The 114,251-nt window shown below is 61.5% G+C and carries 97 protein-coding genes and 11 pseudogenes (2 of these 108 cut by a window edge); 45 read left to right on the top strand and 63 right to left on the bottom strand.

What is annotated here, in order from left to right; all coding sequences use genetic code 11:
• Positions 1-419, bottom strand: a pseudogene (hda, locus tag AC0V2S_RS14330) (DnaA regulatory inactivator Hda); its annotated part reaches 274 nt to the left of the window's first position; the annotation flags it as partial.
• 452 nt (positions 420-871) lie between these two features.
• On the opposite strand from hda, the gene AC0V2S_RS14325 reads away from it, so the two are divergent.
• Entirely contained in the window at positions 872-1,168 is a 297-nt protein-coding gene (locus AC0V2S_RS14325; protein WP_475510326.1) for a hypothetical protein, read from the top strand.
• 2 nt (positions 1,169-1,170) lie between these two features.
• Positions 1,171-1,638 carry a PIN domain-containing protein gene (locus tag AC0V2S_RS14320; protein ID WP_475510325.1) on the top strand — a complete coding sequence of 156 codons (468 nt, stop codon included), beginning with the start codon at positions 1,171-1,173 and terminating at the stop codon, positions 1,636-1,638.
• 248 nt (positions 1,639-1,886) lie between these two features.
• On the opposite strand, the pseudogene AC0V2S_RS14315 reads toward AC0V2S_RS14320, so the two are convergent.
• Both AC0V2S_RS14315 and AC0V2S_RS14310 read right to left on the bottom strand, forming a co-directional pair.
• Positions 1,887-2,989, bottom strand: a pseudogene (locus AC0V2S_RS14315) (AI-2E family transporter).
• 26 nt (positions 2,990-3,015) lie between these two features.
• Complete coding sequence (locus AC0V2S_RS14310; protein ID WP_475510324.1) at positions 3,016-4,092, bottom strand: DUF2066 domain-containing protein; 1,077 nt, start codon at positions 4,090-4,092, stop codon at positions 3,016-3,018.
• A gap of 222 nt (positions 4,093-4,314) precedes the next feature.
• On the opposite strand from AC0V2S_RS14310, the gene AC0V2S_RS14305 reads away from it, so the two are divergent.
• The 8 genes from AC0V2S_RS14305 (at position 4,315) to AC0V2S_RS14270 (ending at position 13,219) form a co-directional block, all read left to right on the top strand.
• On the top strand, positions 4,315-5,121 hold the full coding sequence (locus AC0V2S_RS14305) for an MCP four helix bundle domain-containing protein (RefSeq protein ID WP_475510323.1): 807 nt from the start codon (positions 4,315-4,317) through the stop codon (positions 5,119-5,121).
• Positions 5,122-5,201: 80 nt separating this feature from the next.
• The gene (locus AC0V2S_RS14300; protein ID WP_475510363.1) at positions 5,202-5,927 is read left to right on the top strand and encodes a methyl-accepting chemotaxis protein; all 726 of its coding nucleotides are present in this window, start codon (positions 5,202-5,204) and stop codon (positions 5,925-5,927) included.
• Positions 5,928-6,233: 306 nt separating this feature from the next.
• Positions 6,234-7,292 (top strand): phosphoribosylformylglycinamidine cyclo-ligase, encoded by a 1,059-nt coding sequence (gene purM, locus AC0V2S_RS14295; protein ID WP_475510322.1) that lies wholly within the window; start codon positions 6,234-6,236, stop codon positions 7,290-7,292.
• Positions 7,292-7,948, top strand: a complete 657-nt coding sequence (gene purN / locus AC0V2S_RS14290; RefSeq protein ID WP_475510321.1) for a phosphoribosylglycinamide formyltransferase — start codon at positions 7,292-7,294, stop codon at positions 7,946-7,948. Before purM ends, purN begins: the two co-directional genes overlap by 1 nt.
• 8 nt (positions 7,949-7,956) lie before the next feature.
• Positions 7,957-8,667, top strand: coding sequence for a DUF3108 domain-containing protein (locus AC0V2S_RS14285; protein ID WP_475510320.1), 711 nt, complete (start codon positions 7,957-7,959; stop codon positions 8,665-8,667).
• Positions 8,668-8,972: 305 nt separating this feature from the next.
• Positions 8,973-9,191 carry a hypothetical protein gene (locus AC0V2S_RS14280; protein WP_475510319.1) on the top strand — a complete coding sequence of 73 codons (219 nt, stop codon included), beginning with the start codon at positions 8,973-8,975 and terminating at the stop codon, positions 9,189-9,191.
• Between the two features lie 96 nt (positions 9,192-9,287).
• Positions 9,288-10,928, top strand: coding sequence for a VRR-NUC domain-containing protein (locus tag AC0V2S_RS14275; protein ID WP_475510318.1), 1,641 nt, complete (start codon positions 9,288-9,290; stop codon positions 10,926-10,928).
• A 23-nt stretch (positions 10,929-10,951) separates the two neighbouring features.
• Positions 10,952-13,219, top strand: a complete 2,268-nt coding sequence (locus AC0V2S_RS14270; protein WP_475510362.1) for an ATP-dependent DNA helicase — start codon at positions 10,952-10,954, stop codon at positions 13,217-13,219.
• Positions 13,220-13,451: 232 nt separating this feature from the next.
• On the opposite strand, the gene AC0V2S_RS14265 is transcribed toward AC0V2S_RS14270, so the two are convergent.
• Positions 13,452-14,276 (bottom strand): HDOD domain-containing protein, encoded by an 825-nt coding sequence (locus AC0V2S_RS14265; RefSeq protein ID WP_475510317.1) that lies wholly within the window; start codon positions 14,274-14,276, stop codon positions 13,452-13,454.
• A gap of 113 nt (positions 14,277-14,389) precedes the next feature.
• Positions 14,390-15,253, bottom strand: a complete 864-nt coding sequence (locus AC0V2S_RS14260; RefSeq protein WP_475510316.1) for a helix-turn-helix domain-containing protein — start codon at positions 15,251-15,253, stop codon at positions 14,390-14,392.
• Positions 15,254-15,375: 122 nt separating this feature from the next.
• On the opposite strand from AC0V2S_RS14260, the gene pobA reads away from it, so the two are divergent.
• Positions 15,376-16,560, top strand: coding sequence for a 4-hydroxybenzoate 3-monooxygenase (pobA, locus tag AC0V2S_RS14255; protein ID WP_475510315.1), 1,185 nt, complete (start codon positions 15,376-15,378; stop codon positions 16,558-16,560).
• 167 nt (positions 16,561-16,727) lie between these two features.
• On the opposite strand, the gene AC0V2S_RS14250 is transcribed toward pobA, so the two are convergent.
• The 6 genes from AC0V2S_RS14250 to pqqA form a co-directional block, all read right to left on the bottom strand.
• Complete coding sequence (locus AC0V2S_RS14250) at positions 16,728-18,584, bottom strand: S9 family peptidase (protein ID WP_475510314.1); 1,857 nt, start codon at positions 18,582-18,584, stop codon at positions 16,728-16,730.
• 51 nt (positions 18,585-18,635) lie between these two features.
• Complete coding sequence (gene pqqE / locus AC0V2S_RS14245; protein ID WP_475510313.1) at positions 18,636-19,757, bottom strand: pyrroloquinoline quinone biosynthesis protein PqqE; 1,122 nt, start codon at positions 19,755-19,757, stop codon at positions 18,636-18,638.
• A gap of 37 nt (positions 19,758-19,794) precedes the next feature.
• Entirely contained in the window at positions 19,795-20,082 is a 288-nt protein-coding gene (gene pqqD / locus AC0V2S_RS14240) for a pyrroloquinoline quinone biosynthesis peptide chaperone PqqD (RefSeq protein ID WP_475510312.1), read from the bottom strand.
• The gene (gene pqqC / locus AC0V2S_RS14235; protein WP_475510311.1) at positions 20,079-20,831 is read right to left on the bottom strand and encodes a pyrroloquinoline-quinone synthase PqqC; all 753 of its coding nucleotides are present in this window, start codon (positions 20,829-20,831) and stop codon (positions 20,079-20,081) included. The genes pqqD and pqqC overlap by 4 nt, the downstream gene beginning before the upstream one ends.
• 159 nt (positions 20,832-20,990) lie before the next feature.
• Entirely contained in the window at positions 20,991-21,905 is a 915-nt protein-coding gene (pqqB, locus tag AC0V2S_RS14230) for a pyrroloquinoline quinone biosynthesis protein PqqB (protein WP_475510310.1), read from the bottom strand.
• Between the two features lie 68 nt (positions 21,906-21,973).
• Positions 21,974-22,045 (bottom strand): pyrroloquinoline quinone precursor peptide PqqA, encoded by a 72-nt coding sequence (pqqA, locus tag AC0V2S_RS14225; RefSeq protein WP_003243383.1) that lies wholly within the window; start codon positions 22,043-22,045, stop codon positions 21,974-21,976.
• Between the two features lie 460 nt (positions 22,046-22,505).
• Between pqqA and AC0V2S_RS14220 the strand changes: the two genes are divergently transcribed.
• Entirely contained in the window at positions 22,506-24,461 is a 1,956-nt protein-coding gene (locus AC0V2S_RS14220; RefSeq protein ID WP_475510309.1) for a sigma-54-dependent Fis family transcriptional regulator, read from the top strand.
• A gap of 661 nt (positions 24,462-25,122) precedes the next feature.
• Here AC0V2S_RS14220 and AC0V2S_RS14215 read toward each other — a convergent pair.
• From AC0V2S_RS14215 to pqqF, 6 genes and pseudogenes are all read right to left on the bottom strand, one after another.
• Positions 25,123-26,292 (bottom strand): integrase core domain-containing protein, encoded by a 1,170-nt coding sequence (locus AC0V2S_RS14215; protein ID WP_475508601.1) that lies wholly within the window; start codon positions 26,290-26,292, stop codon positions 25,123-25,125.
• Between the two features lie 262 nt (positions 26,293-26,554).
• Positions 26,555-27,991: an aldehyde dehydrogenase gene (gene aldA, locus AC0V2S_RS14210; protein WP_475510308.1), complete on the bottom strand. Its 1,437-nt coding sequence runs from the start codon at positions 27,989-27,991 to the stop codon at positions 26,555-26,557.
• 52 nt (positions 27,992-28,043) lie between these two features.
• A pseudogene (locus AC0V2S_RS14205) lies at positions 28,044-30,193 on the bottom strand (PQQ-dependent dehydrogenase, methanol/ethanol family).
• A gap of 304 nt (positions 30,194-30,497) precedes the next feature.
• A complete protein-coding gene (locus AC0V2S_RS14200) occupies positions 30,498-30,806 on the bottom strand; it encodes an EthD family reductase (protein WP_475510307.1) in 309 nt (102 codons plus the stop codon).
• A gap of 146 nt (positions 30,807-30,952) precedes the next feature.
• Positions 30,953-31,369, bottom strand: coding sequence for an insulinase family protein (locus tag AC0V2S_RS14195; protein ID WP_475510306.1), 417 nt, complete (start codon positions 31,367-31,369; stop codon positions 30,953-30,955).
• A 23-nt stretch (positions 31,370-31,392) separates the two neighbouring features.
• Positions 31,393-33,450 (bottom strand): annotated as a pseudogene (gene pqqF, locus AC0V2S_RS14190) (pyrroloquinoline quinone biosynthesis protein PqqF); the annotation flags it as partial.
• Between the two features lie 339 nt (positions 33,451-33,789).
• Between pqqF and AC0V2S_RS14185 the strand changes: the two are divergent.
• From AC0V2S_RS14185 to AC0V2S_RS14175, 3 genes and pseudogenes are all read left to right on the top strand, one after another.
• A pseudogene (locus AC0V2S_RS14185) lies at positions 33,790-34,551 on the top strand (PAS domain-containing protein); the annotation flags it as partial.
• The gene (locus AC0V2S_RS14180; protein WP_475510361.1) at positions 34,528-35,106 is read left to right on the top strand and encodes a methyl-accepting chemotaxis protein; all 579 of its coding nucleotides are present in this window, start codon (positions 34,528-34,530) and stop codon (positions 35,104-35,106) included. The pseudogene AC0V2S_RS14185 and the gene AC0V2S_RS14180, both read left to right, overlap by 24 nt.
• A gap of 453 nt (positions 35,107-35,559) precedes the next feature.
• The gene (locus AC0V2S_RS14175; protein ID WP_475510305.1) at positions 35,560-35,781 is read left to right on the top strand and encodes a hypothetical protein; all 222 of its coding nucleotides are present in this window, start codon (positions 35,560-35,562) and stop codon (positions 35,779-35,781) included.
• 963 nt (positions 35,782-36,744) lie between these two features.
• Here AC0V2S_RS14175 and AC0V2S_RS14170 read toward each other — a convergent pair.
• Positions 36,745-38,215 (bottom strand): annotated as a pseudogene (locus AC0V2S_RS14170) (helicase HerA-like domain-containing protein); the annotation flags it as partial.
• 129 nt (positions 38,216-38,344) lie between these two features.
• On the opposite strand from AC0V2S_RS14170, the gene AC0V2S_RS14165 reads away from it, so the two are divergent.
• Together AC0V2S_RS14165 and AC0V2S_RS14160 are read left to right on the top strand one after the other, a co-directional pair.
• On the top strand, positions 38,345-40,222 hold the full coding sequence (locus AC0V2S_RS14165; protein ID WP_475510304.1) for a methyl-accepting chemotaxis protein: 1,878 nt from the start codon (positions 38,345-38,347) through the stop codon (positions 40,220-40,222).
• A 177-nt stretch (positions 40,223-40,399) separates the two neighbouring features.
• Entirely contained in the window at positions 40,400-41,320 is a 921-nt protein-coding gene (locus tag AC0V2S_RS14160; RefSeq protein WP_475510303.1) for a LysR family transcriptional regulator, read from the top strand.
• An 8-nt stretch (positions 41,321-41,328) separates the two neighbouring features.
• Here the strand turns inward: AC0V2S_RS14160 and AC0V2S_RS14155 are convergent, their stop codons facing one another.
• Both AC0V2S_RS14155 and purU read right to left on the bottom strand, forming a co-directional pair.
• Positions 41,329-41,499: a hypothetical protein gene (locus AC0V2S_RS14155; protein ID WP_475510302.1), complete on the bottom strand. Its 171-nt coding sequence runs from the start codon at positions 41,497-41,499 to the stop codon at positions 41,329-41,331.
• A gap of 30 nt (positions 41,500-41,529) precedes the next feature.
• On the bottom strand, positions 41,530-42,381 hold the full coding sequence (gene purU, locus AC0V2S_RS14150; RefSeq protein ID WP_475510301.1) for a formyltetrahydrofolate deformylase: 852 nt from the start codon (positions 42,379-42,381) through the stop codon (positions 41,530-41,532).
• A gap of 306 nt (positions 42,382-42,687) precedes the next feature.
• Here purU and mvaT point away from each other — a divergent pair, with 306 nt between their 5' ends.
• Entirely contained in the window at positions 42,688-43,062 is a 375-nt protein-coding gene (gene mvaT / locus AC0V2S_RS14145) for a histone-like nucleoid-structuring protein MvaT (RefSeq protein WP_475510300.1), read from the top strand.
• Positions 43,063-43,162: 100 nt separating this feature from the next.
• On the opposite strand, the gene sbcB is transcribed toward mvaT, so the two are convergent.
• On the bottom strand, positions 43,163-44,596 hold the full coding sequence (gene sbcB / locus AC0V2S_RS14140; protein ID WP_475510299.1) for an exodeoxyribonuclease I: 1,434 nt from the start codon (positions 44,594-44,596) through the stop codon (positions 43,163-43,165).
• Positions 44,597-44,950: 354 nt separating this feature from the next.
• Between sbcB and AC0V2S_RS14135 the strand changes: the two genes are divergently transcribed.
• From AC0V2S_RS14135 to AC0V2S_RS14110, 6 genes are read left to right on the top strand one after another with little or no spacing between them, the layout of a single operon-like run.
• Positions 44,951-45,685: an RDD family protein gene (locus tag AC0V2S_RS14135; RefSeq protein WP_475510298.1), complete on the top strand. Its 735-nt coding sequence runs from the start codon at positions 44,951-44,953 to the stop codon at positions 45,683-45,685.
• 10 nt (positions 45,686-45,695) lie between these two features.
• Complete coding sequence (locus AC0V2S_RS14130) at positions 45,696-46,673, top strand: stage II sporulation protein M (RefSeq protein ID WP_475510297.1); 978 nt, start codon at positions 45,696-45,698, stop codon at positions 46,671-46,673.
• Positions 46,660-48,252, top strand: coding sequence for a DUF4129 domain-containing protein (locus AC0V2S_RS14125; protein ID WP_475510296.1), 1,593 nt, complete (start codon positions 46,660-46,662; stop codon positions 48,250-48,252). The genes AC0V2S_RS14130 and AC0V2S_RS14125 overlap by 14 nt, the downstream gene beginning before the upstream one ends.
• Entirely contained in the window at positions 48,249-49,478 is a 1,230-nt protein-coding gene (locus AC0V2S_RS14120) for a DUF4350 domain-containing protein (protein WP_475510295.1), read from the top strand. The genes AC0V2S_RS14125 and AC0V2S_RS14120 overlap by 4 nt, the downstream gene beginning before the upstream one ends.
• A complete protein-coding gene (locus tag AC0V2S_RS14115; RefSeq protein WP_475510294.1) occupies positions 49,475-50,599 on the top strand; it encodes an AAA family ATPase in 1,125 nt (374 codons plus the stop codon). The genes AC0V2S_RS14120 and AC0V2S_RS14115 overlap by 4 nt, the downstream gene beginning before the upstream one ends.
• A gap of 10 nt (positions 50,600-50,609) precedes the next feature.
• Positions 50,610-51,941, top strand: a complete 1,332-nt coding sequence (locus AC0V2S_RS14110) for a DUF58 domain-containing protein (RefSeq protein ID WP_475510293.1) — start codon at positions 50,610-50,612, stop codon at positions 51,939-51,941.
• A gap of 417 nt (positions 51,942-52,358) precedes the next feature.
• Here AC0V2S_RS14110 and AC0V2S_RS14105 read toward each other — a convergent pair.
• The 3 genes and pseudogenes from AC0V2S_RS14105 to AC0V2S_RS14095 form a co-directional block, all read right to left on the bottom strand.
• Positions 52,359-52,714: pseudogene (locus tag AC0V2S_RS14105) on the bottom strand (PilZ domain-containing protein).
• A 60-nt stretch (positions 52,715-52,774) separates the two neighbouring features.
• Positions 52,775-53,212 (bottom strand): DUF4124 domain-containing protein, encoded by a 438-nt coding sequence (locus tag AC0V2S_RS14100; protein WP_475510292.1) that lies wholly within the window; start codon positions 53,210-53,212, stop codon positions 52,775-52,777.
• A gap of 95 nt (positions 53,213-53,307) precedes the next feature.
• Positions 53,308-53,679 (bottom strand): tetratricopeptide repeat protein, encoded by a 372-nt coding sequence (locus tag AC0V2S_RS14095; RefSeq protein WP_475510291.1) that lies wholly within the window; start codon positions 53,677-53,679, stop codon positions 53,308-53,310.
• Positions 53,680-53,843: 164 nt separating this feature from the next.
• Here AC0V2S_RS14095 and AC0V2S_RS14090 point away from each other — a divergent pair, with 164 nt between their 5' ends.
• On the top strand, positions 53,844-54,647 hold the full coding sequence (locus AC0V2S_RS14090) for an outer membrane assembly lipoprotein YfiO (RefSeq protein WP_475510290.1): 804 nt from the start codon (positions 53,844-53,846) through the stop codon (positions 54,645-54,647).
• Positions 54,648-54,751: 104 nt separating this feature from the next.
• Positions 54,752-56,203, top strand: coding sequence for a pyruvate kinase (gene pyk / locus AC0V2S_RS14085; protein WP_475510289.1), 1,452 nt, complete (start codon positions 54,752-54,754; stop codon positions 56,201-56,203).
• Between the two features lie 160 nt (positions 56,204-56,363).
• On the opposite strand, the gene AC0V2S_RS14080 is transcribed toward pyk, so the two are convergent.
• The 3 genes from AC0V2S_RS14080 to AC0V2S_RS14070 are packed head-to-tail and all read right to left on the bottom strand — an operon-like array spanning position 56,364 to position 59,204.
• Positions 56,364-57,137 (bottom strand): enoyl-CoA hydratase, encoded by a 774-nt coding sequence (locus AC0V2S_RS14080; protein WP_475510288.1) that lies wholly within the window; start codon positions 57,135-57,137, stop codon positions 56,364-56,366.
• 8 nt (positions 57,138-57,145) lie between these two features.
• The gene (locus tag AC0V2S_RS14075; protein WP_475510287.1) at positions 57,146-58,084 is read right to left on the bottom strand and encodes an iron-sulfur-binding ferredoxin reductase; all 939 of its coding nucleotides are present in this window, start codon (positions 58,082-58,084) and stop codon (positions 57,146-57,148) included.
• Entirely contained in the window at positions 58,077-59,204 is a 1,128-nt protein-coding gene (locus AC0V2S_RS14070) for a GGDEF domain-containing protein (protein WP_475510286.1), read from the bottom strand. The genes AC0V2S_RS14075 and AC0V2S_RS14070 overlap by 8 nt, the downstream gene beginning before the upstream one ends.
• Positions 59,205-59,423: 219 nt before the next feature.
• On the opposite strand from AC0V2S_RS14070, the gene AC0V2S_RS14065 reads away from it, so the two are divergent.
• Complete coding sequence (locus AC0V2S_RS14065; protein WP_475510285.1) at positions 59,424-60,944, top strand: fumarate hydratase; 1,521 nt, start codon at positions 59,424-59,426, stop codon at positions 60,942-60,944.
• Between the two features lie 282 nt (positions 60,945-61,226).
• Entirely contained in the window at positions 61,227-61,538 is a 312-nt protein-coding gene (locus AC0V2S_RS14060) for a hypothetical protein (RefSeq protein ID WP_475510284.1), read from the top strand.
• Positions 61,539-61,673: 135 nt separating this feature from the next.
• Here the strand turns inward: AC0V2S_RS14060 and AC0V2S_RS14055 are convergent, their stop codons facing one another.
• The 8 genes from AC0V2S_RS14055 to AC0V2S_RS14020 all read right to left on the bottom strand — a co-directional run bounded on the left by AC0V2S_RS14055 (position 61,674) and on the right by AC0V2S_RS14020 (position 67,718).
• Positions 61,674-61,982: a ribbon-helix-helix domain-containing protein gene (locus AC0V2S_RS14055; protein ID WP_475510283.1), complete on the bottom strand. Its 309-nt coding sequence runs from the start codon at positions 61,980-61,982 to the stop codon at positions 61,674-61,676.
• 33 nt (positions 61,983-62,015) lie between these two features.
• Positions 62,016-62,600 (bottom strand): DJ-1/PfpI family protein, encoded by a 585-nt coding sequence (locus AC0V2S_RS14050; protein WP_475510360.1) that lies wholly within the window; start codon positions 62,598-62,600, stop codon positions 62,016-62,018.
• Positions 62,601-62,698: 98 nt separating this feature from the next.
• Positions 62,699-63,286 (bottom strand): DUF2846 domain-containing protein, encoded by a 588-nt coding sequence (locus AC0V2S_RS14045; protein ID WP_475510282.1) that lies wholly within the window; start codon positions 63,284-63,286, stop codon positions 62,699-62,701.
• Between the two features lie 122 nt (positions 63,287-63,408).
• Entirely contained in the window at positions 63,409-64,566 is a 1,158-nt protein-coding gene (locus tag AC0V2S_RS14040; RefSeq protein WP_475510281.1) for a phospholipase D-like domain-containing protein, read from the bottom strand.
• 43 nt (positions 64,567-64,609) lie between these two features.
• Positions 64,610-65,185 carry a YceI family protein gene (locus AC0V2S_RS14035; protein WP_475510280.1) on the bottom strand — a complete coding sequence of 192 codons (576 nt, stop codon included), beginning with the start codon at positions 65,183-65,185 and terminating at the stop codon, positions 64,610-64,612.
• Between the two features lie 65 nt (positions 65,186-65,250).
• Positions 65,251-65,604 carry an amidase gene (locus tag AC0V2S_RS14030; protein ID WP_475510279.1) on the bottom strand — a complete coding sequence of 118 codons (354 nt, stop codon included), beginning with the start codon at positions 65,602-65,604 and terminating at the stop codon, positions 65,251-65,253.
• A complete protein-coding gene (locus AC0V2S_RS14025; RefSeq protein ID WP_475510278.1) occupies positions 65,604-66,719 on the bottom strand; it encodes a serine hydrolase domain-containing protein in 1,116 nt (371 codons plus the stop codon). Before AC0V2S_RS14025 ends, AC0V2S_RS14030 begins: the two co-directional genes overlap by 1 nt.
• A gap of 117 nt (positions 66,720-66,836) precedes the next feature.
• Positions 66,837-67,718, bottom strand: coding sequence for an acyl-CoA dehydrogenase middle domain-containing protein (locus tag AC0V2S_RS14020; protein ID WP_475510277.1), 882 nt, complete (start codon positions 67,716-67,718; stop codon positions 66,837-66,839).
• Positions 67,719-67,853: 135 nt separating this feature from the next.
• Between AC0V2S_RS14020 and olsB the strand changes: the two genes are divergently transcribed.
• On the top strand, positions 67,854-68,609 hold the full coding sequence (gene olsB, locus AC0V2S_RS14015) for an L-ornithine N(alpha)-acyltransferase (RefSeq protein WP_475510276.1): 756 nt from the start codon (positions 67,854-67,856) through the stop codon (positions 68,607-68,609).
• Positions 68,609-69,403, top strand: a complete 795-nt coding sequence (locus AC0V2S_RS14010; RefSeq protein ID WP_475510275.1) for a lysophospholipid acyltransferase family protein — start codon at positions 68,609-68,611, stop codon at positions 69,401-69,403. Before olsB ends, AC0V2S_RS14010 begins: the two co-directional genes overlap by 1 nt.
• Before the next feature lie 123 nt (positions 69,404-69,526).
• Here AC0V2S_RS14010 and AC0V2S_RS14005 read toward each other — a convergent pair.
• A pseudogene (locus tag AC0V2S_RS14005) lies at positions 69,527-70,101 on the bottom strand (acyl carrier protein phosphodiesterase).
• A gap of 163 nt (positions 70,102-70,264) precedes the next feature.
• Here AC0V2S_RS14005 and AC0V2S_RS14000 point away from each other — a divergent pair.
• The 6 genes from AC0V2S_RS14000 (at position 70,265) to AC0V2S_RS13975 (ending at position 75,491) form a co-directional block, all read left to right on the top strand.
• Entirely contained in the window at positions 70,265-70,567 is a 303-nt protein-coding gene (locus AC0V2S_RS14000) for an ArsR/SmtB family transcription factor (protein ID WP_475510274.1), read from the top strand.
• 32 nt (positions 70,568-70,599) lie between these two features.
• Positions 70,600-71,760, top strand: a complete 1,161-nt coding sequence (locus AC0V2S_RS13995) for an MFS transporter (RefSeq protein ID WP_475510273.1) — start codon at positions 70,600-70,602, stop codon at positions 71,758-71,760.
• A gap of 80 nt (positions 71,761-71,840) precedes the next feature.
• Complete coding sequence (locus AC0V2S_RS13990) at positions 71,841-72,890, top strand: alkene reductase (protein WP_475510272.1); 1,050 nt, start codon at positions 71,841-71,843, stop codon at positions 72,888-72,890.
• A gap of 223 nt (positions 72,891-73,113) precedes the next feature.
• Positions 73,114-74,265 (top strand): succinyl-diaminopimelate desuccinylase, encoded by a 1,152-nt coding sequence (gene dapE, locus AC0V2S_RS13985; RefSeq protein ID WP_475510271.1) that lies wholly within the window; start codon positions 73,114-73,116, stop codon positions 74,263-74,265.
• Complete coding sequence (locus tag AC0V2S_RS13980; protein WP_475510270.1) at positions 74,265-75,077, top strand: putative RNA methyltransferase; 813 nt, start codon at positions 74,265-74,267, stop codon at positions 75,075-75,077. The genes dapE and AC0V2S_RS13980 overlap by 1 nt, the downstream gene beginning before the upstream one ends.
• 30 nt (positions 75,078-75,107) lie before the next feature.
• Positions 75,108-75,491 (top strand): hypothetical protein, encoded by a 384-nt coding sequence (locus tag AC0V2S_RS13975; RefSeq protein ID WP_475510269.1) that lies wholly within the window; start codon positions 75,108-75,110, stop codon positions 75,489-75,491.
• A 136-nt stretch (positions 75,492-75,627) separates the two neighbouring features.
• On the opposite strand, the gene AC0V2S_RS13970 is transcribed toward AC0V2S_RS13975, so the two are convergent.
• A complete protein-coding gene (locus AC0V2S_RS13970) occupies positions 75,628-75,837 on the bottom strand; it encodes a cold shock domain-containing protein (RefSeq protein WP_475510268.1) in 210 nt (69 codons plus the stop codon).
• 490 nt (positions 75,838-76,327) lie between these two features.
• Between AC0V2S_RS13970 and plsB the strand changes: the two genes are divergently transcribed.
• Positions 76,328-78,811 (top strand): glycerol-3-phosphate 1-O-acyltransferase PlsB, encoded by a 2,484-nt coding sequence (gene plsB / locus AC0V2S_RS13965; protein ID WP_475510267.1) that lies wholly within the window; start codon positions 76,328-76,330, stop codon positions 78,809-78,811.
• Between the two features lie 79 nt (positions 78,812-78,890).
• On the opposite strand, the gene AC0V2S_RS13960 is transcribed toward plsB, so the two are convergent.
• Together AC0V2S_RS13960 and mdaB are read right to left on the bottom strand one after the other, a co-directional pair.
• Positions 78,891-79,286, bottom strand: a complete 396-nt coding sequence (locus tag AC0V2S_RS13960; protein WP_475510266.1) for a hypothetical protein — start codon at positions 79,284-79,286, stop codon at positions 78,891-78,893.
• A 102-nt stretch (positions 79,287-79,388) separates the two neighbouring features.
• Entirely contained in the window at positions 79,389-79,994 is a 606-nt protein-coding gene (gene mdaB / locus AC0V2S_RS13955; RefSeq protein ID WP_475510265.1) for an NADPH:quinone oxidoreductase MdaB, read from the bottom strand.
• 138 nt (positions 79,995-80,132) lie between these two features.
• On the opposite strand from mdaB, the gene AC0V2S_RS13950 reads away from it, so the two are divergent.
• The 3 genes from AC0V2S_RS13950 to AC0V2S_RS13940 all read left to right on the top strand — a co-directional run bounded on the left by AC0V2S_RS13950 (position 80,133) and on the right by AC0V2S_RS13940 (position 81,935).
• Positions 80,133-80,450: a putative quinol monooxygenase gene (locus tag AC0V2S_RS13950; protein ID WP_475510264.1), complete on the top strand. Its 318-nt coding sequence runs from the start codon at positions 80,133-80,135 to the stop codon at positions 80,448-80,450.
• Positions 80,451-80,543: 93 nt separating this feature from the next.
• Positions 80,544-81,158 (top strand): Yip1 family protein, encoded by a 615-nt coding sequence (locus AC0V2S_RS13945; RefSeq protein ID WP_475510263.1) that lies wholly within the window; start codon positions 80,544-80,546, stop codon positions 81,156-81,158.
• Positions 81,159-81,245: 87 nt separating this feature from the next.
• Positions 81,246-81,935, top strand: a complete 690-nt coding sequence (locus tag AC0V2S_RS13940; protein WP_475510262.1) for a DUF4197 domain-containing protein — start codon at positions 81,246-81,248, stop codon at positions 81,933-81,935.
• A gap of 167 nt (positions 81,936-82,102) precedes the next feature.
• Here the strand turns inward: AC0V2S_RS13940 and AC0V2S_RS13935 are convergent, their stop codons facing one another.
• A complete protein-coding gene (locus AC0V2S_RS13935; protein ID WP_475510261.1) occupies positions 82,103-85,183 on the bottom strand; it encodes an efflux RND transporter permease subunit in 3,081 nt (1,026 codons plus the stop codon).
• Positions 85,184-85,189: 6 nt separating this feature from the next.
• Positions 85,190-86,293 (bottom strand): efflux RND transporter periplasmic adaptor subunit, encoded by a 1,104-nt coding sequence (locus tag AC0V2S_RS13930; RefSeq protein ID WP_475510260.1) that lies wholly within the window; start codon positions 86,291-86,293, stop codon positions 85,190-85,192.
• Between the two features lie 94 nt (positions 86,294-86,387).
• On the opposite strand from AC0V2S_RS13930, the gene AC0V2S_RS13925 reads away from it, so the two are divergent.
• The gene (locus AC0V2S_RS13925) at positions 86,388-87,026 is read left to right on the top strand and encodes a TetR/AcrR family transcriptional regulator C-terminal domain-containing protein (protein ID WP_475510259.1); all 639 of its coding nucleotides are present in this window, start codon (positions 86,388-86,390) and stop codon (positions 87,024-87,026) included.
• Positions 87,027-87,038: 12 nt separating this feature from the next.
• Here AC0V2S_RS13925 and AC0V2S_RS13920 read toward each other — a convergent pair whose 3' ends face one another.
• The 8 genes and pseudogenes from AC0V2S_RS13920 to ppc form a co-directional block, all read right to left on the bottom strand.
• Positions 87,039-87,818: a class I SAM-dependent methyltransferase gene (locus AC0V2S_RS13920; RefSeq protein ID WP_475510258.1), complete on the bottom strand. Its 780-nt coding sequence runs from the start codon at positions 87,816-87,818 to the stop codon at positions 87,039-87,041.
• Positions 87,819-87,853: 35 nt separating this feature from the next.
• Positions 87,854-88,522 carry an extensin-like domain-containing protein gene (locus tag AC0V2S_RS13915; protein ID WP_475510359.1) on the bottom strand — a complete coding sequence of 223 codons (669 nt, stop codon included), beginning with the start codon at positions 88,520-88,522 and terminating at the stop codon, positions 87,854-87,856.
• Between the two features lie 26 nt (positions 88,523-88,548).
• Positions 88,549-89,378: pseudogene (locus tag AC0V2S_RS13910) on the bottom strand (isocitrate lyase/PEP mutase family protein).
• Positions 89,379-89,410: 32 nt separating this feature from the next.
• Positions 89,411-90,268: a DUF72 domain-containing protein gene (locus AC0V2S_RS13905; RefSeq protein ID WP_475510257.1), complete on the bottom strand. Its 858-nt coding sequence runs from the start codon at positions 90,266-90,268 to the stop codon at positions 89,411-89,413.
• A 92-nt stretch (positions 90,269-90,360) separates the two neighbouring features.
• Positions 90,361-90,705: a hypothetical protein gene (locus AC0V2S_RS13900; protein WP_475510256.1), complete on the bottom strand. Its 345-nt coding sequence runs from the start codon at positions 90,703-90,705 to the stop codon at positions 90,361-90,363.
• 144 nt (positions 90,706-90,849) lie between these two features.
• Entirely contained in the window at positions 90,850-91,530 is a 681-nt protein-coding gene (gene tsaB, locus AC0V2S_RS13895) for a tRNA (adenosine(37)-N6)-threonylcarbamoyltransferase complex dimerization subunit type 1 TsaB (RefSeq protein ID WP_475510255.1), read from the bottom strand.
• An 87-nt stretch (positions 91,531-91,617) separates the two neighbouring features.
• Positions 91,618-92,265 carry an adenylate kinase gene (gene adk / locus AC0V2S_RS13890; RefSeq protein ID WP_475510254.1) on the bottom strand — a complete coding sequence of 216 codons (648 nt, stop codon included), beginning with the start codon at positions 92,263-92,265 and terminating at the stop codon, positions 91,618-91,620.
• Positions 92,266-92,466: 201 nt separating this feature from the next.
• Positions 92,467-95,103: a phosphoenolpyruvate carboxylase gene (ppc, locus tag AC0V2S_RS13885; RefSeq protein ID WP_475510358.1), complete on the bottom strand. Its 2,637-nt coding sequence runs from the start codon at positions 95,101-95,103 to the stop codon at positions 92,467-92,469.
• A gap of 211 nt (positions 95,104-95,314) precedes the next feature.
• Here ppc and AC0V2S_RS13880 point away from each other — a divergent pair, with 211 nt between their 5' ends.
• The 3 genes from AC0V2S_RS13880 (at position 95,315) to AC0V2S_RS13870 (ending at position 97,143) form a co-directional block, all read left to right on the top strand.
• A complete protein-coding gene (locus AC0V2S_RS13880) occupies positions 95,315-95,659 on the top strand; it encodes a pilin assembly protein (protein WP_475510253.1) in 345 nt (114 codons plus the stop codon).
• Between the two features lie 272 nt (positions 95,660-95,931).
• Positions 95,932-96,330 carry a DUF4398 domain-containing protein gene (locus AC0V2S_RS13875; RefSeq protein WP_475510252.1) on the top strand — a complete coding sequence of 133 codons (399 nt, stop codon included), beginning with the start codon at positions 95,932-95,934 and terminating at the stop codon, positions 96,328-96,330.
• Positions 96,331-96,366: 36 nt separating this feature from the next.
• Positions 96,367-97,143, top strand: coding sequence for an OmpA family protein (locus AC0V2S_RS13870; protein WP_475510251.1), 777 nt, complete (start codon positions 96,367-96,369; stop codon positions 97,141-97,143).
• Between the two features lie 81 nt (positions 97,144-97,224).
• On the opposite strand, the gene cadR is transcribed toward AC0V2S_RS13870, so the two are convergent.
• Positions 97,225-97,692: a Cd(II)/Pb(II)-responsive transcriptional regulator gene (cadR, locus tag AC0V2S_RS13865; protein ID WP_475510250.1), complete on the bottom strand. Its 468-nt coding sequence runs from the start codon at positions 97,690-97,692 to the stop codon at positions 97,225-97,227.
• Between the two features lie 91 nt (positions 97,693-97,783).
• Between cadR and AC0V2S_RS13860 the strand changes: the two genes are divergently transcribed.
• The gene (locus AC0V2S_RS13860; protein WP_475510249.1) at positions 97,784-99,964 is read left to right on the top strand and encodes a heavy metal translocating P-type ATPase; all 2,181 of its coding nucleotides are present in this window, start codon (positions 97,784-97,786) and stop codon (positions 99,962-99,964) included.
• Between the two features lie 79 nt (positions 99,965-100,043).
• Here the strand turns inward: AC0V2S_RS13860 and AC0V2S_RS13855 are convergent, their stop codons facing one another.
• The 13 genes and pseudogenes from AC0V2S_RS13855 to AC0V2S_RS13795 all read right to left on the bottom strand — a co-directional run.
• The gene (locus tag AC0V2S_RS13855; protein WP_475510248.1) at positions 100,044-100,370 is read right to left on the bottom strand and encodes a hypothetical protein; all 327 of its coding nucleotides are present in this window, start codon (positions 100,368-100,370) and stop codon (positions 100,044-100,046) included.
• On the bottom strand, positions 100,367-101,260 hold the full coding sequence (locus AC0V2S_RS13850; RefSeq protein WP_475510247.1) for an alpha/beta hydrolase: 894 nt from the start codon (positions 101,258-101,260) through the stop codon (positions 100,367-100,369). Before AC0V2S_RS13850 ends, AC0V2S_RS13855 begins: the two co-directional genes overlap by 4 nt.
• 147 nt (positions 101,261-101,407) lie before the next feature.
• Complete coding sequence (locus AC0V2S_RS13845) at positions 101,408-102,703, bottom strand: flavohemoglobin expression-modulating QEGLA motif protein (protein ID WP_475510246.1); 1,296 nt, start codon at positions 102,701-102,703, stop codon at positions 101,408-101,410.
• A gap of 14 nt (positions 102,704-102,717) precedes the next feature.
• Positions 102,718-103,269: a hypothetical protein gene (locus AC0V2S_RS13840; RefSeq protein ID WP_475510245.1), complete on the bottom strand. Its 552-nt coding sequence runs from the start codon at positions 103,267-103,269 to the stop codon at positions 102,718-102,720.
• Between the two features lie 222 nt (positions 103,270-103,491).
• On the bottom strand, positions 103,492-104,721 hold the full coding sequence (locus tag AC0V2S_RS13835) for an O-antigen ligase family protein (RefSeq protein WP_475510244.1): 1,230 nt from the start codon (positions 104,719-104,721) through the stop codon (positions 103,492-103,494).
• Between the two features lie 136 nt (positions 104,722-104,857).
• Positions 104,858-105,568, bottom strand: a complete 711-nt coding sequence (locus tag AC0V2S_RS13830; protein WP_475510243.1) for a TetR/AcrR family transcriptional regulator — start codon at positions 105,566-105,568, stop codon at positions 104,858-104,860.
• A gap of 152 nt (positions 105,569-105,720) precedes the next feature.
• Positions 105,721-107,223, bottom strand: a complete 1,503-nt coding sequence (lysS, locus tag AC0V2S_RS13825) for a lysine--tRNA ligase (protein ID WP_475510242.1) — start codon at positions 107,221-107,223, stop codon at positions 105,721-105,723.
• Between the two features lie 58 nt (positions 107,224-107,281).
• Positions 107,282-108,377, bottom strand: a protein-coding gene (gene prfB, locus AC0V2S_RS13820) for a peptide chain release factor 2 (RefSeq protein WP_475510241.1) whose coding sequence is annotated in 2 segments (ribosomal slippage) — positions 107,282-108,304 and positions 108,306-108,377 — 1,095 coding nt in all. Because the reading frame shifts where the segments join, the coding sequence is not laid out codon by codon here.
• Between the two features lie 230 nt (positions 108,378-108,607).
• The gene (locus tag AC0V2S_RS13815; protein ID WP_475510240.1) at positions 108,608-109,303 is read right to left on the bottom strand and encodes a tellurite resistance TerB family protein; all 696 of its coding nucleotides are present in this window, start codon (positions 109,301-109,303) and stop codon (positions 108,608-108,610) included.
• 191 nt (positions 109,304-109,494) lie between these two features.
• Positions 109,495-110,447, bottom strand: a pseudogene (locus AC0V2S_RS13810) (diguanylate cyclase domain-containing protein).
• 63 nt (positions 110,448-110,510) lie between these two features.
• Positions 110,511-111,518, bottom strand: a complete 1,008-nt coding sequence (gene cheB, locus AC0V2S_RS13805) for a chemotaxis-specific protein-glutamate methyltransferase CheB (RefSeq protein ID WP_475510239.1) — start codon at positions 111,516-111,518, stop codon at positions 110,511-110,513.
• Positions 111,519-113,782: pseudogene (locus AC0V2S_RS13800) on the bottom strand (response regulator).
• Positions 113,779-114,251: the 3' portion of a chemotaxis protein CheW gene (locus tag AC0V2S_RS13795; RefSeq protein WP_475510238.1), read on the bottom strand. Its footprint extends 211 nt past the window's final position; only the last 473 of its 684 coding nucleotides appear in the window; its start codon lies off the right edge, out of view — the gene reads right to left on this strand; its stop codon occupies positions 113,779-113,781. The pseudogene AC0V2S_RS13800 and the gene AC0V2S_RS13795 overlap by 4 nt, the downstream one beginning before the upstream one ends.

The raw sequence follows: 114,251 nt of genomic DNA, 5'->3' as shown, positions 1-114,251 counted from the left end.
GAACTACCGGCGGCCAACAGCAAACGCCGGCCGCTATCGCGCAAGCGGTTGAACAGATGGAACAGCGCCTCTTCCCACACCGCATTCCCGGTGATGGCGTCCAGGTCATCCAGGCACACCAGCTCGCACTGCTCCAGGTTATCCAGCAACTCGGTGCCATGCTGCACCACGTCGGCCAGCGGCAAATACACCGCCTGCTCGCCGCGCTGCTCAAAGCGCAGACACGCCGCCTGCAACAGGTGGGTACGCCCCACTCCATCGCTGCCCCAGAGGTACATCAGGCTTTCCGTCCAGCCGGCATCCGCCTCGCACAAACGCTCGACATAGCCAAGCGCCGCGGCGTTGGCCCCGGGGTAATAGTTCGCAAACGTGGCGTCATCACGCAGACGCACACCAAGGGGGAGCTGTATCGGTTTCATGCGGGAGTAAGGCGGTTCCGGGTGGCGCAAGGGAGGCGCGCAGCAAAGGGGGCGAAGTTTATCGGCTTATTGGCGCTAAGTCATTGATGGCAAAAGCCAACCCACCTCGACGTTGCTGTAAGCAGGTGTCTACCCACAGCGAGAGAACCCACTCAAGCATCCGTAGGCTCACGTCCCGATTCAGGGCTGACTTACCCGATCCCTGGTAGCACCTCGCCGCTAATCAGCCACCAACGAAACGCCGGGAACATCTTTCCCAGAATCGCTATCCCCTACGCGCCCGCGCCGCTGGTGTAGTTTTCATAACCGTTTTGGTGATATGCATCAATGCGATCTCGCCAACACCTCAATGGGTTTTGCCTTCTGCTCTGCCGATCCGGCGTGCTGGGCAGTCGATTTAAGCGTGTATTCTATGCACCGGCCTGAGCCGCAAGATGAAGAGAAACCGAGCCATGATCGAGTTCAAAGAAGCGATAAGCGTGGCGCATGCCAACGTAACGACGCTGGTAAGCCAAGCGAGAAATATCCGCCTGGAAGGCGCACTGCTTTCAGCCGACGGCGCCGTTTACGAAATTACTTTCAGCTACGACGTTGAAGGCGACGATCTGGGAATCGAGTTGGGCGCAGCCAAGGGTTCAAACTTGCTGACCCTAGCAAAATTGATGGGCAAGCGCAGAGAAAACAAAGTCTTTCTGGTAGATAGCGAGACCGGAAAATTCAGAGGATTCAAAAATCAAAAGGATGATTAAACGTGACAAAACGAAAGCTGATCATAGACACCAACCTCCTGTTGGTGCTGGTTATCGGGGCCGTTGAAGGCGGGCGACATATTAAAAACTCCAACCGCCTCAATGGCTTCGACACCAGTGACTACGACACCGTACTGGATGTCATTAAAACCTACGACGACGTCTACATAACTCCTTACATTGCTGCCGAAGTTTCCAATCTTATTGACTTGAAAGAACCGGCCGCCACCCGTGCCTACGAAGTAGCCCGGATTCTGTTCAACGAATTCAAACAGATCGATTCAAGCATTGCGCACGACACTTCAGCAGTCACTTTTCCTATTTACGGTATTACGGATAGCGCACTAATAGGATTGGTCAAGGACTATACGGTGCTGACCAACGACACGAGATTGCTGCCCCCTCTATATGCAATGAACCCTGATCACGTTCTACCTTACGAAGCTGTAAAAAGCGTCGCCTCCTACTAGAATTCTCCTCCCTAGCCATTTCTCTCTACAAATACGCCCTCACCTTCCTGATCTTGTTTGCAAGGTGAACGGCCCGCTGTGCTTTCAAACGCTTCTCAAATATTGGAAGGCTCAATAGCTAAAGGCTCGGCATATGTGTGCGCGAGGCGTGACGCTGCTTGAGAACAATTTAGTGAGAAGTTAAGCCACGATGCATTTGTTTAAAGAGCATCGCGGCTGAAGCCGCCCCTACGGGTAGTACGTGTGGCTTACTCCGACGAACTGGCTGGCACTACCTCCACCACCTCCACCACCTGCCCATCGTCGTAAATATCCGACTGCTTATAAAAGTCATGGGCGTGGCGCAGCAGCACCATGATCACCGCCGCCACCGGCAGCGCCAGCAGAATGCCGGTAAAGCCGAACAGTTCGCCGCCGGCCAGAATGGCGAAAATAACGGCCACGGGGTGCAGGCCGATGCGGTCGCCGACTAGCAATGGGGTGAGCAGCATGCCTTCAAGCAGTTGGCCTACGGTAAATACGGCGGCAATACCCAGCAGCGGATAAAACTCGGTGCCGAACTGGAAGAAGCCGGCCGTGATGGCGGCGCCGAAGCCGATCACAAAACCCATGTACGGCACGATGCTGGCGAGGCCCGCGATGATGCCGATCAGCAAGCCCAGCTCCAGGCCAACGAGCATCAAGCCGGTGGAATAGATGATGCCGAGACCAAGCATCACCAGCAGTTGCCCGCGCAGGAAAGCGCCGAGTACTTCGTGGCATTCGCCGAGCAGTTGCACGATAAAACCTTCGCGGCTGCGGGGCAGCATGCCGCGCAGTTTGGCCAGCATGATGTCCCAGTCGCGCAGCAGGTAGAAACTCACCACCGGAATCAGCACCACGTTGCCGAGCCAGCCGAGCAAGGCCAGGCTGGAGGCGCCGGCCGAGGCCAGCACCGTGCCGACGACGTCGGTGGTCTGGCCCAGGTGTTCGGTGACGGCGGCTTTGATCTTGTCGAATTTCCAGAAGCCATCACCCAGGCCGAGCTTGGCTTGCGCCCACGGCAAGGCAGTGTGTTGCGCCCAGTCGATCATTTGCGGCGCCAGTTCGTACAAGCGCACCAGCTGTTTGCCGAGCATGGGCACCAGCACCAACAGCGCGATCACCAGAATCAGGGTGAACACGCTGAACACCACAACCACGGCCCAGGTACGCGAGAGTTTCCAGCGCTCCAATTGGTCGGCAATGGGGTCGCCCATATAGGCCAGCAGAATGCCGATCAGAAAGGGCGAAAGAATCGGGTGAATGGCCACAACAGCGCACCGAGCAGAAACAGCGCGGCAATCCATAGCCAGTGACGGTTGTCAGTCATGCTCAAAAGCCTCGAGGGAAAAGGGTTCACCAGCCGTAATGGAGCACGTTGGTCGCTGGTGCTGGCGCGGGCGCTACCGGCGCGGGGGCTTGGCCGGCCGGTGTAGCGCTGGCGTCGACCGGCGCCGCCGCTACCGGCTCCGGCGGCAGCTCGCGCATCCGGGCCAGGGCCAGTTGCGCGCGCAGTTGCTCGCTGCTGGCTTTGACGCGGTAGGTCAGGCGATTGCCCACGGCGCTTTGCAGACGCGCGTCGAAGGGTTCGAGCAGGCGTTGCAGTTCGGCGTAACGGTTGAGGTCGGCGCCCTGGATATCCAGCGTCAGGTCCTGCGCCGAGCCCTGGGCCGCCACAAAGTGCGTGGCCAAACGTTGGCTTACGGCCAGCAGCACGGCGTCGGCGACGGCGTCGGCATCCGCGCCTTCAACCTTGCCTTGCTCGCGGCTGTCGCCCAACCACAGGCGCCATTGCGCTTGCCATTTTCCGCTGTCTTCCTGGGCGCTAACGGCCAGCAGCGCATCGGCGCCGTAGCGGGCCGAGGGTTCTTTCAGCGCGTCGGGGTTGTTGGCGGTGAGGTTTTCCGCGGTGCCGGCGAGCTGCTCATTCAGGTCGGCGATCGGCAAACGCAGCGGCAAGCCACGGTTTTGCGCGGCGCGTTGCAGGGGTGCGGCGGCGGGTTGGCTGTCGCCCACCAGGCTCGCGCCATCCGGGGTGGTGTTCAGCCACCAGGTGAGCACGGCCGGGCGATTGGCGCTCCACAGGGAAATGCCGGCCTGGCGCAGGCTGCGGTCGGTGCTGATGGCGTCGAAGTCGACCACCAGCACTTGGGGCGGACCATTTTCGTAGCCGTATTGGCTCACCAGCTGTTGCGGGTCTTTGCGCAGGGCGGCAATCGCCGGGTTGCTCAGGGCTTTGCTGTCGCCGGTCAGGCGCAGCACCAGGGTGTCGAGGGCGCTGCTCAGGGCGGTGGCGCGCTCCTCCGGTTGCTGGCTGGTGACTGGCTGGCGCACTTGGTAAAGGTCTTCAACGGGCGCGGCCTGGGCGACAACGCTGCACAGGGACAGGCCCAGGGCCAACAACGGACTGAACAGTGAGGCAGAAAAACGCATGGTGGGCTCTCAGCTCGGGAGGTGGCGACAGGCCTGCATTGCAGGGCGCTGCGACAAAGTGCTCTACCTTAAACAGCCCACTCGGGCGCTGTCGAGCGGCGCCGCCAATTACCGGCTTAACTAGCTAAACAAATAGGCACTCAACAAGCGTAACGGCCAGCCGATACGTTCTCAGTACGGCGCCAGCGTGCGCACAGCAAACACATAAAAGAGGTACCTGCGGTGTCGATAAAATTACGTTTGCTGCTGTTAACCGGCACAGGTCTCGTGGCGGCGCTGATTCTCAGCCTGGTGAGTTTCATCGGTAACCATCAGGTGGCCGACGCGGTGCGCGCCAACCAGGTGAGCCTCAATGCCCTGCGCAATCATATGGAAGCCGACATGATGCACGACGCCCTGCGCGCCGACGTGCTGGCCGCCATGCTGGTGGGCCTGGGCAAAAGTCCCACCAGTGCTGAAGAAGCGCGTAGCAGCCTGGAAGAACACGCCGGGCATTTTCGCGAGGTGCTGACGGAAAACCTCAAGCTGCCGGTAAACGATGCCATCAAGGCCGGGCTGAACAAGGTCAAACCCAACCTCGATACCTATATAGCAGCGGCCGAAAGCATCGTCGGTCAGGCCCTGACCAACCCCGACGCCGCGCAAAAACAACTGCCCACCTTCAATGCCGCCTTCACCCAACTGGAAGGCGAGATGGCCAGCCTGAGCGAGCTGATTGAAGGCAACACCGAGCAGACCAGCAAAGACACTGAAAGCGCCCTGAGCACCGCCAACCTCACCCTCACCATCGTATTGATTGCCAGCCTCGTGCTGCTCGTGGTGCAAGGCGCATGGATTATCGGCAGCATCATGCGGCCTCTGCTGGCGGCCAGCGGCATCGCCAGCAGCATCGCCCAGGGCGACCTCGGTCGCACCATCGAACAACCCACCCAGCAAGACGAGGCCAGCGCCTTGATCCGCAGCCTGGCGACCATGCAGCGCGACCTGCGCGGCATGATCGCGCCGTGCGCAGCAACGCCGACAGCGTAAACAGCCTGAGCCAGCAACTGAGCGCCGGCTGCCATCAGGTGGCCGGCAGCAGCACCCAGCAAAGCGAGGCGGCCAATACGATGGCGGCGGCGGCCAGTGAAATGACCGCCAGCATCGAGGAAATCACCCGCCATGCCGGGCAGGCGCTGGACATGGCCAACCAGGCCGAGCGCCTGGCCAAAGACGGCGGCAAGGTGATTCATCAAGTGGTTCAGGACATGGACGGCATCGCCCGCTCGGTGCAGCAGTCGGCGCAGGTGATTCGCACGCTGGATCAGGAGTCGGAACAGATCTTCGGCATCATCCAGGTGATCAAGGGCATTGCCGACCAGACCAACCTGCTGGCCCTGAACGCGGCCATTGAAGCGGCGCGGGCCGGTGAGCAAGGCCGTGGCTTTGCCGTGGTGGCTGATGAAGTGCGCAGCCTGGCCGGGCGCACCAGCGCCTCCACCCAGGAAATCGCTGCCATGGTGCAGCGCATTCAAACCAGCACCCGCGATGCCGCCACCAGCATGGAAGCCGGCGTCGCCCAGGTGGACAAAGGCATGGCGGTGACCGCGGACGTGGAAAAGGCGATTCGCGAAATTCTCGAAGCGACGCTCAGCACCACCCAACTGGTGAACGACATTACCCGCACCATCGGCGAACAAAGCCTGGCCAGTAACGAGATCGCCCATCAGGTGGAAACCATCGCCACCATGTCGGTCAGCAACAGCACGGTGATCAGCCAGACCGCCACGAGCACCGATGAGCTGTCGAGCCTGGCGGGCAAGTTGTCGTTGTCGGTGGATAGATTCCGACTGTAACCCATGCTTTCAGACCGCGTGAAAACGTAGCGAGCGAAGGTTTGGCAAGGCCCTCTCTAAACTAAGAGCAGGGCGAAAAAGCGGAGTTGACACGTAGTCAATGAGCATTTTTCGCCCGTTTTTAACGCAGCCAAACCGAGCGCAGTAGTTTTCACGCGGTCTGACTATTTTCAGGCCGTCCGGCTGCGTGGATGGCCGCCCGAGGGCAAGCCTGATAAATCGCGCGCCTTCGCAGACCGGCCAGGCTAACCGCCACCTCATGTTCCGGTCGCTCCCCGAACATCCCTTTCATAAAGGCCTGGATCTATGAGCAAGCAACCCTCCATTAGCTACAAGGACGCCGGCGTCGATATCGATGCAGGTGAGGCACTGGTCGAACGCATCAAAAGCGTGGCCAAGCGCACTGCGCGTCCGGAAGTAATGGGCGGCCTGGGTGGTTTTGGCGCCCTCTGCGAAATTCCGGCCGGCTACAAACAACCGGTTCTGGTCAGCGGCACCGACGGCGTGGGCACCAAGCTGCGCCTGGCGCTGAACCTGAACAAGCACGACAGCATCGGCCAGGATCTGGTCGCCATGTGCGTAAACGATCTGGTCGTATGCGGCGCCGAGCCGCTGTTCTTCCTCGACTACTACGCCACCGGCAAACTCAACGTTGACGTCGCCACCACCGTGGTCACCGGCATTGGTGCCGGCTGCGAACTGGCGGGCTGCTCGCTGGTCGGTGGTGAAACCGCCGAAATGCCGGGCATGTATGAAGGCGAAGACTACGACCTGGCCGGCTTCTGCGTTGGCGTGGTGGAAAAAGCTGAAATCATCGACGGCTCCAAAGTAGCAACCGGCGACGCCCTGATCGCCCTGCCGTCTTCCGGCCCGCACTCCAACGGCTACTCGCTGATCCGCAAGATCATCGAAGTGTCCGGTGCTGATATCGAAACCGTGCAGCTCGAAGGCAAAGCCCTGACTGAACTGCTGATGGCGCCGACCCGCATCTACGTAAAACCGCTGCTCAAGCTGATCAAAGACACCGGCGCCGTGAAAGCCATGGCCCACATCACCGGTGGCGGCCTGCTGGACAATATCCCGCGCGTACTGCCAGACGGCGCACAAGCGGTGGTCGACGTGGCCAGTTGGAAACGCCCGGCCGTGTTCGATTGGCTGCAAGAGCAAGGCAACGTGAACGAAACCGAAATGCACCGCGTGCTGAACTGCGGCGTGGGCATGGTGATTTGCGTCGCCCAGGAACACGTCGACAGCGTGCTGGCTAACCTGACCGCCAGCGGCGAGCAACCGTGGGTAATCGGCCAGATCAACGCCGGCGCCGCCGATGCCGAACGCGTTGTGTTGAACAACCTGAAAGCCCACTGATGCCCAACGCCGCACCCTGCAATGTGGTCGTGTTGCTGTCCGGCTCGGGCAGTAACCTGCAGGCGTTGATCGATGACATCCAGGCGGGCTCAACCCCCGCCCGGATCTGCGCCGTAATCTCCAACCGCAGCGACGCCTTTGGCCTGGAACGGGCCAAAGCGGCCGGCATCGCCACCCATGTGCTTGACCACAAAAATTTCCCCGACCGTGAAACCTTCGACACCGCGCTGATGGCGCTGATCGACAGCTGCCAACCGCACCTGGTGCTGCTGGCCGGTTTTATGCGCATTTTGAGTGGCGCCTTTGTGCGTCATTACGAAGGGCGGCTGCTCAATATCCACCCGTCCCTGCTGCCCAAATACAAAGGCCTGCACACCCATCAACGAGCGCTGGATGCCGGCGACAGCGAACATGGCTGCAGCGTGCATTTCGTTACAGAGGAACTCGATGGGGGCCCTCTGGTCGTACAAGCTGTCGTGCCGGTGCGCTCGGATGACTCGGCCCAAAGCCTGGCCAACCGCGTACATGCACAAGAACACTGCATTTACCCACTCGCTGTGCGCTGGTTCGCTGATGGCGACTTGCAACTGGGCAGTGAGGGGGCAATGCTGAAAGAGCAGTTGCTACCGGCCACCGGCCACCTGATCCGAACCTAGGAGACTTTATGCGTCGCGCCTTGCTGTTCGTCCTCGCCGTGCTCACCCTGCCGGCGCAGGCCCTGGAACTGAAACCCTTTTCGGCGAGCTACACCGCCGACTGGAAACAGGTTCCCGTTAGCGGAACTGCCGAACGCAGTTTGCAAAAGCAGGCTGACGGCCGTTGGCTGCTGAACTTCAAAGCCTCCATGCTGGTGGCCGGCCTCACCGAAGAAAGCGTCTTCCGTGTCGACGGCACCACCTTCCTGCCGCAAACCTACCGCTACGAACGCAGCGGTCTGGGCAAGGGCAAAACCGTAGAACTGGACTTCGACTGGGACGCCAAGAAAGTCATCGGCAGCGACCGTGGCGACCAGGTTTCCCTGCCGCTGAACCGTGGCGTGCAAGATAAATCCACCTACCAGGTGGTACTGCAAGCCGACGTGGCCGCTGGCAAGAAAACCATGAGTTACCAAGTGGTGGATGGCGGCGATATCGAAACCTACGACTTCCGCGTGCTGGGTGAAGAGAAGGTCCAGACCATGGCCGGCAGCGTGGACGCCATCAAGGTAGAGCGCGTACGCGACCCAACCCAAAGCAGCCGCAAAACCGTGCTGTGGTTCGCCAAAGACTGGAATTACCTGCTGGTGCGTCTGTTCCAGGTCGAGAAAGACGGCAAGGAATACCAGATCATGCTCAAAGACGGCAGCGTCGATGGGAAAGCGGTGAAAGGCAGTTAAGCCCGAGCCGAATGAAGAAGCCCCGCTCCGTGCGGGGCTTTTTTATGGGCGTGTCACCGGCCCGTAGGATGGGTAGAGCGCAGCGAAACCCATCAGCGATATATGCCGAAACCGCGATGGGTTTCGGCTACGCCTCTACCCATCCTACGAACAAAAAACCTCTCAGCTGACCACAACTCCCCGTCCTACAGTGTTCAGAAAATGCTCTTTTCAGGAACACGCCTACAAAACAAAATTCTCCGTCTGGCAGGCAACTCTGCTGCGCTCTTAACTTGCCCGTGCAAGCCAACCACGGAGCCATCGCCATGCCTACCCGCCTCGCTGTACTGCTGTTCTCCTTTGTCGCCTCTCTGCCCGCCCTAGCCGTAGGCGGTACCCTTCAGTTCGAGGGGCAGATCGTCAATCCAACCTGCAGCGCCAGCACCTGCGCCCGCGACTTCCCTGCCTTCACCACCCAATCCCTGCCTCTTAACCCTGGCGAAACCAGCGTGAACAATCAGGTCATCACCATCACCTACAACTGAGCCCAACCGACCACCGCGCCGCCACCGATCAATTTGCGATTGCCAGCGCGCCGCCGCGCTGGTATCTGTACATGCACACAGTGGTTTGGCGTACCGATGCACTCCCTCGACGATCCCCGTTTCTATTACCTGGCGAACTTTCATAAAGCGCTGGCCTGGCTGGCTGCGCGCTATAACGACCTGTTCGACGCGCACGAAGCGGCGTTCGTGCGCCAGTTCGGCGAGCTGCCGCTAGCCTCACAAGCCCTGCTGACGCGCATGATCATGCGCAAGGGCCCGCACTTTCGCGCCAGCAAACTGAGCTACGAAGAAATCGGCTGCCCCCGCCAGGCCGCCGAGCCGCTGCTGGCCCACGGTTGGATCAGCAACGAATACGCCCTGAACGTGCAGGAACTCTTCGCCTACCTGCGCAAAGACGAAGTGCTGCAACAGTTCGGCGCCCTGCTCGCCATCCGCACCGCCAATAAACCGCAATTGCTCGAACAGCTGGAAAACCAGCTGGAAGGCGAGCGGCCGTTTAGCCAGTGGTGCCCGCAGCTGGACGACCCACTGCTGACGCTGGGCATTGGCGAGTTGATCGACCGCCTGCGCCTGATGTTCTTCGGCAACCTGCACCAGGACTGGGTGGAGTTTGTGCTCTCGGATCTGGGCATCTTCCGCTATGAATACGTGGAGCTCAGCGCCGATTCGCGCGGTTTTACCCGCCGTGAAGACGTGGATACTTACCTGCACCTGTGGCAGTGCCGTCAACGCTTCGAAGCCGGCGAGCCGTTGACCGAGGTGTTGGAGCAGATTGCCGAGGTGCACACCGAAAACCCGTTGTTGGTGGAGCGGCGCGGCAAGCTGCTGTTCGCCATCGGCCAGCACCTGGAACGCCTGGGTGAGTTGGAGCATGCCTTGGCCTTGTACGGCGTCAGCGCTTATCCACAGGCCCGGCAACGGCAGATTCGCGTGCTGGAGCGCCTGGCCCAGTACGAACCGGCCCACGCCCTGGCGCAGCAGGCCGCTGCCGCGCCGGTCAACGATGCTGAAGCGCAACTGGTGGCCCGCGCTTTAAGCCGCCTGAACCGCCAGCTCGGTCTGGCCAAAGCCAGCAAGCCGCCGAAGGTCGAAGCTGGCCTGATCGAACTTAGCCTGCCTTTTCACCCCGACTTCAGCGTGGAGCAACGTGTGCAGCTGCACCTCGGCGAAGACCACGCTCCCGTGCATTACGTGGAAAACACCCTGATCTGCAGCCTGTTCGGCTTGCTCTGCTGGCCAGCCATTTATGCGCCGCTGCCGGGGGCGTTTTTCCATCCGTTCCACAGCGGCCCGGTGGATTTATTACGCGCCGACTTTACCCAGCGCCGCGCCGCCCTATTTGCTGACTGCCTGGCGGCACTGGACAGCGAGGCCTACAAAACCCGCATCCGCGCCACCTACCAGGAAAAATTCGGCATCCAGTCACCCTTCGTGTACTGGGGCCTGCTCACCGAAGAATTGCTGGACCAGGCCCTCACCTGCCTGCCCGCCGCCCACCTGCGCGCCTGGTTCCAACGGTTACTGGGCGATATCAAAGCCAACCGCGCCGGAATGCCCGACCTGATCCAGTTCTGGCCGGCCGAGCAGCGCTACCGAATGATCGAAGTGAAAGGCCCCGGCGACCGCCTGCAAGACAACCAGAAACGCTGGCTGGCCTTTTGCGCCGAGAACGGCATGCCGGTCGACGTCTGTTACGTGCAGTGGTGCGAGGCGTGATTTATCAGGTTGCCGTGCGGGCCATGTGCGAGTTCACCGCCAAACAGGGCGACCTCGACTTGCGCTTCACCCCCTCGCCCACCGCCCAGGAGGGCATTGCCGGGCATATGAGCGTGGTGGCCCGGCGTGGCTCGGGCTATATCGCCGAGCTGCCGCTGAGCGGCGAATATGAAGGCTTGCTGGTGCGTGGCCGCGCCGATGGCTACAACCCCGATGACAACCTGCTGGAAGAAATCAAAACCCACCGCGGCGATATCTCGCGCATTCCCGACAACCACCGCCTGCTGCACTGGGCGCAGGTAAAGGTCTACGGCGCGCTGCTGTGCGCGCAGTACGAACTGGAGGAAGTCGACCTGGCGGTGGTGTATTTCAATGTGCTCACCCACAAGGAAACCAGCTTTCGCGAGACCTTCAGCGCTAGCGCCTTGCAGGCGTTTTTCGAGTTGCATTGCCAACGCTTTATCACCTGGGCCAAGCAGGAACAGGCGCACCGGATCGAACGCGATACCAGCCTGGAGCAGTTGAAGTTTCCCCACGCCAGCTTTCGCAGCGGCCAACGCCAACTGGCTGAAGCGGTGTACCGCGCCGCCCGCGACGGCCATAGCCTGATGGCCCAGGCCACCACCGGCATTGGCAAAACCATCGGCACGCTGTTCCCGCAGCTCAAGGCATTTCCCGAACAGAAGATTGATCGCCTCTTTTTCCTTACGGCCAAAACTCCGGGCCGTCGTCTTGCCCTGGACGCCCTTGAAACCCTGCGCAGCCAGGAGCCGAAAATCGCCCTGCGCGTACTGGAACATGTGGCCCGCGACAAAGCCTGCGAACACCCGGACAAAGCCTGCCACGGCGACTCCTGCCCCTTGGCCAAAGGTTTCTACGACCGCCTGCCCGCCGCACGCAAAGCCGCGCTCGACAGCCAGTGGCTCAACCAGAACGCCGTGCGCGACGCCGCCCTGGCCCATGGCATCTGCCCGTATTACCTGAGCCAGGAGCTGTGCCGCTGGAGCGACGTGGTGGTGTGCGACTACAACTACTACTTCGACATGACCGCGCTGCTCTATGGCCTCACCCAGCTCAACGAATGGAAGGTAACCCTGCTGGTGGACGAGGCGCATAACCTGGTGGAGCGCGGGCGCGGCATGTATAGCGCCGAGCTGCAGCAGGCGCGTTTCAAGATCATGCGCGGCCTGGCCCCCAAGGGTTTGAAGAGCGTGCTGGACCGGGTCAACCGCCACTGGAACCAGCTGCACCAGGACCAGGAAGCGCTGTACCAGGTGTACCCCGCCGCGCCGGACCTGTTCATCATGGCCCTGCAAAAAGCGGTCAGCGCCATCACCGACCACCTCACCGACCAGCCCACCGGCAACGAAGCCGAGCTGCTGCATTTCTACCTCGATGCCATGTTGTTCTGCCGCCTGGCCGAGGTGTTTGGTGCGCACTCGTTGTTCGATATCAGCCGCCACCTGGGCACCGGCGGCAAGTCGCAATCCACCCTGTGCATCCGCAACGTGGTGCCGGCGCCGTTCCTCGCCCCGCGTTTGGCGGCGGCGCATAGCTGCACCTTGTTCTCCGCCACCCTGAGCCCGGCGAACTACTACGCCGACCTGCTCGGGTTGCCGGAACACACGCCGTGGCTGGACGTGGAATCGCCGTTTCTCGCCGAGCAATTGCATGTGCAGGCGGTGAGTAACTTGTCCACGCGCTACGTCGACCGCGACCGCTCGCTGGCGCCGATCACCGCGCTGATGGCCCGCCAGTTTGCCGAGCGGCCGGGCAACTACCTGGCGTTTTTCAGCAGCTACGCCTACCTGGAACAGGTGCGCGACCAGTTTGTGGCGGCGCACCCGCTGGTGCCGATCTGGGTGCAATCGCGGCAAATGGACGAAGCCGAGCGCCAGCACTTTCTCGAACGTTTTCAGGAAAGCGGCCAGGGCATCGGCTTTGCCGTGCTGGGCGGCGCGTTTGGTGAGGGCATCGATTTACCCGGCAACCGGCTGATCGGCGCGTTTATCGCCACCTTGGGCCTGCCGCAGATCAACCCGATCAACGAGCAGATCAAGCAACGCATGCAAGCGATGTTCGGCAGTGGCTACGACTACACCTACCTCTATCCCGGCCTGCAGAAAGTGGTACAGGCGGCCGGACGGGTGATCCGCACGCAGCAGGATTCAGGGGTGGTGTATTTGATGGATGACCGCTTTAGCCAGGCGGCGGTAAGGCGGTTATTGCCGACGTGGTGGGAGGTGGGGCGGTGTCGGTTGCCGACGGTGGATGAGACGCTTACGCCGTAGGTTGGGTTGAGCCAAAGGCGAAGCCCAACGATACACATGAACCAGACCCCAACCCCGCCACCAACCAGAGCGCCGGGTTGCCGCGAGCCTCCCAACCGTCCTCCTCACGACCGCGCGGGTCAGGCCCGGCGGCCTGCCCAGATGGTGCGCTCCCGTGATGAAGCAATGTTGGGCTTCGCCGACGGCTCAACCCAACCTACCCCTGGCGCACGTCGAGCCGAAGCGTAAGGAATTAACCCAACAACTCAGCGAACGCTTTGTCCGCCTCCAGCACCGCTGGCAACGCGGCAAACACCGCGTCCAGATCCAGCTCTTCAATCAACGGCCCGTGCAACGACTCGCGCGCTTCATCTGTCGCGCCGCCGTGGGCTTGCAGCGCCTCGGCAATCAGCACGGCCTGGGCCAGGGTTTTCGGCAACGGGCTATCGGCCGGCGCCTGCGAAGGCTTGGCTTGCAAGGCGATAGCGGTCTGGATCAACTTCGGCAACTGCCAACGGCGCGCCAGCTCGGCGCCCACTTCCGGGTAACCAAAGCCCAGTTGCAGGGTTTCGTTGGCGGCACGGCCGGCGGCGTTGCCGTGTTTGCTGGCATTCAGCTTCGGTGCGTATTGCGGCGCGCCGGTCTGAATCAGCAATTCGCCGATGTTATGCATCATGCCGCAGGTAAATGCGGTGTCGGCGTCCTGGCCGGCCTGCTTGGCCAGCAGACGGCTGATACTGGCCACCTGAAAGCTGTGAATCCAGAAACCCTTGAGATCGAAACTGGCGTCGGCCTTGAACGCGCCGGTCACCGCCGAGGCCATCACCAGCGTGCGCAGGGTGTTGAAACCCAGGCGCGAGGCAGCGTCTTCGATGCTGGTGGATTCTCGCGTGCCACGGTAACGGGAGGAGTTCGCCAGGCGCAGCACCTTGGCGGCGATCACCGGGTCCTTGGCGATATTGCGACCTACGGCGTCCAGGCTTGAGGACGGGCTGTCGAATTGCTGAATCAGTTCCAGGGCCACCTTGGGAATGCTGGGCAAGGCATGCAGGTCGGCGAACAGTGTTTCTATATCCATGAGCTCACTCTCAGTTGAACGGCTTTGTAAGGAAAGCATAGGCAACAATTTTCAGCGCACCGACACCGGGTGTGGGCCACACCCTTGAAGCTAGCAAGGGCCCGCCAGCAACGCTAGCGCTGAATGCGAAAGCCCTTGGGCGAGAGCCCCGTGCCGCGCTTGAAGAACCGCGAAAAGTAGGCCGGATCGGAAAAACCCAGGCTGTCGGAGACCTGATTAACGGTCATGGCGCTGTACACCAGGCAGCGTTTCGCTTCTAAAAGTAGCCGCTGATTGATCATCTGCAACGCCGATTGCCCGGCCAGGCGTCGGCACAGGGCATTGAGGTGGGCGGCGCTGATACTTAGCGCACTGGCGTAATGCTCGATGGGCAGGTGCTGGCGGTAATGGGCTTCGAGCAAGCGGGTGAAGGCGTCCACGTGCTCGCGCCCGCGGTCCGGCCCCTGCGCGGACGATTGCGCCTCGGCACGGCGGCTTAGCGACACCAGCAATACGCTGATCAGCGACTGCAGCATCAGGTCGCGGCCGCTTTGCTGCTGGTCGTACTCGGCGGCAATCGATTCGAACAACGCATCCAGGTAACGCCCTTCGCTGCCTATCGCAAAGCAGGCCGGGGTGCGCAGTACCTGGCTGTCCAGCGTCGCGGCCAGCTGTTCGGCGAGCGGCTGGGCCAGGCTGAGAATGTAGCCCTGCACATCATCGGAAAAGCGAAACCCGTGCACACACAGCGCCGGCACCACTTGCAGCGAACCGCCGCCAACGTCGTCCAACACGTCCTCAACCTGTAACTGCGCCTGGCCTGATTGCACGTACAGGAGCTGCACCAGATCACTGTGCCGGTGCGGTTTGATTTCCCAATGGTGCAAGCGGCTGCGCTCGGGAATCGACTCGCAATGAATCAGGTCCGGCGTCGGCCAGGCGCCGGTTTCGCCATAGAGTTTGAAGACTGGAACCGGATTTTCTGCGGGTTTTATCATTTTCGCGATCCACGAAAAGTACCTGAAAGCTGTTCGATATTGCCTTCTAAGCCAGGCTTTAACCACAAAAAATACAGGCGTTATAAAAACAACTAAGTCTCCGAAGAGACAGGACAACGCCCATGAAAACCCAGATCGCCATTATTGGCGCCGGTCCGTCCGGCCTCCTGCTCGGCCAACTGCTGCACAAGGCCGGTATCGCCAACGTCATCATCGAACGGCAAACCCCCGACTACGTGCTGAGCCGCATCCGTGCCGGCGTGCTGGAGCAAGGCATGGTCGACCTGCTGCGCGAAGCCGGCGTGAGCGAGCGCATGGACATCGAGGGCCTGGTACACGACGGCTTCGAGCTGGCCTTTGACGGCCGCAGCGAACATATCGACCTCAAGGGCCTGACCGGCGGCAAGACCGTGATGGTTTACGGCCAGACCGAAGTCACCCGCGACCTGATGCACGCCCGCGAAGCTGCCGGCGCCAGCACCTTCTACGGCGCGAGCAACGTGAAACCGCATGAACTCAAGGGCGAGCAGCCTTACGTCACCTTCGAGCACAACGGCGAAACCCTGCGCCTGGACTGCGATTACATCGCCGGTTGTGATGGTTTTCATGGCGTATCGCGCCAGTCCATTCCTGAAGGTGTGCTGAAGGAATTCGAACGGGTTTACCCCTTCGGCTGGCTGGGCATCCTGGCCGACACGCCGCCGGTAAATGAAGAGCTGATCTACGCCAACCACGAACGCGGCTTCGCCCTGTGCAGCATGCGCTCGCCGACGCGCACCCGTTATTACGTGCAGGTGGGCAGCGATGAGAAAGTGGAAGATTGGCCGGACGAGCGCTTCTGGAACGAACTCAAAGCCCGCCTGCCGGCGCCCGTCGCGGCCAGGCTGATCACCGGGCCGTCGATTGAAAAAAGCATCGCGCCGCTGCGCAGCTTTGTGGTCGAGCCGATGCAATACGGTCGCTTGTTCCTGCTCGGTGACGCCGCCCATATCGTGCCGCCCACTGGCGCCAAAGGTCTGAACCTGGCGGCCAGTGATGTGAGCACGCTGTATCGCATTCTGCTGAAGGTGTATGGCGAGGGGCGCACCGACTTGCTGGAGAAATACTCCGAGATCTGCCTGCGCCGGGTGTGGAAGGCCGAACGGTTTTCCTGGTGGATGACTTCGATGCTGCACCGGTTTCCCGATACCGATGCGTTTAGTCAGCGGATGCAGCAGACGGAGTTGGATTACTTCGTGAGCTCAGAGGCAGGGCGTAAGACCATTGCGGAAAATTATGTGGGGTTGCCGTACGAGGCGATTGAGTAAAGGACTTTTGCCGACTTCGTTTGCAGAACCAACGTGGTGCCTCTGCACGATTCTGGGTCCCAGCCTGCGCTGGGACGACGGTGTTTTTTGCACCCTCCTCCGTCATCCCAGCGCAGGCTGGGATCCAGGCGCGAAGATAAAAAGGCAAACGCGGGTCCGCTCCCTACCTAAAGCAACCGCTGATAAAACCCCAACTCCAACTCCAGAACCTCCTCCAGGTGCTCAGCCCGGCGAAACCCATGCCCCTCGTCCGGGTAAAAATGCTGTTCCACCAACACCCCACGCGCCTGCAACGCCGCCACCATACTGGCGGTCTGCTCCGGCAACACCACCGCATCCCTGCCGCCCTGGAAAAAGATCACCGGCGCCGTAATCCGCTTGGCATGAAACAACGGCGTGCGCGCTTCATACCGCTCGGCGTCGACGATGGGATCGCCAATCAACCAATCCAGATAATCCCCTTCAAACTTGTGCGTCACCCGCCGCAACGCCAGCGGGTCGCTCACGCCATACAAACTCGCGCCGCCGCGAAAAACGGCATGAAACGCCAACGCACAGAGCGCCGTATACCCACCCGCACTGCCGCCACGAATAAACGCCCGCGTCGGATCAATTCGCCCAGCCCCGGCCAGATGCGCCACCACCGCCACTGCATCTTCAACATCGATCACGCCCCACTGCGCTTGCAACCGCTGCCGGTATTCGCGGCCAAACCCGCTGCTGCCACGGTAGTTGAGATCGGCCACGGCAAAGCCGCGCTGGGTCCAGAACTGAATGCGCGGATCAAACACCGGGTAGCACGCCGAGGTCGGCCCGCCGTGCAGAAACACCACCAGCGGCGGCTTTTCATCCAGCGGCGAAACCTGCGGCGGCGCATAGAAGAATCCATGGACGCGTTCGCCGCTGCTGAGGTAGTCCAGCGGTTGCGGCAATGCCAGTTGCTCAGCCGCCAACGGCTGCTCACCGCCGGCTACCACCTGCACCTGACCATCGCCCCGGCGAATGGCCAGAATGGCGGACAAGCGATCCGCCGCCGCCGCGATGCAGTAGAAGAAATCGCCGTCCGCCGCCAATGCCCGAAAGCGGTTGTAGTCCGGCGCCAATCGTTGCTCAGCACCGTCACCACGCTGGGTCAACAACTCGCCCCAACCGTTAACCAAACGGCTCAGCAGCAACCCGTCATCCCGTATCGGCAAATAGCTGCACGCGCCCAGTTGCCAAGGCGCGCTGCCATGGTCGGCCTCGGCGCCATGCGCCAGCCGCTGCCAGTAGCCGTCGACCTCGCCCCACGGCTGCCACCAGCCATCACGGTCGCTCAGGCAGATCAACCGACCGCCGTCATCAAAACGCGGTTGTTGCAGGGATTCTTCGCTATTGCCGCCAGCCACCACCTTAAGCAGCGGCCAATGCCCACGACTGTCGCGCCGGGCGCTGCACAGGCGCGTTTGGGTCCAGGGTTGGGCGGGGCGGTCCCATTCGATCCAGGCCAGCCGTTGGCCGTCGTCGCTCAGCACCGGCGAGGTGTAGAAGTCGGCGCCTTCAGCCAGCACCGAGCGGTAGCCGTCGGCCAGATTGATACTCACCAGCCGGTTACGCACCCGCCCCTGGCCGTGGCATTCCTCCACGGCGAGCAGCGCCTGGGCAGAGGGGTCGTACTGCAGATCGCCGTAGCGGCATAACGAAGCATCGCCCAGGCGTCGCACGCTGCCGTCGTCCAAACGCTGCTCGTAAAGTTGTTGATCGCTGTCGTTGACGAACGCCACGCCGCGCTCGGTCAGGCAGAACACACCGCCACCGTATTCGTGCACGCGGCTGCGTAGAGAAAGGTGCGCGGGGGTCAGGCAGTGAGCCTGCTGGCCCTGCCAGCGCCACAAGGTATTGCGCCCGTCCTGGGGGTTGAATTCCACCCAGAACAGGCCCTGTGCATTGACCTTGAGCTCGGCAAAGTCGCGGCTGGCCGAGGCCGCTTGGCGGGCCGACCAGTCGCTTTGGAAAAAACCATAACGCGCATCACGAGTGGGCATAGGAGCAGGCTCTGGTTGATGCGCCAAAGCGTACGCTTCTGTGCGCACTGATCAAACCTTCACAATCAACCGTGATGCCTTTTCATTACGCATAGTCAGCGCCTGCATACCGGCCGACGCCAACTCAGCCTCCTCACGCGCCGCCAGAATCACCCCATGGTGGGCCGACTTGCTGCACACCGGGTCGGCATTGCTGGCGTCTCCGGTGAGCATGAATGCCTGGCAGCGGCAGCCACCGAAGTCTTTGTGTTTTTCATCGCAGGAGCGGCACGGCTCGGGCATCCAGTCATCGCCGCGAAAGCGGTTGAAGCCAAACGACTCGTTCCAGATATGGCTGATGCTATGTTCGAGCACATTGGGAAACTGCACCGGCAATTGCCGCGCGCTATGGCACGGCAAGGCGGTGCCGTCGGGGGTGATGTCGAGGAACAGATTGGCCCAGCCGTTCATGCAGGCCTTGGGACGTTCTTCGTAATAGTCGGGCGTGACGAAGATCAGCTTGCACGGGTGGTTCTGCGCCTCCAGGCGGGCGCGGTATTCGTTGGTGATGCGCTCGGCGTTGGCCAGTTGCGCACGGGTCGGCAACAGCCCGGCACGGTTGAGCTCGGCCCAGCCGTAAAACTGGCAGGTGGCGAGTTCCACGAAGTCGGCCTCCAGCTCCAGGCACAGATCGATGATGCGTTCGATGCGGTCGATGTTGTGCCGGTGGGTCACGAAGTTCAGCACCATCGGGTAGCCGTGTGCTTTCACGGCGCGGGCCATGGCCAGCTTCTGGGCGAAGGCTTTTTTCGAGCCGGCGAGCATATTGTTCACCTCCTCGTCGGCGGCCTGAAAGCTGATCTGGATATGGTCCAGGCCGGCCTCGCTGAATTCGGCAATACGCTTTTCGGTGAGGCCGATGCCGGAGGTGATCAGGTTGGTGTAGTAACCCATGTCGCGGGCGGCCTTGATCAGCTCGGCCAGGTCCTGGCGCACCAGCGGTTCGCCGCCGGAGAAGCCCAACTGGGCGGCACCCATTTCCCGCGATTGGCGAAACACGTCAATCCACTGCGCGGTGTTCAGTTCCTTGCCGTGCTTGGCGAAGTCCAGCGGGTTTGAGCAATACGGGCATTGCAGCGGGCAGCGGTAAGTGAGTTCAGCCAGCAGCCACAGGGGCGGACCGGGTTTGGGCACGGTTTGTCTGGAGACAGCCGGCTTAGCGCTCTCTACCTTAGAGAAAGTCGATCCAGAACTGAGCACAGGCCACCTCCATAAACGCGAAGATGTCTTCGTCTATGCCGGGCGCATCGGGGAAGCGCTCGCTCAGGTTGGCGATGATGGCGGCGACATCCTGCTGGCCGTCGATCAATTTGAAAATCTCGCTGGCGCTGTCGTTGAGCTTGATCATGCCCTCGGGGTAGAGCAACACGTGGCAGGCTTGCGCTGGCTCGAATTGGAAGCGGTAGCCGCGGCGTAAGACGGGAACCTTGCTTGTGGGTAGAGCGTGCACAGACGTCATAGCGCAATCCCCCGGTGCCATACGTTGGCATCCGTCACCGAATGGTACGGCGGGCGGTTGAGTTCGTAGGCCATGCTCATGGCGTCGAGCATGGTCCACAGCACATCCAGTTTGAATTGCAGAATTTCCAGCATGCGCTGCTGCGCCTCGAAGGTGGTGTAGTGCGCCAGGGTGATGCGCAGGCCATGTTCCACATCGCGCCGTGCTTGCTTGAGGCGGGTGCGGAAGTAGTCGTAGCCGGCGGGGTCGATCCAGCTGTAGTGCTGCGGCCAACTTTCCAGGCGCGACTGGTGAATCTGCGGGGCGAACAGTTCGGTGAGTGAGCTGCTGGCCGCTTCCTGCCAGTTGGCGCGGCGGGCGAAGTTCACATAGGCATCCACGGCAAAGCGCACGCCGGGCAATACCAGCTCCTGAGATACCACCTGCTCGCGGTCCAGGCCCACGGCTTCGGCCAAGCGTAGCCAGGCCTCGATACCGCCCTCCTCCCCAGGCGCGCCGTCGTGGTCGAGGATGCGCTGCACCCACTCGCGGCGGGTGTCGCGGTCCGGGCAGTTGGCCAGGATGGCGGCGTCTTTGAGGGGGATATTCACCTGGTAATAAAAGCGGTTGGCGACCCAGCCCTGAATCTGTTCACGGCTGGCGCGGCCGTCGTACATCGCCACATGGAAGGGGTGATGGATGTGGTAGTAGGCGCCCTTGGCGAGCAGGGCTTGTTCGAATTCGGCGGGGGTTAGGGCAGGGTTTTTCATGCAGTGAATCCTTTTGTTTTTATTGGTGCTGCATCGGGCGACTAGTCCAACATTCTGGGTCCCAGCCTTCGCTGGGACGACGGAGGTTTTTGCCCGCTCCACCGTCATCCCAGCGAGGGCTGGGATCCAGAATTGGCAGTCGTACGCCAAATTCAGCCGTCAAAGCTCAATACCCATCCCATCCCACGCCACTTCAATATCGTGCTCAGCGAGAATCGCGCGTTCGGGCGAGTCGACGTCGAGAATCGGGTTGGTGTTGTTGATGTGGATAAGCACCTTGCGCGGGCCGGCCAAGCTGTCGAGCACTTCAATCATCCCGCCCGGCCCGCTCTGCGCCAGGTGGCCCATTTCGCTGCCGAGCTTGTCGCCCACTTCGCACACGTGCATTTCGTCGTCGCGCCACAGCGTGCCGTCCACCAGCAAACAATCGGCGCGGCCCATCCAGGCCAATAGGCTGTCGTCTACCTGGCCCAGGCCCGGTGCGTAAAACAGCGAGCGGCCGCTGCGGGTGTCTTCCACAAACAAGCCAATGTTGTCGCCCGGGTGCGGGTTGCCACGGTGCGGCGAATAAGGCGGGGCGCTGCTGCGCAGGGCAATGGCGGTAATGCGCAAGCCCGGACACGCCGGAATGCTGAAGGGCTCGCCATCCAGGGCAATCAGGTTGTGCTGCAGGCCGCCGTTCCAGTGGGTGAGCATGGGGAACAGTGGAAAGCCGGTGCTCAAATCCTGATGAACCATCTCCGTGCACCACACCTGATGCGGGCAGCCTTCGCGCAAGCTGAGCAGGCCGGTGGTGTGGTCGATCTGGCTGTCGAGCAGAATCACCGCGCCAATGGCGGTGTCGCGCAATTTGCGCGCCGGCTGCAGCTTGGGAAAAGATTCGAGCTGCACGCGGATATCGGGCGAGGCGTTGCACAGAATCCAGTGCTCGCCATCGTCGCTCAGGGCAATGGACGATTGCGTGCGCGGTTGCGCGCGCAGGGTGCCGGCGCGAACGCCGCGGCAGTTACGACAATTGCAGTTCCACTGGGGAAAACCACCACCGGCAGCGGAACCGAGAATCTGGATATACATAGGGCGATCTCAATGAGGCGGCCGCGTTGCCAAATGCCCCGGCGAACCGGGGCACTTAAAAAACCGGCTCAACGATTGGCGAAGTACATGGTCACTTCAAAACCAATACGCAGGTCGGTGTAGGCGGGTTTAGTCCACATGGGTCGTTTCCTCTTCTTGTTGATGGGGTTTTACGGTTGAGGTGCTGCGCTTTATGTCGAAAGCATCACGCCGGTTTTTCACCGACAGGCTGAGTTAACCACCCAGGCCGGTCTCGCCGAATGCTACTTTCGAACGAGTTTTGCCCCTGATTTAGTAGCGCCGTTGCAACACCTGACCAAGCATGTTGCGACACCTGTGTCATCCGTGGCACACCTGCCCCAACCACCCTCCTCTGCCCCGCAGGCCTTGCGGCGCGCTGGGTCGGGGCTTGCGGCCGGGCGCTGGGCTTTCGGCATGTCGCTTGCTGCGTACGCTGGCATGCGACGGAAGGATGACTGCAAGAGGTAGACCATCGGGCTATGGTTGGCTTACGCGTCATGTCCGCGCATGACCAAAACAACAAGACGCCGATTCGCAGCGCCTCACCTGCTAGCGACATCGGCCACCGGGAGTACTGCTATGCCTTTGCATGCCGTGGAAACCAATGCCAGTGAACTGGCCGCGTTCGTGAAAGACCACTTCCCCGAACGCAGCTTTCACCCCGACCGGGTGATTGCCGAATCGCTGTACCGCAGCGTGAACCTGTACCAGCTCAACCCGCGCGCGGTGAACGTCAAACACATCCTCACCGCCGAGGAAATCCGCCAGCACCAGCAGCAACACCAGGAGTACCTGGCCATCGCCAGCCAGGGCGTGACCGGGCTGGCCAAGCGCGTGGTGCAGGCCGGGTTTGCCGTGTTGCTCAGCGATGAACACGGCATCACCCTGGACTCACGCCTGCCCGAGCAGCGCGACCCGTATACCCAATCGGGCCTGATCGTCGGCGCACGCTGGGACGAATCGGTGGCCGGCACCAACGGCATCGGCACCGCCCTGGCGGCCGAGCAGGCGATGACCATTCACCGCGACGAACACTTCCTCACCTCCAACTTCCGCCTGAGCTGCTCGGTTGCGCCGATCTTCGATGCGCAGGGGTTGCTGCGCGGCTGCCTGAACGCCACCAGCCTCAATAGCGACGGGCCGAAAGAGGCGCAATACCTGACGCTGCAACTGGTGATCATGTATGCGCGACTGATCGAGAACACCCACTTCCGCCAGCGCTACCGCGACTGCCTGACCCTGGCTATAAAACCGCGCGACGACATCACGGACCTGGCCAACGAGCAGCTGCTGGCCATCGACGAAAGCGGGCGCATCATCGGCGCCAACCGCTCGGCGTTTGTCGCCTATGACCAGGTGCAACACCAGGCGCTGCTTGGTAGGCGTATCGACACGCTTCTACCCGCCAGCGTCGACGAACTGTTGAGCATGACCAGCGGCGGCGCACGTGGCGTGCAGATGCGTGCGCTGATCGATGAGGCGCTGGTGGATGTCGGCCTGCGGATTCCGGTGGGCCGGGTGCGGCCGGCGCAGGTCAGTACCAACCAGCAGGTCAAACCGGCTGCACCGCAACACCCGCAACTCGACCAACTGGGCGGCAACGACTCGCTGCTGCAACAAGGCGTACGGCGGATTCGCAAGGTGCTCGACAAGGGCATTCCCGTGCTTATCACCGGCGAAACCGGCACCGGCAAAGAAGCCTTCGCCCGCGCCATCCATCAGGCCAGCGTGCGTCGTAGCGGGCCGTTTGTGGCGCTCAATTGCGCGGCGATTCCGGAAAGCCTGATCGAGAGCGAACTGTTCGGCTACCGCAGCGGCAGCTTTACCGGCGCCAACAAGAAGGGCCAGAAAGGCAAGCTGGAACTGGCCAATGGCGGCACGTTGTTTCTCGATGAAATCGGCGATATGCCGGCGCATCTGCAAACCCGTTTATTGCGGGTGTTGGCCGAGCGGGAGATATCGCCTTTGGGAGCTGAGGCGCCGGTGGCGCTGGATGTGCAGGTGGTGTCGGCTACCCACCAGGATTTGGCGGGGATGATCAGTGCCAAGCAGTTTCGTGAGGATCTGTTTTATCGGTTGAGTGGCATGACGCTGCATTTGCCGGCGTTGCGTGAGCGCAGTGATCGGGAGGAATTGATTGAGCAGTTGTTGCGTGCGCAGCCAGGGGCGCGGGGGTTGCGGCTGGATGAAGAGGCGCGGGCGCGGTTGCTCGGGTATGGCTGGCCGGGGAATATTCGGCAGCTTTTGAATTGCCTGCGGTATGCCGTGGCGTTGGCTGAGGATGGGGTGATTGATCGGGAGTGTTTGCCGGCGGAGTTGCAGGGTGCTGTGGTGGCGGTTAGTGCGCCGGTTGCGCCGTTGAGTAATAGCTTGGCTGAGCAGTTGGGTGGGGATGAGGTTCGGCATTTGTATGCCACTTTAAGGCAGCATCAGTGGAATATCACGGCGGCTGCGGAGAGCTTTGGGATATCGCGGTCGACGCTTTATCGGAAGATGAAGAAGCATGGGATTGTGCAGCCTAATGAGGTTTTTTGAGGTGGATTTTAGATAGGGGTAATTCTTCATTGGCGCGTGTGCTGGGCGTTTTGTTTCGCGCCTTACGCGCGAGTTTCTTTTGTCAGTCGACACAAAAGAAACCAAAAAGTCTTGCCCCTACCTGGGGTCTACGCTTCGCTCCGACTTCCCTCGCTACGTCGCTGCTCCAGGGGCCGGGCTGAGGGCCATCCAGGGCCCCATCCCTCTCCGCGGCTCCCGGCCGCTACGACCCCTTGCGCAACGACTACGCTCGGCCTGGCGCTAAAGGGGCGGGTAGATCACAAGCGGTAGATCAAAAGCCAGATCAAAGGCCCCTCTCCCCCGGCCCCTCTCCCGCACGCGGGCGAGGGGTGACGTAAGGCGAAAAAACCACTCCGATTTGCCCCCTCTCCCGCGTGCGGGAGAGGGTTGGGGTGAGGGGCATTTGATCTGTTTTTGATCTGGCTTTTGATCTTGATCTGCCCGCCCCTTGAGCGCAGGCCGAGTGGAATCGTCGCGGAGGGGGTTGAGCGGCATGGATGCCGCGAGAGGCACGATGGGCCAGGGACGGCCCGTCGTGGCGTGCCCCCGGAGCGGCGATGGAGCGAGGGAAGTCGGAGCGCAGCGTAGACCCAAGGTGGGGGCTGTACGAGACAACCACATGGGTAACAAAAGTGTTCAGTCACATGGGTGACACTTTCAAGGATAGATATCCATCCTTCTGCTCCCTTTCGTCCAGCCTACCGATCACTACCGGGCCGAAATGTATGGCCCAAAGATCATCGCCAATTTGCTCCAGCCCAACTAGCTCGTGCTTCAACAGGTGCCCCACATAGATGCGCATGCCGTGCCGATTGATGATTCCGCTGCAGTCGGCACGGTGTGGTTCGACATAGCCAGGATAGGCCGGCTCCGGCAACCGTTCAGGGTATGGGCGTGGCGAACTCTGGTAGTGCGATTTGGGCGTGCTCTGGTTTAGCGCTTCGTGCGGCCGCTGCTCATTGTAGTTGTGACGAAACAGGTCGAACTGCTTTTGCTGCTCTGCCATATGCGCAGAACAGGGGTGAGTGACGGCGCGTTTCAACGTGCGATGCATGCGTTCGTGGCGCCCATTCTGTTCGGGGCGACCAGGTGCTATTCGCTCAGGAATGATGCCCAGCCGTAACCACCAAATGGACAATTGGCTTAGGCCGGTTTTGCCAGCGCTGGCGAAAGGGGTTCCGTTGTCTGTTCTCAGGCGCGAAGGTAATCCGTAGCAGCGAAACAGGTGTTCAAAAGCCGACTGGGTTTCCTTCAATCGCGTGCCAGACATGCCTTCGCAAGCCAGCAGAAAGCGGCTGGCGTGATCCATCACCGTCAACGGATAACACCACTTCCCGTCCTGAGTCAGGAATTGGCCTTTGTAGTCGGCGCTCCAGAGTTCATTAGGTTCGTTGGTGGATTTAAGCGGCTTTGGATAGCTGGGCACCCGCTTACGAAGCCGGCGGGGCGTGACCAACCCCGCCTGCTTAAGGATGGTGTAGATCGTGGTCCGGGAAGGACTCTGCCCAGGGTATCGCTGCTCCACCAGTGCCTGGATCTTCTTCGGTCCCAGCTCAACGGCAGATCGGCGCCTCAGATCGAGGATGTATTCACGAATAACAAAGGGGGTGCACACCTGTTCGCGGCGGCGGCGACTTTGCTCAGCCAACCCCTCCATACCGGCTAGGTTGTAGCGTTCCACCCACTTGTAGCCGGTCTTTCGACTGATGCCGAAGTGCTCGCACAACGCAGTGAAGCTGCTGACCTGCCTGAGGTAGTCAGCAATAAACAACACTTTCTCGTCCATAGGTTTCAGTTCTCGCCACGGCATGGGGCACCCTCCTGAGGAGACCCCACTAGGTTAAAAACTGTTACCCATGTGGTTGAACTGATTTGTTACCTATGTGGGTGAGTCGTACCGGGCTAGACCTTTTGGTTTCTTTTGGGGCAATGCCAAAAGAAACTCGCGCGTAAGGCGCGAAACAAAGCGTCCAGCACACGCGGTAAACCAGAAACACCAAAGCAAAAAAAGCGAGCCCACCCGTGAAGTGAGCCCGCCCAAAAGCACTGCTTACCTAATCAACTCCCAGGATTTACTCCTGGATATAAACCACATGCGTATGCGTAAACTCATACAACCCATGCTTGCCATCCGCCCCACCAATCCCGGATTTACGCGTGCCGGCATGGAACCCCTGCATCGCCTCAAAGTTCTCCCGATTGATATACGTCTCACCAAAATCAATCTCACGAGCAGCCTTCATCGCCGCACTCAAATTGCGCGTATACAGCGACGACGTCAGCCCATACTCACTGTCATTGGCCAGAGCAATGGCCTCATCCAGGTCATCCACAATCTGCACCGGCAACACCGGCCCGAAGATTTCCTTACGCATGATCTCCATATCCGCAGAGCAACCGGCCAACACCGTCGGCTGGTAGTGGAAACCCTTGCCTAGGTCGGCCACAGCGCCGCCAGTGATGATCTGCGCACCCTGCCCGCTCGCGGTTTTCACCATCTGCGCCACTTTGTCCAAACCGATCTGGTTAACCAACGGCCCCATATCCAAATCCGCATCCACTGACGGATCACCGTACTTGGTAGCCGCCATGGCGCTGGCCAGCTTGTCGATAAATTCATCAGCCACCTTGCGCTCGACATACACCCGCTCGGCGCAGTTGCACACTTGCCCGGTGTTGATCACCCGCGAGGCGGTGATGGCGCTTACCGCCAGTTGCAGATCGGCATCGGCCAGCACAATGGCCGGCGCCTTGCCGCCCAGTTCGAGGTTGAGTTTGGTGATGTTCGGCGCGGCAGCGGCCATGATGCGCGAGCCGGTCAGCACGCTGCCGGTGAAGCTGATCAGGTCGATACCAGGGTGGCTGGTCAGCGCATGGCCAGCGCCGGCGCCGGTGCCGCTAACGACGTTGAACACGCCCGTCGGCAGATCGGTTTCAGCCACCAGGCGGGCGAATTCGAAGCAGTTGATTGGCGTCTCTTCGCTCGGTTTGATCACGATGGTGTTGCCGGTAATCAGCGCCGGCGCCATCTTGCGGGCGATCAAAAAGAACGGGAAGTTCCACGGCAGAATGCCGGCCACTACGCCCAATGCTTTGCGCTGCAAAAAGATGTGCTCGCCCGGGCGATCGCTGCTCAGCACTTCGCCTTCCAGACGACGTGCCCACTCGGCCATGTAGTCGAGGTAGTCGGCGGTAAAGTTCACCTCCACCATGGCCAGGCCCGGCACCTTGCCTTGCTCCTGGGTGATGATGCGCGCCAGGCGCTCGGCGTTGTCGCGCACTTTCTGGGCGATTTTGCGCAGGTAGCCGGCGCGCTCGATAGCGGGTTTGGCGGCCCAGCCTTTTTGCGCTTTGCGCGCGGCGGCGATGGCGCGTCCCACTTGTACGTTGGTGGCTTGCGGCACGCGCGCCAGCAACTCGGCGTTGGCCGGGTTGTACACCTCGATCAGCTCTTCGCTGCCGATAAAGGCGTTATCGATGTAGTTCTCGTAGGTCAGGATGTTGCTCATACGGGTGTCTCCTGTTCACGCAAAAACGCCCGCCGCAGCGGGCGGCTATAAGTCACTTGCTGGCGGTTTTCTTCGCGGCGGCCAGTTGGTCTTGCAGGTCATAGGCGCGCTTGATCAGGTACTGGTGCACGGCCTCGGCCTGCTGAATATCCAGATGGCCCTGGAACGACGGCATGCCGTCCGGAATGCGCCGCCGTAGATGATGCCGAGGAAGCGCTCGTGGTTTTCCTTGCTCAGGGTGCGCAGGTCTGGCACCACGCCGCCGCTGATGGCGTTGATGCCGTGGCATTGCGAGCAGCTGCCGTTGAACAGTTTCACGGCCCTGGTCGATCTGCGCGGTAGTGCCGGTCAGCTCAGGCGGCTCGGGTTTGCGGTCGGCGAAGCGGTCTTTGAGGGCCGGCAACTTCGCGGTGCCGCCGAGTTTGTAGGTGAGTACCTGGGCGTTGGGTTTAACCCCGGCCTGCAGCGACAACGCGCCAGCAAAGGTCGAGAACGCGCCACCCCAGCCAGCCATAAAGGTCACGTACTGTTCGCCGTCTACCTCATAGGTAACCGGTGCTGCCATCACCCCGGTATTGGCCGGCGATTCCCAGACCTTGGTGCCTTTGTCGGCGGTATAGGCCACTACACGGCCATTGGCGGTGCCTTCAAATACCAGGTTGCCGGCGGTGCTCAGGGTGCCGCCGTTGAAGATGGTGCTGTACGGCACTTCCCAACGCGCTTCCTGCTTGATCGGGTCCCAGGCGATAAGTTTGCCGGTCCAGGTATCGGCGATCTTGCGCAGACCTTCTGGGTCTTCCGGCATCATCCCGGTGTTCACGTCGAGCTGGTAAATGCTCTTGAACTTGGAGCGCGGCGGTGCGCCTTCAACATCCTGGTACATGGCCGACATGATGTGCGCCGGGATATACACCAGGCCCGTGGCCGGGTTGTACGACATAGGCTGCCAGTCATGCGCGCCCCAGAAGGCCGGCTGAATCAGGCGGGCTTTTTTCTCTGGGTCTTTCCAGTAGTCCGAGACTTTTTCGTTGCGGATCGGCCGGCCGGTTTTCATGTCGACGCCGGTCGCCCAGTTGATCGGGATAAAGTTTTTCGCCGAAAGCAATTCGCCGGTGGCGCGGTCGATCACGTAAAAGAAGCCGTTCTTCGGCGCCTGCATCAGCACCTTGCGCGGCTTGCCGTTGATTTCCATGTCCACCAGCATGATGTGCGCGGTGGCGGTGTAGTCCCAGGCATCGCCCGGCGTGGTCTGGTAGTGCCAGACGTATTCGCCGTTATCCGGTTGATGGCGACGATGGACGAGAGGAACAGGTTGTCGCCGCGGCCTTCACTGCGAATGCGCGGGTTCCACGACGAGCCGTTACCCACGCCGATGTAGAGCAGGTTCAGCTCTGGGTCGTAAGACATCGAATCCCACACGGTGCCGCCACCGCCCTGCTTGGCGAAGTTGTCGCCAAACCAGGTCTTGGCGGCGATTTCCATGCCTTTGCCTTTGGGCATTTCCTTGGGGTCACCGGGCACGGTAAAGAAGCGCCAGTCTTGCTTGCCGGTCTCGGCGTCGTAGGCGGTGATATAGCCGCGCACGCCAAACTCGGCGCCGCCGTTGCCGATGATGACCTTGCCTTTGACGATGCGCGGCGCACCGGTGATGGTGATGCTGCGGCTTGGGTCGGTGCGGGTATCCACGCTCCAGACTTTTTGCCCGGTCTTGGCGTCAATGGCTTCGAGGCGGCCGTCGAGCACGCCGACGTAGACTTTGCCATTCCACACCGCTACACCACGGTTTACCGCGTCGCAGCAGGCTTCACCGGCGCGTGAGCGGTCGGACTGCGGGTCGTATTTCCACAGCAGTTTGCCGTCACGCGCGTCCAGGGCATAGACGATGGAGAACGGCCCGGTGGTGTACATCACGCCATCGACAATGATGGGCGTGGCTTCGACGCCACGGTCGATATCCAGCTTGTAACTCCAGGCCAGGCCGAGCTTGTCGACGTTGCCGTCGTTGATCTTTTTCAGCGGGCTGAACCGTTGCTCGTCGTAGGTACGGCCGGTGGTCATCCAGTTGCCGGGCTCGCTGTCGGCGGCGCTGATACGCGCGCCATCGACAGCGGCAGGTTTGTCGAGTGCCAAGGCGTGGCCACTGATGGCTGCGCTCAAGAGCAGGGAGGCGAAAAGGCACCGCTGCAGGCCAATCTGATTCATCGGGGAATCTCCAGTTCTTATTAGGAGCCGCAGCTTCGCGCTGCTGACTCAAGGGACTGGAGCAACGGGTGTGCCAGGGGTTCTTTATTGGGCTGGAGACCAGTAAGGACGAGGGTTGTAGCGCAGCGAGCGTTTGCAGACGTAGCGGGCGGGTGTCGCATGAATACGACAGGTGTTGCGACAGGTGTAGCACCCGTAGGAGAGGCTTTAGCCGCGATGCTTTTCAAGGTCAAAAGCATCGCGCCTAAAACCGCTCCTGCCGACGGTGGTTTACCCGCAGGACCGCTTTTGCGGGTTTCGCGATTTAGCGCACCGCGCTGAATTGCATGGTCGGTTCGACGTTGGTGAAGTTGGCAATGTCCGCAACGATCTCGGCCGCGTGTGGCGCGAAGGCGGCCTGAAAGGCTTCGACGCTGTCGAAATACACATGGCCGATGGCGATATAAGGCGCCGGGGCACCCGGGGCTCCGCCGGCCAGGCCGCTGTCTGCGCCGGTGCCTTTGCACACCTCGCCGACCAGACGCTGCACCAGTGGCATATGGGTGCCTACGTAGTAGTCCATGTCGAATTTGGCTTCGGGGGTATTGGGGTAGAAGACGCTGAGTTTGAACATGGAGGGGGTCCTTCTTGTCGAGTGAGGGGCTACCAGTATTACCGAGCGGACGGCTATTACGAAAGCACGGGGTGGTCAGCGCTGAGCCTGCCAAGGAGCGCCCGGACTCGGTGCATTGGCCAACGCATAACAACCTCCGCTGGCATTTAACAATTGCTCAACGCTGCCTGCATATCCGCCGGCTGGATATGCGCCAACTGCGCCTGAACCTGTATCGACCAATGCGCCGGCAAACCGCGCTGCTGGGCCAGCCATGCCTGATCGGCCAGCCCTGCCATGCTGTTGGTTTGCGCCACCAACTGGTCCATCAGGTTGCTGCACAGCATGTGCAGTTGCGTTGAATCGAGCAGCGCCAGGCGTTCTTTCTGGGTGTGTAGAAACACGTCGATGTGCTCGGCAATCGCCGCCACGCTGACGCTCGGTGACTGCACGGCGAACAGCACACCGGGCCGGCCGGCCATCTGCCGAAAGCCGCAAAACACCGCGTAGCCCAATTGCAGTTCGCTGCGCAGGCGTTGGAAGAACGGACTTTCCAGCCATTGGGCGAGCAGGCGCCAGGCCACCTCGTCAGCGGCTGTTGATCAGGCAAGGGGCAGAACAGCACCAGCGCCGCTTCGTCGCCACCGCTCCCGGCATCACGCCAAACCCGCCCGGCCTGCGCCGCGCTGGGCGCACGTTGCAGCGTCTGGCCTTCGCCCGGCAGCACCGCCAACTGCTGTTGCAAGGCCCCGCGCACGGCGTTCGGCACCCCGACGGCCAGGGCCTGATGCTGCGCGCCGGCCCAACACAGGGCCAGCGCGTTGGGGGTAGGCAGCAGTTTGTAGCCGTCGGCCTGATGGACTGCGAAGAATTCCGGCACGCGCTGCCAGAGCTGACGCACCAGGGGCTCGTTGCCGGCCCGTCCAGCCTTTTCGCGGTGCCGGCGCATGCCCTGCCCCCAGGCCAGGTTGGGCGGATGCACGAGCACCTTGGCCAAGTCGGCGAGCAAAGCGGGAAAGACTTCGGGGCGGCCATTGAGCAGCAATTGCCAGCCGCTGTCCTGTTGTTCGAAACGCACCTGCACGCCGGCTTGTTCGGCCAGTTGCAGGCTGGCGCGCACCGCCACTTGTAACACCTCGAACAAGCCATCGGGCGGCGCCTCGGCGAAGCACCAGTGCAGGTAGAACGCCGCGCCCTCTTCCGCCAGCTCCGGGCCAGGCAGCCAGATAAGCCCCGGCGTGGATGTCGGTGCAGTCAGTTGGACAGAGAGTGGCTGTGGCTGCAGCAACGGGTTGGCGTTGGGCAAGTGCCAATTCCAATACTCCACCGCCGCCGGCTGACGCGGCTGCTCAACCACATTGAGGGTAAAGCCGAGTTGCCGCTGTGCCGCCACCGACTCGGTACTGCAGAACAATTCCAGCAGATGGTTTGGCTGCAACTGGCTCAGCAGTTGGCGCAGCGCCCACAGTTGTTCGCTGCCCAGATGCCCGGCAGTGACCGGGCCCTCGCTCCACAACCGCGCCAGTTGCAACGGGGTGGCGCCGTGCAGACGCTGGGCGGCAATGCGGCTGTATTCGTCGCGCCAGGGCAACCAGTCGTCCTGGTCGCTGAAAAAACTCAGCCAGTCAAACAGCGCCGTGCGAATGGAGGCGCGATGGTGCGCATTGGCGGTGTCGCTCAGTTGCAGGTCGATGCTCAGCAGCGCCTGATCGCCGTACTGATAAATCCGCCGCACCTGCAGGGCATCGCACCAGCCGCGCGAGCGCAGGGTGTCGAGCAGGCCGTCTTCCACTTCGTGGGTGAGCCAGGTTTGCAGAAAATCCAGTGCCTGCGGGTAGCCGGCAGGCAGCCCTTGCAGGGCGAAGCACAGGCTCAGTTGCGGCAACCCGGCCGGCACTTGCACCTGCAAAGCAGCGCAACGCAGCGGCAACACGGCGGGCGCGGCGCTCTGCAATAACGGCGGCGCTTCGCGCAAAACCCCGGCGTGCTGCTGAGCCAACTGACGCAACTCGCTCAACGACTGCGGCCCGGCCAACACCAGCTGCATTTGCCCGGCCTGGTAGAAGCGTTGGTGGAAGTCTTCGAGCGCCACCTGAAACGCGGCGTGCTCAACCTTGAGGCTGTCGCGGTTGCCGGCATGGAAGCCGGCGCAGGGGTGGCCGTAAGCCAACGCCTGACCGAACGCAGTATCGGCGAGCGTATTGCGGTCCTGGCCGCGAGCGACAAATTCGGCCTGCAGCACTTCGCGCTCGCGCAATTGTGCGGCTACCTCAAAGAGCGGCCGGGCGAGCATGTCGCACAAGCGCGCCAGCCCGTCGGCAAGTTTGTCGGCCGGCACTTCAAAAAAGTATTCGGTATGACGCTCACGGGTGCTGGCATTCACCTCGCCAGCGCAGGCGCGCACGTACGCCAGCAAACCTTCCTGGGCACTGAAGCCGGTGCTGCCAAGAAACAGCAGATGCTCGAGAAAATGCGCCAACCCCGGGTATTGCAGCGGCGCGTCATGGCTGCCGGCGGCCACCCGAATAAACGCCGAGGCGCGCCGTGCGTTGGGCAGGTGCAGCAGCCGCACCGGCAGACCGTTGGCCAAATGCAGCAGCGGCGCATCTCCCCGAGGGGGCTCCGGGCGCTGGGCAAGTGGCTGGGAACGGTCGTGAATCAACATGCGGTAAATAACCTGCGGCGGGAGCGATAGCGTTGGGGGTAGGCGCGGCTGGCGCAATGCGTCTTTGGCACTAAAACGACGTCAAGAAAACACAGGGATATGTCTATAAAAGCAGATAGCACGCCAAGGCAAGCGCCGCACATTGGCAATTTGTCGATAGCGCCGCGATTTAACGTTTGTTTAATGCGTAAGACGGTGACTGCAAAACACTATTAAGCAGAAACAAATTGTTGCATCCCCTGCCTAGCTTTTATTTCTCTTCTACGCTTCAGGAAGATTTCGCCGTGCCGACGTATCAAGCAAATGGAATGCACTCCTTCTAAAGGTGGGTAAGAAAGCATGTTCAATAATCAGCTCAAAGAACGCTTGGCAGTGCTGGAAGAAGAAGTGGCACGCACCCGGCAGGTCAAAGAGTCGCTGTACGACGAGATGTTGGTGCTCGAAGTTGATATCGACGGCCGCATCACGTTAGCCAACGATAATTTTCTGAAAGAGATGCTCTACCGGCCCGAGCAGTTGATTGGGCACGCCTTGGATGATTTTTTTCCGCAAAGCTTTCGCAGCGAAGAAAACTACCGCCGCATCAAGCATTCCCTGCAAGCGGGTGAGCATCTGCGCGGCGCCTATCGCTTGCTGCGCGGCAACGGCCAGGAAGCCTGGCTACGCATCATCTGGCAGCCCATGCGTGACAGCAAATCCAAGCTCAGGAGCTTCTCGATGTTTGCCGTCGACCTGACGCGCACCATTGAAACCTCCAAAGAACACGAAGGCATCATCAACGCCCTGCTGCGTTCCACGGCGGTGATCGAGTTCAATCTCAAAGGTGAAGTCCTCAACGCCAACCCCAATTTTCTCGGTGCAATGGGGTATTCCCTCGAACAGATCAAGGGTAAGCATCACTCGCTTTTCTGTGAACCGCAGGAAGTGAACAGTCAGGGCTACAAAGAGTTCTGGGCCAAGCTCAACCGAGGCGATTTCGTGGCCGGGCGGTTCAAGCGTGTGGACTCCTATGGTCGGCCTGTGTGGCTGGAGGCTTCCTACAACCCGGTACACGACGCCCATGACCGGCTGTACAAAGTGGTGAAGTTCGCCACGGTGATTTCCGATCAGGTCAACCAGGAGATTGCAGTCGCCGAGGCAGCGAATATCGCTTACAGCACCTCGCAACTCACCGACCGCAGCGCACAGAAAGGCGCCACGGTCGTGCAGCAGACCGTCGATGTCATGCGCCAGATCAGCCTGCAAGTTCAGGATGCCGCCGAAGGCATTGAGGCGCTGGACAAGCAGTCGCAGCTAATCAGCTCGATCATCAAAACCATCAGCGGCATTGCCGGGCAAACCAACCTGTTGGCGCTTAACGCGGCCATCGAGGCGGCGCGCGCCGGTGAGCAAGGCCGTGGGTTTGCCGTGGTAGCCGACGAAGTGCGGTTGCTGGCCGGGCGTACCAGCCAGGCGGCGGAAGAGATTGTGGAAGTGGTGCAGAAGAACCAGCAGTTGGCGCAAACGGCGGTGGACAGTATGTCCAGCAGCCGCCAACAGGCTGAGCAAGGGTTGGGCCTGGCCAATGAAGCCGGCGCGGTGATTGTTGAAATTCAGGACGGCGCTCAGAAAGTGGTGGATGCGATTGGCCAGTTTGCCAATCGGTTAAAAGCCTGATGCTACGTTGCGGTGTACGGCTGACTTGCAACAGGCTCGAAATACCTTAAACCGCTACCTGTTATTTCCGAAATAAGCGAGGCGGTGGCCGGCAATACCGGCCACTTCTATCCGACCGTATTAATAGACACTTCGCCGGTCCTGCGACCTGCGGGGCGCTTGGCTTCTTTTAGCGACTATTCAGGTTGCCAATAGTGGGCAATGAATAAGCGCACGGGATTAACGGTACATAGATTTTCCATTTCACGTGGCTATAATCCAGCCCGCGACGTAAAAACGTCGGCGATTTAATTATTTCGAGATTTATGCATAACGCATTGATTTAATTAGATATTAACTAGAAACAAACACTTAACCGACAAACCGGACGGAGCCTTGCTTTGTCCTCCTCGCGCTAACACAGCGATGCCAGCAGGCATCCCGGGCGCCGGGCTTATCAGGACTACAGAACGAGTGACCAAAGACGAACTGCGCGCCGAACTTGAGCGCCAGGCGCAGCGTTATCAGGACGTGTATGGCGGGGAAGTTGTGACCTACGCCGCCCAACCGGATCCGGAACGCAAGCCGTGGCGCAAACGCGCCAACTTTCGTGATCAGGCGTTTGAGCGGGAGTTGGAGAGGATTGAGAAAGAACAGAAGGCTCGGGGGGAGTCGGATAAAGAGTTGGATGTTTGATCTTTTAAGTAATGGCTTATGTTTTGGTGGTTTTCGTTGCCGCGTGTGCTGGGCGTTTTTGTTTCGCGTCTTACGCGCGAGGCACCTTTGCCATATTTGACGATCGGTTTACTTCTTCATTTCCGCGCGTGCTGAACGTTTTTGTTTCGCGCCTTACGCGCGAGTCACTTTTAGCATCGCCCTAAAAGTAACCAAAAGGTCTAGCCCCCACCTGGGGTTTTCACTGCGTGAAAACTACCCTCGCTACGTCGCTGCTCCAGGGGCCGGGCTGAGGGCCATCCATGGCCCCATCCCTCTCCGCGGCTCCCGGCCGCTACGACCCCTTACGCAACGACTACGCTCGGCCTGCGCTAAAGTGGCGGGTAGATCAAAAGCGGTAGATCAAGATCAAAATCCCCTCACCCCCGGCCCCTCTCCGCAAACGGGAGAGGGGTGACATATGGCGGCTACCGCGTTTTGCTTTTCGTAGGAGCTAGCTCGCTAGCGAACCCTGCAAACACAATTCGCGAATACCTTTTCCAGGGTTCGCCAGCAAGCTGGCTCCTACAAAGAACTGCCCCCTCTCCCGCTTGCGGGAGAGGGTTGGGGTGAGGGGCAGTTGATCTGTTTTGATTTGTTTTTGATCTGGCTTGTGATCTGCCCGCCCCTTGAGCGCAGGCCGAGCGCAGTCGTCGTGGAAGGGGTTGAGCGGCCGGGAGCCGCGAAAGGCGTGAGGGCCATGGATGGCCCTTCTCGCCGGCCCCTGGAGCGGCGACGGAGTGAGGGAAGTTTTCACGCAGTGAAAACCCAAGGTGGGGGCAAGCCTTTTTGGTTTCTTTTTCGGCGACTGGAAAAAGAAACTCGCGCGTAAGGCGCGAAACAAAAACGTCCAGCACTCGCGGTAATGAAGAAAAAAACCGCCCGACAAAACATCGCGAGGTGCGCGTAGCACACCCGACAAAAACAATCCCTACCGCCGTTTCTTCCCATCAACGACCCCAACAACCCCCGCACCAACTCCCGCCCAATCTGATTCGCCGCCTGCCGCGCGGCGCTCTTCAACGCCTGCCCCGCCACCCCACCCAACAACTCCCAGCCATCTCGGCAAACCCACCCCCCGCCTTACCCTCCGCCACAGGCGGCGCCTCCTGGTTTTCACTGGCGGCAGCCGCCCGGGTGGTCAACCGCTCATACGCCGACTCACGGTCCACCGCCTTGTCATACCGCCCCGCCTGCGGCGACTGGCGAATCAACACCGCACGCTCGGCGTCATTCAGTGGCCCGATCCGCGATTGCGGCGGCGCAATGGCTACCCGCTGCACCACAGTCGGCGTGCCCTTCTCTTCCAAGGTGCTGACCAACGCCTCGCCAATGCCCAACTCGGTCAACACACTCAACGTGTCAAACGCCGGGTTGCTGCGAAACCCATCGGCCACCGCGCGCAGCGATTTCTGTTCCTTGGCGGTAAACGCCCGCAACCCATGCTGGATACGCAAACCCAATTGCGCCAACACGTCATCCGGCAAATCGCCCGGCGATTGCGTCACGAAGTACACGCCCACACCCTTGGAACGAATCAACCGCACCACCTGCTCCAACCGTTCCTGCAGCGCCTTGGGCGTGTCGGCAAACAGCAGATGAGCCTCGTCAAAGAACAGCGCCAGCAACGGCTTGTCCGCATCACCCCGCTCGGGCAGTTGCTCGAACAGTTCAGCCAGCAGCCAGAGCAGGAAAGTGGCGTACACCTTCGGCGCCTCGTGCACCAGGCGGCTGGCATCGAGCAGGTGAATGCGCCCGCGGCCATCGGCGTCGGGGTGCAGGATGTCTTCCAGTTGCAGCGCCGGCTCGCCAAACAGGGCATCGGCGCCCTGCTGCTCCAGCACTGCCAAGCGCCGCAGCACGGCCTGGCTGGAGCCGCTGGTAACAACGCGCTATCCGCGCCGAGCAGTTCGGGGTGGTCTTTGAGGTGGTTGAGCATGGCCTTGAGGTCTTTCAGGTCCAGCAGCAACAAGCCTTCTCGATCGGCCACTTTGAAGGTGGCGTAAAGGGCGGCCTGCTGGCTGTCGGTCAGCTCCAGCAGATTGCTCAGCAGCAGCGGGCCCATTTCACTCAGGGTGGTGCGCAATGGATGGCCGCTCACGCCCGCCACGTCCCACAGCGTTACCGGGTACGCCTGCGGCCTGTGGTTGAGCCAGGGCATGCTGGCGATGCGTTCGGCTACTTTGCCTTGCGGGGTGCCCGCAGCGCCGATGCCGCACAGGTCACCTTTGATATCGGCGGCGAACACGGCCACGCCGGCGTCGCTGAACGCTTCCATCAGGTGTTGCAGGGTGACGGTTTTGCCGGTGCCGGTGGCGCCGGCAATCAGGCCGTGGCGGTTGGCCAGGCGCAAGGCTTGGGCCACCGGTTGCCCGGCGGGATCGGCGCCGATAAAAAATTCATTTTGCCCTGGCATCTCACTCTCCCGTTTTAAAGCTTTAATGCAGTGTGGCCGACACAACGAAAGACACGGAGCCGAGTCGATCGACACAACGCCTGCGAACCAGCCAAGACTGGTACCAGTGCCCACCGGACGCAAGAAGCCATGACCAATAACCTGAAGTTCAGCCACAAGATTCTGCTTGCGGCTTCATTGGTGGTGATCGCCGCCTTCGCGCTATTCACCTTGTACAACGACTACTTGCAACGCAACGCCATCAAAGACGACTTGAACAGTTACTTGCAGGAGATGGGCGAGGTCACTGCAAGCAATATCCAGAACTGGCTGTCGGGGCGCATCGTGCTGGTTGAAAGCACGGCGCAATCGATTGCCAGCAACAGCCAGGCCGACGCGGTGGGCAAACTGCTGGAGCAGAAGGCGCAAACGTCGACCTTCGACTTCACCTACCTGGGCAGCGCCGACGGCACCTTTATCATGCGCCCCAACAGCGAGATGCCGGCTGGCTACGACCCGCGCACCCGCCCCTGGTACAAGGACGCGATGGCCGCCGGCACCACCACGCTTACCGAACCCTATGTGGACGCCGCGACCGGCGCGCTGATCATCACTATCGCCACCCCGGCGCAAACCGCAGGTGTGGTCGGCGGCGACCTGAGCCTTACCGCGCTGGTGAAAATCATCAACTCGCTGGATTTTGGCGGCATGGGCTACGCCTTTCTGGTCAGCGCCGACGGCAAGATTCTGGTGCACCCGAACAAAGACCTGGTGATGAAGAACCTCAAGGACCTGTACCCCGACAACACGCCAAGCATCAGCGGCGCCATCAGTGAAAACGTGCTGAACGGGGAAGACCGCATTCTGACCTTCGCCCCGGTGAACGGCCTGCCGTCGGTGAAGTGGTACGTGGGCGTTTCGGTGGATAAAGGCAAAGCCTTTGCCATGCTCACCAAGTTCCGTGCCTCGGCCGTGGTGGTCACGGTGATCGCCGTGATCGGCATTTTGCTGTTGCTCGGCATGTTGATCCGCGTGCTGCTGCAACCGCTGCATGTCATGGCCAAGGCCATGCGCGATATCGCCCAGGGTGAAGGCGATCTGACCAAGCGCCTGACGGTGCAATCGAACGATGAATTCGGTGACTTGGCCTCCTCCTTTAACCAGTTCGTTGAACGGATTCACAGCTCGATCCGCGAAGTGTCCTCGGCCACCGCGCAGGTCAACGAGGTGGCCAAGCTGGTGGTCAATGCCTCGAACTCCTCGATGGTGAATTCGGACGAACAAGCCAACCGCACCAACAGCGTGGCGGCGGCCATCAACGAACTCGGCGCAGCGGCACAGGAAATCGCCCGCAACGCGGCCGATGCGTCGACGCAGGCCTCCGACGCCAAGGTGCTGGCTGAAGATGGTCGCCAGGTGGTGGAAAAAACCATCCATGCCATGAACGAGCTCTCCAGCAAAATCCGCACCTCGTGCGGCAATATCGAGACGCTTAATGGCAAGACGGTCGATATCGGCCAGATTCTCGAAGTGATCAAAAGCATTTCCCAGCAGACCAACTTGCTGGCCTTGAACGCCGCCATCGAGGCCGCCCGTGCCGGTGAAGCCGGTCGTGGGTTTGCCGTGGTGGCGGACGAAGTGCGTAACCTGGCCCACCGCACCCAGGAGTCAGCGCAGGAAATTCAGAAGATGATCGAAGAGCTGCAGGTGGGCTCACGCGAGTCGGTGACCACCATGACCGAGAGCCAGCGCTACAGCGAAGAAAGCGTGGAAATCGCCAACCGCGCTGGCGAACGGCTGGGCAGCGTGACGCAGCGCATTGGGGAAATCGACGGCATGAACCAGTCGGTGGCCACCGCGACCGAAGAGCAGACCTCGGTGGTGGAGTCGCTGAATATGGATATCAGCGAAATCAACATGCTCAACCAGGAAGGGGTGGAGAACTTGCAGGCGACGTTGCGTGCGTGTGGAGATTTGGAGCAGCAGGCCACGCGTTTGAAGCACTTGGTGGACAGCTTCAGAATCTGAAGATCAACAACTCGAGGCTGAAGCCTCTCCCACAAGAGCACTCGGTCCCTTGTGGGAGAGGCTTCAGCCTCGATGCTTTTGATCGAAAAACGCTGATAGACCCAACCGCCGCTGCGTTCTTATCATGGCGCAGCGCGGCCGTCTGGGTCGCACGTTGCCGGTGGGGGACCGACATCGATGAATCGCAACGAACTGCGCAAGGCCGACATCAACCTTATGGTGGTGTTCGAAACCCTGATGCAAGAACGCAATGTCACCCGCGCGGCAGAAAAACTCTTTCTCGGCCAACCCACCATCAGCGCTGCGCTCAATCGCTTACGGGCGATGTTCAACGACCCGCTGTTTATTCGTGTCGGCCGGCGCATGGAACCCACGGCGCGTGCAGAGGAACTGATTCAGCATCTCTCGCCGGCCCTCGACGCGATGTCGGTGGCCCTCAGCCTGACCCACGATTTCGACCCTGCTACCAGCACCATGACCTTTCGCATCGGCCTGTCCGATGACGTGGAGTTCGGCCTGCTGCCGCCGCTGTTGCGCACCCTGCGCCAGGAGGCGCCGAAGGTGGTGTTTGTGGTGCAGCACGTGGATTACTGGCGTATTCCGGATTTGCTCGCCAATGGTGAAATTACCGTGGGCATCAGCCAGACCCGCGGCTTGCCGGCCAACGCCAAGCGCAAGTTGCTGCGCCATATCCATCCGCGGCTGATGCGCGCCGACGCTTCTGATCGGCCGCTGACCCTGGATGAATATTGCGCACGGCCGCATGTGCTGGTGTCGCACACGGCCAACGTCAGCGGGTTGGTGGATGAGTGGCTGAATGACTTGGGCCGCAAGCGCCATGTGGTGTTGTCGGTGCCGCAGTTCAGCGCCTTGCCGGCACTGCTGGCCGGGACTGATTTGCTCGCCAGCCTGCCGGACTATGCGGCCAACGCCATGGCCGCCTCGGGGCAGCTGTTTGTGGAACCGATGCCCTTCCCCACCCCGACCCTGGACTTGGCGATGGTGTGGTTAAGCGTAATGGACAGCGACCCGGCCGAGCGCTGGCTGCGCTCGCGGCTGGAAGCGTGCATGAGTGATCGGATGGGAATGGCGTATTGAGGTAGGCGTTACGACGCCGGTTTGTCCGGCGCCGGATTCAACTCATCCCAGAGCTTGGCGGCGTCCTCGAATTCGGTGCCGGTCTCTTCGTCCATCGCCTCGGGGTCGTAACGGCTCAGGCAGCCTTCACCCAGGGTTGGTGGCGGGGTTGAGGTAGCGCGGTCGAGTGGGTCAGCCATAGCAGGGTCCTCGGCACTCGACCGAACACATCAGTCGAACACCACAGTCTTGTTGTTGTGCACCAGCACACGGTCTTCCAAGTGATAGCGCAAGCCGCGCGCCAGCACCATTTTTTCCACGTCTTTACCCAGGCGCACCAGCTCTTCGATGCTGTCGCGGTGGCTGATGCGCACCACGTCCTGCTCGATGATCGGGCCGGCGTCGAGTTCTTCGGTGACGTAGTGCGAGGTGGCGCCGATCAGCTTCACGCCGCGCAGCGATGCCTGGTGATACGGCTTGGCGCCGATAAACGATGGCAGAAAGCTGTGGTGGATGTTGATCACGCGCTGGGCGAATTCCTGGCACAGGTCCGGCGGCAGAATTTGCATATAGCGCGCCAGCACCACCACGTCGGCACCGGCTTCACGCACCAGGCGGGTGACTTCGGCGAAGGCTGGTGCCTTGTCCAGAGGGTTCACCGGTACGTGGTGGAACGGAATGCCGTGCCACTCGACCATGCTGCGCAGATCGTTGTGGTTGGAGATCACGCAGGGAATGTCGCAGTCCAGCTCGTCGCTGTGCCAGCGGTGCAGCAGGTCGGCCAGGCAGTGGGATTCGCGGCTGGCCATCAGCACTACACGTTTCTTTTGCTCGGAGTCAGTGATGCGCCATTCCATGGAGAATTGCTTGGCGATGGGTGCAAACGCCTGACGGAAACCGTCGATATCAAATGGCAGCGAATCGGCGCGAATTTCATGGCGCATAAAGAACCAGCCATTCTGGTTATCCGAGTGATGGCTCGCTTCGGTGATCCAACCGTTATAGGTCGCCAGAAAGTTACTGACCTTGGCAACGATACCGACGCCGTCGGGGCAGGCGATTACCAAGCGAAAAGTGCGCATGCGGGAACTCCAGAAACTCACAAAGGCGGCCATTCTAGCGACAGCGCGGGAAAAGTTCAGCAGCCTTTGCGGACGCATGCGCAGGCGGTAGGCAAAGCCCTGCTTAGTACAGGGATTTAAATGCGCGACAGCCATTATTTGCACAGCAAAAGTTATTTATTGCGCAGCGCTGGCTGTAACAGGATGAGACATTCAATAGTCTTGAAACTAATTCGGCTAAAACTATTCAAACATGTTTACTTGCATAAAGTGCGTGACTATTATTACCAACACTAACCCCAGACCACAGATTCCAAGGTGTCGCCCATGTCCCTGATCAATGAATATCGCGCTACAGAAGAAGCCATCAAAGAACTGCAAGAGCGTCTGAAAAACCTCTCGCAAGATGACAAGCTGAAAAAAGAACTGGAATTCGAAGGCAAACTGCGCACCCTGATGGGCGAATACCAGAAGTCGCTGCGTGACATCATTGCCATGCTCGACCCGGATGCCAAATCCAGCAAAGCCCCACGCGCCGCTAAAGCCACTGGCACCAAGCGCGCTCGCAAAGTTAAGCAATACAAGAACCCGAACACCGGTGAAGTCATCGAAACCAAAGGTGGCAATCACAAAACCCTGAAAGAGTGGAAAGCCAAGTGGGGCGCAGCCGCCGTTGAAGGCTGGGCTACCCTGCTCGACTGATCACCCACCGGACCCAGTCCGGTTTCGGGACAAATAAAAAACGCCGGTTATGCCGGCGTTTTTTATTGCTCGTTTTTTATGGCTGATTATTTAAGGCCAACTACTGCAACCCATAACGCTCACGCAACGAAACGGCATAGTCACGCCATGCCTGCAGAATGCGTTGCTGCGCCTCGGTGGCGGTGCTCCAGGCCTGCTGCAAGGCGGCGTCGAAGGCAGCCAGGGTATTAGGCGCGCCCCATTCTGGCGCACTCAAGCGTTGCTGGCAGAATAAATGCCATTGCTGTTGTTCGGTCGGCGAAAGCGTGTGGGGAAAGTTGCGTGCGCGGTAGCGAAATAATAATTCCGGTAGCCGCGCATCATCGAATGGCCACTGCTCCTGGGCCAAACGCTGCGGTTCGGCACTGCGTACTTGTTCGCACAAACGCCGATCACGATCACCTATAAAACCGTCATATAACTGCTGTTCGGGATCTTCGCTGGGGGTAAATTCTTCGGCGCCATACACGGTATGCAGTTTGGTTTGCCAAGTTGCCTGGCTGCCCACTAGCAGCGCCGCACGCTGTTCAATTTCGTGCATATCGAGTTGCAACCGTTGTTTATCTTCTTCACGCAGTACACCCATGGGAGCCACCACCGGGCAACGATTGATGTGCAGAAGTTTCAATGGCACCGGCAACTGTCCCTCGGCCAATTGGTCGCGGCGGGTGTAAAGCAGAGCCCGCAAGTTATCGCCATCAAGATCCAACAGCGGGGCCGGGTCTTGTTGTAAGTCGCAGACAATCAATGCATTGCGATTTCGTGGGTGCCAGGCCAATGGCAACACCACCGCCAGATAATTACGCGCCGCCGAGAAGCGCCCGGATATATGCACCAGAGGTTGCAACAGGCGAACTTGGTCGAGCACCTTCTGTTTGCTGCGCAGTTGGTAGAGGTAGTCATACAGTTTCGGTTGCTGGTCGCGCACTAACTTGGCCAGGCCAATGGTGGCGCGCACATCCGACAGCGCATCGTGGGCCTGGCCATGGTCGATGCCGTTGGCGGCGGTCAGGCGTTCAAGCTTGAGGCTGACCCTACCTTCCTCCTGCGGCCACACAATGCCTTCGGGGCGCAGGGCGTAAGCGGTGCGCACCACATCGATCAGGTCCCAGCGGGTATTGCCGCCTTGCCACTCGCGGGCATAGGGGTCGAAGAAGTTGCGGTACAGGCTGTAGCGGGTCACTTCATCATCGAAGCGCAGGCTGTTGTAGCCGGCGCTGCAGGTGGCCGGCGTGGCCATCTCGGCGTGCACGCGGGTCATGAAGTCCGCTTCGTCCAGGCCCTGACTGGCCAGACGCTCCGGCGTAATACCGGTGATCAGGCAGGCCATGGGATGCGGAAGAATATCGTCGCTGGGTTGGCAATACAGGTTCACCGGCTCGCCGATTTCATTCAGCGCTTCATCGGTGCGAATGCCGGCCACTTGCAGCGGCCGGTCACTGCGCGGGTCGATGCCGGTGGTTTCATAGTCGTACCAGAAGATGCTTGCGCTCACGGCGGTTCCTTATGTGCTGCGTCGTTGAAAGCCGGCGGCAGTCTAGCACTGGGGCAATTGCCGGCTCATTGTGCGTAATGTTGCAGCGCACGCCGAACAACGAGACCAGACAACCATGATTCGCCGCACAGCCCACAGGTTGCGGGCTTGTGGACAATTTGGCCGACCGCTAGCATGCGGTCATTCGGAGAAGTTACTCACAAGGACGTAATCATGACCGGCTCTATAGTCAGCAATCCCTACGCCGTTCCCGTCAGCAACTGAAGTCGAACCTGCCCCAGGCCATTTGCGTGGCCCGGTTGCTTCCCCGCCTGCTGCTCGCTAGCATCGGGCTTTCCTCGACACAGTGCGCCGATGCCCCACACCCCCGCCCCAGCTATTCACACACCGCCGCCTGTGCCAGGTAGCGTGTTGGATACCCGTTTCCATGTGGAAACCCCGGAAGGCATCGACTTGGTGATGCGCCCGGCCGGCTTGCTGGTCCGCGCCCTGGCGTTTGCCATCGACCTGGCAATTCGCGGCCTTATTCTCGGCGTCGCTTTTTTCCTCTTGAGCCTGCTCGGCCAACTGGGCATGGGCCTGGGCGCTATCGTGTTTTTCCTGGTGAACTGGTGGTACATGGTGCTCTTCGAAGTGCTCAACCAGGGGCGCTCGCCGGGCAAGCAGTATATGGGCCTGCGGGTGGTACACGATGACGGCACGCCGATTGGCTGGGCTGCTTCGCTGACACGTAACCTGCTGCGCTTTGTTGACGTGCTGCCGTTTGCCTACGCCTTCGGCATCCTCAGTTGCCTGTACAGCCGCACCTTCAAACGCCTCGGCGATCTGGCCGCCGGCACCCTGGTGGTATACCGCGATGTGGCCTTGCAACGCCCGCCGCTGGTAAGCGCCGAACCGCTGCGTGCGCCCTTCCCGCTGACCCTGAACGAACAACGCGCGGTGCTGGGGTTTAGTGAGCGGCAGGCAGAATTGTCGGCCGCGCGGCGCACCGAGCTGGCGGCGATTCTGGCCGCGCCGTTGCAGGTACCGGCCGAGCAAGCTGAGCAACAGCTCAACCGCATCGCCAGCGGCTTGCTAGGTCCGACATGAAGGCGCCTGCATGAAACAGACCCTTTTCGAAACCCGCCACCAGGCCGAATGGCAGCGCTTTACCACGCTGCTGGAAAGCCTCGAACGCGGCAAAGCCAACAGCGATGCCAGCCAGGAATTTGCCGCCGACTACCGCCGCCTGTGCCACCACCTGGCGCTGGCCCAGGAGCGCGGTTACAGCAGCCACCTGATCGACCAGCTTCAGCTGTTAGCCATGCGCGGGCACCAGCAGTTCTACCGTCACCGCAGTCACCTGGGCGGGCAGATCATCCAGTTCGTGCTCGGTGGTTTCGCCCGGCTGGTTCGCGAAGAATGGCGCGTCGTGCTGCTGGCCACGCTGATGTTTTTCGGCAGCCTGATTCTGATGGGCGTGCTGGTGTACGCGTTTCCCGACCTGATCTACAGCGTGATGGCGCCCGACCAGGTCAGCGAGATGGAGCGTATGTACGACCCCGAAGCGCGGCGCATCGGCCGCGCCGATCGCGACGCCGGCGATGACTGGATGATGTTCGGCTACTACATCATGAACAACATCGGCATCTCCTTTCAGACCTTTGCCAGCGGCTTGCTGTTTGGTTTGGGCAGCCTGTTTTTCCTGCTCTTCAACGGCCTGACCATCGGCGCCGTGGCCGGCCATTTAACCCAGGTGGGCTACACCGAAACGTTCTGGTCCTTCGTGATCGGCCACGGTGCGTTCGAACTCACCGGCATCGTTTTTTCCGGTGCCGCCGGCCTGAAGATGGGCTGGGCCTTGCTCGCGCCGGGGCGCTTTACCCGTGCCGAAGCCCTGCGCCTGGCCGCCGGGCGCGCCGTGCAACTGGTGGCCGGAGTCATTCTGTTCTTGCTGATTGCGGCGTTTGTCGAGGCGTACTGGTCGTCGATGACGTTCACCACGCCGCTGGTTAAATACATTGTCGGCGCGGGTCTGTGGACCCTGGTGCTGAGCTACTTCTCCTTTGCCGGGCGGACCCACCATGCGCCTGACTGACGCCAGCGTGGCGATTCGCCCGCGCAGCAATTGGGAAGCCATCGACCTCGGCATTCTTCTGGCCCGCCAGCACGTACGCCTGCTGTTCTGCAGCTGGCTGGTGATTACCGTGCCGGTCTTTTTGCTGATCACGGCCGTGTTGTGGCAGTACCCGAGCGTGTCGGTGTTTTTATTCTGGCTGCTGAAGCCGGCCTTCGATCGCTTGCCGCTGCATGTGCTGTCGCAGTCGATCTTCGGCAATACGCCGACGATCAAACAGGCCGTCAAAGCCTGGCCGCGCCTGCTCAAACCGCAACTGCTGAAAAGCCTTACCTGGCGACGCCTGAGCATGACCCGCAGCTTCGATTTGCCGGTGGTGCAACTCGAAGGCCTGAACGGTGAAGCGCGCAGCAAACGGCTGGTGGTGCTTGGCCAGCGCAGCACCGGCGCCGCGACGTGGCTGACGGTGCTCGGCGTGCACCTGGAAAGCGCCCTGGTGCTTGGCCTGAGCGCGCTGTTCTACCTGCTGCTGCCGCAACAGATGAAAACCGACTGGGACTGGCAAAGCCTGATCAACCCGCAAGCCGGCGAATGGCTGTGGCTGGAGCACCTGTCCAACGCCGGTTATGTGCTGGTGCTGGCCGTGTGGGAGCCGGTGTATGTGGCGTGCGGTTTTACCCTCTACCTGAACCGCCGCACGACCCTCGAAGGCTGGGATATCGAACTGACTTTCCGCCGTCTGCGCCAACGCCTGACCGGCATCGCCTATGTGCTGCTACTCGGTTTCGCGGCCCTGCTGCTGCAAACGCCGAACGCTGCGTTTGCGGCCGACAAGCCTGAGCCGGCCAAGAGCTGCCCGATTCCCTATGACGACCCCATCGGCCCGGACAAAGACCGTCTGCAAAACCAGCCGCTGACCAGCCAGGCAGCGCAGACCAGCATCGATAAAATCCTCGATCAGCCGCCGTTCGAAAACCGCGAAACCGTCACTCGCTGGCATTTTGGCGACGACGCGGTGAAGAAAGTCGAGAAGAAGAAAGACAGCACGTCCGGCTCGGCGCTGATTGATGGCATCAAGAAACTGATCGAAGCCTGGCAAGGCATGAAGTGGCTGGCCAACGCCGTCGAAGTGCTGCTGTGGGGCGTCGTCATTGCGTTGGTAGCGTTGCTGGTCTGGCGATACCGCGAATGGCTGAGCACCTTTACCACGCGGTTATCGTTGCCCAAGCGGCAAAAACGCGAAGTGCCGAGCATGCTGTTTGGCCTGGAAGTGGCGCCGGAAAGCCTGCCAGACGATGTGGCCAGCAGCGTAGAACGTCTGTGGAGCGAACAGCCGCGCGAAGCACTCGGCCTGTTGTACCGCGCCCTGCTCAGCCGTTTGCTGCATGACTACCACTTGCCGCTTAAAGGCTCGCACACCGAGGGCGAAGTGCAGCAACTGGTACTGAACCTGGACCATAACGAGCTAAGCCGCTTTACCCAGGTGCTGACCCGCCATTGGCAAAACCTCGCCTACGGCCACCAGACGCCGCCGGACAATCTCAAGCGCGGCCTGTGTGAAGGCTGGCGGCGCTTGTTCCAGACGGGAGCGCAGGCATGACCCGGCGCGTTTCGTTCGCCCTTGGGGCGGTGATTGTGTTGTTGCTGGGGCTGGCTGCCGTGTATGTGCTGAGCCAGGTCACGCCCTACCAGAAAGAAATCAAACACGGGCCGTCGCCGGAAGTGGCCGCCGACCCGTACCTGGCCGCCGAAAGCTTTCTGAAAGCCCGGCAGGTCAGCGTGCAGCGCGCCGACAATGTGCATGTGCTGAACCACCTGCCGAGCCAGGGCCACACCCTGTTGTTGCTCGCCAGCCGGGAAAACATGACCCCACGGCAGACCGAAAACGTATTGGCCTGGGCGGCCAAGGGCGGGCATGTGCTGGTGGTCGCCGAGTCGCTGTGGGACGAAGAGGCCGGCAAGAGTGATGACCTGATGCTCGACCGCCTGGGCATTCATCAGCTGCTCACCGAAGACCTGGACCAAGACACCGACGCCAAGCCCGAAGACGACGACGAAAAAACCGCGCCGCCAGAGCCGACCCCTGAAGCCGAAGACAGCGAGGCCGAGGTCGACCATCACCCGCAGCTGACCAAGCTGTACCTGGAAAACGAAGACGCTCCGGCCTACGTGAATTTCGACACCGACTACCATCTGTTCGACGCTAAAAACCAGGCCCTGGCCTGGGCCAATAGCGCCGACTCCACCCATATGCTGCAGCTGAATTACGGTGACGGGTTGGTAACGGTGGTGACCGACAGCTGGATCTGGCAGAACGACGGCATCGCCGATTACGACAACGCCTGGCTGCTCTGGTACCTGACCCAGGACAGCCAGGTCACCCTGCTCTACCGCGCCGACCGTGACGACCTGCTGACCCTGCTATGGCGCAATTTCCCCGAGACGCTGGCCGCCCTGGCGTTGTTGATTGTGCTGGTGCTGTGGGCCAATGGTCGCCGTCAGGGCCCGCTGCTGGCACCGGCCAGCCTGGCCCGCCGGCAACTGCAGGAACACCTGCGTGCCAGCGCCGATTTCCTGCGCCGCAACAGCGGCGCACAGAGCTTGCTGCAAGGCCTGCAACGGGATATCCAACGCCAGGCCCGCCGCCGCCACCCCGGTTTTGAACGGCTGGACGTTGCCACGCAATGGCAGATTCTCGGCCGCCTCAGTCGCTTACCTAGCAGTGCCATTAGCCAAGCCATGCGTCCGCTGCCCAAGCAACGGATCTCCGCCACCGAATTCACCCGCCAGGTCGCCCACCTGCAAACCCTCAGGAATGCCCTATGAGCGAACAGACGCCCGACCAGCCAGACACTCAGCCCACCGAGTTGGAACTGGACCCCAATGCCCTGGAAAACAGCCCGACGCCAGCCCCGGCTCCGACCGCCGCTATCGTCGAAGCCCTGACGCCACCGCCGGCCCCCGCGCCAGCCGCGCCGCCGGCCAACAGCCAGCGCCAACGCGCCACGCAGTTGGCCCAGGCCCTGCGCCAGGAACTGCAAAAGGCCCTGATCGGCCAGACCGCCGTCATCGACGACGTGCTGACGGCGTTATTGGCCGGCGGCCACGTGTTGCTCGAAGGCGTGCCGGGGCTGGGTAAAACCCTGCTGGTGCGCGCCCTGGCCCGCTGCTTTGGCGGCGAGTTTGCGCGTATCCAGTTCACCCCCGACCTGATGCCCAGCGACGTCACCGGCCACGCCGTGTACGACCTGCAATCGGAGCAGTTCAAACTGCGCAAAGGCCCGGTGTTCACCAACCTGCTGCTGGCCGACGAAATCAACCGCGCCCCAGCCAAAACCCAGGCGGCCCTGCTGGAAGTGATGCAGGAACGTCAGGTGACACTGGAAGGTCGCGCCCTGCCGGTGGCCCAGCCGTTTATGGTGCTGGCCACGCAGAACCCGATCGAACAGGAAGGCACGTATCCACTGCCCGAGGCCGAGCTCGACCGCTTTATGCTCAAGCTGCGCATGGATTATCCACAGCTCGATGAAGAGCTGACGATGGTCCGCCAGGTCAGCCGCTCCTCGCGCGCCGACATGCTCGACGTGGTGCCACTGCGCCCGTTGCTGCAAGCCAAAGACGTTCTGGCTCTGCAGAAAATCGCCAGCGAACTGGCCCTCGACGAACAGGTGCTCGACTACGCCGTACGCCTGGCACGCACCACGCGCAGCTGGCCGGGACTGGCCATCGGCGCCGGGCCGCGCGCCTCCATCGCCCTGGTACGTGGCGGCCGTGCGCGCGCCCTGCTGCGCGGCGGCGACTTCGTGACCCCAGACGACATCAAAGGCTGCGCCCTGGCCGTATTGCGCCACCGCGTGCGCCTGTCGCCAGAGCTGGATATCGAAGGGCTTTCGGTGGACCAAGTGCTGCAACAACTGCTCGACCAGGTGGCAGCGCCGCGTCTATGAAGCTCGCTCAATGAAACCAACGCGTCTGCTGTTACTGCTGGTTGGCGGCCTGCTGAGCCTGGCAATTGTGCTGGGCGTTCTGCATGCGCTGGCCGTGCACGTGCCGGCCACCCTGCACACGCTGTGGTGGGCGGCGCTGTTTGCCTTGGCGCTGGTCAGTGCGCTGGACGTGCTATGGCTACGGCAACTGCCCTCGCCACACCTTAGCCGCACGTTGCCCGGCAACCTTTCGCTGGGCCGCTGGGGCGAGGTGCAACTGGTGGCCCAGCACGGCTTCAAACACCGCCAGCAACTGGAAGTGTTCGACCATGTGCCGGCCGGCATGGACGTAGAGTTTCTGCCCCAACGCATCGAACTGCGGCCCGGCGAGCAAACCCAATTCAGCTACCGCGTGCGCCCATTGGTACGCGGCCACTTCAGCTTCGAACGCTGCGAGGTGGGCATGCCCAGCCCGTTGCGCTTATGGCAAGGCCGCCGTTACCTGGACCTGCCCGGCGCCACACGCGTGTACCCCGACTTCGCCCGCCTGTACGACGCCAGCCTCAAAGGCGTGGACGACTGGCTCGGCCAGCTCGGCGTGCGTCAACAACAACGCCGCGGCCTCGGTCAGGAATTCCAGCAACTGCGCGAATTCCGCGACGGCGACACCCTGCGGCAAATCGACTGGAAAGCTACCGCCCGCAAACGCACACCGATCGCCCGCGAATACCAGGACGAGCGCGACCAGCAGATCATCTTCCTACTCGACTGCGGCCGCCGCATGCGCAGCCAGGACGGCGACCTCTCCCACTTCGACCACGCCCTCAACGCCTGCCTGCTGCTCAGCTACGTAGCCCTGCGCCAAGGCGATGCGGTAGGCCTGGCCACCTTCGCCGGCGACCAGCAGCGGTTTCTCGCGCCGGTCAAAGGCCAGGCGCACTTGAACGTGCTGCTCAACGCCGTTTACGACCTGAAAAGCACCCAACGCCCCGCCGACTACGCCGCCGCGATTGACAGCCTGATGGCCCGGCAACGGCGTCGGGCGCTGGTGGTGATCGTCAGCAACCTGCGCGACGAAGACGACGAAGAACTGCTGGCCGCCGCCAAACGCCTCGGCCGCCAACACCGCGTACTGATCGCCAGCTTGCGCGAAGAAGTGCTCGACAGCTTGCGCCACAACCCCGTGCACAACTACGAAGAAGCGCTGGCCTACTGCGGGACGGTGGACTACCTGAATGCGCGGGCCGGGCTGCATGAGCGGCTGATTGCGCATGGGGTGCCGGTTTTGGATGCGCGGCCGAGTCAACTTGGGCCGGAGCTTGTTGAACGGTATCTTGCGTGGAAAAAAGCAGGCGTCTTCTAGACCGCGTGCGCCCCGGCCCTCACCCCTAGCCCCTCTCCCGCACGCGGGAGAGGGGAACTCAATCGCGGCAGTTTGAAGCTTTTGATCTGGCTTTTGATCGTGATCTGCCCGCCCCTTGAGCGCAGGCCGAGCGGAGTCGTTGCGTAAGGGGTCGTAGCGGCCGGGAGCCGCGGAGAGTCCTGAGGGCCATGGATGGCCCTTCAGGACGGCCCCTGGAGTAACGACGGAGGGAGGGAAGTCGGAGCGCAGCGTAGACCCAAGGTGGGGGCTAGCGTTTTTGGTTACTTTTGTCGCAATGACAAAAGTGACTCGCGCGTAAGGCGCGAAACAAAAACGCCCAGCACACGCGGTAAAGAAGAAAACCGTCCGCCAGAAGATCGCTGGATTCCCGCCTGCGCGGGAATGACGGTGATGGGTTCAGACCGGCGTAGCCAAAGTCTGAAACGTGAAGTACTGCCGCAAAGCATCAACCATCTCAACATACTCAGCCGGCGGCGCCACCAGAGAAAACCCCGAATCCCATCCCCCGGCGTCACATCCTCCCGGCACCACTGGCACGTAGCCGAGAAATTAATCACCCGCACCCCACTGGGCCCCGGAATCTTCAGGCACATCTCAAACCGAGCCCCCACCAACATCGGCAACTCGCTGATCAGCATCAAGCCGTCCAGCGACACATTGCCAATATGGCCCATGGGCTTATCAGTAATACGGTTAAAGACATTCAGGTAATACGGCAACTGATGTCGATCGATTCGGCGTTCACTTCGCATGATGGCAAATCGCTACGGGCGGCCTTTGAGTATGGCCTCTGTATCGAGGTTGAGCCACCCTCACTCGCATTCCTGAGCGATCTGGCCACTGAGTTGGCGACGAGCGGCGTCCAATTGCTGGTCGGTGTAATACACCCGCTCACCCTTAGCATCGATCGAATAGTACGACCGCCCCGTCGGCATCTGCCGCAGCTGGTAACGCAGCTGGCTGCAGGTCTTGGCTTGTTCGGCAGCGGCTTGAGACGCCTGCTGCTGCGCTTTTTCGCGCTCATCACTGCGGGCTTTGTAGAAGTTCTGCGTGCGCTCTTCACGCTGCCGGGTCACGTCATCACGCTGGATAACCTGCGGTTTGACCTCCACCTCGGTCGCCCCGGAAACCGGTTGCTCACCGAAATGCACGCCACCCTGGGCATCTGTCCATTTATAGATTTGCGCTGTCGCCTGAAAAGGCAACAACAACGGCGCCAGCAAGAGCGCACCCAACACCAGCAACCGCATGGCCTTCCTCCCTGAATACACAACAACGCCCGGAACAAGACCGGGCGTTGCCATCTTCCCTAACCCCTCAGGGCTTGCCAAGCGCCGTCTTCAAGTTACAGCGGCGCGGCGGACACCTTGGCCGCCGGGTTAGGCTTGTGGCCCAGTTGTTCCAGGGTGTCGAGCCGCGCGCGGGCCCGATAGGCGTACTCGCTCGACGGGTAGCGGGCGATGATGAACTGATAGGTTTGCGCGGCGTCGACGTACAAATTCTCGCGTTCCAGGCACTGGCCACGCAGCAGTGAGATTTCCGGCTGCACATAACTGCGCGAGCGGCTTTTGCGCTCGGCTTGCGACAGCTCCAGCATGGCCTTGTCGCAATCGCCGGCGTTGTATTGCTCGTAGGCTTTGTCCAAGTGGTAATCCAGCGACGCACTGCTGCAGCCTGCAACACTGAGCGCCCCGGCCAGAATAAGTAAAAATCGCATAGGCATATCCTCCATTGAGGAGTGTATCGACAGCCTCGGAAAAAACTGCAGATGGAATATGAGCATATCCTCCGATTGGAACTGCGCCAGCACCCTTGGTCCCGCGCCAGGCCGTGGCTAGACTGGCCGAGCACCGGCAACAACTATAAGAACAAGGAACGCCCATGCCCGCTCGCTCACTGCTCCCCCTGCTCTGCTGCCTGGCCGTTACGGCCTGCGCGCCCACTACGCCGTTGTTTCTAGCCCAGGTCGGCACCCAGGGCGTGGCCGAATCCAAGGAGCTGAAAAACAACCGCATGCTCGCCGCCATCGAAGACGAAGGCGACCTGCTCACCTACAGCGCCATGGCCATCCGCGACGGCACCAGCGCCAAGGCCGAAGCCACCTATATGCAGGGCTATGAAGACCAGAAGCTCAGCGACGAAGTGCGGGCCATTTCCCTGTACCAGATCGGCCTTATTTATATGAGCCGCTTCAACGACCAGCGCGACGACACCAAGGCCCTTAACACCCTCTATAAAGTGCGCAACGAATTCGCCCAGACCCGCGCCGCCGCCCGCAGCGAACAGCGCATCGCGCTCATCAGCCAGCGCGCCAACGAACCCTTGCAGCAAAACGCCCGCGAGCTGTTGGCCAACTGGAAGCCAAGCCAGAACCTCGACCTCAATAAGGCCAGCCTCGACCCGGACATGACGTTGCTGTCGCGTCGCGCCGTATTGAAAGATCGTGTCGCCGAAGCTGAGGAGCTATACCGAGTTGCCCTCAAAGATCCCGCCGTGGAACCGTCGATCAAGGAAGAAGCGCTGTACCAGGTAGCGCTGATGTACCTGGCGCCCGACAACCCGCACCCCAGCCGCGACAAGGCCATCGAGTACCTGCGCCAATTGCTCGCCCAGTACCCCAATAGCGAACTGCGCGAAAAAGCCGCCCGCCATCTGGATACCGCACTGAATACCATCACCCCTTGAGCAGCGCGCCATAAACGCAAGGTGAAGGTAGTGCAGCGGAACAATGACTACAGCGTACGGGCATAGTAGCCTCGGGTTCTGCTCGCCCTTTGGAGTCTTTACGCATGACCTTTCGCCGCACCAAAATCGTCGCCACCCTCGGTCCAGCCAGCAACTCGCCTGAAGTTCTGGAACAACTGATTCTCGCCGGCGTCGATGTATGCCGCCTGAACTTCTCCCACGGCACTCCGGACGAGCACAAAGCGCGCGCCAATCTGGTTCGTGAAATTGCCGCCAAGCACGGCCGCTTCGTGGCGCTGCTGGGCGACCTGCAAGGCCCGAAGATCCGTATCGCCAAATTCAAAGACAAGCGCATCGAGCTCAAAGAAGGCGACAGCTTCCGCTTCTCCGTCACGCACGCGCGTGATGCCGGTACCCAGGAAGTGGTCGGCATCGACTACCCGGACCTGATCAAAGACTGCAAAACCGGCGACGAGCTGCTGCTCGACGACGGCCGCGTGGTGATGCTGGTGGAATCGACCACCGCAGACGAGCTGCACTGCCGCGTCCTCATCGGCGGCCCGCTGTCCGACCACAAAGGCATCAACCGTCGTGGCGGTGGCCTGACGGCGCCGGCACTGACTGCCAAAGACAAAGCCGACATCAAGCTGGCTGCCGAGATGGAGCTGGATTACCTGGCCGTCTCCTTCCCGCGTGATGCGGCCGATATGGAACTGGCCCGGCGCCTGCGCGATGAAGCCGGCGGCACGGCCTGGCTGGTGGCGAAAATCGAACGCGCCGAAGCGGTAGCCGACGACGAAACCCTCGACGGCCTGATTCGCGCCTCTGACGCCGTGATGGTGGCCCGTGGCGACCTCGGCGTGGAAATCGGCGATGCCGAGCTGGTGGGCATTCAGAAGAAAATCATTCTGCACGCCCGTCGTCTGAACAAAGCGGTGATCACCGCTACGCAGATGATGGAATCGATGATCAGCAGCCCGATGCCGACCCGTGCCGAAGTGTCAGACGTGGCCAACGCCGCGCTGGACTTCACCGATGCGGTAATGCTCTCGGCCGAAAGCGCCGCCGGCCTCTACCCGGTTGAAGCGGTAAAAGCCATGGCGCGCGTGTGTGTCGGTGCGGAAAAACACCCGACCAACAAACGCTCCAGCCACCGTCTGGGCCACACCTTTACCCGTTGCGATGAAAGCGTGGCCCTGGCGGCCATGTACACCGCCAACCACTTCCCCGGTGTGAAAGCGATCATCGCCCTGACCGAAAGTGGTTACAGCCCGTTGATCATGTCGCGCATTCGCTCGCAGGTGCCGATCTTCGCCTTCACCCCGCACCGCGAAACCCAGGCCCGTGTGGCCATGTTCCGCGGCGTGTACACCGTACCGTTCGACCCGGCAGCGCTGCCGGCGAACAAGGTGAGTGAGGCGGCGATTGAAGAGCTGGTGAAACGCGGCGTGGTGCAGCCGGGGGATTGGGTGATCCTCACTAAAGGCGATAGCTACCACACCACTGGTGGCACCAACTCCATGAAGATCCTGCACGTCGGTGAACCACAGGTTTAGGTTTTCCTGGAAAACCCACATCACTACCGTCATTCCCGCGCAGGCGGCGGTCCGACGATTCGGAATCCAGAATTTTCGCAACCTTCCAGATTCTGGATCCCCGCCTTCGCGGGGATGACGGTGGATGTTCTGCTCCGTCGGTCTCTGACCTAACCGGTCTTTACGCGAATTTGGAAAAATCCGGTTTGCGCCGCTGCATAAACGCTGACAACGCTTCAATCGCCTCAGGCGAGCGCAGCCGTTGGTTGAACAGCGCCCCTTCATCTGCAATCACCTGGCGCAGTTGTTCCCGGCCAGGGCCACGCATCAATTCCTTGCTCACTTCCACCGCTTTGGGCGGCAAGTGCTGGAAGCGTTTGGCCATTTCCTTGGCTTTGGCCAGGGTGGCGGCGCCGCTTTCCAGTGCCTGATTGGCGATGCCCCACTCGGCAGCCTGCGCACCCGTAAATGACTCACCGAGCAGCAATAGTTCGGCGGCTTTGGCGTGGCCGACCATCTGCGGCAGGATAAAACTGGAGCCGTATTCCGGGCACAAGCCCAACGCCACGAATGGCATTTTCAGTTTGGCGTCCTGGCTTACGTACACCAGATCGCAATGCAGCAGCAGCGTGGTACCGATGCCCACAGCCGAGCCGGCCACGGCGGCGACCACGGGCTTTTTCATTTCGAACAGGGCACGCATAAAGAAGAACACCGGGCTGTCCATGCCGGTGGGCGGCTCTTGCAGGAAGTCGGCGATGTCGTTGCCGCTGGTGAAGCATTCTTCACCGCCGCAAATCAGCACGGCGCGTACGCTCGGGTCGTTGTCGGCTTGTTCCAGAACCTCGGCCATGTGGCTGTACATGGCGCGGGTGAGCGCGTTCTTTTTATCGAGACGGTTCAGGCGCAGGGTCAGCAAACCCTCTTCGCGCTCGACCAGTACATGTTCGCTCATAACCATCCTCACGCATGGGGCAAGAACAGGTCGGCGTACATTTGGTTGCGCGGCAGACCTGCCAGGTAAAGCCTGCGCGAAAAGGTTTCGATACTCGCAGGCTGGCCGCAGAGTAAGGCGTGGGTTTGCCGTGAAACAAGGCGTAGTTCGGCCAAAGCGGCTGGCAACTCGGCCGCTTCCACCAGTTCGATTTGCAACTGCGGATGACCTGCCGACAGCGCCTGCAATTCGCTGGCAAGGTAGTGCTCGCTGCTATGGGCGGCCACGTGCATAAGACGAATATTGCCTTGGTGATCTTGCCGCAATGCCTCACGCAACAAGCCATAGAGCGGCGCCAGACCGGTGCCCGCGCCCATCAATAGCAGCGGCCGCTGCTGCCAGTCGGGGTCGTAGTGCAAGGCGCCGCCGCGCAGCTCGCCCAGGCGCAGGGTATCGCCGGCCTGGAACTGCCGCGCGGTATCGCTGAAGGCGCCGCTGTGGCGACAGTCGATATGAAACTCCAGCCACGGGTCTTCACCGGCGAGGCTGGCCAGCGAGTACGGCCGGGCAATGCCGGAGTTGGTCCATAACAGGATGTGCTGACCGGCGCGATAACGCAGCGGCCGCTCGGGCGTCAGCCGCAAACGCAGCACGTTGGGACTGGGCCAATCGACGCTGGTAATGGTGGCCGGCAGGCCGTCGCGCACGGGGTCGAACACTTCAACGTTGAGGTCGTCGACCACCCGGCACTGACACGCCAGCCTCCAACCCTGCTCACGCTGGGCAGCACTCAGGGCATCGGGGTTGTTATCCAGCGGCTCGCCGCCCACGCAGCGCACCATGCAGGCATGGCAACTGCCAGCGCGGCAGCTGTAGGGCACAGCAACGCCAGCACCGAGCAAGGCATCCAGCAGATTGCTGCCAGGGCTTACGGGGATCGCCTGGCCCGCGACACGCAGCTCAGGCACCACTGCCCTCCCAGGCCGCGTGGCAGCAATTGCGCCCACTGTGTTTGGCGCGGTACAGCGCCTGGTCGGCGCGATGCAGGGCTTCGTCCAGGTCGTCGCCGGCTTCAAGCAGGGTCATACCGGCGGACAGACTGATGCTCTCCACCTTCACGCCCACCGGCTCGGCTCCGGCAAAGGCTTCGCGCAGGCGCTCGCAACAAGCGGTGAGTTGGTCGGCATCGGTGTTGGGCAGCAGCAGCACGAATTCTTCGCCGCCGTAACGGGCCAGTACATCACCGTCGCGCAGACAGGCCTGGGCCACGGTGGCGAAGGTTTGCAGCACGCGGTCGCCGCTGGCGTGGCCGTGCTGGTCGTTGATGCGTTTGAAATGGTCGAGGTCGATCAGCGCCAGGCCGTGCCGCCGCTCCAGGCCAAGGTTCTCCAGCTCGCGGGCGGCCAGGCGCAGAAAGTGCCGGCGATTGAACAGCCCGGTGAGTTCGTCGGTGGCCACCAGGTCTTCGAGCTGGCGCATCATGCCGCGCAGGGTGTCCTGGTGCGCTTGCAGGGCGAAGCGACGCTGGCGCATGCGTTGGCGCAGGGCCTGCACGTAGCCGGCAAACAGGCTCAGCCACACCAGCATTACCGCCAGTACGCCGACTTGCAGCGCGGCGAGCTTGGGGTCGGGTAGGCGCATTTGAAACGCGTCCCACAGGTTCACTAGGGTAAAACCGAAGAAGGCGAACGCGGCGCAGCGGGCAAACACCCGCGGCGCGAGTTGAAACACGCCGAACAGCAGAATCAATAGATAGAACACCAGCATGGTGCCGCGGGCACTGTGCAGGTTGTACATAAGGTAGGTGAGCAGGCTGAGGGCGACGAGAACTTGCGGGGCGGTGAGGCTGGGGTCGTTAAAGCGCAGGTTGGTGCCGCTGATGAAGATGCCGAAGAACGCCAATTGACTGATGATCACCAGGCTAGCGCACAGCACCGCAGTGGAAAGTTCGGCCTGATACTGACCGCTCACCACCAGCACCACAAAAAGCAGCAATGTCAGGCCGTAAGTAGCCGCAGCCATGCCAAATCGCTTCAGCAGCAGGCTTTGCAGGGCTTTCTGTGTCCCCTTCTTTTTCGCGCTGCTCATGGGCTCCGTCCCGTACTGGCATCTTGCTGTCACTGTACCTAGGTGCTAGCCAAAAACCTAGTACGCCTGTTCGTGCGTTAATCGACCAAGGTCTATCGTCACCGGGTGGGCCAATGTCGCCCTGCGCGTTATACTGCCGCGCCTTTTTTGCCTTACCGAGCCTGCCGGGCTTAGCCCTGCGCGCTTAGATGTTCCCGTGTTTATAGAGGAGCGCGCTGCATGACCGTGATCAAGCAAGACGACCTGATTCAGAGCGTCGCCGACGCTTTACAGTTCATTTCTTATTACCACCCCGTGGACTTCATCCAGGCGATGCACGAAGCCTACCTGCGCGAAGAATCGCCAGCGGCCCGTGACTCCATGGCGCAAATCCTGATCAACTCGCGCATGTGTGCCACCGGCCACCGCCCGATCTGCCAGGACACCGGCATCGTCACCGTATTCGTACGCGTAGGCATGGACGTGCGCTGGGACGGCGCCACCATGGGCCTGGACGACATGATCAACGAAGGCGTCCGTCGCGCCTACAACCTGCCGGAAAACGTGCTGCGCGCATCCATCCTCGCCGACCCGGCAGGCGCGCGTAAGAACACCAAGGACAACACCCCGGCGGTCATCCACTACTCCATCGTTCCCGGCAACACCGTGGAAGTGGACGTGGCGGCCAAAGGCGGCGGCTCCGAGAACAAATCGAAGATGGCCATGCTCAACCCGTCAGACTCGATCGTCGACTGGGTATTGAAAACCGTGCCCACCATGGGCGCCGGCTGGTGCCCGCCGGGCATGCTCGGCATCGGCATCGGCGGCACCGCCGAGAAAGCCGCGGTAATGGCCAAGGAAGTGTTGATGGACTCCATCGACATCCACGAGCTCAAAGCCCGCGGCCCGCAGAACAAGCTGGAAGAAATGCGCCTGGAGCTGTTCGAGAAGGTCAACCAACTGGGCATCGGCGCCCAGGGCCTGGGTGGCCTGACCACCGTGCTCGACGTAAAGATCATGGATTACCCAACCCACGCGGCCTCGCTGCCGGTGTGCATGATCCCCAATTGCGCCGCCACCCGTCACGCGCACTTCGTGCTCGACGGTTCCGGCCCGGCTTCGCTGGAAGCGCCACCCTTGGACGCCTACCCGGAAATCGTCTGGGAAGCCGGCCCATCGGCCCGTCGCGTCAACCTCGACACCCTGACCCCGGAAGACGTGCAGAGCTGGCAGCCAGGCGAAACCGTGCTGCTCAACGGCAAAATGCTCACCGGCCGCGATGCCGCGCACAAGCGCATGGTCGAAATGCTTAATAAAGGCGAAAGCCTGCCAGTGGACCTCAAGGGCCGCTTTATCTACTACGTTGGCCCGGTTGATCCGGTTGGCGACGAAGTGGTGGGCCCGGCCGGTCCGACCACGGCTACGCGGATGGACAAGTTCACCCGTCAGATCCTTGAGCAAACTGGCCTGCTGGGCATGATCGGCAAGTCCGAACGTGGCCCGATTGCCATCGAAGCCATCAAGGACAACAAAGCCGTATATCTGATGGCCGTTGGCGGCGCCGCTTACCTGGTGGCGCAAGCCATCAAGAAGTCCAAGGTGCTGGCCTTTGCTGAGCTGGGGATGGAAGCCATCTACGAGTTCGAAGTGAAGGACATGCCGGTGACCGTAGCGGTCGACACCAAGGGCGAGTCGGTGCATATCACCGGCCCGGCCATCTGGCAGAAGAAAATCAGCGACAGCCTGGCGGTTGAAATCTAAACGCCACTAAAGCGCAGTAAAAATACCCGGCCATGTGCCGGGTATTTTTTTGGCGTCAGAAAAAGTAGATAAAAGCGACAGGGTCAATGTCATACACGACACTATGGCGAATGTCTTACAGACGGTAGTGGCAAGCTGACATACCCGTGAGTAAGATTGGCGCCACGGAAATGACGGAATATGCGTACAGACCCCGGGGCAGGAACCCGGATCGCTATGGATGGTTTTAACGCTTTGCTGCCTGAGTGCAGACAACCCGAACCATCAAATGAGCGATTTCGTATGACCAGCAGTAGTCGTTTTGCGTCCCTCGTTGCAGCCGTAGCATTCACCCTCATGGGCGCTCAAGCCCAGGCAGGGCAAGCCTCCGGCAATCTGGCCATCGGTATCACCATTACCTCCGCATGCGAATTGAGCAGCGGTAGCAATGGCCAATCTGTCCGCGTTGAAAACCACAATTGCGACGGCATCAACAGCTTCCGTGTTGACCGTGAAAGCAACGGTGCGCGCACTGAATCCCCGCTGAAGAGCAATGCGGTCAGCGACGTTAAAGGCTCCGAAGCCGGTCCTACCGTGGTCACTTTGTACTGGTGATTGTCCTACAAAAGTAAGCCAGGACGCTTTCACGTAAGTCCTGTCCTACAAGATAAGAGCGAAATGCTTACAGACTAACCGGGTAGTTCATTTCTTCCGGTCGCATTTATCTCCCTCCCCCGCGCTAAAACGCCCTTATACCTGCGACCGACTGGCCACCAGACTCAACGGCGCCTGCTTGTCTTTTGGCTGAGCCAGATACCGGCAGCAACTCACCCGCAGAAACGACGCGAAGTTCACCACTTCACCGCGGTAGTCCATCACTTCCTCGTACAGCTTGCTGATCAGCTGATTGGTCGTCATGCCATCGACGGCGGCGATCTCGGACAGAATGTCCCAGAACTGATTCTCCAGCCGCAGGGTGGTCACCACCCCGCAGATACGCAGGGACCGCGAGCGCGACTCGTACAGAATGGGATCCGCCTTTACATACAACTCGCACATGGGCCCTGCTCCTTCTAAAGATGGCGTGGCAGCTTACAGCGTGATCTGGGTGCCCAACAGCAGCAGGAAACCCGCCAGCCAGTTCGGGTGTGCGGGCCAGGCCGGCGCGCTGACCAGATTGCCCTCGATATGGGCGTGGTCCACGGCGATTTCCACATAGGTGCCGCCCGCCAGCTTCACTTCCGGCGCGCAGGCCGGATACGCGCTGCACTCACGGCCTTTGAGAATGCCGGCGGCCGCCAGCAGCTGCGCGCCATGGCACACGGCGGCGATAGGCTTGCCGGCTTTGTCGAAGGCTTTCACCAGGTCCAGCACCTTCTTGTTCAGGCGCAGGTACTCCGGGGAACGGCCGCCGGGTACCACCAGGCCGTCGTAATCCTTGGCCTTCACCTTGGCGAAGTCGAAGTTCAGGGCGAAGTTATGGCCGGGCTTTTCGCTGTAGGTCTGATCGCCTTCGAAGTCATGGATGGCCGTGCGCACGCTCTGCCCGGCGGTTTTGTCCGGGCACACGGCGTGGACGGTATGGCCGACCATCTGCAGGGCCTGAAACGGCACCATCACTTCGTAGTCTTCAACGTAATCGCCAACCAGCATCAGGATCTTTTTAGCGGCCATCAGGGGTATCTCCGGGCAGGTGAATAAGTAAGTGCGTGGCCAGTATTGCCGCGCCACTTACGAGGCAGGTAATAGGCTAGTACTACCTGCCCAATTCGCCCTTAAAGCCCTAACGCACCCCAAAACCCGCCCTCTTTCACCTGCACACCATCGGCAGAAAACCGCTGCGGCGCCTGAAATTCATGGGTGGCGGCGATTTCTTTTTCCGCCAGAGAGGCAGGCACCAATTGCAGCGGCCCATCGCCCAGCGTCGGCGTGCCCTCGGCCAGCGGTGGCGGATTCAGTTCGTCATAGCGCAGGTAGTACGTGCCGCCCGCCCCTACATCGAGGTTGAAACCGGCAATGCGGGTGAAGTCGAGCATGCCGTCGGCCAACGCCGTCCAGAACGAGCCGAACAGCGGCCGACGCATTTCCAGCGGGTAGCTCGCCATATCCAGTTCCAGCACCAGGTAGCTGTTGCTGGGCAGGCTGCCGATCAGCTTTTTATTGAGGAACAGGCCGGGGGCTTCGATTTCCTGATCGGCCCAGTCGCTTTGCGGGCGATAGAGGTAGACCAGCGCGTGGTCTTCATCGCTCAGGGCGTGAGCGGTGAAGAGCGGGCCGTCGTTGGTATCAAGAAAGGCGCCGGGGGAAGAGCAGCCGGCCAGGCACAGCAGCAGAAAAACAACGAGTGGGTGATGTCGGCTCAAGCGCGCATTCCTCTTATGGTTATGGCGCTGAGACTAAGGAAGTGTGTCCATGCAAGCACCCGACAAAAGGCTGGAAATTACCGTTTGCAGGAATCGAGGCTGAAGCCTCGATTGGCCTTGAGCTATTTGCGGCGATCCAGCAGCGTTACCACGACCCGATCCAACCACCCCCACAACCGCTGCTGCATGCGTTTCCACAACGGCCGCGACTTCCACAGCTCCAGGGTAATTTCCTTGCTCTGGGCAAAGTCGTTGGTAAAGCTCTGCACCACTGCGGCGGTCAACGGCGGCTCCACTGCTTCCAGATTGGCTTCCAGGTTGAAGCGCAAATTCCAGTGGTCGAAGTTGCACGAGCCAATGCTGGTCCAGTCATCCACTAGCACCATTTTCAGGTGCAGAAAACACGGCTGGTATTCGAAGATTTTTACCCCGGCGCGCAGCAGACGCGGGTAGTAGCGCTGCCCGGCGAAGCGCACCGGCGGGTTGTCGGTTTGTCGGCCGGTGAGCAGCAGTTGCACGTCCACGCCGCGCTGGGCGGCCTTGCGCAAGGAGCGGCGCACTTTCCAACTGGGCAGAAAATACGGCGTGGCCAACCAGATACGCCGCTGCGCGCTGTTCAACGCGCGCACCAGCGACTGCACGATATCGCGGTGCTGCATGGCGTTGGCATACGCCACCCGCCCGAGCCCCGCACCGCCCACCGGCAACATCGGAATGCGCGCCCGCGGCCCCGGTTTGAACGGCAACCACGCGCGGTTCTGCGGGTTGGCCAACCATTGCTGCTCGAACAGATGCTGCCAATCCGGCACCAGCGGGCCGGTGATTTCCACCATCACTTCGTGCCAGGCGCTGTGGTCTTCGCCGGGTGTCCAGAAGGCGTCGGTCACCCCGGTACCGCCCACAAACGCCACTGCACCGTCCACCAGCAACAGCTTGCGATGGTCGCGGTACAGGTTGCGCTGCCAGCGCCAGATCTTGATCGGGTTGTAAAAGCGCAGGTCGATGCAGGCCTTCACCAGGCGTTCGCGGTCCACAACGGACAAGGCCGCGCTGCCGAAGCCATCGAACAGGCAACGCACCTGCACGCCGCGCTCGGCGGCGGCACACAGCACCTGCACCAGCAGGTCGACGCAGGCGCCCGACTCCACCAGGTACAACTCAAGCTCCACCTGGCGCTGCGCACGGGTGATGCATTCAAACATTCGGGGGAAAAACTGCGGGCCGTCCACCAGCAACTCAAAACCGTTGTCGGTACGCCACGGGTAGATACGTCCTGGCATCAGGCCTGCTTCCTTTGCGGTTCCAGCACAGATAACTCCAGCATCAACGCACGGTAAAAATCAGCACGGCGCCCACCGGCACCGACCAACTGATCGTGGAAACACCCGCCAATTTGCGCAGCGCCTCAAGGCCGTCGCTGAGGTCGAAATCTTCAACCTGCAGCACCAGCGGCGCCAGCGTCACCACTTGAAAACGTTGTTCATCCAAACGAGTCACCAGCAGTTCCGCGGTATCGGTTTGCCGCCGGCCATGCAGTTCGACCGTCAACGGCAGGCGCAATTCCAACTGCGCACCGGGCGCCAGATTGGTGATAGGCGCCAGGTCGAGTTGCGCCGTAATCAGCGCCTCTGGGAAGTGCTCGGTATCGAACAGCAGCGTGCGCAAACGCTCGTCACGCAGGGGAATGCCGGTGCTTGCCGAGTCCAGCTCGACCCGCAATGTAGCCGCGCCGTTGTCGTCGATCTGGCCATGCAGGGTTAGAAAGCGATGCACCTCGGACAACTTGCCGCCCTTGGTGGAAATAAAAGACAGGCGCGAGGACTCGTTATCCAGGTACCAGCTAGCGTGCGCAGCTGGCAGGAACAGCACGGCGAAAAGAAAGGTAAACAGCTTGAACATTCGGGCTCCAGCAAACGAAATCAGGCGGCACGTTGGCCGCCTGAGTCTGGCATGCAAATCCCGAATTAGTTCGAGGAAGCCGGCAGCTCAGCCGCCTGTGGCAGCAACTGGCAGCCTTCGCGCTGGCTTTTCCACTGCGCCGTTTGCGTGCTGCCCAGACCACGGGCGGTTACGCGTTTGTTGGCCGCATCATCAAAAAAGCCGCTGATGGGGATGATCTGTTTGACGTAGGCCTTGCAGTAGCCCGCCTCGTTATCCATCACATAGCGGCACGAGCAATATTCCTTGGCGGACAGCGCGCCAATGATGCCCGGGAAGGCGGCAAGGTGAACGCGATTGACCCACGCCAGGGCGGCAAGGGCCAGCACAATCACCAACAACACACTGCTGAACGGACGGCTTTTGATAAAGGCGCTCATTATTTGCGCTCCTGAACGAATGCCGCCTGGGCGAGCTTCAACAATTCATCGTGGGAGTAGCTGTGGTCGCGGTCATCGGCGTAACGCACGATCACCAGGTTTTCCTTGGGCAGCACATACAGCCCCTGGCCCCAGTGGCCGAGAGCGGCGAAGGCGTCGTCCGGCACATCCGGCCAGGGCTTGGCGGCGCCTGCAATCGGCACGTTCAGCCACCATTGGCCGCCGGGAATGGCTTCGCCTTCGGTCTCCTTGGTGGGCTGGTAATTGGCGAACGGCGTACGGTTGAAATCGACCCAGGCTTTAGGCAGCAACTGCTGCTCGCCCCAACGGCCATCACGCTCCATCAGCAAGCCGACCCGCGCCAGATCGCGCGCGGTCAGGTAGGCATAGGAGGAGCCGACGAAGGTGCCGGCGGCATCGGTTTCCCATACCGCGCTGGTAATGCCCAGCGGTTCGAACAAAGCCGTCCACGGGTAATTCTTGTAAGCCTCGGGGCCGACCATGCCACGCAAAGCGGCCGACAACAGGTTGGCGTCGCCACTGGAATAGAGGAAGCGCGTGCCCGGCGTAGCGGCCTGCCCGAAACCGGCCGTGAACGCCGCCATATCCGTGCGACCACGGGTGTAGAGCATCGCCACCACGCTGGATTTCACCGGCGCGTATTCATAGCCCTCTTGCCAATCCAGGCCCGAGGCCCAGTTCAGCAAATGGCCAATCTTGATATCCGGGTGCTGGCTCATCGGCGGGTAGAACTTGGCCACCGGGTCGTCGAGCTTGAACAGGCCCTTGCCATAGGCGACGCCGAGCGTGGCGGCCATCAGACTTTTACTGACCGACCAGGCCAGGTGCGGCGTGCTGGCCTTGGTGGGCCCGGCGTAGCGCTCATAAATAATCTGCCCGTCGCGAATCACCAGCAGCGCATCGGTGCGCACGCCTTTGCGGCTTTCGTCGTCACGCTGGGGAAAGGCATACGCTTCCAGAGCCGCAATAGCCGGGCTGGCAGGTGCCGGGGCTACGGCCCAATCGGCTGCGGGCCAGGTTTCGGCGAAGGCATGGGGAATGGAGCACAGCAGGCCGAGCGCAAGGCTCAGGCGGCGTAAGGCGGGAGCGGGCATTGGGCAGCCTCTTGTTGGAGAAGGCGCCAACCCTAGCATGGGGCCGATAAACGGCAATAGCGCCGAACGCGCCGCAGAAGGCGACGGTTCGGCGCGAATAGTCAGCCCCTACGAGCGCTACAGCGCGGCCAGGGCATTTTGCAGCCGTTTCTCCCGCGCCGCGCGGGCGATTTCCAGCAGGTTGCTGTCGCGCTTCCACAAGTCTTGCCAATGGGGTTTGCCAGCATCCATGGCGAGATCGATTTCAGCGCGCAGGTGGTTGAACTGGTCGAACACCCCAGCCAGCAGCAAATGGGTGGAGGGCTCGTTTATGCCCTGGCGGGTGATTTCCGCGCAACTGCCCAGCAGTGCGAGCAAACGCAGTTTCAGCGGTTGCGGCCAGGCATTGTCGCTGCCCACGCCGTACAGCCAGGCGAGCAGCGCGGTAAGCACATGCAGGTCTTCCAGGGTGCGGAACGGTTTGGCGTAAGCGTCCCAGCCATCGCCGGGCAAGCGCTCGCACTGCGCAGCGTCCAAGTGCAAACGCCCGTGGCTGATATCCGGCATCAGCGAGAGCGGTGGCAGCACTTCCACGCGCACGCCGGGTGCGCCGGTGTAGGCCACACACAAGGCCATTTGCGGCGACGCGCCGGGCAGCTCGCTACGCGCGGCCACCAACAGCCAGTCGGCCGCATCGGCGGCGGTGACGAAATCCTTGCGGCCGGACAGGCTCAGGCCCTCCAGACGGGTCTGCATATCGGCCGGCCGCACGCTGCGGTTTTCGGTTACGCACATGGCGCCGAGCGTCCAGGGCGCCGACGGCCAGAGCGCGCGCAACGCGCCTTGATAGCCAGCAAGAAACGCCAGGCCCGGGGTTTGGGCCAGCCGGCCACCGACCAACGCCAACTCGAAAGGTGTAACCCCTTCGCCCAGCGTGGCCAGCAGCGCCGCATACCAATCTTCCAACCCTGTTCCCGTCGGCAGGCGCTCGGCGCAGGCGAGCAGTCGTTGCCAATACATAAGCGCGTCCTCGTTCACTGTCATGCAAGCATCACCAAAGGTTCATGGTGATGACACCGGGTATTCCTAGCCTGAGCTTGCCCAACAAGGTCGACCGGCTGCAACTCAATCAAGCCGGCTTATGGAGGCTACTCGATGTCTACAATCGCCCGCACTCGCGACACCACCGCCGAACGCCGTCTGCAGGCCGAACGCCTGGTCGGCCCTCGCGCCCTGCGCGAAGCCCAGGCCTTGCGCTTTAGCGTATTCAGCAAAGAGTTCGACGCCAAGCTCAAAGGCGCAGAATTTGGCCTGGATATGGACGATTACGATAGCCACTGCGCCCATATCGGCGTACGCGACCTGAACAGCGGCAAGCTGGTCGCCACCACCCGCCTGCTGGACCACAACGCCGCCCGCAGCCTGGGCCGTTTCTACAGTGAAGAAGAATTCAGCCTGCACGGCCTGGCGCATTTGCAGGGCCCGGTGTTGGAAATTGGCCGCACCTGCGTCGACCCGGCCTACCGCAACGGCGGCACCATCGCCGTGCTGTGGAGCGAACTGGCCGAAGTGCTCAACGAAGGCGGATACAGCTATCTGATGGGCTGCGCCAGCATTCCGATGCAAGACGGCGGCATTCAGGCCCAGGCCATCATGCAGCGCCTGCGCGAACGCTACCTGTGCACCGAACACCTGCGCGCCGAACCGAAAACCCCGCTGCCGAGCCTGGACCTGCCGAGCAACGTAATTGCTGAAATGCCGCCGCTGCTCAAGGCGTATATGCGCCTGGGCGCCAAGGTGTGCGGCGAGCCGTGCTGGGACCAGGATTTCCAGGTGGCCGACGTGTTTATTCTGCTCAAGCGCGACGAGCTGTGCCCGCGTTACGCCCGCCACTTCAAGGCGGCCGTGTGATGAACAAGGTGCGCCTGTACGGGCGCATCGCCAGGCTGCTGGCCACCGTCGGCCTCGGCCTGCTGGTTGCCGGTGCCATGACCCTGGTGGAGCGTCTGCACCTGCGCAATGAAAGCACCATCCGCCAGCACCTCACGCGTTGGTACCTGGTTCGTTTGAGTGCGGCGTTGCCGTTCAAGATCGAAGTGCTCGGCAGCCTGCCCAAGCAACCGATGCTGTGGATCAGCAATCACGTGTCGTGGACCGATATCCCATTGCTGGGCATGTTGGCGCCGCTGTCGTTTCTGTCCAAGGCCGAAGTGCGCACCTGGCCGGTGGCCGGTTGGTTGGCCAAGAAAGCCGGCACCCTGTTTATTCGCCGCGGCTCAGGCGACAGCGCCCTGCTCGGCCAGCAACTGCTCGACCACTTGCAGCAACAGCGCTCGCTGCTGATTTTCCCTGAAGGCACCACCACCGATGGCCGTCAGCTGCGCAATTTTCATGGCCGTTTGCTGAGCAGTGCCATTGAAGCCGGCACGGCCTTGCAGCCGGTGGCTATTCGGTATGTGCGGGATAACCAGATCGACGTCGAGATCGCGCCGTTTATTGGTGACGACGATTTGATTTCGCACCTGGTGCGGTTGCTGTCCAGCGATGTGGCCAGCGTGCGGATTCATCTGTTGGAGCCGATTGAAACCGTTGGCGCGTCGCGCAATGTGCTGGCCAAGCAGGCGCATCGGGCGATTGGGTTTGCGTTGTTTGGTGAGATTGAGGCGGTGGACGTGGAAGAGCCGGATACCGAGTTGGCAGCATAGTCCTGCGTACGACTGTGAATTCTGGATCCCAGCCTGCGCTGGGATGACGGAGTAGGTTCAACCATCACCGTCGTCCCAGCGCAGGCTGGGACCCAGAATATTGAGCCGAACGCCAATCGAACCCTACCCAACCTGCAACCGCGCAAACCCCTGCAACTCCGGATAGAACGCATGAAAGTCCTCGGTGAGCGGCTCATACAGCTCACGCAATTCCCCATCGCCCCGTCCAGCATCTGCGGCCGTGACAAACGCCGGCTCATGCCCAGCAGCACCTGCTGCAACACCGCAAACTCCTCGTAACTGCCCAACCAATCCTGCGCTGCCATGCGCGGCGCGATATAGGCCAGACGCTCCGGCAACGCCGGCTCGTTATCCAGTACCCGGTATACCCGCGCCGTGAACTGCGCCAACGGCTCATCGGCATAGCGCTGCCAATGGCGGGCCAGGCAGTGGTCAAAAAACAGATCGAGCAAAATGCCTGCGGTACGCCGCCGTGCCTGGGGAAAACGCCCCTTGGCTTGCAACACCAACGGATGGCTATCGGTGTAGGCATCGATACGTCGGTGCACGGCAATCGCGTGTTCGATGGGTGCAGGAAAGCGCCCGGCCAGCGGCCCTTTGACGAAATCGCCATACAGGCTGCCAAGCAGTTGCGCGGGCTGGTCACCGCCAAGGTGAAGGTGTGCGAGGTAGTTCATGGGCCGAGTGTAGGGCCTTGCTGAGGATAAATCCCACCCTGCAGATCACTCGTGCTGATGTGCACTATCGCCACGATCAATCTGTATATCGGAAGTTGCCGATATAAAGTTCGCCGCAAGCCGATAGACACCCGGCACCCATAGCGAACTCACGGTCACCATCATGCCAATCGACCTCGACGAAATCTTCAAAGCCCTCGCCCACCCGGTGCGCCGCGACATGCTTGTGTGGTTGAAAGACCCCCAAGTCCATTTCGTGGAACAGGACCACCCGTTCGAGATTGGCGTGTGTGCCGGCAAGTTCGACCACAAAACCGGACTGTCGCAGTCCACCGTTTCCGGCCACCTGGCCAGCCTGCAACGCGCAGGGCTCGTGACCAGCCGCAAGGTCGGTCAGTGGAACTTCTTCAAACGTAACGAAGACGTGATCCAGGCCTTTATCACCCATTTGTACGACGCGCTGTAACCCAGCCGCCCTCCTCTACTTCGGAGCCCACCATGCCTCTCGCACTAATCGTTCTGGCGCTATCGGCCTTTGCCATTGGCACCACGGAATTCGTCATCATGGGCCTGCTGCCCGATGTGGCCGCCGACCTCGGCGTGTCCATCCCCGGCGCCGGCTGGCTGGTCACCGGTTACGCCCTGGGCGTGGCCATTGGCGCACCCTTTATGGCCATGGTCACGGCCAGTTGGCCACGCAAAGCGGCGCTGCTCGCCCTGATGAGCATCTTTATCGCCGGCAACCTCTTCTGTGCACTGGCTACCGACTACAACATGCTGATGCTGGCCCGGGTGATTACCGCCCTCTGCCATGGCGCCTTCTTCGGTATCGGTTCGGTAGTGGCCGCGAGCCTCGTGCCGGCCAACCGCCGCGCTTCGGCAGTTGCCCTGATGTTCACCGGTCTGACCCTGGCCAACGTACTTGGCGTGCCCTTGGGTACTGCGCTGGGCCAAGCCGCGGGCTGGCGCTCGCCGTTCTGGGCCGTGACCTTGATTGGCGTGCTGGCCCTGATCGGCCTGTGGCGCGCCCTGCCGAACCAGAAAGACCAGGAAAAAGCCGACCTGCGCAGCGAGCTGCGCGCCATGCGCGGCGTCGGTGTATGGCTGGCGCTGAGCACCACCGTGTTCTTCTCCGCCTCGATGTTTGCCCTGTTTACCTATATCGCTCCACTGCTCGGTGAAGTAACCGGCATTTCGCCCACCGGCGTGACCTGGACCCTGCTGCTGATCGGCCTCGGCCTCACCGTCGGCAACATCCTCGGCGGCAAGCTGGCCGACTGGCGCCTGGGCACCACCATGACCGGCGTATTCATCAGCCTGGCGGTGCTGTCCAGTCTGTTCAGCTTCACCAGCCACTCGCTGATTGGCGCCGAAATTACCTTGTTCCTCTGGGCCGTGGCCGCCTTCGCTGCCGTACCCGCCCTGCAGATCAACGTGATGGCCTTCGGCAAAGATGCCCCCAACCTGATTTCCACCCTGAACATCGGCGCCTTCAACCTCGGCAACGCCCTCGGCGCCTGGGTGGGTGGTGTGGTGATCAGCCGTGGCATGGGCCTGACCGACGTGCCCCTGGCCGCCGCTGCTCTGGCTGTGGTCGCGCTGATAGCCACGCAACTGACCACCAATGCCCGTAACCAATTGCAGCCGGTGCTCGACTGAGCCCGGTTGTTCGAACCAAGCCGTACCCCGCACTGACTGAATAACTAGTGACTGACTAACGTTCCCGGAGATTTACCCCCATGACGACTCTTTTCGACCCTATTACCATCGGCGATCTGCAACTGAACAACCGCATCGTGATGGCCCCGCTCACCCGCTGCCGCGCCGACGAAGGCCGCGTTCCGAACGCCCTGATGGCTGAGTACTACGCGCAGCGCTCCTCCGCTGGCCTGATCCTCAGCGAAGCCACCTCGGTCACGCCGATGGGTGTGGGTTACCCGAACACCCCCGGCATCTGGAATGACGCCCAAGTGCGCGGCTGGAGCAACATCACCAAGGCTGTGCACAGCAACGGCGGCAAGATTTTTCTGCAGCTGTGGCACGTAGGCCGCGTATCCGACCCCAGCTACCTGGACGGCGAACTGCCGGTAGCACCGAGCGCCATCGCGCCCAAAGGCCACGTCAGTCTGGTGCGTCCGCTGAAAGACTTCGTCACCCCGCGCGCCCTGGAAACAGAAGAAATCGCCGATATCGTCGAGGCCTATCGCAACGGTGCCGAAAACGCCAAAGCCGCCGGTTTTGACGGCGTGGAAATCCACGGCGCCAACGGCTACCTGCTCGACCAGTTCCTGCAAGACAGCACCAACCAGCGCACCGACCAATACGGCGGCTCGATCGAAAACCGTGCTCGCCTGATGCTGGAAGTAACCGACGCCGTGTTGTCGGTCTGGGAGCCCGGCCGCGTGGGTGTGCACCTGGCACCGCGTGCCGACAGCCATGACATGGGCGATTCCGACCGCTCGGCCACCTTCGGCTACGTGGCTCGCGAGCTGGGCAAACGCGGCATCGCGTTTATCTTCACCCGCGAAAAACTGGCCGACGACAGCATCAGCGCTGAACTGAAAGCCGCTTTCGGTGGTGCCTTTATCGCCAACGAACGCTTCACCAAAGACAGCGCCAACGCCCTGCTCGCCAGCGGCGGTGCCGACGCAATCGCCTTCGGTATTCCGTTTATCGCCAACCCGGATCTGCCAGCCCGTCTGCAACAGGACGCACCGCTGAACGAACCGCACCCGGAAACCTTCTACGGCAGCGGCCCGGTCGGCTATATCGACTACCCACGTCTGTAACGGTATCGGTTGTATAAAAACGCCCGGCGCATTTTGAGTGCGCCGGGCGTTTTTTCGTTTGAGGTTCCAATCAAAAGCATCGAGGCTGAAGCCTCTCCCACAGGGAATTGCGGTTCCTTGTAGGAGAGGCTTCAGCCTCGATGCTCTAGTTCCCCAAGGCACCCCGCGCGGATATTGCTAGAATGCCCACCCTCAATCTGTATGCCGCCGCTGGAGCCGTTTCATGACCGCCGTTTCGTCCACGCTTTCGCCCACGTTGCAACTGGCTTGCGACCTGATCCGCCGTCCTTCGGTTACCCCGGTGGACGCCGATTGCCAGGCGGTGATGATCGAACGCCTGCGCGCGCTGGGCTTTGCCATCGAGCCGATGCGTATCGAGGATGTGGATAACTTCTGGGCCACCCACGGCGGCGAAGGTCCGGTGTTGTGTTTTGCCGGCCACACCGACGTAGTGCCGACCGGCCCGTTGCAGGCCTGGCAGCACGCGCCATTCGACGCCAAGGTCGACGAAGACGGCATGCTCTGCGGCCGCGGCGCTGCCGATATGAAAGGCAGCCTGGCCTCGATGATTATCGCGGTGGAGCGCTTTGTGGCCGACCACCCGAACCATAAAGGCCGCATCGCCTTTCTGATCACCAGCGACGAAGAAGGCCCGGCGCACCACGGCACCAAGGCCGTGGTCGAGCGTTTGGCGGCGCGCCAGGAGCGTCTGGACTGGTGCATCGTCGGCGAGCCATCGAGCACTACGCTGGTGGGCGACGTGGTGAAGAATGGCCGTCGTGGCTCGCTGGGCGCCAAGCTCACCGTGCGCGGCATTCAGGGCCATGTAGCGTATCCACACCTGGCCAAGAACCCTATTCACCTGGCCGCCCCGGCCCTGAGCGAATTGGCCGCCGAGCATTGGGATGACGGCAACGCCTTCTTCCCGCCGACCAGCTTTCAGATTTCCAACGTCAACTCCGGCACCGGCGCCACCAATGTGATTCCAGGCGATTTGGAAGCCGTGTTCAACTTCCGTTTTTCTACCGAATCCACAGTAGAAGGCTTGCAGCAGCGGGTCGCCACCATTCTTGATAAACATGGCCTGGACTGGCATGTGGAGTGGGCGCTGTCCGGTCTGCCGTTCCTCACCGAGCCGGGCGCCTTGCTCGATGCCGTGGCCGCCGGCATCAAGTCGGTGACCGGTCGCGACACTAAGCCATCCACCAGCGGCGGCACTTCGGACGGGCGTTTTATCGCCACCCTCGGTACTCAAGTGGTTGAGCTGGGCCCGGTGAACGCCACCATCCACCAGATCAACGAGCGGGTACTGGCCAGCGATCTCGATACCCTTACCGAGATCTACTACCAAACCCTCGTGAACCTGCTCGCCTGATGCTCGCCTGCCCAATCTGCAGCGCCCCGCTGCACGCGGTGGACAACGGGGTGGCCTGCCCGGCCAACCACCGTTTCGACCGCGCGCGTCAGGGCTACCTGAACCTGTTGCCGGTGCAGCATAAGAACAGCCGCGATCCCGGCGACAACCAGGCGATGGTCGAAGCCCGTCGGCGGTTTCTCGAAGGCGGTCACTATGCCCCGGTAGCCAAGCGTCTGGCCGAGCTGTTGGCCGAGCGTGCGCCGGCGCAGTGGCTGGATATCGGCTGCGGCGAGGGCTACTACACCGCCCAGGTCGCCGACGCCCTGCCGACTGCCGAGGGCTACGCGCTGGATATCTCCCGCGAAGCAGTAAAGCGCGCCTGCAAACGCAAGCCAGAGCTGACCTGGCTGGTGGCGAGCATGGCGCGCATTCCGTTGACCGATGCCAGCTGCCAGGCCCTGATCAGCGTGTTCAGCCCGCTGGACTGGGATGAAGCCAAACGCGTGCTTAGCCCCGGTGGCGGTCTGCTGCGCATTGGGCCCACCAACGAACACCTGATGGAACTGCGCGAGAAACTCTACGACCAGGTGCGCGACTACAGCGACGACAAACACCTGGCCCTGGTGCCCGAGGGCATGCGCCACGCCCATAGCGAAGAACTGCGTTTTACGTTGAGCGTCGACAGCGAACAGGCCCGCGCCGACTTGCTGGCCATGACACCCCATGGTTGGCGCGCCAGCGCCGAGCGGCGTGAGGCGGTAATCGCCGCACCTTTAGAGGTGACGGTGTCCATGCGCTACGATTGGTTTCAGTTAGATAGCCACGCCTAAGCGGCTACACACGGATCACGAGAGAACCCCATGCGCCAACCTGATATCGAAATCTACGTAAAAGATGCCGACCACAACGCCATCACCGATTGGTTGAGCGCAGCCCTTGGCCCGTGCTCGGCCTGGCGTCAGCAGGGGCAAACCTACAAATGCAACGTCGCCAGCAGTGAAGGCCCGATCCCGGTGACCTGGATGCCCAAGGCGGTCGGCAAATGGAACAGCCTGTTTCTGGAAAGCGACATCACCCCGTGGGACGACGACCTGGCCTGCGCCCGCGCGGCGTTTGCTGCGCTGAACGTGGAAGTGCGCTGCGCGCCGGGTGGCTGGAGTGAAGAAGAAGCAGAAGAACAGGCCGATCGCTGGATTCGGATTTCTACCGATGGCGAAGAAGAGATCACCTGGCATACGAGTTGATCGTCGTTTCCAGGAATCGAGGCTGAAGCCTCTCCCACAATGACTTTCGGCCCCCTGTGGGAGAGGCTTTAGCCTCGAGTTTTTGCTCAACAAAAAGCCCCGCTAATGCGGGGCTTTTTGTTGAGCAACCGGGGCTTCAGCCTTTGGTTACATCCTCAGCTTGCGGGCCTTTCTGCCCATCGATAACGGCGAACTCTACGCGATCACCTTCATTCAGGGACCGGTGGCCTTCACCGCGGATAGCGCGATAGTGAACAAACACATCGGCGCCACTTTCACGCTGAATGAAGCCATAGCCTTTGGAATCATTGAACCACTTAACGGTTCCAGTCTCGCGATCAGCCATTACTACTTTCTCCAACTCGCATTTTTTTATGTCCTCTCAAGGAGGTATCGATGGATCAGCGGCAGCAAGCCCGAAGCTGGGCAGCGCCGGCCAATTTCGTAAGCACAAAGCCTGCCAACGATTTTTGACAGCCCGGCTACAACACCCGCTGTAGAGCGCGCCACGTGGCTTTCGCGGTTAAGTACGGACGTACGAACTGGCCCTGACGAGGTGGCCTTGCTGGGCGTATCGGTAACATTTCGGTGCAGGGGCGAACTGGTTGGCCCCGGCTTGCGGCAGCACAGGTAACCGACACCCCCTGCCCTTACTCCGTCATCCCCGCGTAGGCGGGGATCCAGAATCTTGTGCCGAACACCGTACCCTCCAACACTCTGGATTCCAGCCTGCGCTGGAATGACGGTGGTTTGCCGGCCATATGTCTTTTGCCGGCACGCAGTTCATACGGCAAACTAGCGTCCCCGAGCCGAGGCTCGATTTCGACAGACTCTGTATGACCCGTTCCCCGTTTCGCCGCCTTGTCTTCGGTACCCTGCGCCGCCTGCTGTATCTCTGGGTGCGTTCGGAAACCATCAACCAATCCGCCTTCACCCTCAAGCTCGACCGCAGCAAGCCCGTGCTTTACGTGCTGCAACAGCCGTCGCTGAGCGATCTGGCGGTGGTCGACAGGGAATGCACCAAGGCCGGTCTGCCACGCCCGGTGGTGCCGGTGGCCATCGGCGACCTGATTGAACCGTCGGCGTTTTTCTATCTGAACCCGGAACCGGGCTGGCTCGGCACGCCGAGCAAACCGGGCACCTCGCCGACCCTGATCCGCCTGGTGGGCGCGCTCAATCAGCACGCCGTGGATGACGCGCAGATCGTGCCGGTCAGTGTGTTCTGGGGCCAGTCGCCAGACCGCGAAACCAGCCCGTGGAAACTGCTGTTCGCCGACAGCTGGGCCGTTACCGGCCGCCTGCGTCGCCTGGTCAGCATCCTGATTCTGGGGCGCAAAACCCGCGTGCAGTTCTCCGCGCCGATTCACCTGCGCGAGCTGGTGGAGCAAGACAAAGGCCATGAACGCACCCTGCGCATGGTGCAGCGCATTCTTCGCGTGCACTTTCGCAACCAGAAGTCCGCCGTCATTGGCCCGGACGTCTCGCACCGTCGCAACTTGGTGAAAGGCCTGGTGCATGGCCCGCTGGTACGTCAGGCAATTGCCGAGGAAGTCGAGCGCGAGAAAATCTCCCCGCAGAAAGCCGAAGCCCTGGCCCTGCGCTACGGCAACGAAATCGCCTCGGACTACACCTATACCGCTATCCGCTTTCTGGAACTGGTGCTGAGCTGGTTCTGGAACAAGATCTACGACGGCATCAAGGTCAACCATATCGAGGGCGTGCAAGACGTTGCCCAGGGCCACGAGGTGATTTATGTGCCCTGCCACCGCAGCCATATCGACTACCTGCTGCTCTCCTACCTGCTGTTCCGCAATGGCCTGACGCCGCCGCATATCGCCGCCGGCATCAACCTGAATATGCCGGTCATCGGCGGCCTGCTACGCCGTGGCGGCGCGTTCTTTATGCGCCGCACCTTCAAGGGCAACCCGCTGTACACCGCGGTGTTCAACGAATACCTGCACACCCTGTTCAGCAAAGGTTTTCCGGTCGAGTACTTCGTGGAAGGTGGCCGTTCACGCACCGGGCGCATGCTGCAACCGAAAACCGGCATGCTGGCGATCACCCTGCGCAGCTTTCTGCGCTCCAACCGGCTGCCGGTGGTATTCGTGCCGGTGTATATCGGTTACGAGCGCGTGCTGGAAGGCCGCACGTACCTCGGCGAGTTGCGCGGGGCGAGCAAGAAGAAGGAATCGATCTTCGATATTTTCAAAGTCATCGGCGCGCTCAAGCAGCGCTTTGGCAGCGTGTGGGTGAACTTCGGTGAGCCGATCAAGCTGGCCGAATTCCTCGACAACGACCAGCCCGGCTGGCGCGAGCAGGACCTCGGTCCGCAATACCGCCCTAGCTGGCTGAGCGACACCACCCATCGTCTGTCCGAGCGCGTGGCGCAGCACCTCAACGAAGCGGCGGCGGTAAACCCGGTGAACCTGGTGGCGCTGGCGCTGTTGTCGACCAGCAAGCTGGCGCTCGACGACCGCGCTCTGACTCGCGTGCTCGACTTGTACTTGACCCTGCTGCGTAAAGTGCCCTACTCGCCGCACACCACCCTGCCCGAAGGCGACGGCCAGGCGCTCATCGAATACGTGCAAGGCATGAAGCTGCTCGCCGAGCAGAAGGATGCGCTGGGCAAGATCCTCTATCTGGATGAGCAGAACGCCATCCTGATGACCTACTACCGCAACAACGTGCTGCATATCTTCGCCCTGCCGGCGTTGCTGGCGAGCTTCTTCCAGAGCAGCGCGCGGATGAGCCGCGAGCAGATTCTGCGTTACACCCGCGCGCTGTATCCGTACCTGCAGTCGGAGCTGTTTATCCGCTGGAGCCTGGAAGAGCTGGACGCGGTTGTGGACCAGTGGCTGGCGGCGTTTGTGGAACAAGGCCTGCTGAAGTTTGAGACCGACGTGTACGTACGCCCGGCGCCGAGCTCGCGCAACTTTGTACTGCTCACCCTGCTGTCGCGGGCCATTGCCCAGACCCTGCAGCGTTTCTATATGGCCACCGCGTTGTTGCTGAACGCCGGCCAGAACGCGATCAGCGCTGAAGAGCTGGAAGACCTGTGTACGGTGATGGCTCAGCGTCTGTCGATTCTCCACGGCCTCAACGCCCCGGAGTTTTTCGACAAGAGCCTGTTCCGCCACTTTATCCAGACCCTGCTGGACCAGGGCGTGCTGCGCCAGGATGCGGCCGGCAAACTCAGCCACCACCCGCTGCTCAACGAACTGGCCGAAGGCGCCGCCAAGCGTGTGCTACCGGCGGAGATTCGTATGTCCATTCGCCAGGTGGCGATGGATCGCAGCGAGGATGTGGCAGACGGGCTGTAACCGCCGTACCGCGTGATAAAAAAAAGGGAGCACTGAGTGCTCCCTTTTTTTAAGCCAATGCATCCGAGATCGTCGGCAATTAACGCGGCAACCGCTGCCCTTTACGCAGATCGATCAAGTCCTGCTCGGTGCAGGTCAATGGCTTGGTGCCGGTCAGGTCGTAGCAGGTCTGGCCGAATTTCATCGGCCAGTAAATCAGCGAAAACGGTGGCCAGAAAATCGAGCTCACGCGAAAGCTCGGGCGCAGCCGACCTTCTTGCAGTGTCGTGCCGTTGTCGTCGCGCAGGGTGTAGGTAATGCCGCCGGTTGCGCCCCAGGCGAAGGGACGGGTTGTCACCAGGCCTTCGCTGTACAGGGTGCCGCGCTTGTAGATGTCGACTTTGCTGTGCTCAGGCAGCTTGAAGTAGGCGGAGGTCGAGCAACCGCTCACCAGAGCGACCAGCGCCAATGCGCCAGCAATACGGGAAAATTTCATTGCGAGGGAATGTCCTTATAGGCACTACGCGGGAAGTGGGGTCGTCTGACCGCCGCGAATAGTGCCTAGGTGACATCAGTATTGCCAGCCCGACCGTCAGCCTTACGCCTTGAACACCTGCGCCAGGTGCTGCTCGTAGCGAGCGATATCGCCTTCGATATTCGGACGTTTCATCACGTCCACGCTCAGGAAGGTCGGCAAGCTAGTCATGCCGAGGAACTGATTGGCCTTGTGGAACGGGAAGTACACGGCGTCTACGCCTTGGCCTTCGAAGAAATCGGTCGGGTCGTCGAACGCCTGTTGCGGAGCGTTCCAGGTCGCGGAAATCATGTACTGCTTACCGTGCAGCAAACCGCCGCTGCCGTATTTCTGCGAGGCATCGGAGCGGGTGCGGCCGTCGTTGGCGTACAGGCTGCCGTGGCCTTCGGTGAACACTTCGTCGATGTACTTTTTCACGGTCCAGGGCGCGCCCATCCACCAGCCTGGCATCTGCCAGACGATGACGTCGGCCCAGAGGAATTTCTGCACTTCTTCGACCACGTCGTAGCCGCCGTCGATAAAGGTTTCGCGCACATCAAAACCGGAGCGGTCGAGGTAGCTGAGGGCGGCGTCGTGCAGGGTCTGGTTGTAGCGGCCGTCGGAGTGGGCGAACTGTTTGCCGCCATTGAGCAGAAGAATCTTTTCACGGGGTTTACCTCGGTGAGTCAACGAATGGCCGGCAGGTTAAAGGCCTCACGCGAGAAGAAACACCCCGGCGTGCGCAAATCATATTTGCGCCAAAAGCATGAATAGCCAATCGACTCCCCCGGTAAACTGCAGCAATCCACTTACTCTCGGAGCACCTTGATGAGCGACAAGCCCTACGGTTTTATCCTTCACGCCCACACCAAACCGGAGAAATCCGAGGAGTTCCAGGCGCTGTTCAGCGCCTATGTCGAGCCCAGCCGCGCCGAGCCTGGCTGCATCGAGTACCACATGCTGCGCGACCAGCAAGACCCCACGCTGTTTATCTTCTACGAGATCTGGGCCAGCAAGGCGCACCTCGATGTGCACTCCGCCCTGCCCCATATGCAGCGTTTTGCCGAGCAGCGGATGGAATTCCTCACCCGCGATTTCGATATCCGCCTTATCGACATGCTCAGCCCTTCCTCGGCCAACCGCTGAGCCGGAAGGCGCAAAAACACATGAAACCCTCGCCAAAGGTCGCGTCTAAACCTGTAACACGGTCGCAAGACCCACCCGCGCGAGGATCTGAGAATGAGCACGCACCTGATCAAACTCTTCACCCAGCCGGACCGCAGCTGGACGGAAATCCGCAAGGAAGAAGAGGAAAAACCCCGCAATTACCTGCCCCATCTGATTTTTCTCGGGCTGATTCCGCCGTTCGCCCTGTTTATTGGCACCACCCGTGTGGGCTGGAGCCTGGCCGAGAACGAGGTGGTGCGCCTGAGCGCTGACAGCGCCCTGATGTTGGCTGGCATGGTGTACGGCGCCATTCTGCTGGGCACGGCCCTGATGGGCGTGTTTATCCGCTGGATGTCGCGCACCTTCGACGCCCGCCCGACGCTCAATCAGTGCATCGGCTTTGCCGCCTACACCGCGACTCCGCTGTATATCGCCGGGCTCGCTGCGCTGTACCCGAGCCGTTGGTTGGCTGTAGCCGTACTGTTGGCCGCCTGTGCGTATTCGACCTTTCTGCTGTTCGTGGGCCTGCCGACCTTTATGCGCCGCAAACAGGAGCAGGGCTTTCTGTTCGCTTCCTGCGTGTGGGCGGTGGGCCTGCTGCTGATGGTGACCATTTTGGTGTCGGCGATTCTGTTCTGGTACACCGGCCTTTCGCCGGAATACCTGCGCGGCCCGCTCGGCCAGTAGCCGCTGCTGTTCACTGCACCGCTGCGGGTTTGCCTCGGCGGTGCAGTCCGTTAAGCTCGGGCCATTGTCCCCAACAGGAATGCGCCCATGCTTCGCTCCACTGCCTCCCTTGCCACGCTGCTTGCCGGCCTGACGCTGTCTGCCCAGGTTTTTGCCCTCTCCATCAGCGACCTCTCGCAAACCGACGCCAGCGCCGGCCTGAAAGACGCCCTGACCCAAGGCGCGCAAATTGCCGTGAAGCAGCTGGGCACGCCCGGCGGTTTCAGCAATAACGAAGACGTGCGCATCGAGTTGCCCGGCAAGCTCGGCAAAGCCGCCAAAACCATGAAAATGATGGGCATGGGCGCGCAAGTTGATCAGTTGGAAAGCAGCATGAACAAAGCCGCCGAAGCCGCCGTGCCGCAAGCCCAGGCGCTGCTGGTGGATGCCGTGAAGAAAATGACCGTCACCGACGCCAAAGGCATTCTCGCCGGCAAGGATGACGCGGCCACCCAGTACCTGGACAAAACCAGCCGCGAGCAGATCCGCGCCAAGTTCCTGCCCATCGTCAAACAAGCCACCGACAAAGTGGGCCTCGCCCAGCAATACAACGCCTTCGCCGGCCAGGCCGCGAGCCTTGGCGTGGTGGACGCGAAAAGCGCCAACGTCGAAAACTACGTGACCGAGCAGGCGCTCAATGGGTTGTTTGAAATGATTGCCAAGCAGGAAGAAAGCATCCGCAAGAACCCGGCCGCGGCAGCCACCAGTTTGGCCAAGAAGGTGTTTGGGGCGTTGTAAGCGAGTCTCTGCCCCCAATAAAAACGCCAGCATTCAGCTGGCGTTTTTTATTCAAGAGCATCGAGGCTAAAGCCTCTCCCACAGTAATTGAGGCCCCTTGTTGGAGAGGCTTCAGCCTCGATGCTTTTCAGCCCGTAGGAGCGAGCTTGCTCGCGAAGCTTTTCGGTCTAATCCGCGACCTTCTCTTCTTTCTTCACTTTGAACCACGCCGCATACAACGCCGGCAAGAACAATAAGGTCAGCGCAGTCGCCACGATCAATCCACCCATGATCGCCACCGCCATCGGCCCGAAGAAGGTACTGCGCGACAACGGAATCATCGCCAGCACCGCCGCCAACGCGGTCAGCACAATCGGCCGGAAGCGACGCACCGTGGCATCGACAATCGCATGCCAGCGGTCATGCCCAGCGTCGATGTCCTGCTCGATCTGGTCCAGCAGAATCACCGAGTTGCGCATGATCATGCCGGACAGCGCAATGGTGCCAAGCATGGCCACAAAGCCGAACGGCTGGTTGAACACCAGCAGGAACAGCGTCACGCCGATGAGGCCCAACGGCGCAGTGAGAAACACCATCGCCGAGCGCGAGAAGCTTTTCAACTGCAGCATCAACAGGCCCAGCACCACCACGATAAACAGCGGAATACCGGCGTTCACCGAGTTCTGGCCTTTGGCCGAGTCTTCCACCGTGCCGCCTACACCCAGCAGGTAGCCATCGGGCAATTTGGCGCGCACGGCGTCCAGGGTCGGCAGGATCTGTTTGACGATGCTGGCCGGCTGTTCCTTGCCATAGATATCGGCGCGCACGGTGACCGTCGGCAGACGATCGCGGTGCCAGATAATGCCTTCCTCGAAGCCGTACTTGAGCGTGGCGATCTGCGACAACGCCACGCTTTTGCCGTTGTCGGTGGGCACCGACAGGCTTGGCAGCAAGGCCAGCTGTTGACGCTCGCGCACGGTGCCGCGCAGCAGAATCTCGATCAACTCGTTGTCTTCGCGGTACTGGCTGACGCTGTTACCTGACAGTGCGCTTTGCAGGAAGGTCGACAGGCTGGCACTGGTGACACCCAGGGCACGAGCGCGCTCCTGGTCGATGCTCAGGTACACCACCTTGCTCGGCTCTTCCCAGTCCAGGTGCACGTTGGTGACATGGGGGTTTTCGCGCACGCGGTCGGCCACTTCACGGGCCAGGGTGCGCACTTCATCGATATGTTCACCCGACACCCGGAACTGCACCGGGTAACCCACAGGCGGGCCGTTTTCCAGACGGGTGATGCGCGTACGCAGCGTCGGGAATTCGCTGGCCAGGGTTTCGATCAGCCACTTGCGCACGGCTTCGCGGTCTTCGATGGTCTTATTCAGCACCACAAACTGGGCGAAGCTGGAGGCCGGCAGCTGCTGGTCCAGCGGCAGGTAGAAACGCGGCGAGCCGGTGCCGACATAGGCGACGTAGTTGTCGATGCCAGGGTGGTCTTTGAGCAGCGCTTCGAGGTGGCGAACCTGTTCTTCGGTGGCCTTGAGCGACGCGCCTTCGCTTAGCTTCAGATCGACCATCAGCTCCAGCCGCCCGGAAGACGGGAAGAACTGCTGCGGCACGAACTTGAACATAAAGATGGAGCCGGCAAACAAGGCGATGGTCAGCACGATCACCGTCTTGCGATGGCCCACGCACCACTCGATGGCGCCGCGCACCCGCAGGTAGAACGGCGTGGCATACGGGTCATGGCCCTTCTCGCTGCCGCCATGCTTGGCGGCGTGCAGCTTGGCCAGGTCCGGCAGCAGTTTCTCGCCGATATAAGGCACGAACAGCACGGCGGCGATCCACGACACCAGCAGGGCAATCGCCACCACCTGGAAGATCGAGCGAGTGTATTCGCCGGTGCCCGACTGGGCGGTGGCAATTGGCAGAAAGCCGGCGGCGGTGATCAGCGTGCCGGTGAGCATCGGGAACGCGGTACTGGTCCAGGCGAAGCTCGCGGCTTTGAACCGTGAGAAGCCCTGCTCCATCTTGATCGCCATCATCTCAATGGCAATGATCGCGTCGTCCACCAAAAGCCCCAGCGCCAGCACCAGCGCACCGAGGGAGATTTTGTGCAGGCCGATGCCGAAGTAGTACATGGCGGTAAACGTCATCGCCAGCACCAGCGGAATCACCAGCGCCACCACCAGACCAATGCGCAGGCCGAGGGAGAAAAAGCACACGAGCATCACGATGGCCAGGGCTTCCACCAGCACCTGCACGAACTCGCCGACGCCGGTTTTTACCGCGGCCGGCTGGTCGCTCACCTTGCTCAGCTGCATACCGGCCGGCAGGGACTGCTGCATACGGGCGAATTCTTTTTCCAGCGCTGTGCCCAGCACCAGAATGTCGCCGCCCGGCTTCATCGATACCGTCAGGCCAATCGCGTCCTGCCCCATAAAGCGCATGCGCGGCGCGGGTGGGTCGCTGAAGCCACGGTGCACTTCGGCCACATCAGAAATACGGAAGGTGCGGTCGCCGATCCGAATCGGGAACGCCTTGATCTCATCTACCGACTCGAAGCGCCCGGTCACCCGCAACTGAATGCGGTCCGTGGGCGTTTCGAAGAAGCCTGAGGAGGCCACGGTGTTCTGGTCTTCGAGGGCTTTTTGCACGGCGGCCATCGGCAGGCCGAGCGTGGCGGCTTTGACGTTGGAAAGCTCGATCCAGATTTTTTCGTCCTGCAGGCCCATCAGGTCGACCTTGCCCACATCCTTTACGCGCTGCAGTTGCAGCTGAATGCGGTCGGCGTAGTCCTTCAGGGTGGCGTAGTCGAAGCCATCGCCGGTCAGGGCGTAGATATTGCCGTAGGTGGTGCCGAATTCATCGTTGAAGAACGGCCCCTGAATGCCCTGCGGCAGGGTGTAACGGATATCGCTGACCTTCTTGCGGATCTGATACCAAAGCTCGGGGATATCGCGGGAGTTCATCGAATCGCGGGCGAGGAAGGTCACCTGGGATTCGCCGGGGCGCGAGAAGGAAATAATCTTCTCGAATTCACCGGTCTCCATCAGCTTTTTCTCGATGCGCTCGGTGACCTGGCGCGACACTTCCTCAGCGCTGGCGCCCGGCCAGTTGGTGCGCACTACCATGGCTTTGAAGGTGAAGGGCGGGTCTTCGCTCTGCCCCAGCTTGGTGTAGGAAATAGCGCCGACAATCGCCAGCAGCAACATCAGGAACAGCACGATCTGCCGATTGCGCAGCGCCCATTCGGATAGGTTGAAGCTCATCCGTGCTTACTCCTGCGCTGCCAGTTTGACCGAGCGGTTAGCGTGGTCCACGGGCCGTACTTCCTGGCCCTCACGCAGTACTTGAACACCGGCGGCCACTACCCAGTCGTCGGCCTTCAGGCCTTCGAGCACCGGCACCTGTTCTTCACCGTACGGCCCAACTTTCACTTCGCGGCGCGCCAGCTTGGAGCTTTGCGGATCGACCACCCACACGAACGGGCGGCCTCCTTCAGCACTCAACGCCGACAGCGGCACGGCCAACGGCACGTCACCGACCACTGGCACGAATACCCGGGCGCTCTGACCGAGGTCGGCCGGCACTTTATCGGCAGTAAAAGAAACGCGAGCGGCGTAAGTGCGCGATTGCGGGTCGGCGGCGGGCGAGAGTTCACGGATACGCGCGGGGAAACGTTTGTCCGGGCGCGACCAGAGTTCGACGAACACCTCCTGGCCAATTTTGAAGCGCTCGATGCTGTGCTCCGGCAGGCTGATCACCACTTCGCGCTCGCCATCTACGGCCACGCTGAAGACGGTCTGGCCGGCGGCAACCACGTTGCCCACTTCAACCACGCGGCGCGACACCACACCCGCCTGAGTGGCGCGCAGCACCGAATAACCGGCCTGGTTGCTCGATACATCGAATTCGGCCTTGGCCTGTTTCACCCGGGCTTCGCCGGCGCGGTAGAGGTTTTCGGCGTTGTCGTATTGCGAGCGGCTGGCCATCTGCCGGTCGAACAAGGTTTTGTAGCGGTCGCGTTCGCTACGTACGAGCTGCAGGTTGGCGCTGGCGGCGGCCACCTGGGCGCGCTGGGCTTCGAGCTGCAGTTGCACATCTTGCGGATCGAGTTCGGCCAGGGGTTGGTCCTTTTTCACACGCTCGCCAACATCTACCAGGCGCTTGCTGACCTTGCCGCCAATGCGGAACGCCAGATCCTGCTCAAGGCGGGCGCGTACTTCACCGGGATAGGTATCGGCCAATTCGCCGGCCCGTTGCGGCTGCACGACCAGGGCTGGACGCGGCGGCACCTTCACCTCTTCGGGAGCGCCACACGCAGCAAGCAGGAAAACAAGGGAGGCAGGTAAGGCGAGTGGCAGGACATGGCGGAACATGATGTATGACCTTTCGCGAATTAAGGCTTTGAATAATTGTACTGGCGGGTATAGTAAAAATAGCAAACTCGCCAGTCCAGTAATAAAACTCGAAATGTCCGACAAAGTATTACCGCCTAGCGGACCGGGTCGCCCGAAAGACCTTACAAAGCGCGCAGCCATCCTTGATGCCGCGAAGAACCTGTTTCTGCGCCTGGGTTACGACGGCTGCAGCATGGACGCCATCGCCACCGAGGCCGGGGTTTCCAAGCTCACCGTCTATAGCCACTTCACCGACAAGGAGACGTTGTTCTCCATGGCGGTGCGCGCCAAGTGCGATGAGCAGTTGCCGTTGATGTTCTTCGATTTGACGGAAGCGGCGCCTATTGAACCGGTGCTGCTGAACCTCGCCCACGCCTTCCACAACCTGGTGAGCTGCCGCGAGTCGATTGAATTGCACAGGCTGATGATCACCCTCGGCAATCAGGACCCGAAGCTGGCCAAGATGTTTTACGAGTCGGGCCCGCAGGTGGTGCACGAGGAAATGGAGCGTCTGCTGCGCAAGGCCGACGAGCTGGGCAAGCTGCGCATCGAGAAGCCGGAGCTCGCCGCCGAACATTTTCTTTGCCTGCTCAAGGGCGGCATCAACTTCAAATTGTTGATCGGCTGCAACTCGCCGGAAGAAACCGTCGCCACCGCCGAGCACATTACCGATGCGGTGCAGATGTTTGTGCGGGCGTATTTGCCGCGGTGATGGGTATCCGCTTTACGCCTTGAGCGCCTTCTTCGGATAGATGTCGTAGCGGCTGGATTTGCCATCCAGCGCATAGCTGGGTTTTGGCCCGGCAATGATCGGCGCCTTGCGGGGGCGTTTGACCACCACCCGGTGAGTGGCCAGCGCCAACGCCGCTTCCAGCAAGGCCGGTGCATCCAGGTCATCGCCCACCAGCGGGCGGAACAGGCGCATTTCCTTTTTCACCAGCGCGCTCTTGTCGCGGTGCGGAAACATCGGGTCCAGGTAAATCACCTGCGGCGCCTCGCCTTCCCAGGCTTTCATCACCTCGATGGCATTACCGACCAGCAAGCGCATCTGCCGAATGATTGGGCCGACTTCTTCGTCGTCTTTGGCACGGCTCAACCCATCTTCAAGCAACGCGGCGATCAGCGGCTGACGCTCAATCATCGCTGTCTGGCAACCGAGACTAGCCAGCACAAACGCATCGCGCCCCAACCCGGCCGTCGCATCCAGCACAAACGGGCGCACGCCCGGCTGCACGCCAACCGCTTTGGCAATCATCTGCCCGGTACCGCCGCCAAATAGCCGCCGATGGGCCACCGCGCCTTCAACGAAATCCACCCGCACCGGGCCGGGCGCCTGTGGGCCGAGGTCGGTGAGTTGCAGGCCGTCGTCGCCCAACTGCAGAGCAAAGTCCGCCTCCCCTTCCAGCGGCAAACCCAGGCGAATCGCCCATTGCGTGGTGGCGTCGGTATAGGCCGGCGACAGCGCTTCGGCACGCACGATAACGCTGGGAATGTGATCACTCATGGGGAAAGCAACTCGGACAAATCAGGGGCGGCATTCTAACGGCAGAGACGAAACAAGCCCATGTCCAAGTGGAAATGGTCGTGATGGGCGGCGTTGTATTCCGGGCTCAAGGTGACGTTGAAGGCCTTGCACGCAGAATCACGGGCTAGGCGCAGGAAGCGAGCGTCATCGCCCGTACTATTCCAATCTCGCGCCACGGTAATGCGGCGTCCATCGGCGAGACGAAAGCCGGCGATATCCAGCGCATTGGCGCTCGCATGCTGACTGCGCCGCGAGCTGCTGCCGATATTGCGGCAGGCAAAGCTGCCGAGGTGATCGATGCGCGTCACCTTCTGGCCAAACACCGCTTCGGCCGCCGGCTGCAAACCATGGCGCTCATACATCGCAAAGGCCACCGCCAACGGGCACGTGGCGATAAAGCTGCTACTGAACGCGACCGCCGAACCCTGCACGCGCACCACATTGCTGAGCGGACAGTTCGCGGTGGCGGTGTTGTCGGCCAGCGGCAGAGAGCGCACCGGCGAGGTCGCCAACGCTTGGGCACAAAGTTCGCGGTTCTGGCCGAGGCGCATCATCTTCCACGGCGTCAGAATATTCGGCTCCAACCGCACATCCAGCGGCGCCCACGGGTTCCATTGCGGCGGCACCTGCCACCAACCGCGCCAGACCGCAAACGGCGCCGCGCCAAGCACCACAACCACCAGCAGAAATTTGAGCAGCCCGCGCACCGTCAGCCCTTGAACAGGTCGTTCAGTTGCTGGAACGGCAGCGCGCGTTCGGCATACGTAAAGCGGCCGTTTTGCTGAATATCCTGAGCGGCGCGAAAGAACTCGCCGTAGGCGGCACGGGCCAGGGATGAGCCGACGCTGATGCGCTTGACGCCCGAGTCCTGCAATTGCGCCACGGTGAGCGTGACGCCAGACAGGCCCATCAGCACATTCACTGGCTTGGGCGCCACGGCGCGAACCACGGCCTCAATCTGAGCGACCGAGCGCAACCCCGGCGCGAACAGCACATCGGCACCGGCTTCGGCGAAGGCTTGCAGGCGGCGAATGGTGTCGGCCAGGTCGTCGCGGCCATTGAGCAAGTTCTCCGCACGGGCGGTCAGGGTGAAGGGAAGTCCAGACTGCGCGCGGCAGCCACGGCAGCTTCTACCCGCTCAACGGCGAGTTGGAAATCGTAGATCGGCGCCTCGCTGCGGCCGCTGGCGTCTTCGATGGAGCCGCCGACCAGGCCGATAGCGGCGGCGCGTTTGATGCACGCGGCGCAGCCTTCGGGATCATCGGCAAAGCCGTTTTCCAGGTCGCCGGCTACCGGCAGATCGGTGGCGGCGACGATGGCTTGAGCATTGGCCAGGTTTTCTTCCAGGGAAATGGCGCCTTCGGCATCCGGCCGACCCAGGGCAAAGGCCAGCCCCGCGCTGGTGGTCGCCAAGGCTTGGTAGCCCAGGCTGGCGAGCATTTTTGCCGAACCGGCATCCCAGGGATTGGGGAATACAAAGGCGCCCTCGGCGCTGTGCAATTGCTGGAAGGTCTGGGCACGGGCGAGCTGAGACGACATGGATAGCTTCCTGCTGGATAAGTAACGCCAACCTACAACAGACCGAGCTGCTCCGCCGCCGGTTCGACCTCTAATTCAGGCAACGCCGGCAGGCCGGGCAATAACTCCGTCAATTGCTGATGAAACCGCCGCGCCAGTTGGGCGGCCAAGGTGTTGTCGGGCGTATGCAAAAACACGTACGGCGTGCGGCCCTCTTCAATCCAACTGGCGACTTTCTTTAGCCAGGGCTGCATAAACGGGTCGTTTGCCGCCAATTCGGGATGTCCAATAAAGCGCAGCTGCGGGAACGGGGTGAACGCCGCCGGCCGGGTGGGCAGACGGGGTTTCTTGGCCTGGGCGTGCAGCACGGCGGGGTCGCTGGAAACGCAGCTGAACAGCGCCCGCGAGTCCAGACACAACCGCTCCACTTCCTGCCCCAACAGCAACCGGTTCAGCGCGCGCTCCTCCTCGCCCTTGGCAAAAAACGCTGGATGGCGGACTTCGACGGCCAGGGGAATCTTCAGCTCGGCAAGAAAGGCCGCCAGCTCGGGCAAACGCTGCGGCCCGAAGCTGGCGGGCAGCTGCAACCAGAACGGTGCGACGCGTTCGCCCAGCGGCTTGAGCAAGGTGACGAAAGCCTGGGCTGCGTCGAGTTGAGCATAGAGATCGGTGGTGTGACTGATATCGCGGGGCAGCTTGGCGCAAAACCGGAAATGCGCCGGCATCTGCTCGGCCCAGCGTTGCACCGTGGCTGCCGAGGGCTGGGCGTAGAAGGTGGTGTTGCCTTCGACGGTGTTGAAAACCTGGGTGTAGAGACCGAGGAAGTCGGCGCTGCGGGCGCTGTCGGGATACAGATCACCGCGCCAGGCCGGTTCGCTCCAGGATGGACAGCCGAGTTTATAAGGGAGCATAGGAGACTGCTGTTTGTGGGAGAGGCTTCAGCCTCGATTGGCGTTTGCAGGAATCGAGGCTGAAGCCTCTCCCACAACAGCCAGCCCCATGTTTACGCGTAGGTATCGAGGCCGAGAACCTGATTAGCGTCGGATTCGTTCGAGTAGCTGGCGGTGCTGGCGTAACTGGCCAACGCCTGCTGGGCTCGGTTGCTGACGCCGCTGCGCTGTACAAATACATCCTGCGAGCGCGCCGGCAGGCTGTCGGTGCTGGCATTGGTGGCTTGTACCCGGCGTTGTTGCGGGGTGCTTTCGATACCCTGACTGGTCGACGGGGTGGCAGGAACATCCTGACGGGCCTCTTGCGCGCGCTGAACGTCACGGAAAGGCGTGACCGCGCTCCCCGGCAACGGGGTGCGTTCTGGCGTGTAGGAGGAGGTAAAACCGTCGATCCGCATTACTGCTCAGACTTCTCGTTCAGACGTATCGGAATTGGCTGACATACAGTGGCCATTCGCAACTATCGGCAATGTATGTGTCGCGTATGTAACCAGAGTGGATACAGAAGCGCAATCAGCCGTCAGTCGGCTGACTGATAGCTGTCAGAGCGGCGCCTTGGGAGTCGCCACCTTGTCGCGCAGATAAACCGGCTGCGCCTGATCAGCCGGCAGCGCTTCGCCACGGGCCCAGGCGAATTGCGCCAGGCTCAGCAAGTCCAGCGCATGGGGCAGCATATTCGGCTCCTGGCCGACTACCTGCACCGGAATACGCGGCGCAAACGTGCCCCAGCCGGTGCCGGCGCCGAACCAGTCGCCACTGGCGTCGCGCGGCAAGCTGGCCTGCTCCGGCGGCAACACGGCCTCAAGTCCAGCCAGGCGCATTTCGCCCTGCTCGGCGCGGTAGCAGCCCCAATAAACTTCATCCATCCGCGCATCAATGGCGCTGGCAACTTGCTGGGCGCCATGCTCGCGCAGCGCGCGTTGAGCCAGCACGGCCAGGTTGGACACCGGCACCACCGGGCGGTCCAGCGCAAAAGCCAAGCCTTGAACCACCCCAATGGCGATACGCACACCGGTGAACGCGCCGGGCCCACGACCAAAGGCAATGCCATCCACCGCCGACAGCGCAATGCCGCCTTCGGCCAGCAGGTCTTTGATCATCGGCAACAAGCGCTGGGCGTGCAGGCGCGGAATCACTTCGTAGTGGCTCAGCACCTTGCCGTCGTGCAGCAGGGCAACGGAGCAAGCTTCGGTTGCGGTATCCAGGGCCAGCAGAGTGCTCATGGGGGGTTCCAGGCGAAAGAAAAACGGGGCGCAGTATAAACGCCAACGGCCCGCAAGCGGGCCGTTGGTTGAAAAGCGGGTGGCGACTCAGCTCAGGGCTGCGAGCACCTTGGTGGTAATACCTTCTACCGAACCAACGCCTTCAATGAAGCTGTACTTCGGCGCGCCTTCAGCGGCCGACAGTTGCTGGTAGAAGTTCACCAGCGGCTTGGTCTGGTCGTGGTAGACCTTCAGACGGTTGCGCACGGTGGCTTCGGTGTCATCGACGCGCTGCACCAGGTCTTCGCCGGTGACGTCGTCTTTGCCTTCCACTTTGGGCGGGCTGTAGATCAGGTGGTACACACGGCCGGAGTCGGCGTGTACGCGGCGGCCAGAAATGCGCTGGACGATTTCTTCGTCGTCTACCGAAATTTCCACGACGTTGTCGATTTTCACGCCAGCGTCCTTCAGGGCTTCAGCCTGAGGAATGGTGCGCGGGAAGCCGTCGAACAGGAAGCCATTGGCACAATCTGGCTGAGCGATGCGCTCTTTGATCAGGCCGATGATCAGATCATCAGAAACCAGACCACCGCTGTCCATCACGCCTTTCACCTGCAGACCCAGCTCGGTGCCGGCCTTGACCGCAGCACGCAGCATGTCGCCGGTGGAGATTTGTGGAATGTTGAACTTCTCGGTGATGAAGCGAGCCTGGGTACCTTTGCCGGCACCGGGCGCTCCCAACAGAATCACGCGCATCTCTGTGCTCCTCAAGATTGAATAGAACTCGTCGGATTCGCCTCGTGGGGCCAATCTCGGTATAGGTCCCGGCAGCATGGAGCGGCCAAAAGGTTGCTCAAGATACACAGCGCACCGGCACCGCACAAGCCACCGAAAGTAGCAGCCAACAGGGCCCTTGGGAGCATCTGGAACGCCCGCCTCAGGCCCCGCGCCCACCCCTTAACCGGTGTTGCGCAGCCCCGCCGCGATGCCCGCCACGCTCACCAGCAACGCTTGCTCCAAAGGGCTATCCGCCTGGCGCTCGGAGTGTCTAGACCGGGCCAACAGCTCGGCCTGCAGAAGATGCAGCGGGTCGAGGTAAGTGTTTCGTACAGCGAAGGCCGACAACGTCTGAGGACTATGCGCCAACAGCTGTGACTGCCCGGTCAAAGCCAGCACACACGTACCAGCCTGCGACAATAGGTCGCGTAAATGCGCACCCAGCGGTCGCAGTTCGTCCGACACCAGACGTTCGTCGTATAAACCGGCAATTGCCGCGTCCGCCTTGGCCAGCACCATCTCCAACATATCGATGCGGGTACGGAAGAACGGCCAGTGCTCACGCATCTGCGCCAGCAGCTCACCATCGCCGCGCTCCAGGGCGTTGCCCAGTGCGGCTTCCCAGCCCAGCCAGGCCGGCAGCATCAGGCGGGTTTGTGTCCAGGCGAAAATCCAGGGGATGGCGCGCAGGCTTTCCACCCCGCCTTCCCGACGCTTGGCCGGCCGACTGCCCAACGGTAGGCGCCCCAGCTCCTGTTCCGGCGTGGCCTGGCGGAAGTATTCAACGAACTGCGGATGCTCGCGCACCACCGCGCGGTAGCCGGCCACACCGTCTTCGGCGAGCTTGCTCATCAACTCGCGCCACGCTGGCTCCGGCACGGGCGGCGGTTGCACCGTGGCTTCGAGCACGGCGGCCAGGTAGAGATTGAGGTTCTGCTCGGCGATGTCCGGCAGGCCGAATTTGAAGCGGATCATCTCGCCCTGTTCGGTGGTGCGGAACCGACCGGCTACCGACCCCGGCGGCTGCGACAGAATCGCCGCATGCGCCGGACCACCGCCACGGCCGACGGTGCCACCCCGCCCGTGGAACAACAGCAGTTCCACCTGATGCTCGCGGCATACATTCACCAACGCTTCCTGCGCCCGATACTGCGCCCACGCCGCTGCGGTGGTGCCGGCATCCTTGGCCGAGTCGGAGTAGCCGATCATCACTTCCTGCGGGCCATGCAGGCGCGAGCGGTAGCCGGGCAAGCCCAGCAGGCGATCAATTGCCGGCCCGGCGTTTTCCAGGTCCGCCAGGGTTTCAAAAAGCGGCACCACGCGGATCGGCCGTTGCAACCCGGCTTCTTTAAGCAGCAGTTGCACCGCCAGCACGTCGGAAGGCGCACCGGCCATGGAAATCACGTACGAGCCCAAGGACGCCTGCGGCGCCTTGGCCACCACCTTGCAGGTCGCCAGCACTTCAGCGGTGTCGGCCGACGCCTGGTAATGCACGGGCAACAAAGGCCGGCGGTTGTTCAGTTCGCGCAGCAAAAATGCCACGCGGGTTTCTTCGTCCCATTCCTGGTACTTGCCCAGGCCCAGGAAGTCGGTGATTTCGCTCATCGCCGAGGCGTGGCGGGTGGAGTCCTGGCGCACGTCGAGGCGCACCAAGAACAAGCCAAAGGTCGCGGCATTGCGCAGGCAATCGAGCAGCGGGCCATTGGCGATCACGCCCATGCCGCACTCATGCAGCGAGTGGTAGCAGCGCTCCAGCGGTTCCAGCAGTTCTATGTTGCTGTGCAGCACGCCGGTTGGCGGTTGCAGATCGCCGTGCAGCGCCGCTTCGGCCCACGCGCGGGTGGTTTTGAGGCGTTCGCGCAGTTGTTTGAGCAGCGCGCGATACGGTTCCGGGCTGTCGCCGACCAATTCGCGCACGGCGGCATTGGCCTGCTGCATCGACAGCTCGCCCGCCAGGTTATCCACATCGCGCAGGTACAAATCGGCGGCCATCCAACGCGCCAGCAGCAGCACTTCGCGGGTGACCGGCGCGGTGACGTTCGGGTTGCCGTCCCGGTCGCCGCCCATCCACGAAGCAAAACGGATCGGCGCGGCGGTGAGCGGCAAGCGCAGGCCGGTGGCGGCATACAGCGCGTCATCGGCGCCGCGCAGGTATTTGGGCACGGCCTTCCACAGCGAATGCTCGATCACGGCAAAGCCCCATTTGGCTTCGTCCACGGGTGTCGGGCGGGTGCGGCGGATTTCTTCGGTGTGCCAGGCTTCGGCGATCAGCCGGTGCAGGCGCTGCTTCACCTGATTGCGCTCTTCCGGCGACAGGTCGCTGTGGTCCTGTGCGGCCAGCTGCGCGGCAATGGCGTCGTACTTTTGAATCAGGGTACGGCGCGACACCTCGGTAGGGTGCGCCGTCAGCACCAGCTCGATTTCCAGACGACTCAAGTGGCGGGCCAGCACTTCGGCCGTATGGCCTTCGTTTTTCAGGCGTTCGAGCAGTTGCGGTAGCACCTCGGTTTCGAAGCGCGGTGGCTCCTCGGGGTTAAGGCGGCGCACCTGGTGATACTGCTCGGCGATATTGGCCAGATTAAGGAACTGGTTAAAGGCCCGCGCCACGGGTAGCAGCTCGTCTTCCTTGAGGCTGTCCAGCGTGCTGGTGAGCTGCGCCGCGCCTTTCTCAGAGCCCTGGCGCGCGGCTTTAGCACCTTTGCGAATGCGCTCGATCTTGTCGACAAAACCCTCACCGCGCTGGGCGCCGATGGTTTCACCCAGCAACTCGCCGAGCAGGTGAACGTCTTCACGCAAACGTGCGTCGATTTCCGCCATTAGCACTTCTCCATTGCCGATCCATACCGTGCGCTTGAGCTTAACCCGCATCGGAAAGTTCGTGAGCACTGTCTAGGAAAGCGCCATCAAATTTCAAGGTTGCGACGAATGGACCCGCTCGATTGCGCGGGCGTCTAGTCTCAATCAGGTAGCCGCGCCGATTACCGTCGGCCGCGTATGCACCCAAGCCATAGAGACTCACGAGGAATTTATGAAGATCCGCGAACTTGTTCGCCACTGGGAAAACTTTGCCACTGGCCGCCTTACCCGCAGCCCCTACCACGTCCACCTCGACCTCGAGGCTGCCGCACGCCTGGCGGCCCTGGCCGAGATGTACCCAAAGCGCCAGCCCGAAGAACTGCTCGGTGAACTAATTGGCGCTGCCCTGGAAGAACTGGAAGCCGGCCTGCCCTATGTAAAAGGCGACCACGTGGTGGCTACCGATGAGTTGGGCGACCCGCTGTATGAAGATGTTGGGCCCACGCCGCGTTTTCTCGAATTATCGAAAAAACACCTGCACCTGCTGAGCGAGCAACTCGACAGCACGAATCATTGATTGCATCCCCACCCGCGAATCGGCGGATATCGCCTTTGGCGATATTCGCCCTACGCCGCTTTCTCCGGGCAATTGGTCCCCTCTTCGCACCCCCGCTTTACCACCCGTCGTCAATTATGTTGAACATTCTTTACACCGCCCCAGTCACAACCATAAGCCAGCGCATTTGCCTTTAGCCGGCAATGTATAGCCAACGTCGGCTATCTAACGGTAAGTAGCGTGCATCTGGCAGATAAGTTGTCTTGAGTGAAGACATCTGTGGAGAGACCCCAATGGAGCGGAATATCATGAAGACAAGCCACCCAAAATCCCTGCTGGCAGCCCTGGCGCTGGGCAGCACCGTGCTGCTTGCCGGTTGCGCCGGCCACCCGCCGACCGAGCAATTCGCCGTGACCAACACCGTGGTCAAAAGCGCCGTAGCCGCCGGCGGCCCGGAATACGCCCCGGTGCCGATGAAAGCCGCGCAGGACAAATTGGCCGCTGCCGAAAACCTGCTGCGCGATGACCAGTACGAGCAGGCCCGCATGATGGCCGAACAAGCTGAATGGGACGCCCGCGTAGCCGAACGCACCGCACTGGCCGCCAAAGCCCAGAAAACCGTGCAGGACTCGCAACAAGGCGTTCAGCAAATCCGTGAAGAAGGCGCTCGCACGCCGATCATCGTGCAGTAACACGCCTAGCGCTCAGCCCAGATAAGGACAATCCCCATGAACAAGTTGATTTCAGTTTCTGCCCTGTCGGTACTCAGCCTCGCCCTGGTGGCCTGTGCCTCCAAGCCCAATCCGAACCTGGACCAGGCCCATAGCAACTACTCGGCCCTTACGGCCCAGCCGCAAGCGCAAACCCTGGCGCCGCTGGAAACCAAGGAAGCGGCCGATATGATCGCCCGCGCCGATATCGCCTATGCCGATGGCAAGCCGCAGGCGCAGGTCGACCAACTGGCCTATATCAGCAACCAGCGCGTGGAAGTGGCGCGTCAGACCGTGCTGCAAAAGCAGGCCGAACAAACCCTGGCCAATGCCCCGGCGCAGCGCACCCAAGCGCAGCTGGATGCGCGTAACCAGCAGGTGAACGTGCTGCTGCAACAGCTGCAAGCCAAGCAAACTCCGCGCGGTACCGTGGTTACTCTGGGCGACGTGCTGTTCCAGATCGACCGCGCCGAGCTGACCCCGAACGGCCTGCGCAACGTGCAGGAATTGGGTAACTACCTGCAGCAGAACCCGACCAGCCAGGTGGTGGTAGAAGGCTTTACCGACAACACCGGCACCACCGACCACAACCTGCGTCTGTCGCAAGCCCGTGCTGACTCGGTGCGTAGCGCGCTGGTGAGCATGGGGGTTTCGCCGACCCGCGTGACCACCCATGGGTTTGGTAAGGACTATCCGGTAGCGAGCAATGAGTCGCCAGATTCGCGTACGTTGAATCGTCGCGTTGAAGTGACCATTGCTAACGGCGGTGCGCCGGTAGCTCCGCGCGTTCTGTAAAACCAGTTGGGCTTCGCTGCGCTCAACCCAACCTACCGGCGGTGTAGGTTGGGTTGAGCGGAGCGAAGCCCAACGCCGTTCTCAATGCCGCTTATGCACCCCCGGCACATGCAAATGCCCGGCATCAATACACGCCTCACTCGCCACCGCTGGCGGTGCTGGCTGTTCCAACTCCCGCAAGATCCCGCACGCCTCGCTATTGCCGGTCACCTGGCAATGCTCCCGCAAATCCCGCAGTTGCTCCTGCAACGCCCGCAGCTCGGTAATCCGCACTTCCACGTGATGAATATGCTCGTCGATCAACCGATTGGCCGCTGTGCAGTCGGCTTCCGGTGCGTCGCGCAGGGCCAGCAGTTCGCGGATTTCCTGCTGGGTCATATCCAGCGACCGGCAGTGCCTAATAAACGCCAGGCGCTCTACATGCACCTGGGTGTATTGCCGGTAATTGCCTTCCGACCGCGCCGGCTCAGGCAGCAAGCCCTCGCGCTCGTAATAGCGGATGGTTTCCACCGGGCAGTCGGTCAGTCGCGCCAGCTCACCAATTTTCATCTTGTGCCTCTCGCTGCTTGACTCTGTAGTAGCTACAGGGTGTGCAATCGCATCCATAGCGTCAATACGCGATTTCCAACGGAGCTGTGCCATGAGCCACGACCACCACCATTGCTGCGACCACCACCACGACGCCCCGCCGCCCGCGGCCGCTGCGGCGACGGTGAGCGGCGCCACCGGTGAACTGCGCTGGAGCAGCCTGCGCATCGACGCCATGGACTGCCCCACCGAAGAACGCCTGCTGCGCGATGCCTTGGGCAAAGTGAAGGAAGTGGAAGCGCTGGAGTTCAACCTGATCCAGCGCGTGCTGCGCGTGCAGCACCGTTTTGCCGAATTGCAGCCGCTGCAACAACTGATCGCCACCTTGGGCATGCAAGCCGAGCCTGTGGATAACGGCGTACCGGCGCCGGCTGCCGCGCAGAAACCCTGGTGGCCGCTGGCAGTAGCCGGCGTGGCGGCGTTGGTCGCTGAAGTACTGGAATGGACCGAGGCCGGCCCGACGTGGCTGATCGCCCTGTTTGCCCTGGCGGCGATTGCCGGCGCCGGTTTGCCTACCTACCGCAAGGGCCTGATCGCCCTGAAAAACCGCAACCTGAATATCAATGCGCTGATGAGCATTGCCGTCACCGGCGCGGTGCTAATCGGCCAATGGCCGGAAGCGGCGATGGTCAGCGTGTTGTTTGCGATTGCCGAACTGATCGAAGCCAAGTCGCTGGACCGCGCCCGCCGCGCCATTCGCGGCCTGCTCGACCTAACGCCGGCCCAAGCCACCGTGCAGGTCGACGGCCAATGGCAGGACATCAATGTGGCGGACGTCGCCCTCGGCAGCCGCGTACGGGTGCGCCCGGGCGAACGTATTGCTCTGGACGGCCAGGTGGTCAACGGCCGCTCCAGCGTCAATCAGGCGCCCATCACCGGCGAAAGCCTGCCGGTGGAAAAAGCCCCGGACGACGTGCTCTTTGCCGGCAGCATCAACGGCGAAGGCGAGCTGGAATACAGCACCACCCGCGTCGCCGACGACAGCACCCTGGCGCGCATCATTCATGCGGTTGAAGAAGCGCAAAGCTCGAAGGCGCCGACGCAACGTTTCGTCGATCGGTTTTCGCGCATCTATACGCCCACCGTATTCGCCATTGCCGTGCTGACCGCCGTGTTGCCGCCGTTGATCGTTGGCGGCCATTGGCTGGACTGGATCTATAAAGCGCTGGTGTTGCTGGTCATCGCCTGCCCGTGTGCGCTAGTGATTTCCACCCCGGTGACGTTGGTCAGCGGCCTCGCGGCGGCAGCCCGTATGGGCATCCTGGTAAAGGGCGGCGTATTTCTGGAAATGGGCCGGCAACTGGCCTGGGTTGCGCTGGATAAAACCGGCACCCTCACCCACGGCCGCCCGCAGCAGACCGATGTGGTGCTGCTCGGCGACCAACCCAACGCCCGCGCCCTGGCCGCTAGCCTGGCGACGCGCTCCGACCACCCGGTGTCGCAGGCGCTGGCCCGCGCGGCGAGCGAAGAACAAGTCGCGCTGCTGGAGGTGCAAGACCTGATCGCCCTGCCCGGCCGTGGCGTTAAAGGTGTTATCGACGGCACGCCCTACCACCTGGGCAACCATCGCCTGGTGGAAGAACTGGGCCTGTGCTCGCCCGAGCTGGAAGCGCAGCTCGACACCCTCGAACGCCAAGGCAAAACCGCCATCGTGCTTCTCGACACCAGCGGCCCGTTGGCGCTGTTTGCGGTCGCCGATGCTGTGCGCGAAACCAGCCGCGAGGCGATTGCCGAGCTGCATAAACTCGGGGTGAAAACCCTGATGCTGACCGGCGACAACCCGCACACGGCTGCCGCTATTGCCAGCCAGGTGGGTATAGATGAAGCCCAGGGCAACCTGCTGCCCGAAGACAAACTGGCGCAAATTCAGCAGCGGCAAGTGAATGGTCAGCGGGTCGGCATGGTTGGCGACGGCATCAACGACGCCCCGGCGCTGGCCCGCGCCGATATCGGTTTTGCCATGGGCGCCGCCGGAACCGACACGGCGATTGAAACGGCTGGCGTGGCGCTGATGGACGACGACTTGCGCAAGCTGCCGGTATTTATTCGCCTGTCACGCCGCACCCACAGCGTGCTGATGCAGAACATCGCGCTGGCATTGGGGATCAAGGTGGTGTTTCTCGCCCTGACCCTGGCGGGGTTGGGCAGCCTGTGGATGGCGGTGTTTGCGGATATGGGGGCGAGTTTGTTGGTGGTGTTCAATGGGTTGCGGTTGTTGCGCTCCGCCCCTTAAAAGCTTCGAGGCTGAAGCCTCTCCCACAAGGGAAATGCGATCCCGTGGGAGAGGCTTCAGCCTCGATCGATCTAACGCCTTACTCCACCTTCTGCGGCGTCTCCTGCCCCATGCACCGCACCGCCTGCTTCTTGTTGTCCACCAACACACCGGTCAAGCCTTTCTGCTCGGTATCAAACAACACCACGATGCCATCCACGCACTGCGCCACTTGCGCCGCAGGCTCCAGCGACACCTTGTAGTCCTCGCCCGGCACGGTCTTGAGCATGGTGAATTCCGAGAGCAGCAGTGCGTCTTCAGGCTTGGCGATATGCAGGTAACCGTAGAACCAGAGCGCGGCCACGGTGCCCATGATGGAGAGCACGCCAGTGATGATCAGGGGTCTTGCGTCGCGGGGTTGGCTCATTGCGGGGTCTCGTCGGAAGTCGGGGTATTGGGTACTTCAGCCAGGCGGCGCAGGCCGGTAAAACCTTGCGGGTCGCTGAGGAACATCAGCATCACTTGCCGCCACACCGGGTCGGCAAAGGTTTGCACATGGCCGCCACGCGTGGGCTGGAACACCCTCGGCGGGCGCGCAGCTTGATACAAGCTCACGCCGTTGGAAAGGGGCACGACCGTATCGTCAATGCTCTGGTAGATCAACAGCGGCAGCTGCGGCAAATTGCCAATGCTGGTGATAGCGCTGTCGCCGTCCGGCACCAGCCACGACAGCGGCACCTGCAACGGCCAGGTCAGCCAGGAGTTGCTCAGAGTGAGTTGGGCTACCTCGCGGTAACTGGCCGGCACGCCGTCGAGCACCATGGCGGCCAGGCGCTTGGCCTGCTGGGGGTGCTCGCTTAAATAGTGCACGGCCACGGCGCCGCCGATGCTTTGCCCGAGCAGGAACAGCGGCTGGCCTTGGGTTTCGGGCACTGTTTGTAGCCAGGCGAAGGCGGCGTCGATGTCCTGATAGACGCCGGGCAAATCCGGGTTGCCTTCGGATTTGCCGTAGCCGCGGTAGTCGAGCAACAGCACCTGATAACCCTGCTCCGGCAGCCAGTAACTGCCGCCCAGGTGGGTGGCGACGTTGCCGCCGTTGCCATGCAGGTGCAGCACCGTGCCCTTGAGCGCCACGCCTTCTTTCGCCGGCAGCCACCAGGCATGCAGACGGGTGCCGTCGGCGGCGGTCAGGGTGATATCGCGGTATTGCAGCTTGGCGACAGTCGGGGTGAACGGCACCTCTTTGAGGGGGAAGAACAATAGGTTGCTGCAGCCGCTCAGGTACATGAGCAGTGCAGCCAGAAGCACACGGCGCATCAGGCGCTCCCGGTGGCAAGCATGTCATAACCGAGTTTGGGGCTGGGCATATGGACTCCGTCGTGTGGCGTACGGCTGCAGATTCTGGATCCCAGCCTTCGCTGCGGTCCGACGATTCGGGATGACGGTGTTCTGCCAACCGCCCGCCTACAAAATATTCGCGTAATCCGCTTCGATGCGATCCAGGCTCAGGTGGTTGAGGAAGTTGGAGAAACACATCCACGCCGACAGCGCATTCAGGTCACGGAACTGCGGCGGCAAATACTTGGGCGGCACCACCAGGCCTTCGTCCACCAACTGGCGCAAGGTGCGCATGTCTTCCAGGGTGGCCTTGCCGCAGAACAGCAGCGGAATGGCTTCGAGCTTGCCTTTGCGCACGGCCAGCTGGATGTAGTTGTAGATCAGGATAAAACCCTTGAGGTACGACAAATCCTTGGTAAACGGCAGGCCGTCCGGCGTTGAGCCACGGAAGCTGCGGCTGGCGTTGGCGTAGCTCTGCTCCATGTCGAAGCCTTGCTCGCGGAAGAAGTTGAACACCTGCAAAAAGTCGGCGCCCTCTTCGGCCATATGAATGGCGCGGGTGCGGTTGGTGAGTTTGCGCAGGCGGCTCGGATAGGAGGCGAAGGCAATCACCTCCATCAGAATCGCCAGACCTTCCTGGGTCACCGTCGACGAGGGCGGCCCCTTGGCCAGGAAGGTGCAGATCGGCTGGTTCAACCCGTTCAACGTGGTGCCCACATGCACCAGGCCTTCATGCACTTCGAGGGCGCGCACGTCGCGTTCGTTGAACATGGCGTCGGCGCGGATCTTGATGTAGTCGGCGCCGGCAGCGGCGTCGGCCAGAATGCCGTCCGACTCGAACACCCGAATGGTGCTCTGCGCCTCACCGAACACGGTGTTGAGGCGGCCTTGCAGCATGGCCACGGCATCTTTGGCGGTCAGGGTTTTGGGTTCGTCCTTGAGGTCGCCACGGTCGTCGATCTTGTTCAGGTAATCGGAGAACATCAGGCCAAGGTCGGCCAGGGTGGGGTCGCCGGCGTGAAACGCATCGGAGGCCGAGCCGTAGAGTTCTTGCGAGATCAGGCCGAAGTCCGGGGTGCCGCGCGCTTCGAGCATGCGGATGACCATGCGGTATTCCTTGCACATGCGCCGCATGATCTGCCCGACCGGGTTGAACTGGCCAAGCTGGCGGGTGATATCGCGTTCAATGTTCTGGAATTCCAGCTTCTTGGCGCCGGAGTCAAACCCCAGCGGGCGGCCGGCGTAGTAGTCCGGGCCTACCTGCGGCATCTCCTTGCCTTTGCCTTTGAGGAAGGCCTTGCGCACGTTTTCGTCCCACTTGACGGCGTCCAGCACGCGGATCGGCGTTTGCGCCTCTACCAGGCGATCGGACAATGCGCGAATTACCAGTTGGTAGTCGTCAAGCTGGATCTGGCTGTTCATCCTTTTCCTCGTCGTTATTCGCCTGTGCGCTGGTAGCGCGCCACCTCGATAAATACATCGGAGTTAGCCTGATCGTCCAGATACGCGAACACTTTCTCCAGCGGGCTGCTGATCAGCACGCCATCACCTTCAGGCGTTTCCACCACATCGCCCTGCAAACCGCCGACTTCCAGTTCCTGGCTGACGCGGTCGATATCCAGGTTATAGAGCAACAGCTCGTTGTCCTTGGTCAGCTCGAAACCGCCGATGGCGAAGTTGGCGCCCAGGCTTTTCGGCAAGCCGGCCGACAGGTACCAGCGGCTGCCGTGGTGGGCCACGGTGAAGCTGTATTCTTCGACGCTTTTGTCGTTGTCCGGGGTGTTTACGTAGGTGCGCGCTTTATAGACATTGGAGCCGGACCGGCTGATGTCCAGGTACAGCGTGTCGCCGAATTCGTTCTTGCGCGTCCACTCGCCCAACAGCGGCATCGGCGCCGGCTCGTTGGCGGGAATGGGGTCTTTGAAGGTCACCAGGCAGCCGCCCAGCAATAGAAACGACATTGCGATCAGTACACGCCAGACGTTCATCGCGCCCTCCCCGCTTGCCGGGTTGGGCCACACGGCCGCACTGCCATACACGCAACCTCTACACAGCCTATCGTCACCGACTCTCTCCTGAGTGTTTAGCTAAAACCGCCCACGTTAGCTATCGATTGTGACAAATGTTACGAGCAAGGATTCAGCAGCGCTGGCGCAAGCCTTTGCACGGCCGGTCGCGGCCCACCATACAGCGCGGTGGGCCAGCGAACTTCAGATTCCTGAAGGCTGTTCTGCAACGCGCTCATTGCCCCGCTGTACAGGCATAAGTCGTGCGTGAATCAGCAGACCAACCGGCAACCAGAACACCAGCCAGTAAACGCCGGGGCGGCTCAGCACGGAATGGTAGTTGGCCAGCGCAGTGATCGCCGCAAAAATCATCAAGGCGATGCCGGCACTACCCAGCGGCTTCTCCCACTGGCTGCGGTGCAAGCCGCGCACCATGGCAACACCAATCAGCAACAGCAACAGCACCACCGCGACCAGGCCGAACTCATACCCCACCTGCAAGTAAAGGTTATGGGCCTGTTTGTAGCACCGGGTATCGCTGACACAGATATTGAACGCGTTGCCGGCACCGGCGCCGGTCAACCAGAACTCACCGAGCCGGTGAAACCAACCGCCCCATATTTCGTCGCGCAGGCTCAGGCCACGGCCTTCATGCCCGAACACAAACTTGACCACCATCGCGACGCCGACACAGACCACGGCCAATGCCGCCATCGCGCTGTTACGCCGCCCGGAGCCCATATTCATCCAGATAGACGCGAAAAACGCGGCCAACATGCCCAGCCAAATGCCACGCGAGCCTGTGCAAAACACGTAGAGGATCAACACCGCGACACACAACGCCCACACCGCTTTGTGCCACAGCGCCATGCGCTTGCTCGCCAACTGGTGAACGCCAAACACCCCGAACACCCCGTAATACAGGGCCGAAACAATGGCGTTGTTAAAATTGGCGAAATCACCGTAACCCAGGCTAAAAATCCGATAGGTACCAAAGACGTCCTGCCCCAGCACCACCCGCTGGTAGATCAGGCTGACAGCTGCGGCCGCCGACGCGAGGAAAAAGCTCCAGGTCAGCAACCGTTCCAGCTTGTCTTCCAGCGCCAGAATAAGGATGGCCGACAGGTACATCAGCACATACACCGCTACCTTCAATTGGTCTTTGGGCGAATGGTCGGAGTGGGAATTGAGCACTGCAATCAGGACAGTGAACGCCAGAAACAGCGCCACGAAGATCAGCTCCCGGCTAAACAGCCGCGCCCGATAAGCGGGAATACAGGCCGTCAACACCAGGGCGGGCAGGAAGAAGGTGAGGTTGAGTAACGTGGCGACCCGACTGCCGTCGGTGATAAACAACGTGCCGACCAGATTGATCAGCATGCCCAGCGAAAGTACCAACAGGCCAACATCCTTGGCCAAGCGTTTAAGCGCCATTTATACATCCAGAAAAAATCGAAATGGAGAAGTCTGCGGCGGTCGTTTCCAGACGCCATACGCCGCACATTCTGGCGTCATTTACTCAGGCTGTCATCGAGACCATCACAGTCTTTGCAACCGGTAACGCGCCGTTTTACAGGCCCAGCACCAGGTACATATAGCGCTTGAGCAAGGCGAGCATATCGGTGCTATCGAGGTGCGCCGCACCGTCGATCAACCCCTGGTACTCCATGCGCTCGACGATGCCGGTGAGCACCTTGGCGTCCTGCTCCGGCTGCTTGGAACCCAGCACCTCGAAGAAGTGCGTGGCGCCCTGCTGGAGAATCTGCCGGTGCGAGCGCACCAGATCATGCAGACGCGGGTTAAGCAGTGCTTCCTGCTGGAAGGCGCGCTCGGCGAGCAAATGTGCCGGGCGCTCCTGCACTTGCTGACGCACATACTCCACGGCCATGGCGGCGATGTAGTCGGCCAGCTCGCGGCGCGATTCGACGCTGCCATCGACCATGTCCACGCGGGTGCGCAGCAAGCCCTCGGTGCTGTTCCAGAACGCGGCCATGTCGGCGGCACTGCGCTCCACGAACAACGCGAAGGTATCGGTGATCAGGTCGTTGATGTCTTTGAAGTAGTACGTGGTGGCCGACAACGGCACTTCGGCCTCGGCGGCCACAGCGCGATGGCGCACGGCGCGCACGCCTTCGCGCACGATAATGCGCATGGCGGCATCGAGAATCGCCTGGCGGCGCTGCTCGCTGCCTTGGCGGCTAGCCTTGCGGCCCTGGTATTGAACACTTTCGGCAACGGCGCTGGCGACGTCAGCAGTGCTGTCTCGGGAAGGTTGGGTCACGACTGGGCTTACCTCTCGCACTCGCTATAAATAGCAGACCATGGAAACTGGGACTTGGAGCCACCCTGGCAGAATAGATTCCTCGGGTTCCAACAAATAAATGCGCAGCCAACGGTAACAAAAAACCGCCCGAAGGCGGCTTTCTGTGAGCGTTAGGCCTGTGGGCGCATGTGCGGGAACAGAATCACGTCGCGAATAGACGGCGCATCCGTCAACAACATCACCAAACGGTCGATACCAATACCTTCACCGGCAGTGGGCGGCATGCCGTATTCCAACGCGCGCACGAAGTCGGCGTCGTAGTGCATGGCTTCGTCGTCGCCGGCGTCCTTGTCCGCCACCTGGGCCTGGAAGCGCTCGGCCTGGTCTTCGGCGTCGTTCAATTCCGAGTAGGCGTTGGCGATTTCACGGCCACCGATAAAGAGCTCGAAGCGGTCGGTGACACTTGGATCTTCGTCGTTACGACGGGCCAGCGGCGAGACTTCGAACGGGTACTGGGTAATGAAGTGCGGCTGCTCCAGCTTGTGCTCAACCAGCTCTTCGAAAATCATCACCTGCAACTTGCCCAGGCCTTCGAAGCCCAGCACCTTGGCGCCGGCTTTCTTGGCGATGGCGCGGGCCTTGTCGATATCGGTCAGGTCAGCAGCAGTCAGGTCGGGGTTGTAGTGCAGGATCGAGTCGAACACCGACATGCGCGCAAACGGCTCGCCGAAGTGGAACACCTTGCCCTGATACGGAACGTCGGTAGTGCCCAGCACCAACTGCGCCAACTCGCGGAACAGTTCCTCGGTGAGGTCCATGTTGTCTTCGTAGTCAGCGTAGGCCTGGTAGAACTCGAGCATGGTGAACTCGGGGTTGTGCCGGGTCGAAACGCCTTCGTTACGGAAGTTGCGGTTGATCTCGAACACACGCTCGAAGCCACCCACCACCAAACGCTTGAGGTACAGCTCCGGCGCGATACGCAGGTACATGCCCATGTCCAGCGCGTTGTGGTGCGTCTCGAACGGCTTGGCCGCGGCGCCACCTGGGATGGTCTGCAGCATCGGCGTTTCCACTTCAAGGAAATCGCGCTGCATCAGGAAGCTGCGAATGTGCGCAATCACTTGCGAACGCACGCGGAAGGTCTGGCGGGTTTCTTCGTTGACGATCAGGTCGACGTAGCGCTGACGGTAGCGGGTTTCAGTGTCGGTCAGGCCGTGGTGCTTGTCCGGCAGCGGGCGCAGCGACTTGGTCAGCAGGCGCACCTCGGTCATTTCCACATACAGGTCGCCCTTGCCGGAACGGGCCAGGGTGCCTTCAGCGGCAATGATGTCGCCCAGGTCCCAGGTTTTCACCTCGGCCAGTTTTTCTTCGGACAGAGTTTTGCGGTTCACGTACACCTGAATGCGCCCGCTCATGTCCTGGATAACCATGAACGCGCCACGGTTGAGCATGATGCGACCGGCAACCTTGACCGGAATGGCAGCGGCTTCCAGCTCTTCCTTGGTCTTGTCCACGTACTGTTTCTGCAAATCAGCGCAGTAGTTTTCGCGGCGGAAGTCGTTGGGGAAGGCCTGACCCTTGGCACGTGCTGCGGCAAGCTTTTCCTTGCGCAGGGCGATCAAGGTGTTTTCTTCCTGTTGCAGCGCTTGCAGATCCGGAGTTTGGTCGCTCATGTCTTCACAGTTTCCATTACGTTGCGGTGCCCATCGGGGGCGCGTATCGGGGCTGAACTTACAGCCCTTGCTTAAGGCTCGCGATCAGGTATTCGTCGATGTCGCCATCGAGCACCTTGTCGCAGTCACTGCGCTCGATGCTGGTACGCAAATCCTTGATGCGCGAGGCATCGAGGACGTACGAGCGAATCTGGTGACCCCAGCCGATATCCGACTTGGTTTCTTCCAGCGCCTGGGACGCCGCGTTGCGCTTCTGCACTTCCTGCTCATACAAGCGGGCGCGGAGCATTTTCATCGCGGTGTCTTTGTTGGCGTGTTGCGAGCGTTCGTTCTGGCAGCTCACCACGGTGTTCGTCGGTACGTGGGTAATACGCACGGCCGAGTCGGTGGTGTTTACGTGCTGACCACCGGCACCGGATGAACGATAGGTGTCAATGCGCAGGTCTGCCGGGTTGATCTCGATTTCGATGTTGTCATCGATTTCCGGCGACACGAATACCGCCGAGAACGAAGTATGGCGACGGTTACCGGAGTCGAACGGGCTTTTACGCACAAGACGGTGCACACCGATTTCGGTACGCAGCCAGCCAAAGGCGTATTCGCCCTTGATATGCACGGTGGCGCCTTTGATGCCCGCCACTTCACCGGCCGACAATTCCATGATGGTGGCGTCGAAGCCGCGCTTGTCAGCCCAGCGCAGGTACATGCGCAGCAGGATGTTGGCCCAGTCCTGGGCTTCGGTGCCGCCGGAACCGGCCTGGATATCCAGGTAGGCGTTGTTGGGGTCCATCTCGCCGCTGAACATGCGACGGAACTCGAGTTTTTCCAGGGCCTCGCGCAGGCGCTCGACTTCGGCGGACACATCGTCAACCGCGCCTTGGTCTTCTTCTTCAGCTGCCATTTGCAGCAGATCGCGGGCATCGCTGAGGCCGCTTTTCATCTCGTCGAGGGTTTCGACGATCAGCGCCAGGGCGGCGCGCTCGCGGCCCAGGTTTTGGGCGTATTCAGGGTTGTTCCACACGGCCGGGTCTTCCAGCTCGCGGTTGACCTCGGTCAGACGATCACTCTTGTGATCGTAGTCAAAGATACCCCCGAATGGTCTCGGAACGTTCGGAGAGGTCCTTGATGCTGTTAAGGATCGGGTTGATTTCCATGGTGGGCAGCACTCGCAGGCTTGAACTTTCGAAAAGCCGGCGAGTATACCCCAGTCGCTGCAAGGGTTGCAGCCGGTAATCGGGGGGAATGGCGTTTGCTGCGGCCCTCTCCCCTAGCCCCTCTCCCGCAAGCGGGAGAGGGGAACTTAAGCAGCGAAATAGCCAAGACCTCACTGGGTCAGCCCCCTCTCCCGCGTGCGGGAGAGGGTTGGGGAGAGGGGCCGTTGCCGTTAAAGCGCCTGGCGCACCTGGCTCTCCAACTCCACCTTCAACGACGGCTCAATCTTCAACTGCTTGGCCAACTCATCCAGATAGGCGCGCTCCATAAAGTGCTCCTCATCCACCATCAGCACACTGGCCACGTACATCTCGGCGGCCATTTCCGGCGTGCTGGCGGCGCGGGCCACATCGGCGGGGTCCAGCGGTTTGTTCAGCTCCAGGTCCAGCCAGCGGTTGAGCTCGGCATCGTTGCTCAGCTTCACGAACTCGCCTTCAATCAGCTGCCGCTCGCGGGCATCCACATGGCCGTCGGCTTTGGCCGCCGCGACCAGCGCTTTGAGAATGGCCTGGCTATGCAGTTCGGCTTGGGCGGGCGGCAAGCGATCCAGGGTTTGTGGTTCAGGCACGGCGCCGGCGGTCTGATTGGCCTGCCAGTTGCCGTAGGCCTTGTAGGCGATTACACCCAAGGCAGCGAGGCCGCCGTAGGTCAGGGCTTTGCCGCCCAGTTTGCGTGCGCTTTTATTGCCCAGCAGCAGGCCCATGGCCCCGGCTGCCAGCGCACCACCACCGGCGCCGCTGAGCAGGCTACCGAGGTTGGCGCCGTCCAACAGGCCGCCGGGCTTGCCCGGCTTGGCGCCGGTGGTTTTGTTTTGCAGCAGGTCCTGGCCGGATTTGAGCAACTGGTCGAGTAAGCCACGGGTGTTCATACAGCCTCCAATCGATAAATAAACCGACCGGCAGACTAGAACCAAATGGCGGAGATGCCCTGTACAAGAGTGTTTGCGGATGTTGCTTTTTCGGGAGCCGAGGTTTCCAGGAATCGAGGCTGAAGCCTCTCCCACATGCGATCACCGCTCAGGGTGGGAGAGGCTTCAGCCTCGATTGGCTCTAAAGCCGATCACAACATCCCCACCTGATTACGCCCCGCATTCTTCGCCTGATACAACGCCCGATCCGCGCTCTGAATCAGCAACCGATGCTCCTCACCCTGCTGCGGCAACATGGTCGCCAGGCCTACGCTGACGGTCAGCACCGAGCCTCGGCCGGCGAAGTATGGGGAATGTGCATGCCTTCCACGGCGCGGCGAATTTTCTCCGCCACCAGCCGCGCCCCGCCCGACGACGTGCTCGGCAGCACCATCGCAAACTCCTCACCACCGTAACGGGCCGGTAGGTCCGATGGCCGGCTGCAGCCGCCACGAATGGCCTCGGCCACCTGGTGCAACGCTTCATCGCCTTTCAAGTGGCCAAAGCTATCGTTGTAAGCCTTGAAATAATCCACATCAATCATCAGCAACGACAGCTGGCTTTGCTCGCGCATCGCCCGGCGCCATTCCATTTCCAGGTATTCGTCGAAATGCCGACGGTTGGACAGCCCGGTCAGGCCGTCAGAGTTCATCAGCCGCTGCAGCACCAGGTTGGTTTCCATCAACTGCTGCTGACTTTCGCGCAGAGCGCGGTGGGCTTCGTCGCGTTGCAGTTGCATCTGGAACGAGCGCGAGTGGTAGCGAATACGGGCAATCAGCTCGATCGGCTCGGGCAACTTCACCAGGTAGTCGTTGGCACCGGCACCGAAGGCCGAGCTTTTGACCATGCCGTCGTCCTTGGTCGACAGCACGATAATCGGGATATCCGCCGTCACAGGGTTGGCGCGGTAAGCACGCACCAGCGACAGGCCGTCGACGCCCGGCATCACCAGGTCCTGAATGATCACCGTGGGTTTGATGGCAATGGCCTGCGCCACCGCCTGATGGGGGTCCGAGCAGAAGTGGTAGCCAATGTTCGGCTCATTGGCCAGGGCACGGCGGATGGCCTCGCCGATCATGGCCTGGTCATCCACCAACAACACCATTACGGCGTTTTCGTCGTTAATCACTGCGGCACTACCCCGATCACAAATTGTTGTTCTGTCGCATTACGGCCATCTTCGGCACAGCGCTGGCGCAATGGCGTCCAACGCGCAAATGTCTACCGCGGCATCAATGGCGGCGGCTGCCTTGGGCATGCCGTATACCGCCGAGCTCTGCTGGTCTTGGGCAATGGTATGAAACCCGCGCCCGCGCATTAGTTTCAACCCATTGGCGCCGTCGCGGCCCATGCCGGTCAACAGCACCCCCATCGCCTCGCCTTGCCAATACTGCGCGACGCTTTCAAAAAACACATCAATCGACGGCCTGTAAATATGGTCACTCGGCTCTACCGTGTAGCTCAGCGTGCCATCTCTAAGCAGCCGCAGGTGGTTGTTGGTGCCGGCCAGCAGCACGCTGCCCACTTGCGGCTGCTCGCCCTCCACCGCCAGGCGCACCGGCATGTTGGAGGCGCTGCACAGCCACTCGGCCATGCCGGCGGCAAACACCTGGTCCACATGCTGCACCAGCACCACGGCGGCGGGAAAATTTGCCGGCAAGCCCTTGAGCAACACTTCCAGCGCCGCCGGCCCGCCCGCCGAGGCGCCAATGGCCAACAACGCCTTGCGCGGCTGACTGGCGGCACCGCTACGGGCGCTGGCCGCCGGGCTTTTCTCGCGCTGGCCCAATAGCCAACCAATATTCTGAATTTTGCGCAGCAGCGGCGCGGCGGCTTCGCGCGGGTCGCCGACGCCGAGCGCCGGGGTGTCCACCACATCCACCGCGCCGTGGCCCATGGCCTCGAACACGCGGTTCACGCTCTGCTGCGAATTCACCGTCACCACCACAATCGCGCACGGCGTACGGGCCATGATCTGCCGGGTGGCTTCCACACCATCCATCACCGGCATGACCAAATCCATCAGCACCACATCCGGGCGGTTTTCCGCGCACTTGGCCACCGCCTCGGCGCCGTCGCCCGCCACCCAGATAACCTGGTGCGCCGGCTCCAGCGCCAGCGCCCGGCGCAGCGCCTCTACCGCCAGCGGCATATCGTTGACGATGGCGATCTTCACCTACGGCTCTCCAATCAGATCGACGACCGCATCCAGCAGCGCTTCGTCATGGAAACTGGCCTTGGCCAGGTAATAATCGGCGCCGGCATCCAGGCCTCGGCGGCGGTCTTCTTCACGGTCTTTGTACGACACCACCATGATGGGCAACGACTGCAACCGATTGTCGCGGCGAATCAGGGTGACCAACTCGATGCCGTCCATGCGCGGCATGTCGATGTCGCTCACCAGCAAATCAAAGTGCTCGGCGCGCAGCGCGTTCCAGCCATCCATGCCATCCACCGCCACGGCCACGTCGTAGCCCCGTTGCAGCAGCAACTTGCGCTCCAACTCGCGCACCGTGAGCGAATCGTCCACCACCAGAATGCGTTTGCGTGCCACCGCGCCAGCTTGCCGGCCACGGTCGATGCGCTCCAGGCGCCCGGTGCTGAGCAGTTTTTCCACCGAGCGAAGCATGTCTTCCACATCCAGAATCAGCACCGGCGTGCCGTCATCCAGCAGAGCGCCGGCGGAGATGTCTTGCACCTTGCCCAGCCGCGCATCAATCGGCAGCACCACCAATGTGCGCTCGCCGATAAACCGCTCCACCGCCACGCCATACACCGCGTCGCGCTCACGAATCACCACCACGCGGATATCGCCAGCCGAGGGCTCGCCTTCGGGCCGCTGCAACAACTGATGCGCCGCCACCAGGCCCACATGCCGGCCTTCGTGCCAAAAATGCTGCCGCCCTTCGAGCTGCACGATATCGGCCGGCGCCAGCTCAAGCATGCGTTCGATCTGCGCCAGCGGAAACGCATACGCCTCGCCGCCAATCATCACCACCAGGCTGCGCACCACCGACAAAGTCAGCGGCACCTCCAGGTGGAACGTCGCGCCCTGCCCCGCCACCTGACGCAGCTCGATGGCCCCGCGCAGCTGGCGAACCATATGCTGCACCACGTCCAGGCCCACGCCACGGCCCGACACCTCGGTGACCGTGTCGCGCATGCTGAAACCGGGCAGGAACAGAAAGCTCAGCAGCTCTTCCTCGCTCATCTGCGCAATGGTTTCGGCTGTGGATAACTGCCGCTGGGCGATGGCCCGGCTGAGGCGCTCAAGGTCGATACCGGCGCCGTCGTCACTCAACTCCAGCACCAGCAAACCGGCCTGATGGCGGGCCTTGATGCTGATCACCCCTTCGGCCGGTTTGCCGGCGCGCTCGCGGGCTTCAGGGCTTTCGATGCCATGGTCGACCGCGTTACGCAGCAAGTGCACCAGCGGCGCTTCGAGCTTTTCCAGCACCTCGCGGTCGACCTGGGTTTTCTTGCCCTCCACCTCCAGGCGCACCTGTTTACCGAGGGAGCGGCCCAGGTCGCGGATCATCCGTTCCTGGCCACGCAACACATCGTTGAACGGCCGCAGCCGACAGGCCAACGCCGTGTCATACAGCAACTGCGCGCGCTGCTCGGATTGCCAGCTGAACTCATCCAAGTCGCTCGCCTGCTGCGTCAGCAACTGCTGGCATTCATCCACCAGGCGCCGCGCTTCAGTGAGCAGCTCCAGGGTTTGCGGGTCGGTATTGGCTTCGTTCAGCGCGTCCTGCACGCCGTTAAGGGTGCGGCTGGCGCCGGTCTGCAGGCGTTTCATGCGCTGCATCGAAGTGAGGAACGGCTTGAGCCGCTGCGACTCCACCAGCGATTTACTCGACAAATCCAGCAGGCGATTCAAGCGCTCGGCGGTTACCCGCAGCACGCGTTCGCCGCCAGCATCGGCGACCGGCGCCTCTTCGACTACCGCAGGGGCCGGTTCAACAGACGCCGGCTTCGGCGCTTGCACCACGGGCTCAGCCAGCGCTGGTTCCGGCGCGGCCAGGCGGCTTTCCTGCATAGCCATAAAGCCGCCACGGTTCATGATGTCCATTTCATCGACAAAGGCCGCGACATCCGCCGGCGTCACGCCGGAATTCGGCTTGGCCACCCGCAGCAATAAATCGGTGCCTTTGAGCAGCGCGTCGATATGGTCCGGTGTCAGGCGCAACTGGCCGTTCTGCGCGTTTACCAAACAGTCTTCCATCACATGGGCAATGCCCACGCCGGCATCCACGCCGACAATCCGCGCCGCCCCTTGAGCGAGTGCGCCGCGCGCATGCACGCTTCCAACTGATCGGCCTGGGTCGGGTTGCGCTCCAGCGCCAGCAAGCCGGCATTCAACACCTGGGCCTGGGCCTCGGCTTCCAGCTGGAACAGCTCCAGCATCGAGGCATCGCGCATCTGATCCGGGGTCATGTCAGGCTCCGCATCACGGCATGCAAAAGAAGGTCTTCATCCAGCAAGCGCACGCTGCGCTGTTGCCACTGAAATACGCCACGGGTGAATTTGCCGCTTGCTGCGTTGCCGGCCTGGCTGACGCTGGCAGCGTCCAATTCGTTCTCGGGGAACGCCTGAATGCCCAGCACCTCATCCACCGGCGCGACCACGTTGCCGCCCTGGGCGGCGAGAATCAGCAAGCGTGGCACGATGCGGCCGTTGGCTTTGGCGATTGTTGGGTCCAGGCCGAGCAGCTCAGTCAGCGACACGCACGGCACCAGCGCGCCGCGCACATTAGCCACGCCCAACAACGCCCGCGAACGCTGATGCGGCAACGAATGAATCGGCGCCAGCGGCGACACTTCCACCAGCGTGCGGGTCGCCAAGGCCAGCCACTCATCCCCGAGGCGGAACACAATCATCGAGCGGGTGATTTGCTGTTGGGTGT

It is taken from the genome of Pseudomonas sp. CC11G (genome assembly GCF_056174845.1).
The sequence above is the reverse complement of the archived record's forward strand: the minus strand, read 5'-3'. Positions and strand labels throughout refer to the sequence as shown.

What these genes read in the sequence shown, in the direction of transcription:
- AC0V2S_RS14325 (WP_475510326.1), top strand. Translation starts at nt 872, where the DNA reads ATGATCGAGTTCAAAGAAGCGATAAGCGTGGCGCATGCCAACGTAACG.
- AC0V2S_RS14310 (WP_475510324.1), bottom strand. Translation starts at nt 4,092, where the DNA reads ATGCGTTTTTCTGCCTCACTGTTCAGTCCGTTGTTGGCCCTGGGCCTG.
- AC0V2S_RS14300 (WP_475510363.1), top strand. Translation starts at nt 5,202, where the DNA reads ATGGCGGCGGCGGCCAGTGAAATGACCGCCAGCATCGAGGAAATCACC.
- purM (WP_475510322.1), top strand. Translation starts at nt 6,234, where the DNA reads ATGAGCAAGCAACCCTCCATTAGCTACAAGGACGCCGGCGTCGATATC.
- purN (WP_475510321.1), top strand. Translation starts at nt 7,292, where the DNA reads ATGCCCAACGCCGCACCCTGCAATGTGGTCGTGTTGCTGTCCGGCTCG.
- AC0V2S_RS14285 (WP_475510320.1), top strand. Translation starts at nt 7,957, where the DNA reads ATGCGTCGCGCCTTGCTGTTCGTCCTCGCCGTGCTCACCCTGCCGGCG.
- AC0V2S_RS14280 (WP_475510319.1), top strand. Translation starts at nt 8,973, where the DNA reads ATGCCTACCCGCCTCGCTGTACTGCTGTTCTCCTTTGTCGCCTCTCTG.
- AC0V2S_RS14275 (WP_475510318.1), top strand. Translation starts at nt 9,288, where the DNA reads ATGCACTCCCTCGACGATCCCCGTTTCTATTACCTGGCGAACTTTCAT.
- AC0V2S_RS14270 (WP_475510362.1), top strand. Translation starts at nt 10,952, where the DNA reads ATGTGCGAGTTCACCGCCAAACAGGGCGACCTCGACTTGCGCTTCACC.
- AC0V2S_RS14265 (WP_475510317.1), bottom strand. Translation starts at nt 14,276, where the DNA reads ATGGATATAGAAACACTGTTCGCCGACCTGCATGCCTTGCCCAGCATT.
- AC0V2S_RS14260 (WP_475510316.1), bottom strand. Translation starts at nt 15,253, where the DNA reads ATGATAAAACCCGCAGAAAATCCGGTTCCAGTCTTCAAACTCTATGGC.
- pobA (WP_475510315.1), top strand. Translation starts at nt 15,376, where the DNA reads ATGAAAACCCAGATCGCCATTATTGGCGCCGGTCCGTCCGGCCTCCTG.
- AC0V2S_RS14250 (WP_475510314.1), bottom strand. Translation starts at nt 18,584, where the DNA reads ATGCCCACTCGTGATGCGCGTTATGGTTTTTTCCAAAGCGACTGGTCG.
- pqqD (WP_475510312.1), bottom strand. Translation starts at nt 20,082, where the DNA reads ATGACGTCTGTGCACGCTCTACCCACAAGCAAGGTTCCCGTCTTACGC.
- pqqC (WP_475510311.1), bottom strand. Translation starts at nt 20,831, where the DNA reads ATGAAAAACCCTGCCCTAACCCCCGCCGAATTCGAACAAGCCCTGCTC.
- pqqB (WP_475510310.1), bottom strand. Translation starts at nt 21,905, where the DNA reads ATGTATATCCAGATTCTCGGTTCCGCTGCCGGTGGTGGTTTTCCCCAG.
- AC0V2S_RS14220 (WP_475510309.1), top strand. Translation starts at nt 22,506, where the DNA reads ATGCCTTTGCATGCCGTGGAAACCAATGCCAGTGAACTGGCCGCGTTC.
- AC0V2S_RS14215 (WP_475508601.1), bottom strand. Translation starts at nt 26,292, where the DNA reads ATGCCGTGGCGAGAACTGAAACCTATGGACGAGAAAGTGTTGTTTATT.
- aldA (WP_475510308.1), bottom strand. Translation starts at nt 27,991, where the DNA reads ATGAGCAACATCCTGACCTACGAGAACTACATCGATAACGCCTTTATC.
- AC0V2S_RS14200 (WP_475510307.1), bottom strand. Translation starts at nt 30,806, where the DNA reads ATGTTCAAACTCAGCGTCTTCTACCCCAATACCCCCGAAGCCAAATTC.
- AC0V2S_RS14165 (WP_475510304.1), top strand. Translation starts at nt 38,345, where the DNA reads ATGACCAATAACCTGAAGTTCAGCCACAAGATTCTGCTTGCGGCTTCA.
- AC0V2S_RS14160 (WP_475510303.1), top strand. Translation starts at nt 40,400, where the DNA reads ATGAATCGCAACGAACTGCGCAAGGCCGACATCAACCTTATGGTGGTG.
- AC0V2S_RS14155 (WP_475510302.1), bottom strand. Translation starts at nt 41,499, where the DNA reads ATGGCTGACCCACTCGACCGCGCTACCTCAACCCCGCCACCAACCCTG.
- purU (WP_475510301.1), bottom strand. Translation starts at nt 42,381, where the DNA reads ATGCGCACTTTTCGCTTGGTAATCGCCTGCCCCGACGGCGTCGGTATC.
- mvaT (WP_475510300.1), top strand. Translation starts at nt 42,688, where the DNA reads ATGTCCCTGATCAATGAATATCGCGCTACAGAAGAAGCCATCAAAGAA.
- AC0V2S_RS14135 (WP_475510298.1), top strand. Translation starts at nt 44,951, where the DNA reads ATGCCCCACACCCCCGCCCCAGCTATTCACACACCGCCGCCTGTGCCA.
- AC0V2S_RS14130 (WP_475510297.1), top strand. Translation starts at nt 45,696, where the DNA reads ATGAAACAGACCCTTTTCGAAACCCGCCACCAGGCCGAATGGCAGCGC.
- AC0V2S_RS14125 (WP_475510296.1), top strand. Translation starts at nt 46,660, where the DNA reads ATGCGCCTGACTGACGCCAGCGTGGCGATTCGCCCGCGCAGCAATTGG.
- AC0V2S_RS14120 (WP_475510295.1), top strand. Translation starts at nt 48,249, where the DNA reads ATGACCCGGCGCGTTTCGTTCGCCCTTGGGGCGGTGATTGTGTTGTTG.
- AC0V2S_RS14115 (WP_475510294.1), top strand. Translation starts at nt 49,475, where the DNA reads ATGAGCGAACAGACGCCCGACCAGCCAGACACTCAGCCCACCGAGTTG.
- AC0V2S_RS14110 (WP_475510293.1), top strand. Translation starts at nt 50,610, where the DNA reads ATGAAACCAACGCGTCTGCTGTTACTGCTGGTTGGCGGCCTGCTGAGC.
- AC0V2S_RS14100 (WP_475510292.1), bottom strand. Translation starts at nt 53,212, where the DNA reads ATGCGGTTGCTGGTGTTGGGTGCGCTCTTGCTGGCGCCGTTGTTGTTG.
- AC0V2S_RS14095 (WP_475510291.1), bottom strand. Translation starts at nt 53,679, where the DNA reads ATGCGATTTTTACTTATTCTGGCCGGGGCGCTCAGTGTTGCAGGCTGC.
- AC0V2S_RS14090 (WP_475510290.1), top strand. Translation starts at nt 53,844, where the DNA reads ATGCCCGCTCGCTCACTGCTCCCCCTGCTCTGCTGCCTGGCCGTTACG.
- pyk (WP_475510289.1), top strand. Translation starts at nt 54,752, where the DNA reads ATGACCTTTCGCCGCACCAAAATCGTCGCCACCCTCGGTCCAGCCAGC.
- AC0V2S_RS14080 (WP_475510288.1), bottom strand. Translation starts at nt 57,137, where the DNA reads ATGAGCGAACATGTACTGGTCGAGCGCGAAGAGGGTTTGCTGACCCTG.
- AC0V2S_RS14070 (WP_475510286.1), bottom strand. Translation starts at nt 59,204, where the DNA reads ATGAGCAGCGCGAAAAAGAAGGGGACACAGAAAGCCCTGCAAAGCCTG.
- AC0V2S_RS14065 (WP_475510285.1), top strand. Translation starts at nt 59,424, where the DNA reads ATGACCGTGATCAAGCAAGACGACCTGATTCAGAGCGTCGCCGACGCT.
- AC0V2S_RS14060 (WP_475510284.1), top strand. Translation starts at nt 61,227, where the DNA reads ATGACCAGCAGTAGTCGTTTTGCGTCCCTCGTTGCAGCCGTAGCATTC.
- AC0V2S_RS14055 (WP_475510283.1), bottom strand. Translation starts at nt 61,982, where the DNA reads ATGTGCGAGTTGTATGTAAAGGCGGATCCCATTCTGTACGAGTCGCGC.
- AC0V2S_RS14040 (WP_475510281.1), bottom strand. Translation starts at nt 64,566, where the DNA reads ATGCCAGGACGTATCTACCCGTGGCGTACCGACAACGGTTTTGAGTTG.
- AC0V2S_RS14035 (WP_475510280.1), bottom strand. Translation starts at nt 65,185, where the DNA reads ATGTTCAAGCTGTTTACCTTTCTTTTCGCCGTGCTGTTCCTGCCAGCT.
- AC0V2S_RS14030 (WP_475510279.1), bottom strand. Translation starts at nt 65,604, where the DNA reads ATGAGCGCCTTTATCAAAAGCCGTCCGTTCAGCAGTGTGTTGTTGGTG.
- AC0V2S_RS14025 (WP_475510278.1), bottom strand. Translation starts at nt 66,719, where the DNA reads ATGCCCGCTCCCGCCTTACGCCGCCTGAGCCTTGCGCTCGGCCTGCTG.
- AC0V2S_RS14020 (WP_475510277.1), bottom strand. Translation starts at nt 67,718, where the DNA reads ATGTATTGGCAACGACTGCTCGCCTGCGCCGAGCGCCTGCCGACGGGA.
- olsB (WP_475510276.1), top strand. Translation starts at nt 67,854, where the DNA reads ATGTCTACAATCGCCCGCACTCGCGACACCACCGCCGAACGCCGTCTG.
- AC0V2S_RS14010 (WP_475510275.1), top strand. Translation starts at nt 68,609, where the DNA reads ATGAACAAGGTGCGCCTGTACGGGCGCATCGCCAGGCTGCTGGCCACC.
- AC0V2S_RS14000 (WP_475510274.1), top strand. Translation starts at nt 70,265, where the DNA reads ATGCCAATCGACCTCGACGAAATCTTCAAAGCCCTCGCCCACCCGGTG.
- AC0V2S_RS13995 (WP_475510273.1), top strand. Translation starts at nt 70,600, where the DNA reads ATGCCTCTCGCACTAATCGTTCTGGCGCTATCGGCCTTTGCCATTGGC.
- AC0V2S_RS13990 (WP_475510272.1), top strand. Translation starts at nt 71,841, where the DNA reads ATGACGACTCTTTTCGACCCTATTACCATCGGCGATCTGCAACTGAAC.
- dapE (WP_475510271.1), top strand. Translation starts at nt 73,114, where the DNA reads ATGACCGCCGTTTCGTCCACGCTTTCGCCCACGTTGCAACTGGCTTGC.
- AC0V2S_RS13980 (WP_475510270.1), top strand. Translation starts at nt 74,265, where the DNA reads ATGCTCGCCTGCCCAATCTGCAGCGCCCCGCTGCACGCGGTGGACAAC.
- AC0V2S_RS13975 (WP_475510269.1), top strand. Translation starts at nt 75,108, where the DNA reads ATGCGCCAACCTGATATCGAAATCTACGTAAAAGATGCCGACCACAAC.
- AC0V2S_RS13970 (WP_475510268.1), bottom strand. Translation starts at nt 75,837, where the DNA reads ATGGCTGATCGCGAGACTGGAACCGTTAAGTGGTTCAATGATTCCAAA.
- plsB (WP_475510267.1), top strand. Translation starts at nt 76,328, where the DNA reads ATGACCCGTTCCCCGTTTCGCCGCCTTGTCTTCGGTACCCTGCGCCGC.
- AC0V2S_RS13960 (WP_475510266.1), bottom strand. Translation starts at nt 79,286, where the DNA reads ATGAAATTTTCCCGTATTGCTGGCGCATTGGCGCTGGTCGCTCTGGTG.
- AC0V2S_RS13950 (WP_475510264.1), top strand. Translation starts at nt 80,133, where the DNA reads ATGAGCGACAAGCCCTACGGTTTTATCCTTCACGCCCACACCAAACCG.
- AC0V2S_RS13945 (WP_475510263.1), top strand. Translation starts at nt 80,544, where the DNA reads ATGAGCACGCACCTGATCAAACTCTTCACCCAGCCGGACCGCAGCTGG.
- AC0V2S_RS13940 (WP_475510262.1), top strand. Translation starts at nt 81,246, where the DNA reads ATGCTTCGCTCCACTGCCTCCCTTGCCACGCTGCTTGCCGGCCTGACG.
- AC0V2S_RS13935 (WP_475510261.1), bottom strand. Translation starts at nt 85,183, where the DNA reads ATGAGCTTCAACCTATCCGAATGGGCGCTGCGCAATCGGCAGATCGTG.
- AC0V2S_RS13930 (WP_475510260.1), bottom strand. Translation starts at nt 86,293, where the DNA reads ATGTTCCGCCATGTCCTGCCACTCGCCTTACCTGCCTCCCTTGTTTTC.
- AC0V2S_RS13925 (WP_475510259.1), top strand. Translation starts at nt 86,388, where the DNA reads ATGTCCGACAAAGTATTACCGCCTAGCGGACCGGGTCGCCCGAAAGAC.
- AC0V2S_RS13920 (WP_475510258.1), bottom strand. Translation starts at nt 87,818, where the DNA reads ATGAGTGATCACATTCCCAGCGTTATCGTGCGTGCCGAAGCGCTGTCG.
- AC0V2S_RS13905 (WP_475510257.1), bottom strand. Translation starts at nt 90,268, where the DNA reads ATGCTCCCTTATAAACTCGGCTGTCCATCCTGGAGCGAACCGGCCTGG.
- AC0V2S_RS13900 (WP_475510256.1), bottom strand. Translation starts at nt 90,705, where the DNA reads ATGCGGATCGACGGTTTTACCTCCTCCTACACGCCAGAACGCACCCCG.
- tsaB (WP_475510255.1), bottom strand. Translation starts at nt 91,530, where the DNA reads ATGAGCACTCTGCTGGCCCTGGATACCGCAACCGAAGCTTGCTCCGTT.
- adk (WP_475510254.1), bottom strand. Translation starts at nt 92,265, where the DNA reads ATGCGCGTGATTCTGTTGGGAGCGCCCGGTGCCGGCAAAGGTACCCAG.
- ppc (WP_475510358.1), bottom strand. Translation starts at nt 95,103, where the DNA reads ATGGCGGAAATCGACGCACGTTTGCGTGAAGACGTTCACCTGCTCGGC.
- AC0V2S_RS13880 (WP_475510253.1), top strand. Translation starts at nt 95,315, where the DNA reads ATGAAGATCCGCGAACTTGTTCGCCACTGGGAAAACTTTGCCACTGGC.
- AC0V2S_RS13875 (WP_475510252.1), top strand. Translation starts at nt 95,932, where the DNA reads ATGGAGCGGAATATCATGAAGACAAGCCACCCAAAATCCCTGCTGGCA.
- AC0V2S_RS13870 (WP_475510251.1), top strand. Translation starts at nt 96,367, where the DNA reads ATGAACAAGTTGATTTCAGTTTCTGCCCTGTCGGTACTCAGCCTCGCC.
- cadR (WP_475510250.1), bottom strand. Translation starts at nt 97,692, where the DNA reads ATGAAAATTGGTGAGCTGGCGCGACTGACCGACTGCCCGGTGGAAACC.
- AC0V2S_RS13860 (WP_475510249.1), top strand. Translation starts at nt 97,784, where the DNA reads ATGAGCCACGACCACCACCATTGCTGCGACCACCACCACGACGCCCCG.
- AC0V2S_RS13855 (WP_475510248.1), bottom strand. Translation starts at nt 100,370, where the DNA reads ATGAGCCAACCCCGCGACGCAAGACCCCTGATCATCACTGGCGTGCTC.
- AC0V2S_RS13850 (WP_475510247.1), bottom strand. Translation starts at nt 101,260, where the DNA reads ATGCGCCGTGTGCTTCTGGCTGCACTGCTCATGTACCTGAGCGGCTGC.
- AC0V2S_RS13845 (WP_475510246.1), bottom strand. Translation starts at nt 102,703, where the DNA reads ATGAACAGCCAGATCCAGCTTGACGACTACCAACTGGTAATTCGCGCA.
- AC0V2S_RS13840 (WP_475510245.1), bottom strand. Translation starts at nt 103,269, where the DNA reads ATGAACGTCTGGCGTGTACTGATCGCAATGTCGTTTCTATTGCTGGGC.
- AC0V2S_RS13835 (WP_475510244.1), bottom strand. Translation starts at nt 104,721, where the DNA reads ATGGCGCTTAAACGCTTGGCCAAGGATGTTGGCCTGTTGGTACTTTCG.
- lysS (WP_475510242.1), bottom strand. Translation starts at nt 107,223, where the DNA reads ATGAGCGACCAAACTCCGGATCTGCAAGCGCTGCAACAGGAAGAAAAC.
- AC0V2S_RS13815 (WP_475510240.1), bottom strand. Translation starts at nt 109,303, where the DNA reads ATGAACACCCGTGGCTTACTCGACCAGTTGCTCAAATCCGGCCAGGAC.